A 115,343-nucleotide genomic window follows, 5' to 3' on the forward strand; every position below is an offset into this window, starting at 1 on the left:
TTCTCCCCGAAGACCTGGGAGGGCGTCACCAGCAGCCCCGCCTTGGCCGCGCGGGCGGCGAGGCGCACCGCGAAGATCGAGTCGCCGCCCAGCTCGAAGAAGCCGTCGTCGACACCGGCTCGTGCCACGCCGAGCACCTCGGCGAACAGACCGCACAGGACGCGCTCCGCGTCGGTGGCGGGTTCGCGGTCCTCGGCGTCCGCGACGAAGCCGGGCACGGGCAGCGCGGCCCGGTCCACCTTGCCGTTGCCGGTCAGCGGCAGCGCGGCCACCGCGAGCACGACCGCCGGGACCAGGTACTCCGGCAGCACCGCAGCGAGGCGCTCCCGGAGCCGGTCGGGTTCCGCGTCGGTCACCACGTAGGCGACCAGGCGCCCGTCGACCGCCAGCACCACGGCCTCGTGGACGTCCGGCTGGGTGGTCAGCGCGGCCTCGACCTCGCCGGGCTCGATCCGGAACCCGCGGATCTTCACCTGGTCGTCGGCACGGCCGGCGAACAGCAGCTCGCCGCCCGAGGTCCACCGGGCGAGGTCCCCGGTCCGGTACATCCTCCGGCCGGGCGCGAACGGGTCCGCCACGAACCGCTCCGCGGTCGGCCACGCCCGGTCCAGGTAGCCGTCCGCCAGGCCTGCGCCGGAGAGGTAGAGGTCACCGACGACACCGGGCGCCACCGGCCGCAGCGCCGCGTCGAGCACGTGGGCCCGGCGGCCCGCGAGCGGGCGGCCGATCGGCAGCACCGGGCCCGGCGCGTCACCGGGTTCGAGCAGGTGCCAGGTCGCGCACAGCGTCGTCTCCGTCGGGCCGTACAGGTGCCGGATCCGCACACGGGGGCAGGCTTCGCGCACCCGCGCGACCGCGTGCACGGGCACCAGGTCCCCACCGGTCAGCACCTCGTGCAGCCCGGCGAACGACTCCGGCGACTCCTCCGCCACCGCGCGGAAGTTCCCGGCGGTCAGGTGCGCCCGCGTCACCCCCGCCGCGACCGCTTCCCGCAGGCGCCGGGCGTCCACCGGACCCGGCTCGGCGATCACCACGCGGGCGCCCGACACCAGCGGCACCCAGATCTCGAACAGGGACGCGTCGAAGGCGTACGGCGCGTGCATGAGGACCGCGTCACCGGGTTCGACCGCCCAGCCCGGATCACCCACGAGTTCCGCGACGCTGCGATGCGGGACCGCCACGCCCTTCGGGGTGCCCGTCGAACCGGACGTGTACATCACGTACGCCAGGTCCCCCGGCCGTGCCGTGACCGCCGAAGCCGCGCGCTCACCGTCGTCCGTGACGACGATCGCCTCGACCCCCTCCGGTACCCGGTCGCGCGTCGCGACCGAGCACACCATCCGGGACGCCCCCGAGTCCTCCGCCATGAACGCCACCCGCCGCGCCGGGTAGGCCGCGTCCACCGGCACGTACGCCGCACCGGCCCGCCACACGGCGAGCAGCGCCACCAGCAGGTCCGCCGAGCGGTCCAGCACGACCGCGACGCGGTCCCCTCGACCGACGCCCCCGCTGGTCAGCCGCTCGGCCAAGCGGCGGGCGAGCTCGTCGAGCTCCCGGTACGTCAGGACCCGGTCCCCGTCGACCACGGCCACCGCGCCGGGGGTCAGGTCCACCCGCCTGGCGAACAGGTCGGGCACCGTCGGCGTGGTCTGCGCTGCGGAATTCATCGTCACCCTCCACGAATCACGTAGTCCACCGGCTCGGGCTCGTCGAACTCGACCTCGATCTCCGGCTTGGCCGCGTTGCTCGCCGGGTCGGAGAACTGCGTGTGGTACAGCTCCGCGTAGAGACCGCCCTTGGCCAGCAGCTCGTCGTGCGTCCCGCGTTCCCGGACGCCGCCGCCGTCGATGACGAGGATCTGGTCGGCCTCGCGGATCGTGGACAGCCGGTGGGCGATCACCAGCGAGGTGCGGCTGCGCAGGGCGGTCTTGAGCGCCCGCTGGACGGCGGCCTCCGACTCGGAGTCCAGGTGGGCGGTGGCCTCGTCGAGCACGACGACCGTCGGCTCCTTCAGCAGCAACCGGGCGATGGCCAGCCGCTGCTTCTCCCCTCCCGACATCCGGTAGCCCCGGTCGCCGGTGACGGTGTCCAACCCGCGCGGGAGTGAGTCGATCAGGTCCCAGATCTGGGCGCCCCTGCACGCCTCGACCAGCTCCTCCTCCGTGGCGGTGGGGCGGGCGTAGAGGAGGTTCTCCCGGATCGTGTCGTGGAAGAGGTAGGCGTCCTGGCTGACCACCCCCACCGCCTCGCGCAGCGAGTCGAAGGTGAGGTCCCGCAGGTCGTGCCCGCCGACGCGCACGCTCCCGGAGTTCGGGTCGTACAGCCGCGAGACCAGGTGGGTGATGGTGCTCTTCCCCGCGCCGGACGGGCCGACGAGGGCGGTGAGGGTGCCCGCCCGCACGTGGAAGCTGGTGCCGCGCAGGACGTCCGCCGTCACCTCACCGCTCTCCCGCTTGGACCGCAGGTGCTCCAGCGACGCCAGCGAGACCTCGTCGGCGGTGGGGTAGCGGAACGACACGTCGTCGAACTCGATGTCCGGCGCCACGTTCTTCGCGAGCCCGACGGCGTCAGGGCTCTCCCGGATCAGCGGCTTCAGGTCGAGCAGCTCGAAGATCCGGGAGAAGCTCACCACGACGGTCTGCGCGGTCTCCTGCAACCCGGAGAGCTGGGTGATCGGCCCGAACAGCCGCTGGAGCAGGGTGGCGATGGCGACGAGCGTCCCGAGCTGGAACGCGCCCTGGATCACCAGCCCGCCGCCGATCCCGTAGACGAGCGCCGTGGCGAGCGAGGCCATCAGCGCCATCATGGCGAAGCCGAGCCGGGCCCAGATGGAGATGCTCACGCCGATCCTGCGGATCAGCCCGGCGCGGTCCCGGTAGTCGGCCATCTCCTCGTTCGGGCGGCCGAAGATCTTGGAGAGCATCGCCCCCTGCACGTTGAACCGCTCCTGGAGGAGGCCGCCGAGTCCGGCGTTCGCCTCCATCAGCCCGCCGGTGCGCCGCTGGATCAGCCGCCCCACGTAGACCCAGGGCCCGATGAACAGCGGGATCAGGATCACGGTGACGATGGCGACGAGCCACGACAGGTAGATCAGCTCGGCCAGCACCAGCAGGACCGTGACCGCGCTGGTGGCCGCCATCAGCAGGTGCCCGAAGCTCTGCTGCGCCATGATCAGTTCCGTGTGCACCCGGCCGACCAGCACCCCGGTCTGGGTCCGGGTGAAGAAGGCGATCGGGAGCTGCCGGACGTGGTCGATCGCCTGGAGCCGGAGGTCGTAGGTGACCCCCTCCCCGATCTTCGCGGAGATGTAGGCCGAGACCATCGACAGCAGCGCGGCCAGCACGGCGAGCCCGGCGGTGAAGCCCGCCATCAGGACGACGAAACCGAGGTCGTTCTTGAGGATGCCGTCGTCGATGAGTTCCTTCATCAGCAACGGGGTCGCGATGACGACGGCCGCTTCGAGCGCGGCGATGAGGACGAACAGGGCCACCTTGCCGATGTGCGGGCGGAAGTAGGCGAGCACTCTGCGCGTCGTCCCGGGGCGGACCTTGGTCGACCAGGGGTCGGGGTCGTCATCGCTCTTGGGCGGCGCCCCGAAGCGCAACACTACGTCCATGCGGGCATCCCTCTCACACGCGAAGTCGGCGATCTCAATCGTGCTGAACGGAGTCGATGTCCACGAGTGGGTCCAGGCGAACATCCCGGCCCGCGACGCACAGGGCGGGCTCAGGTGGTGCGGCGTCCTCGTCGAGGAGTTCGGTGAACACCTCACCGCTGCCACGAATCTTCCGAGGCAGGTCGGATAGTGGGTGATCTCGACGGCCTCAGGCAAGTGTCGACCGCTTTGTCGGCGGCGGAAGGCGATCGGGAAACCGCGGCCAAGGGGACATGGTCGCGCAAAGCGGTCATTTTCCTTGTACCGCAACGATTCCGCCGAACCGCGGGAATTCCCCTCCTGGTCGGTCGACGGCGAAACCCCCGCACGGCGGGAAATCCGCCCCGGTCGCCCCACGACCGCGGGTGGCGCGTCCGCCGCTCGACGGGGTGGACGGCACCAGCCGGTCCCGCGCGGACGCGTTCTCCCGTCCGCGCGGAACGATCCGGGCACACGGCCCTTTCGTGCCGCCGCCAGTCACCGCACCTCCGCCCTGGCGGTTCCCCTGGCGCGGCCACGTGCCGCGTGCCCGGATCGTCTCCTTCTTCGCCTCAGCCCTTCAGGCGATCATCCCGCTGCCAGGTCGGTCGCCCGGTTCTCCAGGTGATCGGCGAACGTCCCCCAGACCCGCACGTGGTCCCGCGCGAATCCGGCGACCACGCCGCACAGGTGCGGCGGGACGCCGTGCAGGATGCGGCCCCACTCCTGCCCGTCCAGGGAGTGCATGGCGAGCATCCGCAGCAGGATGCGGCCCGCTTCGGTCAGGCGCAGCGCGGGATCGGCTTTGAGGCGCTCCAGCACGGCGAGGCGATCCCGATCCGCGGCACGGCCGAAGTCGGGTTCCGCCCACCTCAGCGGCTGCGGTTCAGCTCTTAATCGCCTGCTCCCGTCCGGAGTCGGGCTCTCACCCCGCTCGAGCCTGCCCCGCACGTCCCTGACCGTTTCCGGGGAGATGCCGACCTGCTTGGCGACCTTCCTGAGCGAAAGGCCAGGATCGCTGCGGATGAGTTCGGCGGCGAGCTTCCTCCCCTCCGAACCATCGACCGGACGGATGCGCCCGTCCCGCCCGATCCTGGCTTCGTTTCCATTCTCTCCTCCATGTCTGCGCAGGTCGGCCACCGTGCCGGCGGAAATACCGGTCGCCGAGGCCACCCGCCGGTCGGACCACTGCGGATGCGTTCCGATGATCTGGACCGCCGCACGCTTGCGATCGGCGAGCGAAAGCGGCAGACCATGCCGTACATTCGCTTCGACGGCCAGGACGAAAGCATCCGATTCGGTGCCGTCAACGAGCCTCGCGGTGATCTTCTCATCACCTCTGACCCGCGCCGCCCTCAACCGGTGCAGGCCGTCGAGCACCTGCATCGTCGGACGGTGGACGAGAATCGGTGGAAGTTCTCCCTCTGCCGACAACAACGTCTCGACGTGCTCCGGATCCTCACCCGAGGTTCGGGGCGAGAATACGGAAGACAGCCGAGACAACTCGATCTCGACAATAGGAAGAGTGACGATGTCAACTCTTGTCGGATCCATCTAGCCCCCATTGGATCTCTACGCTCTACCTTGCTGCGCGGCACGCGACCCGGCGTCGCCGCCGCCTGCTCGACCTGCTCCGATGATGCAGTAGTCGGGCATTTTTCCTCTCGGTGAAGCGAACTGCGTACACCTGTGCGGCAGCTATCCACTGAAAACACCGGAAAATAGGCCCGAACCCCAGTTTTCCCGCTGATCACCGGCGCGACCGAGATCACGCCTCGCTTGCTCCCATCGGGTGTGATGAATCCACAGCCGTGTACGTCGTCGTCACGCTGCGGAGCGCTTGCCGCCAGCATTTCACCACCCCCCGGTTGCGGACATTTCATCAACTTACTAAGGAGGGGATTGCACCTTTTCCACCCCCATTCCGGACATCCCCCCAATCCTCCGACCGCCACAGGCCACCGCGGATCTCGCGAGCCGTGTCCCCCGAGGCGCACCCGACCAGGTCCGCACCGTCCCGGAGGTCACCGGCAAACGCTTTCCCGCCACCGCGCCGTCCAACTGCCCCTACTCGGCGGTTGGACGCCGCGATCCCGTCCGCGCGCGCCTCGGCGGCGCCGCGAACGGCCTGGACGTCGAAGATCTCCTTGCGCACCACCGGCAGCACGTGCGCGCCGACCGCCACGACGGTCGTCCCGGTGACACGGCCGCGGGACGTGCTCGACCTCGTGCCGCCCGCGCGTGCCGAGGTCGATCCGGTCGACTCGCCTGGTGAAATCCTGATCACCTCGTCGTCGCGAGTCACCGTCATCCCCTCAGCCCCCAGTGAGTGCATGCCATGCCAGCATGGCATGACCAATCGCAGTCGACAATTAACGGACAGTGGCGAAGCCGAAGCAAGAGTTGTCGATCAAGCTCGGCGAACGGGTGTCCGGCAGGTACGGCGCGTGCCCAACGGACCACAACCGGTCACGAAGACGGCGATTTCGGGTGACCCCGTGGGCGATCACGGTGACCGGCGGCGAAGATCCCATGACCGGCTGTCCGACGTGCTACCGCCCACCGCTGTCGTGGCCGCAGAACCGTTGCCCGCACACCGGTTCCGGCGGGACTGTCGCGGCCCGCCGTGCTGCCGGTACCTTCACGGCGAGCGGTCCGCGCACCGACGTCCCCCGGTTCGGCGACGATCCGGGGCCGTGGGCGTGACGGCGGGCACGGTCGTCCGCCCTCGCTCGCGGCCCTCCCGGCGCACACCGGGTTGGACGCCGGTCCGACCGCCACTTCCTCGACACCCGCTTCCCGCGGCAAGCCCGCGGGCACGACCGCGACCCGACCTCCTGGACAACGGATGACGGGCCCGTCCACCGCGACGGGCACCTGCCGGTGCTCCTCCCGGACTCCCCCAGTCCGAAGTGGACACCGGCGCCGGGGGTGGGGCGCACCCCAACCGCCCGAACGGTGGGTGCGCCCCACCTCCGGCCTTGTCCCGCAGCGCGAAACCCCGACCGTCTGCCTCGTCGCACGGCGCGGAACCCCTACCGTCCACCTTGTCACGCGCCGCGGAACCCGTCCGTCTACAGCGGAACCGCCGTCGGCATCGTCGCGGCACCGACCAGGCGGGCGATGAGCTTCTCGTACGACACCCCCGCGACCGCGAACATCCTCGGCACCCGCGACTCGGCCGTCATGCCGGGCATCGTGTTGACCTCGTTCAGGACCGGGCCGTCCTCGGTGAGGAAGAAGTCGACGCTCGCGACCCCGGCGCAGCCGAGCGCGTCGAACAGCGCCAGCGCGGCCTCCGTGACCATGTCGCGGTCCGCGCTGCCGAGGGAGGCGGGCACCGTGCACCGGATCGATCCCCGGTGCTTCTTGGCCGTGTCGACCAGTCCGGTGGCGTGCATCTCCAACGGCGGTGCCGCCCAGCGGCTGCCGTCGGCCTCGCGCAGGACGCCCACGGCGATCTCCCGGCCGTGGACGACGTGCTCGACGAGGATCTGCTCGTCGTAGCGGGAGGCGATGATCAGCGCCTCGTCGAGCTGCACGGCGTCGCGGGCCAGGGTGACCCCGTAGCTGGAACCGGCGGAGACCGGTTTGACGACGACGTCGGTCTCGAAGTCGATCTCCCCCACGTCGGCCGCGTGCACCAGTCGGCCGGGGGCGGTGCGGATCCCGACGGCCTTGGCGACGAGCTTGGTCGCCCACTTGTCCACGCCGATCGCCCCGGCCCGCAGCCCGGAGCCCGCGACGGGTTTCTGGGCGAGGGCGCACAGCGCCGCGAGCGTCCCGTCCTCCCCGCACGGACCGTGCACCGCCGGGAAGACCACGTCCGCCCGTTCGACCAAGGGCAGCGCCGCGGCCAACGAGGCGGCGGCGCTCCTGCCCAGCGGTCGCCGACCGTCCGCCCAGATCCCGTCGCGGCCGATGGTGAGCGCGCTGACCTCGAACCCCTCGGACCGCAGCGCGTCGCCGATGGCCGCGGCACTCCTCAGTGAGACTGCGTGTTCGGCGTTCTGGCCGCCGCCGATGACCAAGACGTGTCGCGTCATGCGTTCGTTCTCTTCACTCGTGGTCCGATGCCTGTGACGACGGTGTCGGGAGTGGACCCGGTCCGAGCACACCGGTCACTGTCGCATCCTCGGGTCCTGGCTGGGGTCCGGGTACATGGGCGGGCAGCCGTTGACGACGGCGTCGGGGCGCAGTTCGTAGTGCCAGGGCTCGTTCTCGTAGATCTGGCACAGCCCGTAGCCCGCGCCGTGCACGGACAGCCACGCCCTGGCGGCGGGGGGTCCGATGTCGACGGCGCCTCCCGCCACGTGGGCGGACGTCTCCGCGGTGGCCACCCACCGGGCGGCCTCCTCTTCGGACCCGTGCTTCACGACCGCCTCGCGCAGGAGCTGGTCCTGGTAGGCCGGGGAGCGCCAGCCGCTGTTGACGACGAAATCGATCCCGTCACCCGCGGCGTCCTCGGCGGCCCGGCGGAGCGCGCCGAGGAAGGCGGGGTCGAGGTTGGCCACGGCCGGGACCCCGTCGTCGAAGACCGTCGTGCCGACGAAGACGGCGCCGTGTGCCTCGCCGAGCGCGCCGGGGTGCGGGACGCGGAGCAACCGGTAGCCGAGGGCTTTGGCGATGGCCACGAAGACGGCTCGCAGGGCACCGACGAGGACCCCGCGAACCCGTCGGGCCGCTGGTGCGAGGAGCCCCGGAATCCGACGGGTCGGTGGTCGTGCCGAGTCGCGGTAAGCCATGGCTACAGTCAAATGACCCCGGTGTTGCCAGCGGGTATGTGGTTTTCGATACGCCGACGATATGTCGGGCGCGGTCGGCCAACCGGGCGGTCTGAGCACTTGGACACCCGGAAATGCCGCATAGGCGCCCATAACGCCGCCCAGGGCCGCCGGTGGCTCCTGTCCAACCCCGCGAGCCGCCCGAACCGGGCTGAACGGGGCTATGTTGGAAAGTTCCACCCAGTCCCGGTTTTCCGGGTGGAACACCCGAACGGCGAAACCGGCGCGCCCGCGGCGGGAGACCGCGAGCACGCCGGTTCGTCGAGTGGTCGGGTGTTCCGGCCCGGCCGCGGGTCCTCCGTCAGCCCTGCGGGCCGCTCAGCGCCGCATCCTGGGGTCCTGGGTGGGGTCGGAGTACATGGGCGGGCAGCCGTCGGGGCGCAGTTCGTAGTGCCAGGGCTCGTTCTGGTAGATCTGGCACAACCCGTACCGCTCGCCGTTCTTGGCCAGCCACGGCAGGGAGTCGGTGGGCCCGAGGTCGATCGCCATCCCCTTCACGTGGGGTGACGTCTCGGGGGTGGCCACCCACCGGGAGGCCTCCTTCTCCGACCCGTACTCGGCGACGGCGTCGCGGAGGAGCTGGGTCTGGTACGACTCGGAACGCCAGCCGCTGTTGACGACGAACTGGACGCCGTCGTCCTCCGCGGCCTTCGCGGCCTTGCGCAGCGCAGCGAGGAGATCGGCGTCGAGGTTGGTCACGGCCGCGAACTCGTCGCCGAAGACCGTCACGCCCGCGGGGACCGCGCCGTCCGCCTCGCCCGCCTGCGCCGACGGGTCCCGCCGCTCACCGCGGTCGGGCTGGCCGGGCGGACCCATGTCCGCGGTGGGCGGCGCGTCGGGAACACCGGTGGACGACTGGTCGGGGTTCGCGCCGATGGCGTCGGACCGGGGGTCCCGCAGGAAGAAGACGACCGACAAGACGACGGCGAGCGCCACGCCGATGACGACAACGGCGGCGATGGTCTTCGATCGCGTACGGCGAGCCGCCGTTCGTGATGGTCCGCTGTAGGTCATGCGACCAGTCAAGGCAACGCGGTGTTGCCGTCGCGTATGCGGATTTCGATATGCCGGCGATACGCCCGGCTCGTAGCATCGGAGCATGCGTGTGTTGATCGTCGAGGACGAACCATACCTGGCGGAAGCCATCCGAGATGGCCTCCGTCTGCAAGCGATAGCGGCGGACACCGCGGGCGACGGCGACACCGCACTGGAACTGCTGAGCATCAACACCTACGACATCGCCGTCCTCGACCGCGACGTCCCAGGCGTCTCCGGCGACGAGATCGCCAAGCTCATCGTCGCCTCCGGCAGCGGTATGCCGATCCTCATGCTCACCGCCGCGGACCGGTTGGAGGACAAGGCTTCCGGGTTCGAACTCGGCGCCGACGACTACCTCACGAAGCCGTTCGCGCTCCGCGAGCTGGTGCTCCGGCTCAGGGCGCTGGACCGCAGGCGCGCGCACAGCAGGCCACCCGTGCGGGAGATCGCGGGTCTGCGGCTGGACCCGTTCCGCCGCGAGGTCTTCCGCGACGGCCGCTACGTCGCGCTGACCCGCAAGCAGTTCGCCGTGCTGGAGGTCCTCGTCGCCGCCGAAGGCGGTGTCGTCAGCGCGGAGGAACTGCTGGAGCGGGCGTGGGACGCGAACGCGGACCCGTTCACCAACGCCGTGCGCATCACGGTCTCGGCCCTGCGCAAGCGGCTCGGCGAACCCTGGATCATCGCGACCGTGCCCGGTGCCGGGTACCGCATCGACGCCCAACCGGACACCGGCCCCGAGGGGGCGGACGGTGGCTAGGGCTCCGGGCTTGAGCGTCCGCTTCAAGCTCACCCTCAGCTACGCCGGTTTCCTCATGCTCGCGGGCCTCCTGCTGCTCGCGAACATGTGGATGTACCTGAGCAGCCTGCCCGACGTCACCACCGCTCCCGGCGCGCTGCCGGGCCGTTCGGTCATCCTGCGCACCTTCGCGCCGGACGCGGGCGCCGTGCTGGTCTTCCTGCTGGTGTTCGGGCTCGTGGGCGGGTGGATACTGGCGGGCCGCGTGCTCGCCCCGCTGACCCGCATCACGGCCGCCACCCGCATGGCCGCCAACGGGTCGCTGTCCCACCGGATCCGGTTGGAGGGCAGCCAGGACGAGTTCCGCGAACTCGCCGACACCTTCGACAACATGCTCGCCCGGCTCGAAGCGCACGTCGCCGAGCAGCGCAGGTTCGCGGCCAACGCCTCGCACGAGCTGCGCACCCCGCTCGCGATCTCGCAGGCGCTCCTCGAGGTGGCCCGCAACGATCCCGAGCAGGACCACGGTGAACTCGTCGACCGGCTGCACGCCGTCAACGCGCGGGCGATCGACCTCACCGAGGCGCTGCTCCTGCTCAGCCGCGCCGACCAGAGGTCGTTCACCCGAGAACCCGTCGACCTGTCCCTGCTGGTGGAGGAGGCCACCGAGACCCTGCTCCCGCTGGCCGAGAAGCGCGGCACCACCATCGAGACGACCGGTGACATCACCACGGCCTTCGGGTCGCAGGCGCTCCTGCTCCAGATCACGATGAACCTCGTGCACAACGCCATCGTGCACAACCTGCCCGAGCAGGGCACCGTGTGGGTCAGGACCAGCCTCCGCTCCAGGACCGCCGTGCTCGCCGTCGAGAACACCGGCGAGAAGCTCTCCCCGCAACTGGTCTCCACGCTGACCGAACCGTTCCAGCGCGGCACCGAGCGGATCCGCGGCGACCACTCGGGGGTCGGCCTCGGCCTGGCGATCGTCAAGAGCATCACCCAGGTGCACGACGGCACCCTCACCATCCTCGCGCGCCCGGCGGGCGGACTGCGCATCACCGTCCAACTGCCCTCCGCACCGCGACCTTCCACCTGACCGGCGGGTGGCCCGCCGGTCAGGTGGAGGGGTCACAGGATCGTGCAGGAGGCGACCGCGCTCTGGTACAGGTCCATGATGGCGGCCGGGACGCCCAGTGAGAACGACCAGGGGCTGCCGCCGCGTTCCTGCCTGGCGAGTTCCTCGGCCACCTCGGTGTCGAACCGGTCGAACCCGTCCTTGAGGGCGGACACGATCTCGTCGACCGTGAACGACCCGCTGAACAGGTCGTCCATGTCGGACAGGATCGCGGGCTTGAACCCGCTGTCCAGCAGGAGCTTCGTCAGCAGCAGGGTGATGTTCGTCCGGCCGTTCGCGTCCTCGAACGGGTGCAGGACGTGCAGGGCGCGGATCAGCTTCCCGATCGCGGCCAGCTTCTTGTCACCGTCGTCGCCCGCGTCCGCAAGTTCCTGACCGAACCGGGCACCGACGGCGTCGACCAGCTTCGGGGCGTCATCCTTGCGGTAGTTCACGTTGATCATGCCGGGGTCGCCCTCGACCCCGGTCAGGCAGGCGTACCTGTACGCCTCCGACGCCCCTTCCCCCTTGGCGGGCACGTAGTCGGCGGGCTGGTTCGGTTTCCTCGCCAACTGCGCGACGAGCTTCAGCTCGGCCACGTCCGCGGGCGCCGGTGCCAGGATGTGGACCGGTTCGTCCACGCCGTCGACGTCGATCGTCTCGGTGAGCAGGTCCGCGGCGATGGTCGTCCGGTTCTCGTCGTGGGACAGCGGGAAGCGCACGTACAGACCCTCGCCGCGGTCGCCGGTGGACCACCTGTGCATCGAATCCTTGATCCTCGTCATGTCGAGGCCCGCGATGGCCAGACCGTGCAGCGTGGCGTAGAACTCGGAGTTGAGCGTCTTGAGCTTCCCGGTGTCCTCGAACACCATCCGGAACACCTTCTCCATGCTCTGCTGGTACCCCGGCGACTGCTCGGTGTCGTAGACGAGCCCAGGGTTCTTGCTGTTCGCCTTCGTCGCGCGGGCGTGGTCCTTCGGGTTGATGTAGACCAGCCACCAGGCTTTCCTGGGCACGTGCCCGCTCAACGACGGTGCCGGGTCCGCGTCCGCGGTCTCCACGACCTCCTGGTCGACGGCCGTCGCGGTGAGCAGGCGGTCCTCCTGCTTGGACTTGGTGACGAGTTTCGGCACGTAGGTCCGCAGGGCCGTCTTCAGCCCGCCCTTCTCGCCCACCTCCGTCTTCCCGTCGCCCGAGCTGTTCTCGACCACCTCGGCCTTGCTGTCGGTCTCGTCCTTCACCTTTGTGGACCGCGTTTTCCGTGGCATGCCAAGCCCTTTCTTCAGCGCACTGCGGCGCGGTAGGTGAGGATCAGGGTGAGGGCGTCGAGCTTCCGCTTGTCGCCCGTGAAGACCAGTCGCCACTGGCCGGTGGCGAGGCCGGGGGTGCCCAGCAGCTTGCCGTCGTCGAGGGCGAGGCGGGGCTCCCCGTTGAGGGCGAAGCCCGCCTCTCCCCCGTCCGCCACGGCGTAGCGGGCGTAGACACCGGTGATCCGGCGGCCCACGATGCCGGGAAGCCGGTCGGGGGTGATGGGCAGCAGCAGTTCGGTGGTGTCGCCCTCGACGAACTCGGCCCACTCGGTCGGGAACGCGGTGGCGACGTCGAAGTGGCGTGCGGTGGGGTACGGCCGGAGCATCCCCTTGACCGCCGTGGCGAAGGACTCCCCGCCCGGCTCCGCCGTGTACTTCACGGTGACCGTGACGTCCAGGACGTCCAGCCCTCCGCGAGCTTCCAGGCGCCACCGGGACACCGCGCCGGAGCCCTCGAACGGCAGGTACCGGTCGTCGTCGAAGCGCAGGTCGAACAGGCCGTTGTTGTCCCGACCGGACTCGACGTCGGACAACGCGACCTGCCCGCTGGAGCGCCAGTCACCGCGCACCGACTCCGGTTGGGCGCCCTTGGGGTCGAGCAGGTACTTGACCGCCTTGGCGTCCGCCGACAGCACGATCCTGCTGTCGAGCTGGGTCAGCGTCGCGTTGACGCCGACCGGCCCGTCCGCCGTGTCGAACGAGACGCTGACCGTGCGGATCTGGCGGCGGTAGTGGCCGGGGAAGTCGCGGTCGAACAGCTCCTCCGTCAGCGCGAACTCGCACGTGCCGTCGTTCTTCAGCGCCAGCAGGGCCATCGGGTCGAGTTGGAGCAGCGAGACCCGCTTGGTGATCTCGAAGCTCCTGGTGTCCCCGGTGACGTGCGCCTGCCCGAGCCGGTCGAGGTCGAGGGTCAGGCCCTCGGCCGCCAGCAGCCCGTTGTGCTTGCTGTCCCAGTAGGACGGTTGGATGAACGCGTCGTCGCCGCCGCGTTCGAACCGGTACGCCCGCTCCGCCGAGCGGGCCAGCTCGTAGGCGGTGTGGTAGGTCTGGAAGTACAGCCCCGACAGCCTGCCCGCCATCCAGTGGTAGAGCTGGGCGCCCGCGAACTTGCCGGTGAGGAAGGTCCCGACCTCGTCGAGGTGGGCCGCCTGCCGGTCGAGGACCTCCAGTTCCCGCTGGGCGACGGCCACCTGGAGCTGCGCTCCGGCGATCTGCTGGCCGATCTGCGCCACGTCGGCGCGCGACGTCGCCAGTTGGAGCCGCCAGTCCTGCGCCTGCCGCTCCTGGTCGGCGCGCACGCCGAGCAGCTCGCCCAGCACGCTGAACCCCTCGCCGAGGGACTCGGATATCTCCGAGCCGAGGCTCAGGGCGTCGCCGACCTGCTCGCCGCCGTACGAGCTGCCGAGGATGAACGGCCCGAGGTAGACCTGCGGGGCGCTGGACGCGATGGCGGCCCCGATCTTCAGCCCGCTCGCGACGAAGTGCGCCGCCGATCCCAGCGACATCATCGCGATCTGGGCCTCCTGCAACGGGGTGAGCCCTTCGTCGATCAGTTTCTCGTAGTACCCGACGCGGGTGTCGGCACCGGTCAGCGCCGCCTGGAGTTCCCGCAGGTTCGCCTGGGCGATCTCGACCTGGTCCAGCCTGATCCGCCGGGTCAGCTCCAGCACGGCGGACTCCTGCCTGTTCTGGAGCAGGGCCAGTTCCTCGCTGTCGCGGCGGTCGAACGCGGCGAGCAGGTCGGCTCCGAGTTGCTTGCAGCGGTCGGCCAGTTCCTGCGCCTTGCGGTGCAGGAACGCGAACCGGTACGCCGGGACGGGCACGGCGAGCGCGGCGGCGACCTGGTCGGCGGACGCGCCGGAAGCGGCGCCGCGGACCAGTGCCCGCACGTCCACGGGCGGCTCGAACAGCGGCAGCGGCCTGCTGACGCCGAGGATGTCCAGCGACGCGCGGATCTTGCGCAGCCGGTCCTCCACCCGGTCCCAGTACTCCAGGAACGCGCTGTTCTCCGGCACGTAGAAGTAGGGGTTGGCGACACCGGCGTGGACCGCTCCGGTGTTCTGGAGGAGGGCTCCGTTGAGCGTCAGGTGCCTCACCGCCGACTCGCCGTCCCCGTCGGGTTCGTCGCCGTCGAGGCCGTCGTAGTCCTTCACGGGCGGCAACACCCGCGGGCCCGTGTCGTACGGCCGGTCGCCCAGCAGGTCGTAGGCGAAGGTGTAGAGCATCCTGGCCTCGTCGACGCTCTCCGCGGTGTGCTGGCGGAACAGCAGGTCGCCCCAGTCGAGCAGGTTGTCGATGTAGGCCATCACCGCGGTCCTGCGGTACGCGATCGGACGCAGCCGCGCGATCCGGTGCGGGTCGAACGGGTCGTCGTAGTACGCGGCCACCAGGCTCGCGCGGTTGCCCGTCATGGCCTTGTACTGGCGTTCGAGCAGCCCGAGCATCGCCACCCGGTCCAGCAGGCGGGCGGCGGCCGTGGACTTCAGCTTGCCGAGCTGCTCGGTCACCGAGGCGATGCCCGTCGCGGCGGCCCCGGCCAGGTACCGCGTCTCGGACGTCGTGAGGGGGCGGTGCCCCAGGAACGCGGGTGCCATCGTGTCGATGACGTCGAGGACCGGGCCGAGCACCGACGTGACGTCCGCCGACCCCAGCGCGTCCAGGTCGGCCCGGCACCCGGCGACGAGGGCGTGCGCGTCCACGGCGAGGAACGGCAGGAAGCGCCAGTAGCGCGCCCGCTGGGTGGGGTCGAAGACGTACTCGTACCAGCGCCGCGCGTCGTCGAACCGCTGCGCGTCGTTGAGCGCCTGGGCGATCAGCATCGGCGCGTGGAAGAAGATCTCCCAGTAGTAGCCGCCGTTGGCGCTGTCGAAGTCCAGGTGCGAGCCGACGGGCACACCCGCCGCGGCGGTCGTCGCCGTCACCTTGATGGTGGTGGCGTCGGACTTCGCCGCGCTGAACCCCGGCAGTTCGTCCAGCTCCTGGGTGTCCGGGGCCAGCAGCGCGTCGACCCCGCCGACGAGCAGCCGCCGGTTGAGCTCGTACGCGGTGCTGGACGTCAGCCGGATGATCTCGACCGGCAACTGCGACAGCTCGCACGGCATCTCGACCTCGGCGCCCGTCGGGTAGGCCGCGTAGTCCTTGCCCAGCAGCAGGAACAGCTTGCCGGATACGGTGAGCGCGCCCGTGAGGTTCTTCGGGAACCCGGACGGCAGGCAGTTCCAGTTGCCCGCGTAGGGGCGCAGTTCCACGGCGCCGGAGGGTTCGCCGTTCGTGCCGAGCGCGCCGTACTGGGTGGCGGTGAGCACGTAGTGCTTGTCACCGCGCCTGATCACGCCGCGCACGCCCGCGACGGGGGTCTTCGGGTAGTTCTCGTCGGCGTGCTCGGGGATGGAGCCGTCCGCGTTGAGCGTGTAGCGGAAGTGCTCGGTGTCGGTGACGAGGTGCAGCTTGCCGTCCGAGACGTACGCCGCGTTGACCTTGCCGTCCGCCTCCAGCCTGGTGGCCTTCTTGCCGAGCTGCTTGGTCTGCACCACGACGGACGCGGTGTGGACCTTGATCGTGCACGTCGAGGCGGTGTTGTCGAACTGGAAGGTGGTGGAGCCGACCGCGATGGTCGGCCCGGCGGTGGTCTCCGGGACGCCGTCGTTGTTGTTGGCCAGTGCCCGCGGGTAGCCGTTGTCCACCGCGTTGACGTCCGCGGTGCTGATCCGGACGTACTGGTCGCCGAAGACGGCGTAGACGCGGCCGTCGCGGTGCACCACGGCGTCCAGCTTCTTCCCCGCGGGTGCCTTCCACTTCTCCCGGAAGCTCCGGACGGTGGTCAGGTCGCCGGAGACCACGTAGCCCTCCAGCTCCCGCGAGCAGAAGACCAGCTTGTCGTGGGAACCCGCGAACACCCCGTCGACCTTCGACCAGGCCGGGAACCCCCGCTCGTTGCCCGCGAGCTTGCGGTGCTCGGCCAGGTCGCCCTGCCTGAGGTCCAGGTTGCCGAAGCGGTAGTACTCGTCACCGGAGAACAGGTACAGGCTCTCGTCGCGGATCACGGCGGCGTCGACCCGGCCGGTGCGGCGCAGGTTCGTGCCGACGATCCCGAACTTCTCGTTCACGTACTTGCGCTTCTGGTGCGACGTCTGCTTGTCCGGCTGGACCACGATGTACTGCCCGGCGGGGCCGTCGAAGTAGTAGCGGGTGCCGTCGGCCAGCTCGAACCCCGCGGTGACGTCCCACGTGGTGGGCAGGTTGTCGGTGTTGTTCGCCAGCGACTCGACCCGCGCCGCCTCACCGGAGAAGACCGGGCGGCACAGGAAGCTGCCGCCCTTGTGGTCCACGCTGACCCAGGTGCCGTCCGTGGTGTCGGCGGGGGCGTTGAAGCGCACGATCGACGCCGGGTCGACCGGCTCGGCGAAGATCCACTTCAGGTCCGCGGGCTCGGCGGGGGCGGTGGTCTTCGTGGTGCGGATCCCGTACAGCTCGGGGGTGAGCGTGAACGCGGACGTGACGCGCTTGCCCGCGGCCAGGTACGAGCACTGCACGACGATCGAGTCGTGCCGGTCGCCGCCGGGGACGGTCCGCGACGCCTGGACGTACAGGCGCACGTCGGCGACAGGTCCGTCCTGCTCGGCGTCGAACGCGAGGACCTGCGCCGCCACCCACTCGCCGTTGAGGTTGCGGAACGAGTAGGAGATCTTCACCTGGTACTTCGGCGGCGGTGACGACACCGCCTGGCCGCCGTCGACCTGCTTGGTCGTGACGGTCGTGCTCGCCGCGCTCTTCGGGGCCACGACCTCGACCGTCGGCCAGAACACGAACACCCGGCCGAACGCGTGCACCGGGCTGACCTGCTCGGCCTCGATGGCGACGTCGACGCGCTGCCACGGCTCCCAGGTCGTGGAGAGCCCACCGGCGTCGCGGAATTCCGCGCTCCGGTAGTAGTAGCGGCGCGGCTCGGTCCTGGTCCGGCCGAACAGCACCAGTTCGCGGGTGTCCTCGTCCGCGCCGTCCTCGGTGTAGACGTAACCGCCCGCGATCGTCAGCCGGGACACCTCGGTGTACTCGTCGAGGTAGCGCTTGTAGGCGGCGAGCACGGACTCCGCCGTGATCTCCTTCTGGAGCAGGTCCTCCTCCAGCGCGGCGAACGCGGGGGTCTTGTGCGCGCGCAGCTCAGGGCGCAGGTAGTTCTCCGGGTAGACGAAGACCTTCCGGTTGGCCTCCCAGAGCCGGTAGTTCTTCATCCACGCCCACCACGTCCTGATCCGGGCGCGGACCTCGTCGGCGTCCACCCGCGCGGGCAGCGCCACCTCTTCGAGGTCGAGCAGGTAGCGGTGCAGGTAGAGCTGCGTGGCCGCGATGGCCTCGCGGACCCGCGACGTGGTGCCCTGCGGTCCCATGGCGACGTCGATGTAGTGGCGGCGGAACAGGTCCCGCGAGCCGCCGTCGCCCGGTGCCACCGCGGCGACGAGCGCGTCCCGCTTGAGGACGTTGACCTCGTCGTGCAGGAGGCCTTCCAGCTTCGCCCACTCCTGGGCGCCCGCCTTGCGTTCGAGGAGCCCGCGCAGGGCCGACGCGGCGGCGGCCGGGTCGTGGGCGCGGTGCAGCTTCGACCAGACCTCGGCGTGGATCGTCGACGGCCCGGCGCCCAGCCGCCGCGCGGTCGCGAAGACGTCGACCAGCTTGAGCAGGAACTCGATCTCGCAGAGCCGTTCCTCGGGGGTGTGCGGCACCAGCAGGGCGCGGTTGCGCCGGGCCCAGCGCACCTCCTCGACGTCCCACCCGAACGCGTCGGCCAGGTACTGGTACGGGTCGTCGGCGCCGTCGACGAAGAACGCCGCCAGGCCGTCGGGGCCGGACCGCAGCAGCTCGGTGAAGCGCGCGGTGGTGTGCACGTCGGTCAGCCGGTAGTCCGACGTCCCGGACCAGCGGTGCCGGAACTCCTGCGGGAACGTGCGGTCGACCCGGTCGAGGTCGCCGGAGTAGCGGACGTACCGGCGCCCGCTGGTCAGGTAGGCGCGGCCCTCGAAGCCGAACGCACCGTCCACACCGGACTCGAAGTCGTCAGGCAGGTCGCCCCAGTCGTCCTCGATCGTGCGGGGGAAGCCGGGGGCGACCACCTCCGGCGGCGACCCGGCGGCGTAGCGGACGAACTGGTCCCCCGCGAACGCGTACAGCTCGCCGGTGGGACCGACGAGGGCGGCGTCGAGCCGACCGGAGTCGAACTCGTTGCGCACCCTGCCCCACTTGGCCTTGACGTCGAGCGGCCCGTCCGGGCCGGTGAACCGCTTGCCCCGGAACAGGTACGTGGCGCCGTCGGGGCCGCGGAACGCCGCGTCGACCCCGTCCTGGAACTCGACGGGCAGGGCCGGGACGTCCAGCTCCGCCGTGATCTCGGTGAGGCCCTTGGGGTAGCCGTCGTCCACCTGGGAGTAGTCGGCCGACGAGTACCGGACGTACTGGTCGCCGGAGAGCAGGTAGACCCGCCGGTCGGCGACGAGTGCCGCGTCGACCCGGCCCGTCTCGGCGATCGTGTTGCGCGGCGCGCCGAGCCGGGTGATCGGGTAGGTGGCCGTCGCCGACGGCGACACCGTGTGGCAGACCCCGCCGACGAGCAGGTGGATGCTGCGGTCGTTGCCGAACACGGCGTCGACCTGCCGGTCCAGCGCGTCGTCGAAGGCCTCCGGCAGGTTCGCGAACGGCTCCTCCAGCCGCAGGTTGCCCGCGGTCCTCTTCGGGTAGCCCGCGTCGACGGCCCGGTAGTCGCCGCCGGTGTACCGCACGTAGCGGTCGCCGGAGAACAGGTAGGTGACCTCACCGCGGTAGACGAACGCGGCGTCGACGCGTCCGCCGTCCGTGGTGAACGGGTTGCGCGACAGGCCCCACCGGTCCCGCGTCGGGGCGAGCGGCCCGAACGCGCCGTCGGCGAACCGCGCGTGCGTCCGGTCGAAGAAGAAGTGGGTCACCCCGTCGGACGCCGTGAAGGCGGTGCGCAGGCCGTCGGGGGCGTCGAGCCCCCGGCCGAATCCGGGGAACAGGCGGGTGATCGGGCGCACGCGCGACCAGCGTTCGGCCGCGGGGTCGTAGGAGACGCAGTTCTCGCCGCCGAGCAGGATCATCGTGTCCTGTTCGAACAGCACGGCGTCGGGGAAGGGGAACCCGTCCGGGACCGGCAGGGCGCTGTCGTCGGCGATCGTCGGGTAGCCCTCGTCCGGCGAGCCGTGGTCGGTGCCCGAGTAGACGACGTGGCGCCTGCGCCCGGTCTCGTCGGGGTGCTCGAACAGGAAGGTCTTCCCGTCCCTGACGAACGCGAGCGCCACGCTGGTGAGCCCGCCCCAGTGCTCGGCGATGGGGAGCGGGTCGCCGTCGATGACCGATCCCGCGCCGGTGTGGACGAAGAACTGGTCGCCGCTGAACAGGTACGTCCTGCCGTCGCGGCCGACGAACGCGGCGTCGACCCGGCTGTCCTGGTGGATCGTGTTGCGCGGGCGGCCCCACTCCTCGGCGAGCGGGTAGGCGCGGTTGAGCCGCGTGTCGAAGCAGGACTGGCCCTTGAACAGGTAGGTGTTCCCGTCGGCGCCGGTCAGCACGGAGTCCAGGCCGGTCCGGAACTCCGGCGGGACGGTGCGCAGGGTGCGCGGCCGGAACTCGCCGGCGCTGGTCTCGTGCCCCTCGATCGCGGACCGCTTGACCCAGCCGTCCCCGGTGCCGACGACGACGCTGCCGTTCTCGACGAAGACGCAGGCGCCCTCGCCGATGCCCGTGGAGTCGTAGCTCCGGTACACCTCGGCCGAGACGGCGTGGAAGTGGTCGCCGCTGAACAGGTACGTGGTGCGGCGGTCGGCGAACGCGGCGTCGACGCCCTCCAGGACGACGTCCAGGGCACCGAGCCCCGGTTCGGAGGACAGGTCCTCGATCAGCCGCGGGTACCCGTGCTGGACGCGCTCGTAGTCGGTGCCGACGTAGCGGAAGTACTGGTCGCCGGAGAACAGGTAGGTGTAGGTGCGCAGCACGTCGGCGCCCTCGGCCTGTTCCCTGGAACGGGTGACCAGGGTGGCGTCGACCCGGCCGGTGCGCCGGACGTTGTTGCGGACGTTGTCCCAGTGCCCCGCGATCAGGGCCGGGTACCGGTCGTCCACCCTGGTGTAGTCGTCCGTCGAGTAGCGCGCGTACCGGCTGCCGGAGAACAGGTAGGTCCTGCCGTCGTGGCCGACGAACGCGGCGTCGACCTTGTCGAACGGCACGCTGTCCCAGTGCTCGCGCAGCGACATCGGCTCGGACCACCAGCGGTGCCGCGCGTCGAAGCGGATGAAGCTGTTGCCGGAGAACAGGTACGTGTCGTTGTCCCGGCCGGTGAACACGGCGTCGACCGGCTGGGCGGCGAAGCCCTCCGGCACGTTCCACCAGTTGTCGGACAGCGGCTTCGGGAACCCGGCGTCCGGCGTGCGGTAGTCGGCGGTGCTGTAGCGGACGGAGTACCGGCTCCCGTCGCCGTGCACGGTCATCCGGCCCGCCCGGCGCCTGATCTGGCAGTTCAGCCCCTGGCCGGTCTGCACCGACCAGTACGCGCCACCGTGGCCGGTGATCCTGGTCGGGGTCAGGCCGTGCTCGGCGAACCGGCTGAGCAGCGCCGGGCTCAGCCTGCGCGCGGCGACGTCCTCGTACAGGTCGGCGGCCAGCTCGAACAGCAGTCCGCCCACGCCGAAGAGGTACGTGCTGCCGTCCAGGACGAAGGCGGCGTCCACCGCGTCCAGCCCGCCCCAGTCGGTGTTGATCTTTCGCGGGTACCCGCTGTCGACCACGGTGTAGTCACCGGCCGAGTAGCGCAGGTACGTGCTGCCGCTGAACAGGTAGGTGCGGCCGTCCAGCCCGGCGAGCGCGGCGTCCACCGTGCCGCTGGGCAGGGCGGGCGGGAGCACGCCCCAGCGCTGCTGCGTCTGCACCACGGAGACGTCGTCGCCGTTGACCGCGGCGGTCGTGCCGTCCTTGAACAGGTGCAGGACGCCGTTCTGGTCGGTGAAGGCGGCGTCGACACCGCTCTGTAACCAGCCGGGAACGCCCGAGATCCGCCGCGGGTGCCCCTCGTCGGCCCGGACACCGGGGTTCTCGACGCTGTCGGAGTAGCGGACGACCTGGTCACCCGCGTACAGCTCGACCGCCGATCCGGTGGTGTGCGCGGCGTCCAGGCGCGCGAGCCCCTCGAACGCGTTGCGCACGCGGCCCCAGCCCGTCGCGCCCGTGAGCACGTGGATCTTCCCGTCCGGGGCCTGGAACGCGTCGAGCGGGCCCGCGGGCAGGTCGCCCAGCCCCTCGCGCTCCCGCCACTCGGCGACCGGCCTCGGATAGCCCTCGTCGACGTGGGTGTAGTCCGCGGACGAGTAGCGGATGTACTGCTCGCCGCTGAACAGGTAGGTGCGGCCGTCCGAGTCGGCGAACGCGCCGTCGATCCGGTCCGGGTCGGCGAAGGTGTTGTCCACCTTGCCCCAGGTCTGCTCCCGCGGCGCCCAGCGGGTGCCACCGGGCTGCCGGGTGAAGGTCCTGGACCCGCCCGCCGCGGTGTGGCCGACGATCCACGAGACGCCGGACGGCAGCGTGAACGCGGCGTCGACGGCCACCAGTCCCTCGAAGCGCGGCGACAGCTCCACCAACGGCGTCGGGGTCGCGCTCTTGAGCGCGTAGGTGCCCGCCGCGTAGGTCCAGTACGCCGGTCCGGCGAACACCAGGACGGTGCCGTCGGAGGACTCCAGCAGGGCGTCGAACGACTGGACGCCCGGCGGGAGCGCGAGGTTCTCCGGGAACTTGCCCGCCAGGTCCTGATCGGTGAACACCGCGGTCACCTCGGCCGCGTCGAGGCCGAGCTTCGCGGCCAGCAGGGCGAACCGCCGGATCCGGCGGTGGGCGAGCCGGAAGTGCGGGCCCACCGGCACGTCCCGTGCGGTGAGCGCGGGCGCGACGAGCGTGTCGAAGGCCTGTTGCACCCCGCCGGTCACGCCTCGGCAGATCGCCGCGGCGGTCTCCTGCGGCACCCCGAACACGTCGGCCAGCACGTCGCGCAACGCCTGTTCCTGCCGGTTCGCCAGCTCGTCGAGCCGGTCCAGCACCTCCGAGACGGCCTGCGCCACGGCGTCGGCCGCCGCGTGCAGCAGGAAGAACACGTCCTTGGCGTAGTCCTCCAGTCCGGGCAGTGCGAAGTCGTGGGCGTTGGTGACGTTGCGGAAGTACGGCAGCCGCCGCTCGGTGACCGCGAGGCCCTCGGTCAGGTGACCGGACTCGACCAGGTGCGCCAGCAGCCCGTCGCGCTCCTCGGCGGTGAAACCGAGGGCGGACAGCGCCGCCGGGTCGAGCCGGTACGGCCGCTCGTCGGCCAGCGCGACCCGGATCTGCCGGACGACCGTGTCCCGCTCGGCGGCCGGGAACTCCCCGCCGAGATCCGGCGTCCCCTCCGGTCCGGTGAACAGCTCCTCGTCCACCACCCGGCCCTCCGCGAGGTGGCGGCCTTCGAGTGCCGTGAGCACGCGCCCGGTCGCGGCCACGTCGGCGATCCCGGCGAACTGCTCGGCGGTGAAGGTGTGCAGTTCGGCGCGCAGCGCCAGCACCTGCCGCTGAACGGCGTCCAGTACCTCCCGGCGGCGCGGGTAGAACTCGATGGCGAGGCCGAACTCGGCCAGTGGCAGCGCGGCCAGCGCCGCCTTGTCCCGGTAGTTCCCGTCCTCGTCGAGGTGGCCGTTGAACACCAGGCTCGCCAGCAGGGCGGTCACCTGCGCGTCGGTCAGCCGCAGCTCGGCGAAGACCTCGGGGGTCGGCCGCAGCGGCTGTTCGGCGAACCGGGTGATCCGCTCGTCCAGCAGGGCGAGGACGGGGCCGGTCACGTCCGCCAGGTCCGCGTTGACCCGGAAGTGCTCGGAGTTGGTCGGCTCCAGGAAGAAGGCCGGGTCGGTGAGGTCGCCGCCGTCCTCCAGGTACCCGTTGTGCACCAGGTTGTCGTACAGCTCCGCGTGGCCGCTCGGGTCGAGGTCGGGCAGCGCGCCCAGGTCGGCGGGGAAGAACGCGGCGGTCTCGTGGGCCACCGCCCCGATCGCCTTGAACAGCTCGTCGCGGTGCGCGCCGAAGTCGCTCGCCAGCCGCAGGCCCTCGGTGGTCCCGACGGCGAGCGTGCCGTCGGGGCGCAGGTGGCCGAGCAGGACGAGGTTGCCGAAGACCTTGGCCTGGAGGCGTTCGCCGAGGCCGAGTCCCTGGAAGTCCTCGGCGACGACCACGCCGAAGTCGGTGACGGCGTCGTAGGCGGCGGTCGCGGTCACGGCGGGGTCCAGGCGCAGCAGACGACTGTCCGAAGTGGACACGATGCCCCGGTCGTACGCGACCAGCACGTCGTGCAGCACCTTGCTCGCGCGTTCGCCGAAGCGACCGCCCGCGAACAGCTCCGGGGTGAAGGCGGCCTGCTCGAACGCCTGGACGAGACCGTCCACCAGCGTCCGCACCCCGCCGTCGTCGGTCTCCCGGCCGCCGCCGACCACCTCGGTCAGCTCCCGGCCGGAGAAGCCCGCGGCCTGCGCCCAGGTGACCACGGCGAACAGGACCTGGGCCAGCCACAGGCTTTCGGCGGGGTCCCCGCCCGCCAGCACCGTGAAGACGTCGCGCTGCGGGGCGACGTCGCCGATCACCGGGAACGTGGTGTACCGGCGCAGCGACGGGTCGCGGTGCAGGGCGTCGAGCACGTCGAACAGCTCGTCCGCCGAGACGCCGAGGGTCGAGGCGAGGTGACCGGCCCGGTGCAGCAGGCCGATCTCCGCCAGTCCCACCGCACCGCGGTCGAACGGGCCGGGCTCGTGCCCGGTGTGGTGCTCGCGGTACCGCCGGACGATCGTGGCGATCTCGCTCTCGGCGACGTCGATCCAGGTCACCAGCCGGAGCCGGTAGTCCTTGTTGTGCGCGGAGAGGAGGTCGCCCGAGCAGCCGCGCACCTCGTCCGGTTCCACCGGGACGGCCAGGCGGCAGACGTCGGTGACGGTGAGGTCGTGGGCGTCGCGCAGCCGCAGGACGGCGGCCAGCGCCCGCAGCGCGGGTGGGTCGACGCGGCCGGCGCAGAACGTGGTGACCGCCAGTCCGAGGTCGGCAGGACTGAGGCCGGTGGCGCGGGCCAGGCGCCCGAACCGGTGCGCCCAGCCGAGCCAGGCGAGCGGCGGCGACTCGCCCCACTCCAGCAGCGTGCCGTCCGCGTTCAGCCCGACCGCGTCGTCGATCGCCACCAGCTCGCGCAGCTCGTCCCCGGACAGGCCGGTGGCCTCGGCGAACCGGGCCGCGTCGCGGAGCACGCCGAGCGACTCGCCCTCCGCGAGCCCGTAGGACACCGCGAGGTCGGCCTCCCCCTCGTCCGACCTCGTCACGACCGCGACGTCCTCCGGTGACATCGCCAGGAGTTCACGGGCGGAGGTGTCGTGGTCGGGCGGCGCGGCGAACAGCCAGTACAGCTCCAGCGGCGTGACCTGGAGGTGCCGCAGGTGGACCCGCAGCGTTTCCGCGTCGAGCGCGAACGGCAGCGCGAACGGGTGCCTCCGTTGGCGCAGGGTGTCGTACGGCGCCGGTCCCAGCTCCCGCTCCAGCACCTCGTTGACCACGTCGAGGTAGGGCGTCTCGGCGAACGTGCCCTCCGCGTCCAACCTCACGCGGCCCAGGTCGGTCCGGCGCTCCAGCAGCGCGTTCCCGCCGAGGTTGGCCTCCATCAGCGCGAGCAGGTCCACGAGGTAGGCGGCGGGCGAGTACACCGATCTCGCGTCCTCGTCCCGCCTGAAGTCGAGTTCGCCGAACAGTCGGGCATAACCCGGAGACGCCTCGTCGCGCAGCACTGGTCCTCCATGGAATCCAGGGTTCGACTCCCGGAGCACGGCGTACCGCGGTGCCCGAGTGGGGTGGAGTCGAGGGAATGCCAGGGAGATTAGGACCGGCGTGCCGCCACCGTCGTCAGGGGAAACCCCGACGGACCCCCTGACGTTCGCGGGCGGCGGCCATCCGGACCGCGAGCTGGGTCCGGGACGTGACGCCCACCTTGCGGTACGCGCGGCTCAGGTGCGTCTCCACGGTCTTCTCGCTGACGAACAGCTTTTCCGCGATCTGCCGATTCGTCAACGCGTCGGCCGCGAGGTCGGCGACCTGCCGTTCCGCCGGGGTCAGCGACGGGACGCCGGAGACCTGGACGCGCGGCGACCGGCCGCCGTTGGCCGTGAGCGAGGCGCGCAGGCGTTCGGCGAGTCCCGTGGCCCGGCACTCGACCGCGAGTTCCGCTGCCTGCCTGAGGTTCTGCCGCCCCGGCCCGCCGGAGCCGATCCGCACCTGGTGAGCGCCGAGGTCGGCCAGGGCGCGGGCGAGTTCCAGCCGGGCCGGGCCGTCCCTCAGCAGGTCCACCGCCTCGGACAGCGCCGCGGACGTGTCGCCCAGGCGCGCGGCGTGGCGCAGCGCGACGGCGATGTGCCTGGGCACACCGAGGGATCGTGCCGCCCGCAGCTCTTCGGCGATCAGCTCGGCGGCTTGGTCACGGCGTTCCAGCCGCAGGCACGCCCCGGCCGCGTGGAGCCGCCACGGCACCTCCCAGACGCCCGGCGCGCCCCACTGCTCGTACGCCGCCCCGCAGGCGAGGGCGTCCGCCAGCGCCGCGGCGTCGTCGCCCTGCTCGGCGCGCAGCCGCGCGCGGGCTTCCAGCAACCACACCTCCAACGTGCTCCGCGCGTCCTGGCCCTCACCCAGGACGCTTCGGCGCAGCACGTCGGCCGCTCCGGTCAGGTCGCCCTGTTCGACGAGCAGGTGGATCCTGGTCGAGTCCAGCGCGGGCAGGCCCACGTTCGGCTCCGGCACGGCCCGCGTCCCGATCTCCACGTGCTCGGCCGCCTGCGCCAGGTCCCCGCGCAGCAGGGAGATCCTGGCCAGGTACCCGCGGACGACCCCCATGGGGAGCAGCAGCCCCCGGTCGACCGCGAACGCCAACGCCCGCTGCACCCGGTGCTCGGCCTCACCGAGCCGGTCGGCGACCACCAGCGTCGTCACCGCCGCCCAGATCGCGGAGCGCTCGGGCGTCAAGCTGTTGCCCACCAGTGCTTTGCGCGCCAGCACCAGCGTCTCGTCCACGGGGGCGCCCGCGATGGCCGACTCCACGGCGCGCTGGGCCGTCAGCACGGGGCTCGACCGGCCGAGCCGGTCGCCGAGCCGGGCGAGCAGGTCCACCTGGAGCGGGCGGGCCGACAACCACGCCCTGGCGAACCCCATGAGCTCCTCGGCCATCTGCCCGGCCAGCACCGGGTCCGCGCCCTCCGGGAGTTCGTCGACCGCTCGCGACAGCAGTTCCAGCGCCGGACCGGTGTCGCCGCAGGCGTTGCGGAACCGGGCGAGGCTGTACGCGCAGCGGGCGCGCTGTTCCGGGTCGTCCGCCAGCGCCAGCGCCTCCTCCAGGTGCGCCGCCGCGTCCTCGACGGCGAGGTGGTGCGCCTCGCAGTTGCCCAGCCGACGGCTGACCTCCGAGCGGTGCTGCGCCGCGGGCGGTTCGGCGCGGGCTCGGGCGAGGTAGACCGAGGCGCCCTGCGGCGAACCCCGCAGCCAGGCCTCCTCCGCCGCCGCCAGCAGCACGGGGATCCGGTCCGGGTTCGCCGCCGGGATCGTGCGCAGCAGGTGCGACGCCACCCGCGCCACCGGCTCCCCCGCCCGCCGGAGCACCGACGCGGCCCGGTCGTGCTCGGCACCGCGATCCACCAGCGGTACCAGGGAGAGCGCGACGTCGCGGACCACCGCGTGCACGAAGGCCGGTGGGTCCGCCCGCTCGAAGATGCCGTGCCTGGTGAGCCGTTCCGCCGACATCACCACGACCTCCGGTGTCACGCCGGACTGCTCGGCCACCACCACGAGCGCCGTGTCGTCGCCCAGGACCGCGACGGCCCGCGCCACCCGCTGCACCTCGCCCGGCTGGCGGCGGAGCCGCGCGGCGACGTGGCGGCGGATCGCGTCGGGGCCCGCCGCCTCCACCGACCCCGCCCCGGCCGCGTCCGGCGACACCTCGTTGGCGACCAGGACCCGGAGCAGTTCCCGGACGAACAGCGGGTTCCCCGCCGTCGTCGCGTGGCAGGCCGCGCAGAACGCGTCGCTCGCCGCCTCGCCGAGTTCCCGCCGGACCAGGTCGGTCACCGCCGCGGCGCTCAGGTTCCTCAACGGCAACAGCAGGCACACGTCGGTGGTCAGGACGTCGTCGAGCAGCCCGCCGTCCTCGTGCTCGGCCGCGCGGGTCGCGACGACCACCAGGACGGGCAGCGATTCGAGCCTGCGCGCGAGGAACCCGATGAACCGCATCGACGGGAGGTCCGCCCACTGCGCGTCGTCGACCACGACCACGAGCGCGCCGCGCTCGGACATCGTGACCAGCAGCCAGTACAGCCCGTTGAGCAAGGCGTACGACGCCCCCGCGACCTCGTCGCCGGGTTCGTCGTGGCCGAAGAGCCTGATCGTGGCGCGGGCGGCGCCGGTGAACAGCTCGGCCCGCTCGTCGCGGTCCCTCGGCAGCGCGGGTTCCAGCAGTTGGCGCACCACACCGAAGGTGAAGTCCCGTTCCAGCTCCGCTCCCCGCGCGTGCAACACGGTCACCCCAGCGGCACCGGCCAGTTCCCGCGCGTGCCGCAGCAACGCCGTCTTGCCCAGACCCGCGGCCCCGTCGAGGACCACCACACCACCGCCACCGCCCGCCAGGTCGGCGAACGCCCGGCGCAACGCCTCCAGCTCCGCGTCCCGCTCGACCAGACTCCCCCAGGGCCCGTTCCACCGCATGGCCAAGTTCTAGTGCACGCGCCGAACCGCCCGACAACGGCACACGACCTCGCGACGGACCGGGCGATCTTCGTCCAACCGGACCGGGTCCCGGCGGAAGTCGTTGACCTGCACCATCTTCGGAGGACGCGTCAGCGGACCACCTCGACGTCGCGCCCCGCCGCCAGCTCGGCGTTGATCCGGTCCAGCTCGGGGAAACCGGTGTCGCCCGGTGTGACCGGCTGGTACGGCAGGGTGGTCGCGAGGTACTCGCGCCACGGCGCGGGCACCTCGACCGGTTTGGTGACACCGGTGAGCAGGAGGGTCTGGACGATCTCCGGGCCGTGCGTGCGCAGTGACCCGCGGAGCAGGCCGCGCAGGCCGCGCGGACGCGTCACCTGGGTGCGCAGCAGGCGTTCGCCCACCGTCGTGCCGGACGTGGCGAGGTCACCGCCGGTCAGCTCGCGCAGCCTGGCGCGGATCGGCGGGAACGCGTCCTTGGGCAGGCCGCTGGAGTGCAGCACCACGACCGGGTCCGCCCCGTCCTCCAGCGCGCAGGTGACGTCGAACTCGACGCGGCGGCGCCACACGCCGAACGTGTTCTCCCCCACGACTTCCAGCCGCGCGGACGGCACGGGCGTCCCGGTCACCTCGGGCACCCGCAGGCGGCTGTCGCCCAGCAGATCGGCCACCGAGGTCGCCCCGGTGAATAGCCTGCTGAGGCCTCCCGCGACCTCGCCCCGCTCGTACAGCTCCAGCCAGCCGGGCAGCAGGGCCACGCTGGAGAGGTCCGGCGCGGAGCGGGCGGCCTCCTCGGCGCGGGTCGAGGCCTCGTCGCGCAGCGCCTCGGTGAGCAGGCCGATCCGGCGGCGCAATTCCACCACCGCCAGCGCGTCGAACCTGGGCGCCGGGGCGAAGTCGGCGCGGCGGCCGGTGCCGTCGAGGACACCCGCGAGGACGCGCACGGGGGTCGCGTCGCGCGGCCAGTCGTGGCGTTCGGCGTGCTCGACCAGCCGCCGCGTCGCGTACGGCGTGAGCCAGTGCCCGCGTTCCACGAACGTCCCCCAGTCGCGGTCGTCGAGCCCGTACCGGGCGGCCAGGCGGGGTAGTCGGGTCAACAGCCGCAGGAGCAGCAGTTCCGGGTCCAGCACCCCCGGTTCGGCCTCGCCGGAGTCCCGCAGCGCCGCCGCGAGCCCGCCGGGGTCCAGCAGGGTCGTCAGCGCCTGCGACGGCGCGCAGTCGAGCACCACCGCGAGCGGGCCCGCGACCCTGGCATCCACAATGGACCGGAGGTGCCGTTCGGTGAACGCGCTCGGCAGCACGGTCGGGGTGAACTCCGCGCGGATGTGCGCGGCCAGTTCCGCCAGCCGGTTCTCCTCGCTCGCCGCCCTGCCGATCAGCTCCAGGAGGTCCCGTTCGGCGAAGTCGCCGAGCGACTGGCCGACGGCGGCGCGCGCCCGCTCCGAGGTCTTCACCAGCCACACCACGAACAGTTCGTTCTCCACGGCTCAGCGCCCTTCGGTCTGGCCGTACCGGGGTGGCCGGTGGCCGGTCAACAGCTCGAACAGGGCCTGCGCCTGACCGCGCGGGCCGCCGACGTACGGCCCGAGCAGGATCTCCTCCAGCACGCCGCCGAGCGCCACCAGCGCGGAGTCGACCGCCTGGGAGTCCTCCCCCAGCTCGCCCGCCGCCTCGGTCAGGCGCGTGGCCATCCCCGCGGTCTCGATCGCGCCGCGGAACAGCCACGCCCCGTACTCCCGCCGCGAGTTCCGGGTGGTCGCCCGCGGCAGACCGCGGAAAAGCAGGCGGATCGCCCTGTCCAGGTCGATCGCGGGCAGCAGCGACTGCCACTTCGTGGTGAACGCCCGGTCCCGCGACACCGCCTCGTCCATCGCCCGCTCCGCCGCCGGGGGCAGCCCCGGCGGCAGCGTGCCCAGCAGTTCCGGGATGTCCTGGTCCGGCAGCCCGGCGGCGACGCACTCGACGATCGCGCGCAGCAGGCAGGCTCGCGCCTGGCCGTCGGGTTCGGCGACGACCCGGTCCAGGCACTCGCGCGCGGTGATGAACGCGGACAGCCTCATGGCCATGATCGCGCGTTCCATGCCCTCGCCCAGCGAGTGCTCCCGTTGCGCGGCGGCGAGTTCGTCCTCGATCTCCGCGGCCTCGACGGAGGGCGGCGAGGGCGGCTCGAGCTCAGCCACGAGCCGTTCGACGGTGTACCGCGGGTGTGCGCGCAACGCCGTGACGAACGCCGCGTCGAACTCGGCGGCGTCCCCGCGCTCCGCAAGCCCGGCCAGCGCGGTCCACGCCGCCTCGGCCTCCGCGCGGTCCTCCGGGCGCGGCCGGTCGTCGACCGCGTGGTCGGCGGCGTCGCGGATCACCAGCACCCGGCGGGCCGAGTCGGCGAGCAGCGCCGACAGGTCCTCGTCCACCACGGAACACGCCCGCACCGACAACGCCGCCGGGTCGTCGCCGACGGGCGGCAGGTAGCCGGTGCGGAACAGCGTGTGCGGGGTGAACACGTCCGCCGGATCGATGCCCTGGCGGCGCACGGCCTCCCGCCACTCGTACCGCAGCATCGGCGCCACTTCGTCCTGCCAGCGCAGGAAGGCCTCGCGCGTCGCGGCGCTCTCGTCCGGGACGACACCGCGCAGCGCCGCGTCCAGGAACCGCCCGGCCGCCAGTTGGCGCGCGGGCGCCTGCGGCCGGTTGATCGCGGCGTCGAGATCGGCGATGAGGTCGGACATCCGGAGCGCCCACGCCTCCTGGAGCCTGATGAGGTTCGGGACGTTCGTCGCGTAGTACTCGACGGCGTCGATCTCCTCGGGCGTGGACAGCTTGATGTGGATGCCGCTGTGGTTGTCGAAGAACGTCTCGAGGGTCACGGTGCTCTCCCACATCAGGCGCCGTTCGTCCGCTGAGGCGCGGGTGAACGCCTCCAGCTCGCCGCGGATGCGCGCGAGGTCGGCTTCGAGCTGGTCGCGGCGCAGTCGCGCGTCGACCGACACCCGGCGGGCCAGCGCCCGGTGGTGCGTCCGGTCGAGCAGCCGGTAGGACGCGGTGGTGAGCAGATCGGGATCGAGTTCCAGGCCGACCCCGGCGCCGAAGCGGGCCTCGTCCGCGGCGTCGGTGCGCAGGTACGGAAGCAGGGCCACCAGGCCCCTCGACCCCGCCGGGACCGCCGGGCGCAGGAACGCCCCGCGCGGCCGGGCGACGGCCCGGCCCGCGAGGTCGCGGACCGCGCGGTCGAACGCGACGACGTCGACCTGGTCGACCTCGGTGACCCTCACGAGATTCGTGTCGCGCTCCAGCCCGCGCAGGAACCCGACCAGGTCGCGCAGCACCACGCGGGCGGACGTGCCCGTGCCGAGCGGAGCGCGCCTGCCATGCGACGACGCCAGGTCGGGCGCCGATCCGGTGGTGGCCGAGTCGATGCCGACGCGCAGCACGCCGACACCGACGAGGTCGCTCACGACGTCCGCGCCCGGACCGTTGATCCGCAGCGAGGCCGTCAGCACAGCGGGTACGACCTGCTCGCGGATCTCGGGCAGGCCCGTGCCGACGACGAGCACCTCGACCGGACCTCGGCCGTCGGTCACCACCTGGACGTGGTGCAGCGTGGACGAGAGCGCCGCGCGCACCACCGGCGACAGGGCGGCGCGCGGTCCCCACGGAGGAGTTCGCGGGGTCAGCGGGGCGCACACGTCGTCGGACCCGATCCGGTCGACCAACGCCGCCAGCGGATCCCGGTCGCCGGTCGGCACGGCCCGGATGCCCAGCGCGGTGGCGTGCAGGACGAGCGCCAAGTTCTGCTCGTCGTCCTCGAACGGCGGCCGGTCCGGCGCGTGGTTCCGCCAGTATGACCACAACCGCGTGACCAGCCGCGCGGGCACCGCGGGCCGCCGGTCGGAGAACACGCGCAGCGCGAGGGCGACATCGGCGTCGTCCCACGCGTGCGGCGGCTTCTCCCCCACGTCGTCCTGGCCGTCCATCCCCGCTCCCCTCGTCCGGCGGAATCACCACTCGGCGGGCACGTCGGGCACGGCGTCCGCCGGAATACCCGAGTCCCGCAGGGTGCGCGCGGCGTCGGCGGCACGGCCCGCAGCCGTGAGCGCGCGGGCCAGCGTGATCACCGCCGAGCGCCGCTCGCGCGCCGGTGCGTGCGCGCACCGGTCGTACAGGCCGATCGCTTCGACCGCCGCGTCGACCGCCGCCGGGATCTCCACCCCCGCCGCGACCCGCAGGTGCGCGTGCTGCCACAGCGATCGGGCCAGCAGCAGCCGGGTCGCGTCGCACTCGGCCCCGGCGACCAGCCCGCGTCGCGACGCCACCGCCTCGGTGCCGGCGTCGCACGCCCGCGTCCACCACCCGCGCTCGGCGTACCGCTGGGCGAGCGTCGTCAACCGGGCCGCGAGCGCCCCGCGGTGGTCGGTGCCGTCCGCGGCCAGGTCGCGCAGGACGTCCACGGCCTCCTCCGCGGCGGCGACCGCCTCGGCGGAGCGGCCGATCCCGGCGAGCGCGGTCGACCGCGCGTCCAGCGTCCTGGCCAGCGTGAGGAGGCCGTCGACGAGGAACCGCCGCCGCACCACCGCGACCTGGCCGACCGCGCGCTCGGCCAGGTCGTTCGCCTCGACGAACCGCCCGAGACCGACCAGCGCGGTGACCTCCACCTGCCGGACCCACAGCAGGGTGACCGCTCGGTTCAACCGGTGCACGCCGTCCCGGCGTTCGACGAGGTCGGTCGCTTCCCGGACGGCGGCCAGCGCCTCGTCGAACCTCCCGGCGGCGAGGAGGTGTTCGGCGAGGTCTCCGAGGCTGGTTCCCACGCCCACCGGGTCGTCCGCCGCGTACCGGCGGTCGAGCGCGACCGCCTTGACGGCGGCGGCGACCGCGGCCTCCTGGTCACCGAGGGTCGCGTGCGCCGAGGCGAGGCCGAGGTACGTCCAGCCGAGCAAGGCGCCGTGCCGCACCGGGTCGTCGGCGACCAACCCCTCCGCGAGGTGGGTCGCCTGCGAGGCCGAACGCAGGGCCGAGCGCGGGTGGTACAGCTCCGCCTCCCGGAAGGCGAGGATGACGAGCGACTCCGCCAGCTCGGACCGGTCCCCATCCTCACGCCTGACCTCGACCACCTGATCGGCCGTCGCGCGAGCGGCGGGCCAGTCGCCGGTCGTCCTGCGCAGCCCGGCCAGGTGGTCGAGGACCGCGGCGAACGGGGCCAGGTACACCTTCGGGTTCTTGTCGGCCGCGTGCCGCAGCAGCTCGACCGACTCGGTCGCGGCGTCCACCGCCTCGTCCCACCGCTCGGCGTCGGCGAGGTGCTTCGCGTGGTTGTGCAGGGCCAGCGCCAGGTCCGGGCGGCGGTCGTTGCCGTCGCCCGGATCGGGTTCGTCCAGGACGAGCCGCCACAGCAGGACGCCCTGGGCCGACGCGCCTGCCGCCCGCTCCCACCGGCCCAGCGCCCACAACACCCGGCCCTGCTGCACCAGCGCGCGGGCGAGGTCGGGCCGGAACAGACCGGGGTCGACGGTGGCGCCCCGGCGCAACAGCCTGATCGCGTCGTCGACGACCGGGAGCGCGGCGGCCGGTCGGCCCACGTCGGTCAGCAGGGCCGACAGGGTCCCGCGGGTGGCGGCGACGTCGGCCGCCGTCTCCTCGCCCGGTTCCCCACCGTCGCCGGAAGCGTTGAGCCGCAGCCAGTGCGCGTCCTCGCCGACGGCGATGGCCTCCTCGAAGCGGCCGAGGTCGGCCAGGTGGGCCGCGTAGTCGGTCAGCGTGCGGGCGAGTTCCGGGAGGTAGCGCCGCGGGTCCTCCCAGACGACCTCGCGCAGCGTCACCTCCGCCCGCTGGAGGGCGGCGAACCCGTCGTCGGCGCGGCCCACCTCCAGCAGGCGCCTGCTGAGCCTGCGCAGGAGCGCCGCCACCTCCACCGGGTCCGAGTCGGGGCCAACGGTTTCGCGCACGAGCCGTTCGGTCAGGGCCACCAGGCCCGCGCTCAGGTCGAGGTGGACCTCGGGCAGCGTCCTCTCGATCGCGGTCAGCAGGTCGACGCCGAGCGCGGGCAACTCGGCCAGCCTGGTCAGCGCGGCGCCGCCTGCGTGCAACACGAGCGCGGGCCGCCCGCGCAGGACCGGGAACAGGTGCTCCCGCGCGAGGTGCGGCCACCGGTCGGCCGCCTCGATCAGGTGGATCAGGGCGTGGCGCAGGTGCCGTGGTCCCGAATCCTCGTCGAGGACCCGGCGCAGGACCGTCCCCGCCCACGTCTCGGCGGGGAAGCCGATGTCGCCACCGGGGGTGTACAGGCCGACCAGGTCCTCGGCGAGGCGATCCGGGTAGATCGGCTCCAGGACGAAGTCGGCGCGGGGGTCCGACGGCGGGTAGCACAGGGCGTGGTCGCCCAGCACCACCGTCGCGTCCTTGGCGTCCTTGGCGAACGCGGTCCGCACCACCAGTTCCGCCGCGTGCTCGCTGGGCTGCGCGCCGGTGAGCGCGGCGACGAACACGACACCCGCCATCACCGACTCCGGCGTCGTGAACCGCCGCCCGCTGCCGTGCATCTTCTGCCAGTGCGTGCGTTCCCGCGTGATCAGGTAGCCGGACAGGGACGCGAGGTCACCCGGCGCGTCCGCACCGCTCACGTGGGCGTCCACCGCCGCCCACGCCGCCATGTGGATGGTGAGCACGTGGTCGCGCGAGTCGCGGTCCAGCCACTCGGGCATCCCGATGCCGTCCACCCGACCGACGCCGAGTTCCTCGGCGAACCTGTCCCTCGCCGTCTCGAACAGGGCACGGCGCTGGTCTGGGCCGGTGCCCAGCGGTGGCACCGGGACGGCCCGGCCCGCGTCGAGCCCGGTCTCCGCCAACTGCTGCGCCAGCGTCCACCACCAGTGCCCCGCGGGGCGCGCCACGAACAGGAAGCGGGTGCGCGGCCGGGACGCCACCACCGGGTCCGTCGCGAGGCGGAGCAGGTCGGTCGTCGGCCAGCGTTCCGCGTAGTCGACGACGACCAGCGTGCCCACCTCGTCCGCCTTCGGCTCGTCGGCCGCGGCGACGCGCTTGCCCACGCCGTGCCGGGCGGCCACGACCTCCCAGCCGAGCCGCGCGCTGCGCTGCGCGAACTCGGCGGCGAGCCGGGTCTTGCCCTGCCCACCAGGACCGTGCAGGAGCAGGCCCTGCGCTCCGGGATCGGCGTCCCGCCACCGGGCGAGGTCGTCGAGTTCCCGTTCCCGGCCGGTGAACGTGACGACCTGGTTCTCCGCGACGAGCATCCGGCTCGGCCCACCCCCGCCGGGTGACCTGATCCACGGCCGCCACCGCTCCACCGCGTAGGCGGCTGGTGTGCCGCCGATAGTGACGTCGCCGTGCACCTCGCCGAACTGGCCCACGAACCCGGAAGGGCCGCTGTTCACGTTGGCGATGTGACTCGGCCCCGGCGCTCGACCGGCGCCGTCCCCCGTGCGGGCGCGGTCGTCCCTCCGCCCTCCTCGGTCGCCGATCGGAGACATACCAGGTCATCCGGCCGGGCACCGCGACCGTTAGCCGGGGCACCGCCTGATCACTCGACCAGAGCAGCGCCGTCAGGACCCGAGCAGTTCGGCGGCGAAGACGTCCTCGCAGCGCAGCAGGCGGTTCGAGAGGCCCTGCTCGTGGTGGTAGCGCAGGAAGGCGTCGACGGCCGCGCGGTTGGCGGCGATCCCGTGATCGTTGCGGCCGTCCTCGGCGAGCCCGCCGTCGCGGTCGAGGAGCTGGGTGAACCACGGGGTCGGGGGCTCGGGGGTCCGGTCGGAGCGGTAGGCCTGCTCGGCGAGGGCCTTGGACGCGGTGAAAGCGCGGTACACGGCCGTGGCCAGGCCGGGGTTGGCGTCGACGAGTTCTCGGCGGACCACCAGGAGGTGCATGATCGGGAAGATCCCCGTGCGCCGGTGGTAGTCGGCTTCCCGGTCGTCGGCGTCGGGGAACAGCCGCCGCACCCCCGGATCCCCCCGCAGCACCGCGGCGGGCGGGACCGCCGAGATCAGCGCGTCGATCTCGCCGGTCTCCAGCATCGAGCCGAGCGCGTCGGCGCCGCCGATGTGGCGCACGTCGACGCCGTCGGGGTGGCGCTGGGGGACGAAGTCCATGGGCGCCATGGGTTCGTTCGTCCCGCCGATCAGCCAGCGGCTGTGCTCCGGCGCGAACCCGTGCTCGTCGGCCAGGATGCCCTTCGGCCAGATCCCCATGTCGTGGCCGTACACGGCGAACTCGCCGATGGTCGCGCCCGCGAGGTCGGAGGGCCCGGTGATGCCGCTGGCCTCGTTGACGTAGACCACCGAGTGCTGGAACTTCCGCATCAGGAACACCGGGATCCCCACGTACGGCGGGTCTTCCAGGTCCAGGCTCCGCAGCAGGAAGGTGAACCCCAGTTCGGCGACGTCGAGTTCGCGGCGCTCGACCACCCGCCGGAACAGGTCCGCGACGTCGTGGCTGGTCTCGGTGCGGAACTCGACGCCTTCGACGTCCACCCGGCCCTCCAGCAGCGCCGCGGTGTGGTCGTAGAGCTGGCAGCTCAGCGAAAGCGTGATCGGGTCGGACATGTTCCACGACTCCAGGTGACGGGTTCAGATCGGTTTGGTGAACGTGCGGCGGTACTGGGTGGGCGAGACGTCGAGGTCGCGCAGGAACGCGCGGCGCATCGCCTCCGGCGTCCCGTACCCGCAGCGGTGCGCGATGCCGATCACCCCGTCGCGGGTGTCGGTCAACGCGCGCTGCGCGGCTTCCAGGCGCGCCAGGTCCACGTAGCGGCCGGGGGTCACCCCGACCTGCTCGGTGAACGCGCGGGAGAAGTGCCGGGTGGACAGGCCCGCGCGCCGGGCCAGCGCGGGAACCGACAGGTCGGCCGTCAGGTTGGCGACGACCCAGTACTGGACGTCCCGCAGCGGGTCCGACCGGGCGACCTGCGCCGAGAGCTGCACGCTGAACTGGGCCTGGTTGCCCGGCCGCCGGAGGTAGACCACCAGCAGTCGGGCGACCTCGTGCGCCACCGCGCGGCCGAAGTCCTCCTCGACCAGCGCGATGGCGAGGTCCACCCCGGCCGTCACCCCGGCCGACGTGGAGATCGGGCCGTCCCGCACGAAGATCGGGGTCGGGTCGACCACCACCTCGGGGTACCTGCTCGCGAGGACGTCGCAGGAGCCCCAGTGGGTCGTCGCCCGGCGGCCGTCCAGCAGCCCGGCCTCGGCCAGGAGGAACGCCCCGGTGCACACCGACACCACGCGGCCCACGCGCGGCGCCCGCTCGCGCAGCCACGTCACGAGCCGTCGGTCGGCGTCCGGCACACCCGGCCCACCCGGCACGAGCAGGACGTCGGGAGCCTCCGCGTCGGCCAGGTCCAGGTCGGGCACCACGCGCAGACCACCGGCGCACCGCACGGTCCCGCCTCCGAGCGAGGCCGTGCGGACGACGTACGGGGGCGGGCCCTCGCTGCCGGTGAAGTACCGCGCGGTCGAGAACACGTCGAGCGGTCCCGCCACGTCGAGGGGCTGCGCCCCGTCGAACAGGACGACGAGGACCGATCGGGTCGTCACCTCGGCGGTGGTCGCACCGCGGGAGCGGGTCATCGGGCTACGCCGGGCCCGTCGTCAGGCCGATGAGGTCGTTGACGGCGTCGGTGAGGCGGCTGAAGGCGCGGTCGGCCGACGGCACGCGCGGCGCGAACTCGATCCACCCGTGCACCAGCTCGGGGTCGAACTGGACCGTCACGGGCACCCCGGCGTCCCGCAGCCGCCTGGCGAAGGCTTCCTCCGACGACCGCAGCATGTCGTGCCCGGCGATGGCGATGACGGCGGGCGGCAGGCCCGCCAGCGACGCCGCCCGGCCCGGCAGGGCGTACGGCGAGGCGAGCGCCGCCTCGGTCCAGGCGTACTGGCGGAAGAAGAACTCCAGGTCCGCCAAGGGCATGCGCGGACCGCCGCCGAAGGCGAGCATGCTCGGGGACCCGAAGTCGTCGTCGACGCCGGGGTACACCAGCACCTGTGCGTCGACGCGCGGGCCGTCCTCGTCGCGCGCCCGCAGGGCGACGCAGGCCGCGAGGGTGCCGCCCGCGCTGTCACCGGCGACGAGCAGCGGCAGGTCGGGTCGCAGGGAACCGGCCCAGGCGGTCGCGTCGTAGGCGTCGTCGAACGGCGCCGGGAACGGGTGCTCCGGCAGCATCCGGTAGTCGACCGAGACCACGACGGACCGGGTGTCGCGGCTGAACCGCCGCGTGGCGACGTCGTGGGTGTCGATGCCACCCGCCCGCCAGGCGCCGCCGTGCAGGTACACGATGACCGAGGTGGGGGTCTCGGGGCGGTAGACCCGCACGGGGATCTTCCCGCCGCCACCCCGCACGAACTCGTCGGTGACGCGGTGCACCGCGACGGGGTCGGCGCCGCGCCGGTAGACCGCGCTCGCCCTGCGCATCCCCTCGCGGAGCTGGTCGGCCGTCACGTCCGCGGCCGGGATGGACGCGGGTGGCCCCAACTCCGCCTGCAAGGCGATGACGTCGGGGTCGATGGGCGTTTCGTTCACGTCGGTTCTCCGAGTCGGGTTCGTCGTGCGGGTCCGCGTCGTCGCGGACGGATCGGGCCTGCCACGCCGTGGCCCCTACCGCTTCCGGTAGATCCGGGCCCGGCGGAGGTGGTCCACCGCGACCGCGCAGACCAGGATCGCGCCGATCACGATGCTGTTGTACTGGGGCGGGATGTTCGTGAGCACCAGCGCGTTGTCGATGAGCGACAGCAGGACGGCGCCCACCGCGACGCCCTGGACGCCGCCCATCCCGCCCATCAGGCTGACGCCGCCGATGAGCACCGCCGTGATCGCGTTGAGGGTGGTCGACGTCCCGCCCGCGGTGACCTGCCCGGCGCCGACCTGGGCCGAGTAGACGATGCCCGCGAGACCGGCCGTCGCGGCGGCGATCACGTACAGCGCCAGGTCGAGCCGGAACACCCGCAGCCCGTTCGCGACCGCGGCCTGCCGGTTGCCGCCGAGCGCGCGGACGTTGACCCCGAACCGGGTGCGCTCCAGCAGGAACCAGAACAGGACGCCGACGGCGACGGCGATCAGCACGTCGTTCGGCACGCCCAGGACGCTGCCCTGGGCGATCCGCTGGAAGCCCGCCGGGAGCGGGAGGACGTCGGAGCCGCCGGTCACCAGGTTGTCGACGCCGGTGAGCACGTAGAACGTCCCGAGGGTCGCGATGATCGGCGGCACGTGCAAGGAGGTGACCACCACGAAGTTCACCGCCCCCACCGCGCAGCAGGCCGCCATCCCGGCGAGCACCGCCAGTGGCCAGGGGACGCCCTCGACGAGCAGCGCGCAGGTCGACAGCGCCCCGAGGGTGAAGACCGCGCCCGCCGAGAAGTCCAGCCCACCGCCGATGACGAGCAGCGCGGCACCGCAGGCCATCACGAAGTAGATGACGCTGTTGCGGAGGATCGCGGTCAGGTTGTCCGGGGACAGGAACAGGCTGGAGCGGGACCAGGCGAAGAGCCCGACCGCCAGCACCACCAGGACGAGCGTGGTCTCCTGCCGCACCAACACCTTCGCCACCACGCCGGTCCGCTCGCCCCCGTGCTCCGCGAGCGGGTCACGGGGTTTCGCGGTCACGGTCATCACGCCACCTCGCCGTCGTGGACCTGGTCCGGGGCGATGGCGCCGGTGATCAAACCGACGACCTCCTCGCGGCCGACGTCGGCGACCAGCCGGGTGCCGACGGTCCGGCCGAGCCGCAGGACCGTCACGCGGTCGGCGTGGGAGAAGACGAAGTCCAGGTCGTGGCTGACGAGGACGACCGCCTTCCCGGACGCCCGGAGTTCGTCGATGATCTCGCCGACCTGCGCGGTCTCCTGCACGCCCAGCGCCGCCGTGGGCTCGTCCAGGAGCATGATCGGCTTGTCCATCCGGACGGCGCGGGCGACCGCGACGACCTGCCGCTGGCCGCCGGACAGCAGCCCGACCGGTGTGCGCACGTCGCCCACCCGCACCTTGAGGTCCCGGAGGACCTTCGCCGCTTCCCGTTCCATGCGGCGGCGGTCGAGCACGAAGCCGAACTTGCGCGGCAGGGTGCCGAGCGCCATGTTGTGCGCGATGTCGAGGCACTCGACGAGCGCGAGGTCCTGGTGCACCACGGCGATGCCGTGCTCCTGCGCGTCGGCCGCCGACCGGACGTGGCGCGGTTCCCCGCCGTTGACGAGCACCTCGCCCTCGTCGGCCCGGTGCACGCCCGCGACGATCTTGATGGTGGTCGACTTGCCCGCGCCGTTGTCCCCGACGATCGCGTGCACCTCGCCCGCGTGGGCGTCGAAGTGGACGTCCTCCAGCGCGGACACGGAGCCGAACCACTTGCGGACGCCGCGCAGCCGCAGGGCCGGGGCGCCCATCACACCCACCCCTCGTCGAGGAGTCCGCGCACCTGGTCCTTGCCGACGACGCGGATCTTGACGGGGACCTCGGGCGCCTGCTTGCCGTTGTGGACGTCGACGACACCGTCGACGAGCTGCTTCCCGAGCGAGCAGACGTCCTGCATCAGCATCAGGTTCGCCGTGCCCTCCTCGATGGCCTCGGACCCGCCGTTGTCGTGACCGCCCGCGAGCAGGAAGGTCCTGCCCACGAGCCCGCGGGACTTGATCGCGGCGACCGCGCCCGGCGTGGTGGTGCCCATGTGGGTGACGATCGTGGTGACGTCGGGGTGCGCGGTGAGGAGCGCGTTGACCTGCGGGAGCGCTTTCGCCGCGTCGTCGCCGGTGTACACCTCGCCCGCGATGGTGACGTTGTCGGTCTTCGCGACCGCGGTCTTGACCCCGTCCAGCCAGGACTTGCCCAGTCCGGTGTCGGCCGCCGCGACGAGCCCGAGGACGTGCTCGCCGGGCAGCGCCGCGACCGCCTCCACCAGTGTCGTGCCGATGTCCGTCCAATCAGGACCGATGTTGAAGTCGGACCCGCTGTCCTCGCCGCCGGGGCCGTAGACGGTCCCCGTCACGACGCCCGCGGCCTGTGCCTGCTTGAGGACCTGGGCGAAGCCCTCGCCCGCCGGGAAGGTGATGACCGCGTCCTTCTTGGTGGCCGTGGCCTGGCGCACCTGCTGGATCATCGCGGTCGCGTCCAGCGCCTGACCGGTCGGGCCGCTCTGGGTGAGCGCGACGCCGAGCCTGTCCGCCTCCTCCCCCATGCAGTCCCCGATCCGCCGCCAGGTCGGGTAGCTGGGCAGCGGGTTGACGAACTGGATCGTCATGGCGGACCCGCCTCCCGCGCCGCCGCCGTCCCGGCCCGCGCACCCCGCCAGGGCGGCGAGGACGAACACCGGAGTCGTGAGCGCCGCGGCGACGCGGGTGGCCGTCTTGGTGGTCATCGGAATACCTCCTGGAGGGTGTCCGCGGCACGAGCCGGTGGTTCGGCGGACGATCACCGATCGGAATGGCTCTCGTCCGGAAATCCCTTCCGCCGCCAGTCGTGCGGGAGCCCGTCGGACATCCGCTCCGCCTGGCCCGGACCTCCATCGATGAGCACCACACGACCTGCGTGGAGAATTCTTTCGGCTGGTGCGGATCGAGTGGCGGAAATCCACGGGGACCGTTCGACCGACCGGTGCGTAATGTGATCGGAATTCCCGAGCGGTTCCGGATTCCGTCATTCGATGATCGCACTCGGCCACCGGCGCGACAACGACGCGCACCCCACCAAATCGGCCATGGCCGCCGGGGTGCGCTCGGCTCACAGCCAGACCGTGGCCAGCCACGCGGTCACGGCCGCGACGACCACGAGCGCGACGTTGAGCGCGACGCGGCGGTCCCCGCCGGTGAGGTGGACCGGGATCGCGCCGAACTGGAGCACGACGAACCCGACGGCCGCGGCGAGTGCGAGCCAGGGCGCGACGCCGGTCAGCGGCGGCAGGACGAGCCCGAGCGCGCCGAGCACCTCCAGCACCCCGATGGCCCGGACGGCGGGCAGCGGGACGCGGTCCACCCAGGCCATCATCGGCCGGAGCCGGTCGCGGCTCCGCACGACCTTCACCCCGCCCCCGTAGAGGTAGAAGAGGGCGAGCAGGCTCGCGGCGATCCAGTAGGCGACGGTCATGATCTTCCATCCGGGGAGGGCGAGCGCGGGACCTGGTGGCGAACGGCTAGGCGAAGTCGGTGGCGGGCTCGGTGGCGTAGCCGCTCATCACCCGGATGTTCGCCTGCGGGGTCAGGGCCTGGCCACTGGCGATCATGTCCTGGAGGTCGCGGAAGTACTGCACGTACAGGTCGGGCGTGAACGTGCTGAGCATGACGGCGGGCTCGTCGGTCACGTTGGCGAAGGTGTGCGGGGCGCCGGGCGGGACCATGACGAGCGTGCCCGCAGTCGCGTCGTAGTCCTGGTCCCCAACCGTGAACCGCACCGCGCCGGAGATCACGTAGAAGCCCTCGTCGTGCTGGGCGTGGCGGTGCTGCGGCGGTCCGGGGGTGTGCGGGGCGAGCACGGACTCGGCGATCCCGAGCCGGTGCCCGGTGTTGCTGCCGTCCTCCAGCACCCGCAGTCGCGTGGTGCCCAGGACGATCGTCTCGCCGTCGCCCGGCCCGACCACCGACACGGCGGGGTCCGGGGTCTTCAATTCGTCAGCCATGCCCCGATCTCACCGCCGGGGCCCGGCACCTGTCCAAGACCTGTTCCGCGCTGCCGATACCCCGTGGGTATCCTCCCAGTTCGACGGATCCGCGCGCCGCGGTATCAGGTGATCGCCCCGTGCGGCAGGACGGCGTGGACGCCCCACGTCTCGTTCACGACCTGCGTGACGCGCAGGTCCACCACCGAACTGGCCAGCGCGACGGCCGTGCCCCGGTCGAGGTCGTGAAGGACCTGGATCCAGCCGACCATCGCGACGAGCGCCTCCGTCATCGCCGCGGTGAGGTCGGCGTCGAACCCGAACGTGACCCGGCCACCGGGGGTCACCGCGTGGACGCCGGGAACCGGGGTCTCGGCGACGACGTCGAGGACCACCTCCGTCGTCATCGGACACTCGATCGCGGTGCCCGACACCTCACCGCCGCCCTGCGCCGCGTGGCCGTCACCGAGGTGCAGCAGCGCGCCAGGCACAGTGACCGGCAGGTACAGCGTGGACCCCGCGGTCAGCTCGCGGCAGTCGATGTTGCCGCCCCCGAAGGCCCGCGGGGGGATGGTCGAGTGCTTGCCGGGCTCGGCGGGCGGCATCCCGATCACCCCGAGGAACGGCGAGGTCGGCACGGTGTGGCCGCGGTCGTTGGTGGCGGTCCCGGCGGCGTCGATCTCCCACAGCAGCCAGGAGGGTTCCCCGGTGAGGCCGAGCGCGCGGTTCAGCGCGTTGTCCTTGCCGCCTGCGACCGTCCAGCCCCAGTCACCGGGGACGGCCGAGACGACGTGGACCGCGAGCACGGTCCCCGGTTCGGCGCCGCGCACCTCGACGGGACCGGTGAGGCAGTGGCCCCTCCTGCCCTCGAACATGGTCGGCCGCCGCTCCCCCGGCGTCCGCTGCCGTTCGAGGAACCCGGACGCGTCGAGCGACCGCGCGACGACCGTGTCACCGGGGTCTACGGTGAGCGCGGGCCGCGCGTCGGGGTCGAACACGTCCGTCGTGGTCCCCGGTTCCGGGTGCAGGTCGTGAACGGTCACACCGATCCCTCGCTCTCGTTGGGGCCGACCACGATCTCCGGCGACCTGGCCCGCGACACGCAGGCCGCCAGGCTCCCGAGCCGGTCCGCTCCCGTCAACGCCGAGTCCCGGTGCTCGACCTCGCCGCCCAGGAGCGCGAGGCGGCAGGTGCCGCAGGTGCCGGACTCGCAGGACGACTCGACGGGGATGCCGTCGCGCCGCAGGGCGGCGAGCAGCGAGAGGTGCGCGGGAACGGCCACCCGCCGCCCGTCGGGGGCCCAGACGGCGGTGAACGGCGCGGACGGCCCGGCGCGACCGGCGGTGAACTCCTCCAGGTGGACCCGGCTCGCGCGCCAGTGCGCCGTCAGCGCCCGCACGGCGCGCAGGAGCGGAGCGGGCCCGCAGCAGTAGACGCGCGCGTCGTCGTCCGGGACGGCGAGGTGCGGCCACAGGTCCAGCCTGCCCCGGTCGGCGCTGTGGTGCACGGTGTCCTCCGGACCGTCGAACTCCCGCAGGAACGGGGTGTCCTCGGCGGACCGCGTCAGGTATAGCAGCCGGGCGCCACCCCGGCCGTCGGCCCGCACCCGGCGCACCATCGCGCGGATCGGGGTGATGCCGATCCCCCCGGCGATGAACAGGTACCGGGCCGCGGGTTCGAGGGGGAACCTGTTGTCCGGCGGGGAAACGACCAGTTCGGTGCCCATCGCCACGTCGTCGTGCATGCTCACCGAACCACCCCGCCCGCCGTCGTCCCGGCGCACGCACACGACGTACTCCGACGGCCGGGCACCGCCGGGGTCGACGAGGCTGTAGCTGCGCCGGTGCCCGGCCGGGGTGGTCACCACGACGTGCGCTCCCGGCTCGTACGCGGGCAGCGCGGAGCCGCGGGGGTCGCGGAGCGCGAACCGGCGGACCGTCGGCGCGAGATCAGTCAACTCGGCGACTCGCAGCCGCAACGACCTCATCCCCCTTCTCCACGACCCCGGCGGTGAGGACCTCCAGGTGCGTCCCCATGAACCGGTGCCCGTACGCCCCGTCGATCATGGCCACGACCGGGAGGTCGCGGTGGCCGGTCGCGGGGTCGACCTCGGTGGCGGCGCAGCGCTTGGTCCGGTGCGCGCACCGGACGCGCACGCCGCCCAGGTCGAACTCCCGGCCGACGGCGTCCAGTTCGGACCACGCGGGCAGGCCGTCCACGAAGACGTTGGCCCGGAACCGCAGGCGGTCCACGACGGTGCCGGTCCGCGACTCCAGGTCGCGGACCGAGGCCAGGTTGACCATCGAGATCCAGTCCATCGGCCCGTCCCCGGCCACCGCCGCGTCGGTGAACCGCCTGCCGGGTTCGCGGGCGAGCACCGGTGTGGCGCCGGGTGGCAGGTCGAGGACCCCGGTGAAGAACCGCACGGCGTCTTCACGGCCTTCCTCGGTGCGGAGGTCCGCGTGAAGGACCTCGTGCCCCACGACCCGGACGGTCAGCACGTCGGTGTCCGTGTCCAGGTGGGTGTCGAGCCCGGCGAGGCGGTGGTCCGAGACCAGGGCGAAGAACTCCTGCTTCGACAGCCCTTCCCGCGTGCCCGGCCGGTACGCGCCGCCCGGTCGGGCGAGGGCGAACACCCGGTCGTGCGGGATCCCCTCGCCCGGCCGGAGCGCGACGCGCTCCAGGGGCTGGGCGCTGAGCCCCTTCACCGGGTAGACGAACAGCTCCTCCACCCAGCCGCCGGACCTCACGGCACCTCCCCCACTGCCTTGTCACGGCGGTGGAGGTGCCGCGCGGCCTCGATGACCCCGGTGACGACGAGCGCGAGCCCGACGCCGACGCCGATCGCGAGCAGCGTGTTCTCCTGGAACACCACACCGCCGAGGTACCCGGTGAGCGCGGTGTAGGCGCTCCACGTGCTGGTCGCGAACAGGACGAACAGCACGTACTTGGCCAGCGGGTAACCGACGATCCCGGTGGACAGCGTGGCCAGGTAGCGCCCGACCGGGATGAACCGCGTGGTCACCAGGATGAAGCCGCCGCGGGCGTCGAGTTCGCGGACGAACCAGTCGTGCGCCGTCCGGCGTTTGCTGCCCGGTGGCAGCCGCTTGAGCAGCCGGACGCACAGCAACCGCCCGACGGTGTACGGCACCAGGTCGCCGAGGAAGGCGCCGAGCGTCGTGGCCGCGACGACGAGCACGATGTTCGTCTGCCCGGTGGCGGCGTAGACCCCCGCGACGATCACGACGGGTTCGCTCGGGATCAGCGGGAGGAACGAGTCCAGGAAGGACACCGCGATGAGCACCGCGTACAGCCACGGGGAGGTGATGAGCGATTCGGCGAGTTCCAGCCAGTCGATCACGGGGCGCCGCCCGTCGTCGCGGGGTGCGGGCGGGTCGTCACGGGGAGTCCCCCTCGGTAGGTCGGTCCCGCTTCATCGCAGGCCGGAACGGTCGGTGGGCCGGAGGGTCGTCGTGGTGGAGCCGCCGTCCAGGAGCAGTGCCCGGATCGCGGGTCCGACCTCGCGCGTCCAGCGCGGGTCGCGGTGCACGGCGTCGACGACCGCTTCCCGCTCCGCGTCGTCCGCGAACCGGCGCAGCCACACGAATCCGCCGTCGGCGTCCACGAACGTGCCCACGACGGTCATGCCCTTCTCCTGGTGCAGCGGGATCACCAGGTCGTCCATGCACGCGGCCAGGTCGTCGGAACACCCCGGCCGCGCTTGCTCTCGTCTGATCTCGTAGTGCATCGCGGGCTCCTCACGTGGTCCTGCGGTCGGCGGCGATCCGGTACACGTCGGGCGAGCCCTCCCAGGGGGCCGTGCGCACGACGGCCCACCGGTGCACGAGCCAGCGGCCGGAGCCGCGGGTGAGCCCGAGTTCCCAACGACCGCGCATGGTGCAGAAGTCGACGCCGTCGGTGGGGACGTGGTGGTAGGCGACGACGTGCACCCGGCAGGTGGCCCGGTCCCCGTCGACCTCGACGAGCGGGAGGGAGGCCGCGTGGTGCAGGGCGTCGAACCCCTCCAGCACCGAACGCGCCTTGTCCACCAGCCCGTCGGCGGTGAGGTCGACCGGCGCGGCGCCGGACTGCCCGGACAGGTCCAGGCGCACCTCGTCGGCGAACAGCTCCCGCAGCGCGTCCCAGTCCCGGTCGTCCTGCGCGTGGGCGAGGCGCGCGACGACGTCCATCACGGCCAGCCGGTCCTCGACCGCGCTCACCGGTCCACCACCGGGAGCACGAGGCGGCTCGGCCTCGACGGTCCGTGGTGGACGGTGTTCAGCGCCACCACCGCGTCGGCCCCGCCGTCGAGGGCGACGGCGCGGCCGGTGCCGGTGTTGCGGTCGTAGCGGGGGAAGTTGCTGCTCGCCACCTCCAGCCCGATCCGGTGGCCGGGCAGGAAGACGTTCGACGTGGCGCACAGGTCGACGACGACCTCGACCGGCTCACCCGGCCGCAGCGGGCCGCTCTGGTACCGGACCCGCTGGATCCCCTCGCACAGCAGGATCACCCGCCCGTCGGGGTGCACGTCGACCAGCTTGCCGGTGAAGTCGGTGTCCACCGCGGACGAGGACGCGTGCAGCACGAGCCGGACGTGCCCGGTGACCTCCAGCGGCGCGTCTAGCACCGGCGAGGTGAAGCACAGCACGTCGTGCCGGTCGCGCACCGGGCGCTGGTCGGCCGGGCCCGCCCACGCGCCGGGGCCCGCGATCACCGGGCCGCCGAGGGTGGGCACCGGGTCGAGCGGGTCGTGCCGGAACGCGTCGCGCCCGTCGGCGTCCGGCGTGGTGGTGAGCAGCGAGCCGTCCGTGCCGCTCGTCCCCGCTTTCCCCGTGCTGGACAGGAAGTGGTCGACGTAGCGCGTGTCCGGCAGCGGCCAGTCGGCCTCGTCCCGCCAGCGGTCGATCCCCATGACGAAGATCCGCACGGGCGCGGTTCCCTCCAGCGCGTCCTCCCGGCCGCGCACCCAGCGGTCGAAGAACCGCAGGTGCGCCTCCGTCAGGTCCGCGGCCCCCACGGCGCCCGCCGGGCCGAACGAGCGGTCCGGGAACTCGCCGAGGTCCGCGCCGTCGGCGTGCCCCCACGGGCCGATGAGCAGCCGCTGGCCGTCACGGGCCTCGGCGCTGCCGCCGTGCCGCCGCATCCCGACGTAGGAGTCGATCGTCCCCATCAGGAACGGGTCGTACCAGCCGCCGACGGCGAGCGCGGGCACCGTGATGGCGCCGTAGCGCTCGGCGGGGCTCAGGCCCTGCCACCACTCGTCGCGGGACGGGTGGTCGAGTACATCGGCCGCCCACGGCAGCAGGTCGCGCAGGAGGGGGTGGTCGCCGACGGGCAGCCGGTCGAGCAGCGCGGACCGGTCGAGCAGCGCGTTCGTCAACCGTTCCGCCCGCTCGCCGTCGGAGGGTGCGGCGCGGCGCACCGCGCCGAGGGCCGCCCGGTGGGCCCAGGTGAGGAACGTGTCCAGGGACAGGGCTCCGCCGGGCGAGTACCACGGCGCCCGGTACGGGTCGGCCGACGCCATCAGCGGGACCATCGCCCGCAGCGCCGGGGGTGCCGCCGCGGCGGTGTGCCACTGGGCCATGCCCTGGTAGGAGCCGCCCCAGGTGCCGATCCTGCCGTCGCACCACGGTTGCGCCGCGAGCCAGGCGATCGTGTCGACACCGTCGTCGGCTTCCGCGGCGTGCGGGACGAGCACGCCCGGCGAGCCCGCCGTGCCGCGCACGTCCTGGGCCACCACCGCGTACCCGGCCCGGAGCAGCGCCAGGACGTCAGGCGCCTTGGTGTTCCCGTACAGGCCGATGTCGTCCTTGCCGTAGGGCGTCCGCACCAGGAGCGCCGGGAAGGTCCCGGTGCTCGCGGGCCGCCAGACGGTCGTGGCCAGCAGGACGCCGTCCCGCATCGGCACAGCGACGGCGTCGTCCATCGTCGCGATCACCGCGGCACGTCCACAGTGGACTCCCGCGTCATCATCCAGTTGCTGAACGAGGCGTAGGCCGCGGCGAACTCGTCCGGTGTCGTGGAGTGCTCGACGGCGGCGGACCGACGCGCGACCTCCTCGTAGTGCGGGATCCGGTCGGCCTCGTAGTCGACGAGCGCGGCGGGCACGTCCCCGTGCAGGGTCAGGCGATCGACCAGCAGCGCCGCGTCCTCGACGCCGAGCGTCGCGCCCGCGGTGATGTGCGGCGACATGGCGTGCGCGGCGTCCCCGGCCAGGGCGACCCGCGCCGAGACCCAGTGGGACAGCGGCGGGACCACCATGATCTGGTTGTGCAGGATCTTGTCGTCCGGAGTGGACTCGATCAGCCGGGACAGCGTGGAGTTCCACCCGTCGACGTCGAGGTCCCGTGCGCGTTCGAGGCACTGCTGCTTCACGGTTCCGGTCAGCTCGGGCGCGTTGAACTGCGACAGCAGCCAGAACGCGCCCCCGTCGTAGGTCCGCGCGTAGCCGCCGCGGAAACCGCGGTCGCCCACGACCAGCACGTCCGAAGTGACCGAATCCCCGACGTCCGGGAGCACCGCGCGCCACGCGTGGTGGCCGACGTGCTCGCGGGCCTCGCTGTCGGGGACGAGCTGGGCCCGCACCACCGAGTACGCGCCGTCCGCGCCGACGAGGAGGTCGCACTCCTCGCTGCTGCCGTCGGCGAAGTGCGCCACGACGCGGTCGGGCGACTCCTCGTAGCGCACGAAGCGCGCGTCCAGCCGGATGTTGTCGTGGCCGAGCGCGTCGGCCAGCCGGTCGTTCAGCTTCGCCCGGTGCACCAGGAGGTAGTGGTGGTCGGCCGGGGAGTAGCCGGCCGGTTCCATCAGCCGCCCGGTCGGGTCGTGGAACCACATCCCGCTCGGCTTGCCGATGGCGGCGACCTGATCACCGACCCCGAGGCGGTCGTAGACCGCGAGGGCGTTGCGCCACAACCCGAGCGACGCCCCGGCGGCCCGGATCTCGGGCGCCTGCTCGCAGACCAGGACGTCGAACCCCGCGTCGCGCAGTGCCAGCCCGGTGGTCAGGCCGATGATCCCGGCGCCGATCACGACCACCCGCATCAGAGGGCACCCGCTTCGCGGAAGTCGTTGCTGGAGAAGGGAAAGCGGATGTGCACGGGGATTTCCTCCTGGTGTGTCGGGGTGTGTCCCCGACGGTAGGAGGAAAACGGATTGCCCGCCAGCACAACGTTGGCATGGTGTCATTTCACCGGTGATAATCGGGGCGTGGAATCCCTGGACATGAACCTGCTCGTGGCGCTCGACGCGCTGCTGACCGAGAACAGCGTCACCGCCGCCGCTGAACGCCTGCACACCTCGGCCCCGACGATGAGCCGGACGCTGGCCAGGCTCCGCCGGATCCTCGACGACCCGCTGCTCGTCCGGGCGGGCCGCGACCTCGTGCCGACGCCGCGCGCGCTGGAGCTGCGCGGCGAGGTGCGCGCCGTCACCGAGCGGGCCAGGGCGCTGTTCGCACCGGCGCCCGCCGCCGACCCCGCCTCCATCGTGCGGACGTTCGACCTCCAGATCAGCGACCTGTTCGCCACCACGGTGATGGCGCAGCTCATCACCGACGTCCGCACCCAGGCCCCCGGCATCACCCTGCGGTTCCGGCCGGACACCCTGGAGGACACACCCGCGCTGCGCGAGGGCCTGGTGGACCTGGAGGTCGGCGTCCTGGGCCGCGCCGACCCCGAGATCCGCGACGAGGCACTGGTCACCGAATCGCTCGTCGGCGTGGTCCGCGCGACGCACCCCCTCGTGTCCGGCCGCGCCGTGACCGCGCGCCGGTTCGCCGCGGCCGACCACGTCGCGGTGTCGCGCCGCGGGCGCCCGCGCGGCCCGATCGACGAGGTGCTCGCCGACCTCGGCCTGCACCGGCGCGTCACCGCCGTCGTCCCGACCTACGCCGCCTCGCTGTTCCTCGCGCGGGAAACCGACGTCGTGTGCGTCGCCCCGGCCACGACGGGGCGCGAAACGCTGGACGTGCTCGGCCTGCGGACGTTCGCACTGCCGTTCGAACTCCCGCCGCTGGTGCTCGGCATGGCGTGGCACCCGCGCAACGACCGCGACCGCACCCACGGCTGGCTGCGCGAACGGGTCCGCCACGTGTTCACCGAGCGGGCCTGACGCCGCGCCCGCCGGTGCCGGACGGCGGCGACCGCGTGTACCGGACCGCTCCGACGGGTAACCCCCGAGCCAACGGAGCTCACGGGAACGCGGAGGCTGACGTGGACACAACGGGAACGCCGTCTAGGCCTGCTCTCAGCGTCGACCTGCGGGAATGGACGAAGGCACCCCTGCACGAGCTGCGGCGACTCGTCCGGGCCGCTCTGCACCGGGAAGACCCCGACTGCGTCACCGACGCGGAACTCGTCGTGACCGAGTTGGTCAGCAACGCCTACGACCACGGCAGGAGACCGGGACACCTGCACCTGTGGCTGCTGGGCGACCCGGCGACGGTCCGGATCGAGGTCGACGACGCGAGCCGCGACAACCTGCCCGTGCTCGGGAGGTCGCGGTTGAACGCCATGCGGGGGCGCGGGCTGGTCATGGTCGACCGCCTGTCCCGCAAGTGGGGGGTCACGCTCGGCCGGGTCGGCAAGACCGTGTGGGCCGAGCTGTCCTGTTCCCTGGCGCTCGCCACCTGACCGACCGGATTACTCCGAACGAGTGAATGAGCGCCATCTCGTCGTGCAGGGGTCGAACGGCCGGTGGTACGACGGTCTCAGAGCGCGGTTGAGCAAACAGCCGTTGTCCGATCGGTAGTGGCGCAGGCCACGGTTCGAAGCAACGGGGACACGTCCATGCAACTGCTCGACGTCGATGTGTCGGTGAGCCGGAGCGCTGTCGTGGTCACCGTGGCGGGCGAGGTCGACATGACCACGGCGGCCCACCTCGCCGAACGGCTTGGCCACGCCCGCACGCTGGTGCGCGACCCCTGCGACCTGGTCGTCGACCTGGGCGGGGTGCGCTTCCTGGCCGCCGCGGGCGTGGCGGCGCTGCTCACCGCCCACCTGGAGTGCGCCGTGCGAGGCGCGACGATGTGGGTGGTGGCGCCGCACCGGGCGGCCAGGCGTCCACTGGTCATCGGCGACGAGGGCTCCGTGCTGCGCGTGTTGGCGGAAGCCCCCGAGATCACGGCGGTGAAGCTGGCGGACGAATTGGCGGGCCGCACCGCGAAGGCGGAGGCGGCCGGGGTGCGGATGGCCGGGGCACCCGTGAACGGGCGGGTGCGCCCACCTCTCGCGGTCGTGTCGCGGATCGCCGACCGGAAGGCCGTCACGCCGCCCGTGCGGAGGTCGTCCCTGGCGGTCGACCTGGTCGCGGCGGCGTGGGAGACCGAGTCCGCCGAGTACCGGGCGCACATCGCCGACCTCGCGGGTGCGCTGCACCGCCAGGGCCACCGGGTCGCGCTCCACATCCGTCGGACGTCCGCGGACTCCGCGCGGTCCTCTTCGACCTTCGAGGTCGTCCGGGTGGCCGCCGGGCCGCCGACCGCGCTGTCCAAGGCCCAACTCCTGCCCCACCTCGACGAGTTCGCGGCCGCCCTCGACCAGCGGTGGGGCGAGCACACCCCCGACGTCGTGCACCTGCACTCCTGGCAGTCCGGGCTCGCCGTGCGCGAGTCCGCCGCCCCGCTCGCGCAGTCGTTCCACGGCCTCGAACCCGGTGGCGGGCCGGGCACGTCCAACCTGGCGGAACTGGAGCGCACGATCGTGCTCGCCGCGGACCACCTGATCGCGGCGAGCGGCGGTGAGGCGACCGCGTTGTCCCGGATCGGCGTGCCCAAGGCGAGGATGTCGCTGGTGCCGTGGGGCGTGGACACCGGGGTGTTCAGCCCCGAAGGGCCCGTCGCGCCCCGTGGCGTCGCGCCCCGCGTGCTCGCGCTGGGAGCGGTGGCGCCGCACAGCGGGTTCGACACCGTGATCGAGGCGATCTCCACCGTCCCCGACGCCGAACTGCTCGTCGTGGGCCCCATCCGGTCCGCGGTCCCGCGCGAGGACACCGAGATGAGCAGGCTCGTCCGACTCGCCCGCGAGCACGGGGTCGAGCAGCGGGTGAAGTTCACCGGCGAGGTGCGGCGCGCGAGCCTGCCGTCGCTGCTGCGCTCCGCCGACGTGGCCGTCTGCGTGCCCTCGCGCGAACCGTCCGGCATCGGCGCGCTCCAGGCGATGGCGTGCGGCGTCCCGGTGATCGCCACCGCGGCGGGAGCGCTGGCCGACATCGTCCTCGACGACCTCACCGGCGTGCTCGTCCCCCCGCGCGACCCCGCGACACTCGGCCAAGCGCTGCGCGACCTCATCGGTGACCCCGTGCGGCGCGACATCTGCGCGATCACGAGCGTGGACCGCGCCCGCGCCCGCTACTCCTGGGACCGCGTCGTGACGGAGGTCGTGGACGCCTACCGAAAGGCCTCCGGCACCCCGCGCGACACCCCGGTAGCCAAGCTGTCCTGACCTGTCGCGCGCCGCTGGATGCCCGACGTCCTGCCTCTGCCGTCGGGAATCGGATCTCAATCAACACCGACGAGGCTGGACGATTGGACAGGCAACCCGGCTTCCCACCCATGGATCCGTCCGACTCGACCCGGTTGGATCGGAGCCATGACCACTGACACCACCCTCGTCCTCGGCGCCACCGGCAAGACCGGCCGACGGGTCACCGCCCGGTTGCGGCTGCGCGGCACGACCGTGCGGGCCGCGTCCCGGTCCGGCCGGACCCGCTTCGACTGGACCGACCCCGGTAGCTGGGACCCGGCACTGCGCGGCGCGGACTCCGTCTATGTGGTGCCCCCGAGCGTGCCAGGTCCGGTGCACGAGTTCGTGGCCAGGGCCGAGGCCCTCGGGGTGCGGCACCTGGTCCTGCTCTCCGGGCGGGGCGCCGATCACTGGGGCGACTCCACCTTCGGGCTGGACATGCGGTCGGCCGAGGAGGCCGTGCGCGGCTCGAAGCTGGAGTGGACCGTGGTGCGGGCCAACAACTTCCAGCAGAACTTCGACGAGGAGGCGTGGCACGCCCCGCTCGTCGCGGGCGAACTGGCGCTGCCCGCCGACGCGGTCCCCGAGCCGTTCGTCGACCTGGAGGACCTCGCCGACGCCGTGGTCGGGGTGCTGGCCGAGCCCGGTCGGCACGCGGGCCGCACCTACGAGCTGACCGGGCCGCGCGCGCTCACCTTCACCGAGGCCGTCGGGCTGATCTCGCTGGCGTCGGGGCGGCCCATGACCTTCCGGACGATCTCCCCCGCCGACTACGCGGCGGCGCTGGTCCGGGAGGGCCTGGCCGAGGAGGACGCCCACCACCTCGCCGAGATGTTCGTGCTGATGGAGCGGAAGTTGTTCGCCACCACCACGGAGGACCTGGAAACCCTGCTGGGACGGGCGTCCAGGCCCTTCGAGGACTACGTCGTCCGGGCCGCGGCGGCGGGTGCCTGGGAGCGGTGACCCCGGCTACGCGGGGGGCGTGGGAGCGCCGGGGCAGGAGTCGTTCGAGACCTTGCCGGTGTCGAAGAACTCCACGGCCTTCGCCGCGCACGGGAGGGTGTCCAGCGAACCGTGGGTGTCGTCCTCGACGGTCAGCAGCGCGCCGCCGATCCGCTGCCGCGTCTCCCGCGCCCAGCCGATCGGCGTCACCTGCTCGTAGAGGTGCCCGACCAGTTGCAGTGGGCTGGAGCCGCCGGTGAACCGCCACGGCTGGGCGGGGATCGGCCAGCCGACGCAGCGGACCGCCTCGGAGCCGTACCGGCCGGAGAGGGGCAGCAACTCGATCAGCCGGAGCCGGGCGGTCCAGACCTCGTCGAAGTCACGCGTGCCAGCGGAGTCGTTGCACAGCACAGAGGTCTGCTGGAACGGGCTGAAGCCGGTCTGGTCGGCGTCCCAGCCGAACCCGCGCTTCTCCTGGTGGGGCAAGGCTTCCAGTGTGGAGGCGCCGTCGCGGAGCGCGACGAGTCGCCGGGCCGAGGAAGCCCAGTCCCGCCGCGTCTCGGTGAGCAGGCCGTCGAACGCGTCGAGCCTGCTCGTCTGCCGTGCGCGCAGGTCGAGCAGCGCCTTGGTCACGACGGCCTGGGTCGTCCCGAAGCGGTACACGTCGTCGTGACGCGCGATCCAGGCGGCGAACTCGGCGAACGTGTTCTCCCGCGCCGTGAGTTGGGCGCGGTCCATCTCGACCAGGTCCAGGTCCGGCGGCATCACCGAGTCGAGCAGCATCTTGTCGACGTGGGCGTCGAACAGGGTGCGGTACTGCGCGCCGAGCGCGGTGCCCCAGGAGATGCCGTAGTAGCCGATCTTCTCCTCACCGAGGGCGATCCGGATGCGGTCCATGTCACGGGCGATGGTCGCCGTGGTGAGGTTCCGGACGAACTCCGGGTCCTCGGCCACGCAGCGCTGGTGGTTGCGGCCGTCGCGATCGGCCTCGAAGCGGGCCTTCTCCTTCTCCGACAGGGAGGGGTCCGGCTGCGTCCAGTCGTCCTCGCACGCCACGGCCGCGCTGTAGCCGACACCGCGCGGCGCGAACCCGATGAGGTCGTGGTGCACCCCGATTCCGGCCGCCTCCGACCGCAGGAGGCTGTTGGGCAGTTCCATCCCGGAGCCGCCGGGACCACCGGGGTTGACCAGGATGACGCCTTCGCGGCTGCCGGACGCCTTCACCCGGCTGATCGCGATGTCGACGGTCCGCCCGTCCGGCTTCGCGTAGTCGACGGGCACGGTCACCACCGCGCACTCGGTGCGCTCGTCGGTGGAGGGCCAGCGGTTCGCGATGTCCCGGCAGAGCTGCCACCGCGGGGTCTCGGCGACCGCGATCCCCGGCACGAGGGGAACCAGCACCAGCCCGGCGAGCACCGCGCCGAGGAGTCTCGTGATCTTCATGCGAAAACCCTGGCACCCCCGGCCCCACCGGCGACTCGGTCAGCAGGCCGACCTTCCCGACGATCAACCGAGTCCCTTGGTCCTGACGCACCAGTCCTCCCGACCGATGCCCGCCGCGGAGAGGTCGTCCTGCTCGTCGGCACGCTGGTCGTCGTCGACGCCAACACCTCCGGGGCCGAGGCGATAGCGCCGGGAACGACGATCGAGGTCGGCGAGGGGGTCACCTACGTGCCCGCCGACGGGTGGTCGTTGATCCGCGAGGGCACCACTCCGGGCAGCAAGTCCCAGGTGGCGGGCCGGGGAGGCTCGTTCTCCGTGACCGTGCGCGAGTGGGACGGCACGGTGGCCGGGGAGGTCGAGCGGACCCGGCGCGGCATCACCGCCGACGGCTCGATCCGGCTGACCGGGGACGGGACGTCCTTCCACACCAACGGCGGCCTGACGGGGGTCGAGTTGGCCTACGTCGGCTCGCACGTCCAGGGCCGGGCGTGGGTGGTGGTGGACGAGCGGACCGACGTGTCCGTGGTCGCCGTCGGCCCCAGCGCTCAGGAGACCTACCAGCAGTCGGCGGGCCAGATCGACGAGATGGTCGACAGCATCCGGATGACGGGAGCGCGCCCGTGACGCAGCTCGGGACCACCCCCGGTCCGCTCGCCCCCGTCGGTGTCGACAGCTTCTTCCAGCCCCGGCGCGCGGCGTTCTGGGTGGTGCTGTTCTTCCTCGCCAACGGCCTGTTCTTCGAGGCCACCCAGTTGCTTACCGCCTACCGCGTCGTGCCCGCGGCGGTGCTGTTCGGCGTCGTGGTGTGGACGCTCTACACCATTCCCGTGCTGCTGTTCCTCCGGTCGCTGGACCTGTTCGAGTTACACCCGCCGCTCGGCTTCGCGCTGGCGTTCGCGTGGGGCGGCTTCGCCGCGACCTACCTGGCCATCTCCGCCAACGGCGCGATCTTCTCGCTCGCGGCCAAGCTGGGCGGTCCGCGGTACGCGGCCGAGTGGGGTCCCGCGCTGGCCGGTCCCACCGTCGAGGAGACCCTTAAGGTCCTGGGCGTCGTCCTGCTGGTCCTGGTCGCGCGCAACCAGTTCCCCACGCTGCTGTCGGTGGTGGCCACCGGTGCCGTGGTCGGCCTCGGCTTCCAGGTCCTCGAAGACCTGTCGTACTCCATCAACACCGCCATCGCGTTCCCGACCGACAACGCGGTGCTGCCCGTCGCCCTGATGCTGGGCGTCCGCGGTGTCGTCAGCGGTCTCTGGAGCCACGCCATGTACACCTCCGTCGCCGCGTTCGGCGTCGGGTACTTCCTGACCCGTCGGCACAAGCCGTTCGCCCAGCGCCTCGGTGTGGCCGCGGCGGCGTTCGCGGCGGCGTGGTCGCTGCACTTCTTCTGGAACTCGCCGTTCTTCACCGACCTCGGGTTCGTCCCCTCGACCGTGGTCAAAGCCGTTCCGGTGGCCGTGGTCGGCTTCCTGATCTGGCGGCTCGCGGGCCGGGACGAGGGCTCCTACCTGACGGTCCTCGCCGACCACTTCGTCTCGAACGACCTGATCACGCCCGAGGAGCGCAAGGGCCTGCGGTCGCTGAGGTACCGCCGCCACGCCCGCGGGGAGGTGAAGAAGGCCAAGGGGCGCAAGGCTTCCAAGGCGCTGCGTGACCTCCAGCGCGAACAGGTGCGCCTGGTCATGTACCACGGCCGCAACGGCGCGGGCCCCGAACGCGCCGACCACGAGTACGCCGTGCGCCGCGCCCGTGCCCGCCTCGAGGCGCTGGCGTAGTTCCCCCGCCGGTCAGCGAGCCCAGTCGGCCAGCACGCCGATGGTGCGGGCCTGTTCCTCGGCGGTTCCGCAGGGCGCGGCCAGGAATTCGGTGGCGCCCGCGTCGCGGAGTCGGGCGAGTGCCTGTGCCACCTCGGTTTCCGTGCCGACGATCGCGACGTCCTGCGGCCCGGCCGCGCCTTCTCGGTCCAGGGTCGCGCGGTACTCGGGCACCTGGGCGGCGAGCGCGAACCGCTCGGCGATCCGGGCGCGAACGTCGTCGGCCTCGTCGGTGACGCAGACGGGCAGGCCCGCGACGACTCGAGGGGCCGGTCTCCCGGCATCGGCCGCGGCACGGGTGATCGCCGGGACGACGTGCTCGCCCAGCGCTCTCGGTCCCGTCATCCAGGTCGCGGTCCCGTCGGCGAGTTCTCCCGCCAGGCGCACCATGCGCGGCCCCATCGCCGCGACGAGCACCGACGGGGCGGGCACGTCGCCGTCGACCGACACCGCGCCCACGGCGGTGAACGCCTCCCCGCGGTGGTCGACCGCTTCGCCGCGCAGCAGCGGGCCGAGCACCTCCAGGTACTCCCGCATCCGCCGCACGGGCCGGTCGGTGGGCAGCCCGAACATCCCCGACACCATCGCGCCGATCCCCACGCCCACGCCCAGCGTCAGACGTCCGGCCACCGCGGCCTGCACCGTCAGCGCCTGCCCGGCCAGCACCAGCGGGTGCCGCTGGGGAACGGGGACCACCGCCGTCCCCACGGCGATCTCGGGGACGGCGGTCCCGACCACCCCGACGAGGGTCAGGGCGTCCCAGCCGAGCGCCTGGCTCGCCCAGGCCGTGGCGAACCCGGCGTCCGCCGCCACCCGCGCCTGGTCGACGACCTCCTCCACGCTCGCGGGACCGCGCACGTCACCAATAGCCAACCCGATTCGCACTGTTCGTCTCCCGGCAGTAAGTGGAGGGGGAACCCCGGTTTCAGCTTGCTACGATACGGAGAACCCACCCCACTTATCAAGGAGGTGTCGGACGGATGGGAGAACACCCCAGGAGACGGGCCGACGCGCAGCGCAACCGCGACCGGCTGGTGGCCGCCGCGAGCGCCGTGATCGCCGAGGCCGGACCCGAGGCGTCCCTGGAGGAGGTCGCCCGCCGCGCCGGGGTCGGGTCGGCCACCCTCCACCGGCACTTCTCCAGCCGCGCGGAACTGCTGGAGGCCGTGCTCCACGACCGCGTGCGGACGCTGTGCGCCCTGGCGGACGAGCTGCTGACCGCGCCGGGGGCCGGGACGGCCCTGGTGACGTGGCTGCGTGCCGTGGTGGCCCACGCGGCCACCACGCGAGGACTCGGCCCCGCCCTCACGGGGTACGCGTCCGACCCGCGCTTCTCCCCCCACACCATGATCCGGGAAGCCGCTCGACAGCTCCTCGCCCGCGCCCACCGCGAGGGCTCGGTCGCCCCGAACGCCACGGTCGACGACGTCCTGCGCCTCGCCAACGGCATCTCCCTCGCCGTCGACTCCCTCGCCGACGCGACGGAGTGCGCCGACGCGTTGATCACCCTCGTGACCGACGGACTCCTGCGCCGCCCCGCGAACGGGTAGCGGCGCGCGTCCTCACCGCTCGGCGGTCCGGAACCGGCGGCAGCGCACGAGGTGCGCGTCCAGCGGCAGCGGGTGGGTCTCGACCACCTCGAAGCCCGCGCCGGCGAGCAGGTCCCGGTAGTGTGCGCCGGTGCGCTCCCGGCCGCCGGTGTTGCACAGCATGTGGATGTCCCACGGGATGGCCAGCGAGTCGACGTCCCCCGATTCCGGCAGCAGGCGTTCGACCACCAGGAGTTCGGCGTGCTCGGGCATGGTCCGCGCGCACGCGGCCAGAATGGTGCGGCACCGCTCGTCGTCCCAGTCGTGCAGCACGCGCGACAGCAGGTAGACGTCACCGCCGCCGGGCACGGACTCGGTGAAGTCACCGGGCACCAGCGTGACGCGGTCGGCGACGTCGGCCAGCCGGGTCCGCGCCGCGGTCAGCGCGTGCGGGCGCTCCATCAGCACGCCGCGCAGCGCCGGGTTGGCGTGCAGGACGCGGGACAGCAGTTCGCCGTTGCCACCCGCCACGTCGACGACCGTGCGCGCGGCGGAGAAGTCGAAGACACCGGGGACGCCCGCGAACACGGCGTTGCCCGCGGCCATCGACCGGTGGAACAGCTCGGCCAGCTCGGGGTCGGCGGCCATGTGCTCGAAGTGGTGGCTGCCGAACACCTTCGCGTAGGACTCCCCTCCACTGCGGACGGCCTCGGTGAACGCGGCGAACGACCGGTAGAACGGGCCGCCGTACATCAGCGCGAGCGGACGCATCGAGCCCGCCGCCTCGGAGCGCAGCAGCGCGCCGAGTTCCGTTACGCCGTAACGGGTTCCCGCCGCGTGCACGACGCCGAGCGCCGCCAGGTAGCGCAGCAACCGGGCCAGGCTGTGCTGGTCGGTCCCGGTGGCGGCGGCGAGGTCCGGCAGGTCCGGGGTCGTCTCGACGTGGTCGAGCAGCCGCAGTTCGGCGGCGGTCGCGATGGCCTGCGTCGCCCAGGCGCCGGTCAGCAGGCGCAGCAGTTCGGTGCCCGCGCACGACTCGCGCTGGTGGGTGGCGAGCAGCCGCGTGAGCCTGCCGGTGCAGAACAGTTCGAGCCGCCGGAACGCCGGGTCGGCGCCGTGCGCGTCGCGGAAGTAGAGGACGGTGCGGTCCTCGGCACCGTTGTAGCCGCCACCGTCCGGGCGCATGGCGGCGGCGATGGTCGCGCGGAGTCCGCGCAGCAGGACGGCATCGGCCCGCCGGACGGCCAGCGCGAAGTGGGCCTCCCTGCTGTGCCGCCGTTCGTCCTCGGCGATGTGCGCCCACCGCGGCGGTGTCACCACCGCGAAGATCTCCAGCTCGCACGGTCGGCCCACGCGGTCGGTGACCGTGGAGCGCAGGATGCCGACCTCGAGCTCGTGCGGCGGCACGTCGTACCGGACGCTCAGCCGGTCGCGGACGACGACGCTCGGCGTCATCCCGCCCACCCGGATCCCTTGTGCGGCCAGTTCCTCGACGAGACCGTCGAGGGTCTCCGGGAAGATCAGCAGTGCCACGTGGTCGATCGTGACGTGCCCCGCCAGTGCGGTGCGGTGCTCCTCGTCCAGCGATGGCAGGGCGGTGGCGAGCACCGACGCGGTGTCGTTGGCACCGAGCAGGTCGATCGCCGCCACGACGCGGACGAGGTCGGCTGTGGCGAGCAGCGGCGGTGTTGTCGTGATCATGGTGTGTCCCCGTTGGTCAGATGCCGACGTAGTGCTCGGCGAAGGAGGTCTGGTGGGCGTGGGAGTCGCGCAGGCCGTCGAGGCGGGCGTGGCGCAGTGCCCGCTGGAAGCCCGCGTCGGCGGTGGCGGCCGACGGGCCGTGCAGGAGTTCGACCATCCAGCGGGAGAACTCCTGCGCCCGCCAGATGCGCGGCAGGCAGGTCCGCGAGTAGGCGGCGAGAGCGTCGTGGTCGTCGCGGGCCAGCGCGTCGACGAGCGCGCGGGCCAGCACCTCGGCCTCCATGATCGCCAGGTTGGCGCCCTTGGCCGCCGCCGGGCTGATCAGGCTGGCCGCGTCGCCGACGAGGAACATCCGCTCGTGCTGGATGGGGTCGACGACCTCGGAGCGCAGGTGCACGACGCGGCGCTCGGTGATCCCGCCCCGGCGCAGCGGGCCGAACTCGGCGGTCCGCATGCGGGTGTCCAGCGCGGCCCAGACCCGGTCGTCCGTCCAGGTTTCCGGGTCGTCGTCCGGTGCCACCTGGAGGTAGTAGCGCGTCACGTCGGGGCTGCGCGCCATGTGGCCCGCGAACCCGTCGTCGTGGATGGCGTAGGTGACCGCGGCCATGCTCTGCGGGGCCTCGACGAGCACCGCCAGCCAGGCGACCCCGTGGTCCTGGCGGAGCCGGGTCGCCGATGCGGGCATGGCCCGCCGGGTCACGCCGTTTCCCCCGTCGCACCCGGCGAGGAACCGGCCCGTCGCCCGGCCCGTGCCGTTCGCGTCCCGGTAGCCGATCGTGGCCGTCCGCGCGTCGACGTCGGTGACGGTGACGCCGAACCGCAGGTCGCCGCCCCGGTCGAGGTACTCCGCGATCAGGTCGGTGACCAGGTCCTGCTGCGGGTACACCGTGTGCGCCCCGCCCCGGCCGAGGCGGCCGTAGTCCAGCTCGAACTCGCCGCTCCCACCGCGGAACGCGCACACGCCGTGCGACAGTCCTTTGTGGAGCATCCGCGCGCCGAGCCCGTGCTCGACCAGCACCCTGGCGCTGTGCGGACCGAGGAACCCCGCCCTGGCCCTGGCCTCCACCTTCTCCCGCTCGGCCCGCTCCACGATGAGCGTCTCGATCCCCTGTGCCCGCAACAGGTTGCCCAGCACCAGCCCCGCGGGCCCAGCGCCCACGATGAGCACGGCTGTGTGGTCGACCACGCCTTCCGATCCCTTCGCCGCCGTAGAACTGTGCGGCAGCACTGGACATCACCGGTCAGCGCGGGCGCGGGCGGCACGCCGACGCGGAGAAGATGATCACTCCATCGTGTCGGCGGGGGTACGGGGTTGCACCTTCCGTAACGGCATGTGGTCCAGTGGACCCACGTCCCGACCACCTGAGGAGAGGTCCCCGCTCGTGCCTCCGTCTTTCATGCCACCCCGCCAGGTCAAGATCGGTGACGCGGCGGCCTTCGCGGGCAGCACACCACGGGCGATCCGCCACTACCACGAGATCGGCCTGCTCCCCGAGCCCGAGCGGGGCGGTGACGGCCGCCGCCGCTACGGGTACGAGGACATGATCCGTCTGCTGTGGATCCGCAAGATGGCCGACGCCGGCATCGCACTGGACGACATCCGGGACGCCTTCACCACCGGCACGGCCGCCGCGGGCGCGGACGGCGAGGACGGGATCGCGGGCATCCTGGAGCGGCTGGAGGACACCCTCGCCCAGCAGGAGGCGGAGGTGCGACGGCAACGGGCCGCCGTGCGGCGGATGCGCACCGAGGGCAGCCGGATGGGCCTGCTCTCCGACCTCGTCACCGAACGCCTCAAGGGCCTGCCCGAAGGCTCCCTGCGCCAGGCGGACCTGGACACCCTGCTGGTCACCGAGCGGATCTTCAGCCCGCTCGGCGCGGCCGTCCAGGCCACCCGCTTCGTCGCCCTGGCCACGAATCCCGCGCTGCGGGAGGCTTCCGACCGCGTCGACGACGCCGAGGAGGCACTCGACGACAGCGTCGCCGTCGACGATCCGCGGGTGGCCCAGGTGGCCGCCGAGCGGCACGCCTTCGAGAACGCCTTGGAGGCCTTCATCGAGGAGTCCGGTCTGGCCGCGGGCGACGACGCCTTCTTCGACGCCTGGGACGCCGCGCACCCCGCTACCGCCGAGGACGACCTCGCCTGTAGCAGGCGGGAGCCCGGCTCCCTGAGCGTGTTCGAAGCCGTCGGCAAGATGCCCTACGACTTCTCCCCTGCCCGCCTGCGCTGCCTGGAACTGACCGCGGAGCTGACCGCCCAGGCCGTCCGGAGCACGGCCTAAGGGACCGGCGCGCCCGCGCAGGTGCCGGTGTCGGTCCTGCCGGTGTCGAAGAAGGTGACGGCCGAGTCGGCGCACGGCAGGTGGTACAGCGATCCGTGGACGTCGTCCTCGACGGTCAGCACGTCGCCGCCGACGAGCGTCCGCATGTCGTTCGTCCACGGGTACGGCGTCACCGGCTCGTACCGGTGCCCGACGAGTTGCAGCGGACTCGCGCCGCGGCCGAACCGCACCGCCTCGGCGTCCCGCGGCCAGCCGACGCAGCGGCTCTCGTAGATCCCGAACCCACCGGCCACGGGGTAGCGCGCCATGCGCTCAGTCCGGTGCCGGGCCACGGTGGCGAAGTCGCGCGGGCTGTCGGAGGTGTTGCACAGCAACGCCGTCTGCGCGAACACCCACGACCGGTACGGGTCCACGTCCCACCCGAGCCCGCCGTTCGCGCGGGCCGCCCGAGCGGTCGTCCCGCCTTCGGCGAGCACCTTGAGCCGTGCCGCCAGGTCGGCCCACTCCTTGCGCGGGTTGGCCAGCATCATGGTCACCGCCGTCCCGTCGACGACGGTGCCGTCGGGAGCGGTCCGCGGGTGTTCGGTGAGTTCCGCCCGCAGGTCCAGCAGCCGCCGTGCCACCGCGTCGGTCGACTCGCCGAGCCCGTACCGCTCGTGGCGACCCGCGATCCACTCGGAGAACAGCCGGAACGTCGCCTCCCCCGCCGCCGCCTGCCCGTCGTCCATCGTGGTCATGTCCATCTCCGGCGTCAGCACGGAGTCGAGCAGCATCCGGTCGACGTGGCGGTCGAACAGCGTCCGGTACGCGGCCCCCAACGCCGTCCCCCACGACACCCCGTAGAACCCGATCTTCCGCACGCCCAGCGCCTGCCGCACGCGGTCCAGGTCGCGGGCGACGTTCGTGGTCGTGAGCGAGGCGGCGAGGGCGGGGTCGCGGTCAAAGCACGCGCGGTTGTGCTCGGCGGTGCGGCGAGCACGTTCCTCGTCGGACAGGCCGGGTTCGACGTCCTCGTCCGGGCAGTCGACGCCGTCGCTGTACCCGACTCCGCGCGGGTCGAAGCCGACCAGGTCGTGCCGCGCCCCGATCCCACCCGCCCGGCTCGCGGCGATGTCCGCGGGCATCGTGGTCCCCGGATGGCCCGGCCCTCCTGGGTTGAACACCACGACGCCCTCGCTCCGGCCGGTGGCCGGGATACGGCTGACCGCGATGTCGATCGTGCGTCCTCCGGGCCTCGCGTAGTCCACGGGGACCGCCACCGTCGTGCACTCGGAGCGCTGGTCCTCCTGGTCCCAGTCCTTCGCCACGGCGGCGCACGGCCTCCAGGTGAGGCCGTGCCCCAGCGCCGGGACCGCCATGAGCGGCACCGCGACCACCACCACGACGGAGACCAGCATCGACCTCGTAAGCATTCGACGGCTCATGTCCCGATGATCGTGAGCGGACCGGTCCGCGTGCGTCCTCCTGAGGTCGCGACCCACGTGCGACCCCAGGAGGACGAGCCCGTCACCGGGTGTTCCGCGCGGGCGCGACGGCGTGTGGCACAAATTCGTCACGAACGTGTTCGTGGTACCTTCGGCGGGTGATCCCCGATGGCCGTGCCCGGACGCCTGTCAGCAGGCGGGACCGTCCGGCGAAACCCGCTTTGAGCAGGCAGGGGATCGTCGACGCCGCCCTGGTGATCATGCGGGAGGAAGGCCTCGGCAAGGTGACGATGCGGCGCATCGCCACCGCGTTGGACACCGGGCCGGGGTCGCTGTACGTCTACGTCCGCGACACCGAGGACCTCCACGCGCAGATCCTCGACACGCTGCTCGCGCCGGTCCCCGCGGCCGTGCCCGCGACGGGCCCGTGGCGCGACCGGCTGAAGGCCCTGCTGGCCGACTACGGCCGCGTCCTGCAAACCCATCCGACCATCGCCAGGATGGCCCTGTCCACGCAGCCCAGCGGCCCGAACTCCCTGGCCGTGGCGGACACGATCCTGGGCCTGCTCGCCGAGGGCGGCGTGTCCGACCAGGTCGCCGCGTGGGGCCTGGACCTGCTCCTGCTGTACCCCACGGCCATCGCCGTGGAACACGGCGGCTCACCACCGCAGAAGGCCGAGGGCATGGCCCAACTGGCCACCCAGATCGCCACCGCCGACCCAGCCCAGTACCCCAACGTCGCCCGCGCGGGCACAGCCCTCCTGTCCGGCAACGGCTCGTCCCGCTCGACGTGGGCACTGGACGTCCTCCTCGACGGCATCCTCGCCGCCCAGTCACCACCGGTTTAGGTCGACAAGCCAGCCGCCCCGGCTCAGCGGCTCACCGCCGCCACGGGACACGGCGGCTCGTAGTCACCACCCCGGCGCAGCGGTCCGTAGCCATCCCGGCCCAGCGGCTCACCTGCCATCCCCGGCGCGACCTCCGCTCGTGCTTGTTGATCATGCGCTGACCTGAAATCACCTTCTCCCAGGCCACCCCCGCTTCCCGCATCCCTCCGCCGAACATGTTCGCCACAAACTTGTTTCCAACGAACACGTTCGCTAACCTGGCGCCACAACCGAGTCGTCGATGTCCACGCTCGCGATCTCGGGCTCCGCCCACCGTCCGGAATCGGGGAAGTCGATGAGGGGAATCCCCCTGCGGGGCACAGCGGTGCTGCTGCTGGTCACCGCGTTCCTGTCCACACCCGCCGCCCTGGCGGACGGCCCGGCCGCGGGCGCTGATCTGCACGTCGCGCAGAGCCTCGGCGCGCGGGAGTTGACGGTCGTGTTGCGTCGCGTCGACGGTGTGCCGGGCCCGCTGCGGGTCGACGTGGTGACGCACGCGGGAACCGTGCCGGGCTCGCTGCGGTTGCGGCTGGCGTCCGCCGGAGTGAGCGAGACGACGGTGGCGCTCGGCGCGACGCCGGGTGTGCACGGGGGCACGGTGGAGGTGGGGCGGCCGGGGCCGCACGAGCTGGTCCTCGACGACGGGACGGCCACCGCGTCGATCCCCTTCGTCGTGCCGGTCAGCGTGCTGTCCCCGGCGGAACGCGCCACGTACGCCGGGTTCGCCGCCGCCGGTCTGCTGCTGGCCCTCGCGCTGGTCGCGGCGCTCCGAGCCCGGCGGGGGTGGGTGGTCGTCGTGCCCACCGCCGGGTTCGGCGCGGTGCTGGCCGTCGCGGTCACCGCGGCCGTGCTGTCGGCGTCCACCCCCGCGCCACCGGTGCCGGGCGAGTACGTCGACGCGACGGTCGACGCGGTCCTCGACCCCTACTCCCTCGCCCACCCGGCACTCGGGCAGGCCACGCGCCCTCCCGCGACCATGCTGGTGCGTCCGACCAAGGCCGGTGACGGCGTGGACCTGGTCCTGTCGTTCACGGACAGCGCCAGCGGACGGCCGGTCGACGACCTCCTCGTGCACGACAGCGCGTTCGTGCACCTGCTCGTCGTCACGCCGTCCCTGGGGTTGCGGCACCTCCACCCGGTCCGCGTCGGGCCGGGCGAGTACCGGGTGCACGTGGCGGACACCGAACCGGGGCACTACGCGCTGGCCGCCGAGGTGTCCCGGCGCGGCGGTGGCGTGCAACTCCTGCGCTCACCGACCGGCTTCGACGTCGACGGCCAAGCCCCACCTGTTCAGGACGCCGCGGCCACCCAGGTCGACGTGTCGAACGCGCGGTCCGGCGAGCCGACCACGATCGTCGCGCGGTTCGGCGATCGAGCGGACCTCCAGCCCTGGCTGGGCATGGTCGGGCACCTGATCGCCGTCGGTCCCCTGCCGGACGACGCGTCCACCGCTGCGGTGGAACGGGCCCCGCTGTGGGCGCACGTGCACGCGATGGCGCCGGCCAGGCGCTCCGCGGACCGGGAAGCGCCTGACGAGACGGTGGCGGCGTACGGACCGGAGGCGTCGTTCACGCACACGTTCCCGCTGCCCGGCCGCTACCGGGTGTGGGTGCAGGCGCAGCGCGACTACGAACTGCTGACCGTGCCGGTGTGGGTGGACGTCGCCGCCGGAACCACCGCGAGCGGGCGATGACGAAGCGGGGACGGGTCGTGCTCGCGACCGCGGTCGTCGTCGCGGTCATCGGCGGCGCGCTGGCGATGACGTGGGCCGGAACGACCAAAGGCCAAGCGGTGCTGGAGGGCGGCACCTCGCGGCACACCGTTCGCGTGGTGGTGGAGCCGGCCGCGGTCGGGACCACCGTCGTGCGGATCGAGGTGGGCGCGGCGAGCGGGGTGGTCGGGGTCCGTCTCGAACCGGCGATGGCGCACATGGGCCACGCGCTCGCGCCCCTCGCCGCCGCGCTCGAAGGCCCCGGCCGCTACCGCGTCGACACGACCTTCGACATGCCGGGCCCGTGGGAGTTGACCGTCGCCGTCGAGGACGGGCTCGGGACCCAGCGGGTCGCGCTCCCGCTCGTCATCACCGGATGAGGGAAGGGAACTGATGAGCACCAACGATTCCGAAGAGGACCGGACGGCACGCCCGCCCGCGCGGCTGCTGCCCGCGGTCGCCGTGTTCGCGGGAACGCTGCTGTCGCTGGTCGGCTGGAGCTGGGACATCCAGTGGCACACCGACGTCGGCCCCGACACGTTCTTCACGATGCCGCACCTGTTCCTGTACGCGGGGAGCGCGCTGTGCGGGATCACCGCGCTCGTCGTCGTGCTGCGCACCACCTCGGCGCAGCGCGCGGGCCGGCACGTGGACCCCACCGTCGGCGGCCGGTCCGTCCGGGTGTTCGGCGGCCGGTTCACCGCGCCCGTCGCCTACCTGGTGACCGGGACGGCCGCGGCGGCGTTCCTGTTCTACGGGCTGTGGGACCAGTGGTGGCACGGCCTCTACGGCTTCGACGCCACGCTCAACTCCCCGCCGCACGTCGGTCTGCTGCTCGGCAACGTCGCCACCATCATCGGGGCGGCGATGGCGTTCACCGCGCTGCGCGCCGAGCGGTGGGGCCGGATCGGCGTGTTCGCCTCCTTCGGCGTGCTGGTGGCGTTCCTCCCCATCCCGGCGGACGTGTTCCAGCAGGTCGAAGGTCCGGTCGACTGGGGAGCGGTGTGCCTGGCGTGCCTGACGGCGCTGCTGCTACTCCTGGCGACGGCGTTCTTCCGACGGCCGGGTTCCGCGCTGCTGGTCGCGGTGTCGGTGGCCGTCGTGCAGGGCGTGCTGTGGCTGTTCACGCCGTGGGCGACCGTGCTGTACGCGGACGCGGTCGGGCTGCCGATGCGCGAGGTCGTGTCCCCCGCGCCGATCATGCCCACCTGGATCCCGATGAGCGTGGTCGCCGCGGCGCTGGTCGTCGAGGCCGTGCTGGCACTGGCCCGCGCCCGGCACTGGTCGTCCCGCGTCGTCGCGGTGCTCGGCGGCGCGTTCGCCGCCGCCGTCCTCGCCGCTCTCGTTCCCCTGCAACGGGCCCTGCTCTTCGACGTTCCCCTGCCCCCGTTCACGGAGGTCTTGCTGTACCTCGCGCCCGGCTGCGTGGCGGCGCTCGCGTTCGGCGCGCTCGCCGGTGTCGTGGCGTGGCGCTTCGGACTGGTGCTGCGCCTGCTCGACCAGCCGTCGGCGGCCGCCCACGGCTCCCGGACCACCACGTCGGGAGCCACCGCGTGAAGCGCGCCCTGACCACCGTCCTGTCCGTCGCCGCCCTGCTCCTGCTGAGCGCGTCCCCGTCGTGGGCCTACGAACCCGTCACGATCGTGCACACCGAACGAGTCGAGGCCGGTCCCTACGGCATCACGGTCGGCTTCGGCCGGTGGCCGATCCGCGCCATGCAGTCGCTCGACTTCACCTTCACGCCCGACGGCGGGCGCGAGGGCAAGTCCGGCGTGGTCGAGGCGTCGCTGCCCGACGGGGTGGCGGGCGAGCAGTGGCCGCTGGCCCGTCACCCCCGCAAGCCCGAGGTCTGGGGCCTCGACATCCAGGCACTCGGCGGCGATGGACAGTGGACGTTCCGCTTCACCGTCGACGGCCCGGACGGGCGGGGTGTCGGCGAGTTGGCGGGTGTCACCGTCCTCGCCCAACCCGGCCCACCGCTCGCGCTGAGCTGGTCCGTCGCCGGGATCCCGCTGCTCGCGCTGTTCGGCTTCCTCGTCGTCGCGTGGCGCCGGGTCCGCGTGCCCCGCGAACAGCTCACCGCGGTATGAGCCGGTCCGGCCGGTGGTCGACCCGACCACCGGCCGGACACCGGTCACCCGCCGCCGGACTCCTAACGCGTCAACAGGTTCCGGTGATCCGGTAGGCGTGGACGACCGTCACCTCGCCGGTGTTGCCCGCCGCGTCGACCGTCCTGGCGCGCAGCGACGCGAACGCCGCGCCCTCCGGGTGCCGGACGAGCGCCGCGCCGTCGACGATCGGCGCGTCGCGCCACGTCGTGCCGTCGTCGAACGACACCTCGACCTCCGTGCTGGTCACCGACGGTGTGCCGGGCCGCTGGTCGACCCGCACCGGCACCGACCGCTCCCCACCGCAGGAGGCGTTGTCCCCGTTGAGCTTCGGCAGGAACCGGACGACGGACATCGGCAACGGCCGGTCGACGGCGCGGGCCGAGCGGAACGTCCACACCCCGCTGGTCCTGGTGGACAGGTCCGACTCGGCGTGGGTCGACTCGACCTCGACCCGGTAGCCCGCCTCGGACTCCGGCACCCGGAAGTCGGCGGCGAGCTTGGTCTCCTCGCCGATCTTCACGCCGTCCCGGAAGAGCGCGATCCGGCTCGACGCGAACGGGCGGGAGCCTTCGCCGCCATTGGCGTCGGCGTGCGTCGGGACCCGCACGCCGATGTCGTCACCGCGCCGGACGAGAGCCCGGTCCGATGTGGACGGACCGAACACCGCGGCGTTGAGCGTCTGGTCGTAGGCGTGACCGGGCTCGACCTCGCGGGCGGGCGGGACCAGCACGACCTCCGTCCGCTGGTCCGCCGACCACTGCTCGAACGCCCACCGCCACCCGACGCCGTCGCCCGCGGTGACCAGGTCCACCGACGGGCCCGCGGGCGTCGGGGACGACAGCCCGCCCTGCATCCCCGACGGGGTCACGGTGAGCCGGTACTGCTTGTCCGCCCCGCCGGACCGGACGACGGTGGTCATCTCGGCCAGTTCGGACGGGGTCGCGGTGCGCTCGTAGCCGACCGGTACCCGGCCGGGCTCGGACCAGTGCAGCCGGTAGGTCACCGGCGTCGTCCCCCTCGGCGCGCCGGTGAACTGGGCGCCGAACGACGTGGTGAGGTCGGGCGCGTCCGGCCCGACCCGCCCGGTGAACAGGGTGCCCGAGGAGAACCAGGTCGTGAACGCCACGGGCTTGCCGCCGTCGATCCCGGTGAACGCCGCGTACCCCGCGTGCTGCCGCGCCGCCGGGTCCGGGGTGACCAGTGTGACCGGCTTGGCCTCGCGCATGTCGAACACCGCCCGCGTGTCCTGGGTCAGCGAGAGCTTCGGCTGCGCGATCAGCACGCGCTCGCGGTTCGGACCGGTCAGGCTCGCGTACACCCGGTACTCGCCTCGGGGCAGGCGCACCGTGGTCGACCCCGTGCCGCCGTTCACCAGCCGCGTCCGCCCGGTGGCCACGTCGACCAGCGTGGTCCGGACGTAGGGCACCGGGTTCCCGGCGAAGTCCAGGTTGGTGATCGTGTAGTCGTGGTGCTCGGCCTCGCGGGTGACGGTGACCAGCGTGCGCAGGTCCGCGCCGCCCGACGCGACCAGCGCGCCCGCGTACCGCCCGTCCGCCGCGGGCACGGTCGTGTCCGCGACGACCGTCGCCCCGGCCTCACCACCCGCGGGCACCGTCAGCCTCGACGGCGACACGGTGATCAGGTCCGCGGGGGCTTCGCCCGCCGGGCCGGTGACGGCGAGCGCGAGGTCCAGCACCACGGGCTCGGTGCCCGAGTTGCGGTAGACCACGTCCCGGACGATCTTCTCGTCGTCCTCGTGCGGCCACCGCTGGAGACCGAGGTCGAGGTTCGCCGGTTCGGCGACCACCCGCTGGGCCAGCGCCCGCGGCACGTCGACCCGGCCGAAGCCCTGGTCGGTCACCGGCACCGCCGGGGTGGCCACGGCCGACGCGGTGATCGTCGCCTTGATCCGCTCACCCGACCAGTCCGGGTGCTGCTGCTTGAGCAGCGCGGCGACGCCCACCACGTGCGGGGTCGCCATCGACGTGCCGGTCATGGCGCGGTGGCCGGTGGTACCGGCCTTGGCGGCCATGATGTCCACGCCCGGCGCGGTCACGTCCGGCTTCACGCCGCCCGTGGCCGTCGGGCCGCGTCCGGAGAACGGGGCGACGACGTCGGAGCGGTCCACCGCGCCGACGGACAACGCCCGTTGCGCGCTTCCCGGCGAGGAGATCGACCCTTCGGCGGGCCCGTCGTTCCCGGCGGCGGCCACGAACAACATGCCCTTCTCCCGGGAAAGCCGGTCGACCGCCTCCTCCAGCGGATCGGTCTCCGGCGTGTCGGTGTCGCCCAGGCTCAGGTTGACCACCTGCGCGCCCTCGTCGGCCGCCCACTGCATCCCGGCGAGGATCGCCGAGTCGGAGCAGCCGCCGAACGCGCCGACGCAGACCTTGCCGTCGAGCAGCCGGGCGTCCGGCGCGACACCGCGGTACCGCTCGCCCCGCCCGGCGATGATGGACGCGACGTGCGTGCCGTGCCCGGCCGTGTCGGTGGGGTCCGGGTCGTCGGTGAAGTTCCGCTCCGCGATCTGGCTGCCCGCCAGGTCGGGGTGTTTCTCGTCGATCCCGGTGTCGAGCACCGCGACCGTCACGCCCCTGCCCGTCAGCCCCGCCTGCCAGGCCACCGGCGCGCCGATCTGCCGGGTGCTGCGGTCCAGCGAGAGTTCACGCTTCCCGTCCAGCCACACCTTCTCCACCGCGCCGCCGCGCAGCGACTCCCACGCGCCACCGGTCTTGTCCACGGCTCCCGCGACCGCGCCCACCGCGTCCAGCCGCGCTCCGACGGCAAGCGCGCCGACCTCCGCCCGCGCGCCCGCCGCCGGTCGCACGATCACGGGCACCGTCGAGCGCCGCGCGTCGTCGTAACCGAACTCCACCAACGAGGTCACGTCGAACAGCCGGTGGTCCACCTTGCCCTGGGCGACCAGCGCCGCGGCGTCCTGGGGAACGACGTGCAGGTGCCCGCCGTCCTGGTAGGAGTCGACGGAAACCCCCTCGCGGCCCGGTCCCGGCTCGTAGGACACGACCCGGTCCCCCGCCACCACCACCCGGTCACCGGTGATCAACGTGACGCCGGTGTGCGGCACACCCTGTCCCGACACCTCCGCGCCCGCCGTCCGCGCGGGCGCGGCGCCCACGACCACCAGACCGGCCGACACGACGAGCGCGATGATCCCCCCGAGCCTCGGAATCCTTTGCCTCACCCAAGTACCTCCCTGTCCTCGTGATGACGGGAGCGACCGTAGTGGCGGTCGGAGGTGGCGCTCTTCGGTCAACAGGCCGGAAGATCCCCGCCGCGGATCGTCCGGAGGTGCGAGGGCGGCCGACTGGTCGACCGAGGCCGAGCGGCCCACCAGCCGACGCGCGCCTCCGCCGCGTCAGGGATTCGTTCGGGGCGAGCGGTACTCGGGGTCGTCCGCCGGGTCGAGCACGCAGGACGGCGCGGGATTCCTCACCGGCGCGGTGTAGCCCAGCCCCGTGCCCCGGTTCGGGTACTTCGACACGGACACCAGAACGCTGTGGCCTTCGGGGATCCTGCGGCTGAACGTGACCGAGTCCCCGGATGCCCGCGGGTAGCCCTTCGTCGTGTAGTCCGTGCCCCGGTAGACCCTGTCCTCCCACTTCTCGGTGCAGTCCGACGTCATGGGAACGGCCGTGATCCGCACACCGAGCTCGCGGAGCTGCTCGTTCGCCGGGTCGATCGCCGCGATGTCCTTGATGGACACCGTGACGGTGCCGTCGGGGTTCTCCGTCACCGCGTACGCGGCCGAGCCGCCGCCCAGCAGCGTGAGCCCGGCGACGAAGGCGCCCGTCACGGTGAGGACTCCCGCCGCCACCCAGCCCGTCCTGGCACGACGGCCACTCGCGGGCGTGGCGCTCCGCAGTGCTGCCAGCACCTCCTGCTCCCCCACCCTGCGGTCGGAGTACTCGACGAGTGCGTCCCTCAACACGTTCTGATCGGTCATGTCAGTTCTGCTCCTTCACCAGTGAAAGCGGGCTTTCCTCGACCGGGCGGTGTGATCGGATCCGCAGCGCGGCCAGTCCCCGTGAGATGAGGCTGCGCACCGTGCCCTGACGGCAGTCGAGCACCAGCGCGATCTCGGCGTCGTCACAGCCCTCGTAGAAGCGCAGCACTATCGCGGCGCGTTGACGGCGCGGCAGGGTCGCGAGGCGGGCCATCATGTCCTCGCGTTCGGCGTAGCCGGACGTCTGATCGGGCGTAGGCGGCCCGAGCTCGTCCAGCGCGCACAGCGAGGCGCTCACCTCGTGGTTGACCAACCGGCGGCGCCAGGACAGGAACTCGTTGGTGACCATGCGCTTCACGTACGACGCGGGGGAACCTGCCTGCTCGATCCGCGGCCACTGCTGCTGCGCCCTCAACAGCACTTCCTGCACGACGTCCTTGGCCAGGTGAGGATCGCAGCAGAGCACCGTGGCGTACCGGAGCAACGGATCGAGCCGCTCCTCCACGAAGTCATCGAAGGTCATGCGCACCTCGGATCGGTCGTCTCGTCTCTGATGGGGTCATGCCCCTAGGACGCCTGGAGGTGGAGATCTGTTGCAGTCGTCGCCGAGGCGCCTGGGACGACAGGCACGTCACTGCGCGCGTGGTGCTCGCCCCCGGAAGTGGACTCACCGTCCACATCGGACAAGACGACGGGTCGGCCGGTCGGCGCACGAGTCGCCGGACCGTGAGCACGGCGGGGCGACGCCTGCCTGCACGGCGATCAGGATCTCCGACAGCGGCGAGGTGCTGGTCGACACCAAGTCGTCCGGCTGACCGCGAACCCGCCCCCCGGAGATGCGGGTGCCGATGATCACCTGCACTATCGGGGTATGCGCAGCTCACTGTTCAACCACGCCGAACGGGCCGTCGAGCCCGGCAGTTTCCAGCTCCAGAACGACCGCATGCTCAAGGTGGACCTCACCGGCAGCGGCGGGTTCTTCTTCGCCAAGCAGGGGTCCATGGTCGCCTACCAGGGTGATGTCGACTTCGCCTACGAGGGCAGCGGCGGACTCGGCAAGCTGTTCAAGAAGGCCTTCACCGGTGAGGGCATGTCGCTGATGAAGGTGTCCGGCAGCGGTGACGTGTTCCTCGCCCAGGACGCCGACGAGGTGTTCGTGCTCTACCTGGAGAACGAGGGCGTCACGGTCAACGGCAAGAACGTCCTCGCGTTCGACAGCACCCTCACGTGGGACATCAACCGCACCGAGGGCGCGTCGATGCTCAGCGGCGGACTGTTCAACACCACGTTCAAGGGCACCGGCGCGCTCGCCGTCACCGCCTACGGCACGCCGGTCGTGCTGAACGTGGACACGCCGACGTTCGTCGACATGCAGTCCGCCGTCCTGTGGTCCACCTCGCTCCAGTCCTCGATCCGCAAGACCGCGAAGCTCGGCGCCGTCATCGGCCGCGGCTCGGGCGAGGCCTACCAGCTCGCGCTGACGGGCCAGGGCATCGTCGTCGTGCAGGCCTCCGAGGGCCACCCCGTGCCGACCGCGCAGTAGCGGCCTCCGCCGTCACGGTCGAGGCACGGCACAGCCGTGCCTCGACCGTGACGGCGTCGGCTACCAGGGCAGCTCCCCCGTCTCGTCCTGGAGGGTCCCCGTCGGGCCGTCCGCGTCGAGCGTCGCCAGCCGCACGACGACCGCGGCGCTCTCCGCGGGCGACCTGCCGATCCCGAACGCCGCGGTCATGTCGGTGGCGGTGGTGCCCGGCTCGACCGCGTTGAACCTGATGCCCGGCTGGGACTTGGCGTACTGGACGGTCAGCATCGTGGCGGCCGACTTGGACGCGGAGTACAGCGCCAGCGGCAGCCCGAACTCCGGCCGGTCGGGGTTGGTCACCGCCCAGAACGACCCGGCGCTGCTCGACACGGTCACCACCGTCGGGTTGGCGGACCGGCGCAGCAGCGGGAGCGCCGCCTCCGTGACGCGCACGATCCCCACGACGTTGGTGTCGAACACGCGCAGCGCCGTGGGACCGTCGAGGTCCCCGTCCCCGAGCACGCCCGCGTTGTGCACCAGCACGTCCAGCACGCCCTCGGCCGCGCCGATCGTCGCCAGCGCGTCGGCCACCGACTCGTCGTCGGTCACGTCGAGCCGCACGAACCGCGCGCCCAGGTCCGCCGCGGCCTTCTCCCCCCGTTCGACGTCCCGCGCCCCGACGTAGACGACGTGCCCCAGCGCCAGTAGCTGCCTGGCGGTCTCGAAACCGATGCCCTTGTTGGCCCCGGTGATCAGTGCGACGGTCATGCTCTTCCTCTCGGATCAGGTGGTCGCGGAGGTCAACTGCCGGAGCAGTTCCCCCGCGTCGTGCAACGCCGTCATGTGCACGAACCGCCCGTCACGCACCTGGTAGACGGCGAACTCGACGATCTCGAACGAGGCGCCGGTGGGAGCCACACCGAGCCACTCCCGCACCGGTGTGCCGGTGTTGACCAGGCGCGCGGCGAGGCGGTCGCCGTCGAAGAGCAGCTCCTTGAGTTCCCAGTGCAGGTCCGGGACCGCGTCCACGTCGGCCCGCTGGACCGCGAGGAGGTCGTCGCGGGTGGCGGGCTCGCCGTTCAACGTGGTCCGGTCGTCGATGAACTCGTCCATCCGGTCGAACCGGTGGGCGTTGAGCTCCGCGAGGTAGCGCAGGTAGAACTCGCGCAGGTCGTGGTCAGGCATCGGACGCCCCTTCCGTCGAGTTCCGCAGCAATCGATGCACAACTCGACGGTAGCACGTTCCGCATCGATCACTACAGAAGTCGGCGTCAGGCCTTGGCGCGCGTCACGACGTCGCGGACGACGGCGAGGGTCTCGTCGGGGTGGTCGAGGTGCACGCTGTGGGTCGCGCCCGGCCAGCACACGACGGACCCGCCGAACGCGGCGGCCAGGCGCGTGTGGGAGCGCCGGACGACGGAGTCCTGCGCGCGGTCGGCGGTGACCACCACGGCCGGGACCTGCGGCAGCGCGTCCTCCCGGAGCCCTTGGGACAGCGCGGTGATGCCGCGGACCGCCCTGGCCAGCCGCGGGAGGTCGGCGCCGCCGGTCCTGATCATCGCGGCCTCGCAGTCCGCTCGGAGCCGCGCCCGCAGCGCGGCCCGCCGGGTGGCGGCCCGCATGGCGGCCGACAGCAGCCCACCAGGCCCCGGAACCGCCGCGAGCGCCCCGAGCACGCGCATCGCCCGTTCCAGCCGGGCGCAGACGCGCGCGTCGTTGATCGGCGTCGGGTCGAGCAGGACCACGCCCGCCACCTTCTCGGGGTGCGCGGCGGCGAAGAGGACGGCCACCGCGCCGCCGAGGCTCTGCCCGGCCAGCACCACGGGACCCGCGCCGATCTCGTCGACCAGCGAGTTCAGGTGGGACGCGGCTCCGGCCAGGGACCCGTCCGCGGTGGAGATGCCGGTGCCGGGACGGTCGTGCAGGACCACCTGGCAGCCGGGGTCGGCGACGAGGCCTTCCGGCAGGCCGGGGAAGAAGCCCTCGCAGGACTCGGCACCGCCGGGCAGCAGGAGTACGGGAAGTCCGGTGCCCTGCGTCCGGACGTCGTCGATCGGCATCGTCGCTCCTCGGTGCCTGGCCGAGCCGAGCCCGGCCACCATGGTCGGCTGAACTTGTCCAACAATACTGTCGATTTTGTAGCACAATCCTGGCGTGTATCGTCATCACGGGTGGAGGCACGCGTGGGGATGAGGGAGGCCGTGGCCCGGTCGGCCGTGGTTTCGAGCGGTGCGCGCACCGCTCCGGAACGAGTGGCGGAGGCGCTGCGGGACGAGCTGCTCGACGGCGCGCACCCGGTCGGCACCCGCTTCCGCGAGGAGGAGCTGGCCGAGCGCTTCGACGTCGGCAGGCACACGATCCGCGCGGGGCTGCGCCTGCTCGTCGACCGCGGGCTGGTCGTCCACGAGCGCCACCGCGGTGCCGTCGTCGCCCCCTTGAGCAAGCAGCGCATCGACGAGGTGTTCGATTACCGCAAGCTGCTGGAACTCGGCGCGCTGCGGATGGCGCTGGCCGCGGGCGCGGACCTCCGCCCGGTGCTGGCCGAGGTGGAACGGCTGGAAGCGCTGGCGGACCGGTCGCCGAGCCCGTCCTGGCGGGAGCTGACGCGGGCGCACAGCGCCATCCACCGCGCGATCGTCGCCGCGGCGGGCAACGCCCACGTGCTGGAGAGCTACCAGCGCTGCGAGGACGAGATCCGCCTGCTGCTCACCTTCGTCCGACCGGACTTCGACGCCCGGCACTTCGCCGTGGTGCACCGCGAACTGGTCGAGAAGCTGGAGGTGGGCGGCGAGGTCGCGGCGGAAGCCCTCACCGAGGACATCGACCAGTCAGGCCGGGCCGCGCTGTTGGCCGCGCTGCGGCGGGCCGAGGAGAGCGCGCGCTTGCTCGGTCACTGACCGACCGGCCCCAGCAGGTGGTCGAGGCAGAGGCTCAGCACGGCTTCCAGGTGGTCGACGGAGCCGGTGGAGAGCAGGACGCTGACCCCGCCCTGGATGGCGGTGATCACGGCCGCGGCCGTGCGGTCGGCGTCCAGCGCCGGGTCGGCCTCGCCCGCCGCCTGCGTGGCCTCGATGCCGGTCCGGACGGCGTCCTGCCACCGCCGGATCAACTGGGTCGTGACGGCCTGGGCCGCCGGGCTGTAGCGGCCCACGTCGGCGATCAGCACCCCGAGCGGGCAGTGCGGCCCCTGCCTGCGGCAGGTGTCGACGATGACGTCCCGCCACTGCTCCCACGCCGCGCGCGACACGAGGTCGTCCAGGTACGGCTGCTGGTCGTCGAACACGTGCCGGGCTTCGAACTCGGTGACCGCGAGCAGCAGTTGCTCCCGGCCTTCGGGGAAGTAGTGGAACATCTGGCTCTTGCCCGTACCGCTGCGGCGGCACACGTCGTCGAGCGTGGTGGCGAGCGTGCCGCGTTCCCGGATCTCGGCCGCGGCGGCTTCGACGATGCGCTGACGGGTGGCGATGCCCTTCGCGGTGGTCACCACCGGATTGTACTTGCGGGTACATTTTGCCGAAAATACCTTGGCCGCATGAGAGCGATCGTGATCGACGGAGCAGGCGGACCGGACGTGCTGGAGCTGCGCGAGCGGCCCACACCCGTTGCCGGACCGGGAGAAGTCCTCGTGGACGTCCGCGCGGCGGGGGTGAACTTCTTCGACACCGCCATCCGCACCTCGGCCTCGGCCGAGGTGCCGGGCTTGGAAGGCGCGGGCGTGGTCGCGGAGGTGGGCGACGGCGTGCGCGGGGTCACGCCGGGTGACCGCGTCGCGTGGATGACCATGAACCACGGCAGTTACGCCGAACAGGTCGTGGTCCCGGAGAACTGGGTGGTCGCGGTGCCCGACGCCGTCGACGACGAGACGGCCGCGGCCCTGGTCGTCCAAGGGCTGTCGGCGCACCACTTCACCACCGTCTCCCACCAGGTGCGGTCCGGGGAGGTCGTGCTCGTGCACGCCGCCGCGGGCGGGGTCGGGCTGCTCATCACCCAGCTCGCCAAGGCGCAGGGCGCCACCGTGATCGGGCTGGTGTCGCGGCCGGAGAAGGTCGGGATCGCCGCCACCGCGGGCGCCGACCACGTCCTGGTCTCCACCGGCGGCGCGTTCGCCGACCCGGTGCTGGAGCTGACCGGCGGCGAGGGCGTGCACGCGGTATTCGACGGCGCGGGCGCGACCACGTTCGACGCCTCGCTCCAGGTGCTGCGCACGCACGGCACGCTGGTGTTCTACGGGCCGCTGATCGGCGACGTACCGACCATTCGGATGAACCGGCTGCCCCGCAGCGTCCGGGTCACCTACCCCACGACCGAGGACCACGTCCGCGCCCCTGGGGACTTCGCGGCCCGCACCACCGAACTGTTCGCGCTCGTCGAGAAGGGTGACCTGGCCGTCCGGATCGGTGCCCGCTACCCGCTGGCCGAGGCGGCACGTGCCCACACCGACATCGAATCGCGCGCCACCACGGGAAAGCTGCTGCTGATCCCGTGACCGTCGTGGACGGCGTGCCCCTCGTCGGTGTGGGCACGCCGTCCGCGGGTGGGGGATGATCACGCGCATGACGGCGTCACGGCTCCTGGTGCGGCGGACCGAGCAGTGGTTCGTCCGGCAGGGCGCGCCGACGATGATCGAGGGCTACGGGTTCCTCTCGCACGTGCTGCTCCGGATGCTGCCGACGCTCGCGTTCGTCGCGATCTCCAGCCTGGTCTGGCTGGTGCCGCTGGGCGCCGCGGGCTACGGGCGGTGGGTGCTGCTCGCCGTGGTCCTGACGAGCACGGTGGTCGTGTCGACGCTGCTGTCGCTGTTCGTGCGGCGGATGCCCGTGTTCACCCGCAACCGCACGATCGCGGTCCTCGTCGGCTACGCGCTGGTGCCGGTCGTGGTGCCGGTGCTGCAAGAGGCCGTCGAGGACACCCCGGACAGCGATCCCGTGCAGTTGGCCCTCTTCTTCGCCGGGATCTTCGCCGCGACGTGGCTCGCCGTCACCTACGGGCTGCCGTCGCTGCTGAAGGCCGCCATCCGGCACACGCTGGAGGACCTGCGGCACAGCGTGACCCTGTTGGGCCGGGCGTTGCCGCCGCTGCTGTTCGTGACGCTCTTCCTGTTCTTCACCGGCGAGCTGTGGCAGGCGATGAACCGGCTCGGCTGGTCCCGGCTCGGTCTGATCGTCGCGCTGTTCGTGGCGATCACGGTGCTCGCCGCGGCCGCCCGCCTGCGCGAGGAGATCGGCAGGGTGGAGCACGACCTGAGCCCGTCGGTGCTGTCCGCAGCGTGCCGGGGCACCCCGCTGGCCGAGGTGTCGTTGGACGAGCCGGTGGAAGCGCGCAAGCTCACCGGCGCCCAGTTGCGCAACCTGCTGCTGATGCTCGCGATGCGCCAGCTCGTGCAGGCGGCGGTGGTCGGTCTCGCGCTGTTCGGCTTCTTCGTGGTGCTCGGCCTGATCGTGGTGCTGCCGGAGACCGCGGAGCAGTGGATCGGCGGGCCGGTGGCGTACGCGAGGTGGCTGCCGGACGTGCCGGTGGCGCTGCTGCGCAACGCGACCCTGTTCGCGGCGTTCGGCAGCATGTACTTCGCGGTGATCTCGATGAGCGACGCCGAGCACCGTCAGCAGTTCTTCGCGCCCGTGGTCGAGCAGGTGGAGCGCACGCTCGCCGTTCGGGCCGTGTACCTCGCCGTGCGGTCACGCCCGTAGCGCCACTAGGCGAGCGGGGTCTCCGGGATGATGCCCGTGCCGAGCGCCAGCGGCCCGTCGGCGGACTCCAGCACGCCGTCCGACCAGGCGGCGCGCAACGCCTCCGGCCCGGCCGCCGTGACGCGGACGCCGAACGGGGCCACCTCGGTCGCCAGGGACAGCATGATGCCCACCAGCGCGAACTTGCTGCCGTGGTAGGACGACGTCGCTTCGGGGGTCACGACGACGACGGTCCCGGCGCGCCGCAGCCGCATACCGGGCAGGACGGCCTTCACGACCGCGACCGTCCCGAACACGTCGATGTCGCGCTGCCTGCGGAGGTCGTCCACCGTGGCCTGCCCGTGGTCCGTGCCCGCGACCAGGACGTCGATCGGCGCGATGTCCTCCTCGACGGACCTGATCGCGGGTTCGATCCCGGTCGCCGACCCGATGTCCAGCACGCGCGCGAACGCCAGACCGGGACCCAGCGCCTCGAACTCCGCGACCTGCTCGGGCCTGCGGACGACGCCCACGACGCGGTGGCCGACGCTCAGGGCCCGCTCGGCGAACGCCAGTCCGAGACCACCACCCACCCCGGCGATCAGGAAGGTCTTCCTCCCCGTCACGGCCCCACCTCCGAACCCTCGGCGACGACGCCCTGAACCCTAGACACCACCGGGGGCAGGCGCGTCGCGGAGGTGGCGGGCGAACGCTTGACCGTTCGGCCCGGTACCGGATGATGGTCGCCGACGACCGGGCCCCCCGCGACCGGTGCGCGAGGCTGTGAGGAGAACCGGTGAGCGACGTGCGGAGGCCCGCCTGGGCACCCGAGAGCATCGACCCCACCCGGCCGAGCGTGGCGCGGGTGTACGACTACTGGCTCGGTGGCGCCCACAACTTCGAGGCCGACCGGGTGGCGGCCGACGCGGCGCTGGCGGTGATGCCGATGCTGCGGCAGGTGAGCGCGGCCAACCGCGGCTTCCTCCGCAAGGCGGTGCGCTACCTGCTCGGCGTCGGCGTGCGGCAGTTCCTCGACCTGGGTTCGGGCATCCCCACGGTGGGCAACGTGCACGAGATCGTCCGGCAGGTCGACCCGACCGCGCGGGTGGTCTACGTCGACATCGACCCGGTCGCCGTCGCGCACAGCCGCGCCATCCTCGACGGCGACCAGCGGGTGCGGGTGCTGCTGGCCGACGTGCGCGAGCCCGCGGAGGTGCTGGCCGCGCCGGAGGTGCGCGACCACCTGGACTTCACCGAGCCGATCGGCCTGCTCTCGGTGGCGCTGCTGCACTTCGTCGCGGACTCCGACCAGCCAGGCGCGATCCTGGCCCACTACCGCGACCACCTCCCCTCCGGCAGCTACCTCGCGGTGTCGCACGCCGGGTTCGACCCGGAGGACCGGCCCGGCTTCGACTGGTCGCGCACCAACTACGACAGCAACGTCACGCCGATGAACTTCCGCAGCCGGGCGGAGGTCACCGCGCTGTTCGACGGTTTCGACCTGGTCGAGCCGGGCGTGCAGCGCCTGCCGCTGTGGCGGCCGGACTCGGTGGACGACCTGGAGGACGACGCCGACCGGTTCCCCGGTTTCGGTGCCGTGGGGCGCAAACCCTGACCCTGCCGGGGGATCACGGTTGGACGACCGTCAACTCCACCCCGAGGAGGTCGGCGACGGCGGTCAGGTCCGCCACCCGGTGCCCGGTGCCCAGCGCCCAGTGGTGGGAGGCGCCGGAGGCGGACCACTCGTCGACCCAGTCGGCGGGGTCGCAGCCGAAGTCCACCCTGGAGGTGGTGTTGCCGATCCGCAGCAGCGGACCGGGGACGACGGTGCCCTCCGACGCGATCATGGTGAACGTGCCGTCCCGGTCCTGGCCGAGCCCGAACGTGGTGACCGGGCCGTGCGTGACGTCGAACTCGACCGACACGCCCCAGCCCCGCTTGCCGTGCAGGACGTCCAGCCCGCGCAGCAGCGGTCTGCCCTCGCTGATGGCCAGGTGCGCCGGTCCGTCGTGCCCCATCTCCACGACGCCGTCCCGGAAGTTCAGCGCCTGGAGTTCCGTGAACGAGCCGCCGACCCCGAGCCGGTCCATGACCAGCATGGCCAGCGACGTGCGCAGCTCGTACTCGCCGCAGGCAGGAACACCGCGGGCGGTCAGCAGGGACGATCCCAGGATCAGGCCCGCGCCGACGCGTTCGTGCGTCTCCCCGTCGAGGCCGCGGTGGTAGTAGGCCAGCGAGTCCAGCGAGAAGTCGGCGACCAGCCGGTCGAGCGCGACCGACACCCTGGCCGCCCAGTCGAGGTCCTCCGCCACGACCGAGGAGTCCACGGTGAACACCTCGCGGGCGAGCGCGGCACGGGCCTCGGTCTCGGCGTCGGTGACCTGCTCGACCCTGACCCGCACGTCGTCGATCTCCAGCACCTCCACGTGCCCGCCGAACTGGGCGCTCACCAGGGTCGGGTCGGTGGCGACGTCCATCATGCCGGGGTAGAGGTGGCCGAGCAGGCCGTGCCTGCCGTGCCGCAACGCCGCTCGCACGCCCGCGGCCCTGATCCACCGCCCGATCTTCGTCCAGGCCCGCTCGTCGGCCAGGTGTCCCGACACCGAGCGGAACTCCACGCCGCAGCGCCGGAACGCGTTGGCCATCTCGGGCAGCGGGCACGCCCCGCAGTAGGCCAGCCACGCCCCGGTGTCGAAGGTCGCGTGGTCCATCACCTCGGTGGGCTGGAGGTTGATCAGCAGCACCGGGGAACCGGACCGCTGGGCGACCGGCACCAGCATCGACGCGGTCATGTACGTGGTGAGGAAGCCGATGATCAGGTCGCAGTCGGCCACCCGCAGCCGGTCGGCCGCCGCGGCGCCGTCCCGTTCGTCGGAGATGAAGCCGACGTCGACGACCTCGCAGTCCATCCCGCCGAGCCGCGCGGACACCTCGGCCGCGGACCGCCGCAGCCCCGGCAGCAGGTCGGGGAACTGCGGCCAGTACGCGCCGAGCCCACCGGAGACCAGCCCGACCCTGGTCCGGCGCGTGGTGATCCGGTCGAGCCCGGCGGGCACCTCGAGCGCTTCGGTCACGACAAGTCCTTTCACCGCAGGGAATCCACCGTGCACACCGCCGAGCGACCGGTCAGAAGTCGAACTTGTCGATGTTCGCGCTGTCGAACACGGTCGGCGGGCCGAGGACGATCTCACCGCTCTCGCCGATGGTGTACTCGCCGAGCTTGCCCGCGGTGAACTTCTCCCCCTGGGCACCGGTGATCCGCCCCGACTTGAGCGCGACGCCCGCCTGCGCGGCGAGGTAGCCGATGTCCGCCGGGTTCCACAACGCGAACTGCGTCACCGTGCCGTCCTTGACGTACTCGCGCATCTGGTTCGGCGTGCCGAGACCGGTCAGCGCGACCTTGCCCTTGGAGCCCGAGGAGCTGATGTAGCGCGCCGCGGCCGAGATGCCGACGGTGGTCGGCGACACGATCACCTTCAGGTTCGGGTACGACAGCAGCAGGCCCTGGGTCTCCTGGAACGACTTCAGGTCGTCGTCGTTGCCGTAGGCGATCTTCACCAGCTTCAGCCCGGCGTTCTCCGGCTTGGCGAGACCCGCCTTCACCACCTCGATCCACGCGTTCTGGTTGGTGGCGTTCGGTGTCGCCGACAGGATCGCGATCTCACCGGACCCACCGGCGAGCTTCGAGACCATCTCCACCAGCTTGTCACCGATGCCCTGGGTGGTGGCCTGGTTGATGAACACGTCGCGGCAGTCCTTCGCCGCGTCGGAGTCGAACGCGACGACCTTGACGCCCGAGGAGCGCGCCCGCTTGAGCGACGGGCACACCGCGTTCGGGTCGTTCGCGGCGATGCCGATGACGTCCTGCTGCTGCTGGACGAGCGTGTTGATGTAGCTGACCTGTGACGAGGCGCTGGCGTCGTTGGGGCCGACGAGCTTGTACTCGCCCTTGAGCTCCTGGAGCGCCGCCTCCCCTCCGCCGACCTCGATGTCGGAGTACGGGTTGTTCAACTGCTTCGGCAGGAAGGCCATCTTCACGCCCTCCCGCAGCGGCGCGCCGGGGTCGGCTCCCGCGGTGCCCGACGCGGCACCCGGCGCGGCGTCGCCCGCGTTGTTCTTCGTCGTGCCGCCGCACGCGGTCAGCCCGACCGCGAGGAGGGCGGTGACGGCTGCGGTGAGGATTCGGGACATCGTTGTCGCCTCTTTCGGTTCTCGGTGTTCCGCGCTGACGCCTTCCGGATGTCCTGCCCTCAGCCCTCGGGGGCCAGCGCGATGTCGACGAGCCGTTCCGGGCGCAGGAGCACCGGGCCGACCAGTCCGGACGGGAGCACCTGGCCACGGGTGTTGGCCCCGGTGTTGGTGACCCGGACGCGCACGAGGTTGGGGCCGGGCCGCAGCAGCGCCGTGACGTCGACCCGGTACGGCGCCCAGAGCCTCGACCCGACCGCGGAGCCGTTGACCTCGACCTGGGCCACGTCGTGCACCACACCGAGGTCCAGCGCCCAGCGGCGCCTGGCGAACACCGCGGCGTCGAGCGTGAACTCCCTGTCGTACCAGGCGGAGCCCGAGTGGGCACTGTCCACATCGGTCCAGGAACCCAGTGGTCGGCGGGTGGTGCCCGCGCCCTCCCGGTCGAAGCGGAACCCCCAGTCACCGTCGAGCGGAACGGGGGTGAGCGGGTCCGTCACGGTCACCGTGCCCCGGTGCCGACGACGGCCCGCGGTCGCGACGACCGTGACAGGGCCGGGCGCGGTCACCCGCACCGTGGCGCGGACCTTCCCGCCGTCGACGCGCACCCGTTCCACCGGTGCCGTCGCGGACACGGCGTGCGCCGGTTCCCGCCCCACGCGGAACACCACCAGCAGAGTCGCCTTCGGTTCCAGCCGCAGCACTACCGCGGTGCCGCCGTCGGGCTCGCCGGTGAACGGAGCCGACCGCCACACGCCCGCCGTCGTCGCGGTGCCGCTGTCCGGGTCCCAGACCTCCGGAACCCCGGTCGCGGGGAACGTGGCGGTGACGTCGACGGCCGCGTCGCGCTCGTTCATGAGCACGAAGGCGCGCTCGCGGCCACGTTCCAGCCGGAGCACCCGGACGTCCGCCATCGGCGGGCTCAACGAGACCGCGGCGGCGCCCGCCGCGACCACCGCAGCGGCGGCAGCCATCGGATCGGCCGCGCGGATCGCTTTGCGCGGACCGGTGAACAGCGCGTCCAGCGCGCGGCGCAGGTCGGCGTGCCGTCCCCCGGCCTCACGGGTGGGCAACTCACCGATGACGACGAGGGTCCCGCCGCCGCGGACGAACCGGGTCAACACCGACACCGCGCCCAGGGCCAGCACCGGCGTCCACGGCAGCACGACGACCCGGTAGCGCTGCTTGCCCAGCGCGAGCGCGGACCCGCTCGGCCGGGCGTGCGCGACGAGCGCGGGGTCCGCGTCCAGCGCGCCCTCGTCGACGAAGTCGAAATCGACCTGGACGTCCTCCAACGCGTGTGCGGCGCCCGTGAACGCCTCGTCGATCGGCGCGAGCGTCGCGGTGTCCTGGAAGGTCTCGACCGCCCGTTGCGGCTGCACCAGGGCGGTGCGCGCCATCGCGGGCGTGCGGCACGCCTCCATCAGGCGGCCGATCCAGTCGTTCAGCGGCGCGGAGACGTCCCACCACGGGTTGACCGGCTGGAACGGCGGCGGGTAGACGATCTGGTCCGAGTCGGTGAACCTGGCGTGCAGCAGCGTGTGGTTCACCCCGCGCACGGCGAACGCCCCGACCACCTCCCGCGTGAACGCCGGGGTGACCTGCCAGCCCGCCCCGCCCATCGCCTCCAGGTACACCCGTTCCAGGCCGAGCTGGTGCGCGGTGCTCGCGGGCCACCTGGACAGCGTGCGGTGGTGACCGCGCTGGAAGTGGTCGAAGATCAGATCGGTGCCGGGGACCTGCGCCCACTGGTTGGTGGTGTTCAGGTTGCCCGAACTCCTGACCTGCTCCCCCGGCCCGTACTCGTCCCACAGCGGGTTGGAGATGAACCGCAGCCCGTGACCGGCCATCCACTCGCCCTGGCGGCGGTGGTAGGCCGAGGCGAAGCGGTCGGACACGGCACGCCAGAACACCCCGCGCAGCCGCAGGCCGTCCGGTCCCAGCTCGTCGTGCACGGCGGCCAGCGCGATCCCCGGCGTCACACCCGACCGGGACAGCTCGGCGTCCAGCGACCGGGACCACGGCACGGCGGCGAAGTGCGCGTCGGCCGAGGCGAGGAACGGTTCGTCGTCGGCGAACCCGCGCAGCACCCCGCCCACGGCCCAGGGGAACCTGCGCAGGTACTCGCCGGGCACCACGTCGAGGAACAGGTCCACGGCCTCGTCGTCGAGCAGGTCGAGGTAGGTGTGGCCCGCGTCGCCGCCCAGCGGCCGGAGGGTGAACAGGTCCACCCGCCACCGGCCCGCCGGGGCGTTCCACACCCCGGCGCCGCGGGCCAGGTCCGTCAGGTCGATGACCGAGGCGACGTCCGCCGCCCCCTCCGGCCTGGCCGTCGCGGCGACCGGCGGAACGGCGGCGGGCAGGGCGAAGGCGTCCAGGGCGGCAGGCGAGTCGAACCCGTCGGCGAACAGCGTGCGACCGGCCGCGTCGACGACGGTCAGTCCGTCCCACGACGACCGCTGGTCGGCGACCGCCCGCACGCCGACCCGTCCGGTCGCGTACGTGCCGTCGACGACCGCGGGCTGCGCCACGCCGTCCACCGACGGGACGATCCGGTCCCCTCGGACCTCGACCTCCAGCACGTGGTCGACGGCGGGGTCGAACCCCTCGACCGGCACGCCCCCGCGCACGAGGGTGAACGCGCCGTCGACCTGCCGCCAGACGTCCACCGCGCCGTCGCGGCGCAGGTCCGCGAGGATCCCGTTCGCCTCGTCGCGAGCGCGCACCACCAGACCGGCGGTGCCGCGGTCCACCCGGACCTCGGCCACCACGGCGTAGTCCTGCCAGTCCGCGCCCGCGCGGAGCAGCGTGATCCCGTTGCGAGCACTCGCGTCCACCAGCAGCCGTCCGTCCGAAACGGACAGTCCTCGGCTGACCAGCGGCACCGGCCCCGCACCCGTCACGACCACGGTCTCCCGGCCGACGCCCTTGACGCCAAGGTCCGGCCGCGGCGGGTAGACCCGGTCGCCGACCTTCCCACCGTTGACCACGAACCCGCCGCCACGGCCGCTGGGGAAGAAGTCGTCGTTGAACAGCCACAGGTGCGTGCCGTGCCGCTGCGCCTCGCGGAGCGTGAACTCGATGAGGGTGAACCAGTCCTCGGTGAAGAACCGCGGTCGGAGTGCCGAGGTGTCGAAGGGGAACACCAGCACCTCGAACACGCCCTGCGCGCGCAGGTCGGCGAGTTGGGCGGCCACGAGGTCGGTGGTGACGGTGCCGTTCCAGAACCAGAGGACCGTCGGTCGGCTGTCCGGACGCGGATCGGTGAACCGAGCGGCCGGGAACCCTTCCCCCGCCTCGGGAGCGGCGCTCGCGGTCGACCGCCCACCCGCCGCCGACACCCCGGCGACCAGCGCCGCCGCGGCGGTGAGCGCGAGCACGCGACGCCGTGGAAGCCGTAGCTCACCGGCGGTCGTCACGACGCGGACCTGATGTGGATCCTGCATGGTTCCTCGACTCCCGCGTGGACAGTTCTGGAATCAGGGGGAACGGACACCTACGGTCGCCAAGATCGATTGAAACGATTCATTCGCTGACCCGGCCACGGTATATGACCTGCGTCACTCGGGTCAAGATTGTTGACCGAAACCTGCGGACACACCACGTATCAGCCGAGGTGGCAGCACCCCCACCTTGTCGCGACTGCCGCCAAGAGTCCTGAAACGTTTCAGCGCATGACGAACCCGCCAGCGCGCGGAGCTGATCAACCGGCGCCGCAGCGCTCGACCCAACGACTCGTGCCGCCACGCAGGCCGCCGCCACCCGAGCAACGGGTTGACACACCATGACACATCGCCGCATAGTTACGACCATTAACAGAGCGACGCACCGTCGCCCACTGCCCGAGGAGCCGACCATGCCCGACACCACCACCATCACCACGACCGAGATCGTGCTGCCCGGCAAGGTCGCCCCCAGCGGACTGCGCCCCACCCAACGCCCCCTGCCCCCGCCCGGCATCGGCCAGGCCCTGGTCCGCGTCGAAGCGACCGCGGTCTCGTTCGCCGAGAGCGCCATGCGCCGTGGCCGCTACTTCGGCCAACCCGCGTTCCCGTTCGTCCCCGGCTACGACCTCGTCGGCACCGTCCAGGCCGTCGGCCCCGGTGGGGACACCACGCTGATCGGCAGGCGCGTCGCCGCGCTGACCAAGACCGGTGCCTGGGCCACCGCCGTCCTGCTCCCCGCCGCCGACCTGGTCCCCGTGCCCGACGGGGTCAGCGCCGAGGACGCCGAGACGGTCACCGTCAACGGGCTCACCGCCTACCAGATGCTCCACCACGTGGCCAAGGTCCAGGCCGGGCAGACCGTGCTCGTCACCGGCGTCAGCGGCGGCGTCGGCACCCTGCTCGCCCAACTCGCCCGCCACGTGGGCGCCCGCGTCATCGGCACGGCGAGCCCACGCCACCACGAAGCACTGCGCGCACTGGGCGTCGACCCCGTCGACTACCACGACCCCGACCTGTCCGCCCGCGTCCGCGAACTCGCCCCCGACGGTGTCGACGCCGTCTTCGACCACCTCGGCGGCGCCAACACCGCCCCCTCCTACCGACTGCTCAACAGCACCGGAACCCTGATCTGCTACAGCATCGCCAGCAAGCTCGACGACACCACCCCCGTGGTCCTCAGCTTCCTCAACGTGCTGACCAAGCTCGCGTTCTGGAACTACCTCCCCACCAAGAAGCACGCGAGCTTCTACGACGTCTGGTCGGGCTCCGGCAAGCCCGACTCCCCCAAGCGCGACGCGTTCCGCGCACGGGTCCACACCGACCTCACCCACGTCTTCACCCTGCTGCGCGACGGCGTCCTCACCGCGAAGATCGCCGCCCGCTACCCCCTCACTGACACGGCGGCCGCCATGGCACTCTCCGAGTCCTCCACCCGAACCACCCTCGGCAAGATCATCCTCGTGCCCTGAGGACGCCCCGGCCTAGCGGATCTCGGCCTCCAGGTGCAGCGTTCGGCCGGGTTCGGTCTGCCAGCTCGCGCCCGAGTCCCGGCTGATCAGCGCCTTACCACCGGCGTACGGCTCGGTGTCGGTGTAAGCGAGGCCGTACGAGCCCTTCGTGGCCGTGGTCCGGACCACCAGGGCGAACTGCTCACCGGGCCGCACCGCGAGCGGGGTGAGGAGGCGCAGTGGTACCCAGCGCGCCGCCCAGGACACCTGGTCGCGAGGGACCTGCGTCGACGCCACCGTCTCGGCGGGCGAACCGTCGCGCACCCGTTTCAGCTCCAGCACCAGACCGGCGTCCGGGTAGTCGGTCTGGAAGCTGGTGAACCGGACCTCGGTCAGCCGTCCGGCCTTCGGCACCGTGAAGGTCTGCGCCCTGGCCAGCCCGCCGCTGACGTCCCAGTGCGTGCGGTACCCGTTGTGCCCGGTGGACACGGCGGGCGTGCGCGGGGGCGTCGACCGTCCTACCGGGACGGTGACGTTGTAGGAGGCGCCGCACTCGATCGGCCGGATCGCTCCAGCCTCGTCGAACGACAGCGGCTGCCAGTAGTGCTTGGCGAGCGACTCGTTCGCCTTGCCGTCCATCCACACGTCCGACTGGTACAGGAACACCGGGCCGGACCGGGTGGCGATCCGCAGCACGTCGGTCGGCTGCCCGCCGCACGACGTGGTCGTGATGTTGGTGCCGGTGATCAGCGCGCCGGGGGTGTCCCACCGGGCGAGGTCGCCGGAGAAGTCGTCGCTCAGCAGCACCTGCCCGTCCGGGGCGACCACCGAGATGGCGTCCACGCTCGCGCGTTCGCCGTCGTACTGGCGGAAGCCGACGCGTCCGGTGGCGCTCGTCGAGTCCGTGGTGGTGTCGACCAGCCGTCCGTCGATCCACGTCCTGATCGTGGGGCCTTCGACCTCGATCCTGACCTCGTACCGCTGACCGGTGGTGATCGCCATCGGGAGCGGCACCGTCACGGCGGGCTTGCCCGGCACGAGCTTGGTCAGGTTGCCGCCGGTCGCGCCCGCGTGCGGGTAGTTGCCGATCAGCCACCGGTAGTCGCCCGCGGTCGACGAGCGCACGACGAGGCCCACCTGCCCGTAGTTCCCACCGCGGGCCGGTTCGGGCGTGACCGTCGCGGTGACCGCGTAGTCCCGCCACGACTCGCCGTCCCGGCTCAGCCCCACGTCACCGCCGTCGATCCGCAGCGCGCCGCCGGAGGCGGACCAAGCGTCCGGCACGACGCCCTTGCCGGTCCACGGCCCGAGCGGGTTCGCCGCGGTGACGAACCCCGTGCCGGTGGTCCGGTAGCCCCGGTTCGGATCGGAGTAGGTGAGGTAGTAGCGGCCGTCCCGCTTGAAGATCGTCGGCGCCTCGGTGCCGCGGATGCCCACGCGGCTCCACCGCCCGGTGCCCGTGGTGTAGGTGGGGTCCAGTTCCTCGACGACCAGGTCGCCACCGCGCCGCCAGTCCGTGAACGCCAGGTACGCCGAACCGTCGTCGTCCACGAAGACCTGGTGGTCGCCGTAGTTCACGCCGCCCGCGGGCCCTTCCGCCGGGCCGAGGTCCGGCACGGCGACCTCGGTGAACCCCGACGTCGGGCTGGTCGAGGTGAAGACCCGGTAGCCGACGCCGTTGTCGTAGGTGTTGATCCACAGCACGTACCGGCCGGTCGCGCTGTTGCGCACGACGTGCGGGCGGAAGCAGCCGTAGGTCCCGCCGTCGCACCGGGTCTGCCAGACCTCGCCCCGCGCGTCGAACAGCGGGCCGCGCGGGGTCCACGTCACCAGGTCCGGGGAGGAGTACGACACGAACCCGCAGAACGGCGCGCTCGGGGTGTTCCACTCGAAACCGCAGCCGTAGGACGTGCCGTAGAGGTAGTAGGTGTCGCCGAACCGCTGGACCTGACCGTCGTGGGCGTCGATCGCGTCGCCGTTCACGTCGAACCGGATCGCCGCGTTCCCGGCCCGGTCCTGGTTGACCAGGGTCACCGCCCGCTCCCCCGCCGGTCCCGCGTGCGCGGGAGCGAGGCCCGCCAGCAGGGCTCCGACCAACGCCAACGCGCCGAGGGCTTTCATCGTCCACTCAGGACGGGACGAGGGCGGGAAGTGGTCGTTTCGCTTCTCACGGCACTCCCTTGTGCGCAGGCGGAAATAAAACGTTCCAACTCAGCGTCAACCACCACTCGACCGCCGTCAAGGATTACTCTCCGCACACCATCCAGCAAAGCGCGAAGAAGACAAAATTCGCTAAACATCAACATTCACACCAAGAGGACAGAACCGGACAGCCGCGTGACGTGGGACGTCAATCGACCATCACCGATACGCAGTGTCACTTATTCGCCACTATTTCCTCGGCGCCGGTTGTGGCTTGACGCTCCACACCCCTATCCATAGGCTCCGAATTTGAATCGTTTTACCCCCCACAGCCGATCGGCTGACGCGGATCCGCGTGCCCGCTGCCGATCGACAAGAGGACACCGATGTCGAGCACCGAGATCCCCCGCGCCCCAGGGGCCGTCCCCCTGCTGGGGCACAGCGGCGCGCTGCTCCGCGACCCGCTGCTGTTCCTGAGGTCGACGGCGAACGCGGGCGATCTGCTGAGGGTGGACCTCGGACCGTTCAAGACCATCGCCGTCTGCGACCCGGAACTCGCCAGGCACGTGTTCCGCCACGATCGCGTCTTCGACAAGGGCGGCCCGATGTTCGACCTCATCAAGGAGGTCACCGGGCACCGGTCGATGGTCGTCATGGACCGGGACAGCCACCGCACGCGTCGGCGGATGGTCCAGCCCGCGTTCCACTCCGCCCGCTTCCCGGAGTACACCAGGGTGATCCTGGACCAGGTCGACACCGTGATGGACTCCTGGCACGACGGCGACCGGATCGACCTCTACGAGCAGATGAAGCTGGTCACGGCCCGCGTCGGCCTGCTGACGATGTTCTCCCACATGCAGCCCGAGTGGATCATCAGCCGCACCCTGCGCGACTCGATAACGATCATGAACGGGGTGTTCCGGCGCATCGTCACCCCGTCCGCCCTGAACAGGCTGCCCACCGCCGGGAACCTCCGCTACCAGCGGGCGAACGCCCGGCTGCGGGTGGTCGTCGACCGGATCGTCGACGAGTACCGGCGGCACGGCGTGAACCGCGGCGACCTGCTCTCGGTGCTGCTCAACGCGGAGTCCGACGGGACGCCGGACGGGACGTCCCCGCCGATCACCAACACCGACGTGCACGACGAGGTCACCGTCTTCTTCCTGGCGGCCATGGACACCACCGCGGCCTCGCTGGCCTGGACCATGACGGAGCTGATGCGCCGCCCCGAGGTCTACCGCCGGGTGCGGGAGGAGATGGACGTCGTGCTCGCAGGCAGGCGGGCGAGCGCCGACGACCTGCCGCGCCTGCGGTACACCGGCCAGGTCATCGCCGAGAGCCTGCGGCTGCACCCTCCCGTGTGGCTGCTGACCAGGAACGCCACCGTGGACACCGAACTCGCGGGCCACCCGGTCGAGGCGGGTTCCGCGATCCTGCTCAGCCCCTACCTCCTGCACCAGCGGGAGGACGCGTTCCCGGAGGCGGGGTCGTTCGACCCGGACCGCTGGGCGGAGCAGGCCAAACAGGACCGGGACTCGTTGCTGGCGTTCGGTTTCGGGCCGCGCAAGTGCATCGGCGACGTGTTCGCGGTGACCGAGATGACCCTCGCACTGGCCCGGATCATCCCGACCTGGGACCTGGAACCCGACCACTGCGTGGAGGTCCGGTCGTCGGCCTCCTTCGTCCTGAGCCCGCGGAGGTCGACGGCCACCCTGAAGCGGATCGGGTGACCCACCTCAGTGGAACTGTCGACGTCAGCCCCTGCTTCCCTGTCCCTGAAACGAGCGCGCGCCTACCTGGAGGAGGTGGCGGACAGCCCGGCCGACCACCTCTCGGTGCTGGCGTCGCCGGACGCCGGGTTCCGCCACGTCGTCCCCCGGTCGGCGGTGCGGGCGCACCTCCGGCGGACCGTCGGCGTCGACCCCGGTTTCGACCTCGGGGCCGACGCGTTCGCCGCCATGATCGGCCTGGCGCTGGCCGACCGGCGGGACCCGGTGGTGCCCGCCGAACTCCTCGACCTGTTCGCGGAGAGGATCGCGCTGTGCCGTCGGCGGAACAGGTACGGCTACTTCGTGGACGTCCCGGAGTTCGCCGCCGACACCGACTGCACCGCGCTGTCGGCCGCGGGCCTGTACGAGCACGGCAGGCAGTCCAGGGCGGACCTGGCCGAGGCCGCGAGGGAACTCGTGCGGGCCGCGGCCCCGCCGTCGGCCGCTCGGGAGGGGCTCCGGCCGAACGTCGTCCTGGTGTACTGGGACGACGCCGTGGAACCCTCGGCGCCGCGGCGCGGCCTCAAGCACGACGCCGTGGTGTGCGCCAACGCCCTGTACACCCTTTCCCTGGCACGGGAATCCGGCGCCTGGGACGAGGGCGCCGACGTCCTGGAGGCCACCGCGCGCCACGTCGGCGCGCACCTCGGCTCGTCCGAGCCCCTGGGCGGAACGCGCTACTACCCCGACCCCACCGCGTTCCTCTTCGCCGTCTCCCGGCTCTGCGACGGGTTCGAGCCCCACGCCCGGTCGTTCCGCGGTGCTCTCGCCCGCCGGATCGCGACAGCGCGGACACCCGACAACCCGCTGTCCCTGGCGCTGGCGCTGATCGCCGGGCGGGCCGCGGGAGCCCCTGCCGACCAACTCGACGAGTGGGGGCGGGCGCTCGTGCGCGGTCAACGGGACGACGGCTCCTGGCCCGCCGCCCCGTACTACCGGATGGGCAGGTTCGACCTCTGCTTCGGCTCGCCGCTGATCACCACTTTGTTCGCCGTCCGGGCCCTGCTGGGGGCTCCGGTTCGAGGCACCGCGCTCGGAGGAACCGCTTGAGACCCGTCGAATCCCGCTTCGCCGACAACGCCCACAGCGTCCTGTTCGACCACCTGGTCCGGTGGTCGACCGCCCACTGCACCTGTCCGACAGGGCCGGGCGAGCACATCGGCCAGAGCTTCGCCGCGGCCACCTTCAGCGCGTTCTGCGCACCGCCCCACGCGTCGGACGAGCAGGCGCTCGTGGCGGCCAAGTGCTGCCTGCTGTTCTTCCTCGTCGACGACGGCCCGGCCGAGCGGCTCGACGACCTCGTCCGCTTCCTCGACACGGGCGAGGGGGCCGTCGGCAACGAGGCGGCCGCCTGCTGGACGTCCCTGCTCGCGGACCTCGACAAACTCGGCTGCGACGTCGACGACCTCGTCCCGGCGCTCCGCGCGTGGGCGGACAGCACGCGCCGGGAGCAGGACGTCGACGTACGGACGCTCACCCCGGAGGGCTACCACGCGCTCCGCAAGGACACGATCTTCGTCTCGTGCCTGGTGTTCTGCTGGCTGTCGCTGCTGGGCGCCCGCGTCCCTGAGACCGCGAGCGAGGACCTGCTGGACCTCGCGATCCGCGTCGTCGTCCTCGCCAACGACCTGGGCTCGCTGCGTGCAGACGGCACACCTCCCGACTCCCCCGACGCCCTGGTCGACATCAACACCGTCGTGCTCGCGCACGACGGCACGGGCTCGGTGGAGGAGGCCGTCCACCAGGCCGTCCTCGACCACAACGCGCTCGTGCTGAGGTTCCGCGCCGCCGAACGCGACCTGGTCGAGCACGCGGGTCCCGACGACGAGCGGACGTCCGCGTTCCTCTCGGTGGTGCGCCACGTCGTCAACGGCAACCTGCGCGGCACCCGCTACCTGACCGCGGAGCGCTACCCCGGTTCGGCGGAAACGCTGGGGCGCCTCGACCTCGTGTAGCCGCGGCGGGCGACGGGGTATGCACCCATCCGGGTGGAGCGCGTTGACCTGCATGAAGAGGATCACCGGCGGTGATATGACTGGTGTCCGGTGCGATTGAGCAGCCAACCGTGGCCGACCGGTCGTCTCAGCCGACGTCATCAGGAGCGACGGGGGGCCGCCGTGCTGCACGTGGACCTGTCGGTGAGTCCCGGCGCCGAAGTCGTGGTGGCGGTGGCGGGTGAGGTGGGTCCGGCCGCGGTCCGCCTCCTCACCGAGAGCCTGCGCCGCGCTCACCGGCTGGTGGCGGAGCCGAGCGCCATCGTGGTGGACCTGACCGGTGCACGGCTGCTGACCGCCGCGGGCGTCACGGCGCTGCTGGCGTTCGGCCAGGAGTGCCGACGGCGCGGCGTCCCGCTGCGGCTGGTCACCTCCTCCGTGGGGCGCCACGACGCCGGGACGGCCCCGGAGGGCGGCCTGGCGGGTGGAGTCGTGGGTCAGGCCCTGGCGGTGCTCATGACGGACCTGGGGCTCGACCAGGAGCGGGCGCGGACGCGGCTGGCCGACCTGGCCCGGCGCTCCGGCCTCGACGTGGTCGACGTGTCCGCCGAGATCGTCTCCCGGCTGCCCGCCCGGCCGACCACCGCGAACCCGCGCGCCGGGCCGTCCGGGGCGCGCGCGGAGCCGCGGGCGCTGGAGATCGACTTCGTCGCCGCGTCGTGGGAGGTGGAGTCGGCGGAGTACCGGACCCACATCGCCGATCTCGCGGCCGCGTTGAGCCGCTCGGGTCACGCGGTCACGCTCCACGTCCGCCGCGACTCCCCCGACCTGCCCGTGGTGGCGCGCACCCGGCGCGGGTACCGGCTCTCGCGCGTGCCCGCCGGGCCACCCGTCCCGCTGGCGCGGGAGGCGCTGCCGTCCTGCCTGGACGAGTTCGCGTCCTACCTCGACCGCCAGTGGGACGACCACGCCCCCGACGTCGTCCACCTCCACTCGTGGCTGTCGGGCTTGGCGGTCCACGAGTGCCGCGCGCCGCTCGTGCAGTCCTTCCACGGGCTCAAGGTCGTCGAGCGGCACGGCCTCCACGCCGTCGAGCGCGAGAGCGGCCAGGGCGGCGGGCGGGCGAACCTGGAGCTGCTGATGGCTCTCGCCGCCGACCACGTCATCGCGGCCAGCGGCGACGAGAGGAGGGGGCTCGTGCGCAACCGGGTGCCCGCGACGAAGGTGTCGCTGGTGCCCTGGGGCGTCGACACCGACAGGTTCGGCCCCGACGGTCCCGTGGCGCGCCGCGGCACCCTGCGCCGGGCCATCGCGCTGGGCGATCTGCTGCCTCACAACGGTTTCCACACCGTCGTCGAGGCCGTGGCCGGTGTCCCCGACGTCGAACTGCTGTTCGTCGGCCCCTTCCGCTCACCGACCCCGCACGGCGTCCCCGAGTTGCGGCGGCTCGTCCGCCACGCGCGCCGCCACCGCGTGGCGGACCGGACCCGGTTCCTCGGCCGGGTCGAGCGGGACGACCTGCCCGCGCTGCTGCGCTCCTGCGACGTCGCCGTGCACGTGCCGCGGCACGAACCGTCGGGCGTCGCCGCCCTGCGGGCCATGGCGTGCGGCGTCCCGGTGATCGCGTCCGCGGTGGACGCGCTGGCCGACATCGTCGTGGACGGGCTCACCGGCAGCCTCGTCCCGCCCGGCGCGCCGGTCACGCTCGGCCGCGCGCTGCGGCACCTGCTCGACGACCCGACGCGGCGGGAGTTCTACTCGGCGACGGGCGTCGACCGCGTGCGGGACCGCTACTCCTGGGACCGGGTCACCGCGGCGGTGGTCGACACCTACCGGCTGGCCGTCGGCACGACCGGCAGGCAGGACCGCCGCGGGCGTGAGCGGAGGTGACCTCGACACCGGTGCGCCCGTTCTCGTGCCACGACGGGAGAAGCGCGTCGACCTGGCGGGCGGGCCGTGGCACCCTGGAACGATGGTGGACCACGATCGCGTCCGCAACACCGTCGGGGGGCGGGTCGAGAACTCCGTCATCGTGCAGGCCGGGCGGATCGAGGGCGGGTTGCACCTGCACCTGCCGCCGGGGCCGCCCGCGGTCGTGACGCCTCTCGCGGGGCTGGGCGAGGCGGCGCCGGAGCTGTTCGTCGGCCGCGTCGACGAACAGGCCAGGCTGCTGCGCGAACTGGAGGCGGAGCGGTCCGGCGAGGTGGTCGTGGTGTCGGCCGTGGCGGGCATGGGCGGTGTCGGCAAGACCGCGCTGGGCAAGCGGGTCGGCGCCGTCGCGGTGGACCGGGGCTGGTTCACCGGCGGCGCGTTCCTGGTCGACCTGCGCGGTTACGACCCCGACGGCCACCGGGTCGCCGCGCACACCCTGTTCGGGCCGCTCCTGCGGGCGTTGGGCGTGCGCGACGACACCGTGCCCGCCACCGAGCCCGAGCAGGCCGCCGCCTACCACCGGGTGCTCGACGGGCTCGCCCACCAGGGCAGGCGCGTGCTCCTGGTGCTGGACAACGCTTCCAGCGGCGACCAGGTCCGCGACCTGCTGCCCCGCCACCGCGCGCACCGGGCCGTCGTCACCACGCGCGAGACGTTCGCGCTGCCGGGTGCGCGCACGCTCGAACTGGACCTGTTCACCGACGCCGACGCGCTCGCGCTGCTGGAGCGGTCGATCGCCGCGCGCTGCCCCGGCGACACCCGCGTCACCGCCGAGCCAGAGCGGGCGGCCAGGCTGGTGGCGCTGTGCGGGCGGCTGCCGCTCGCCGTGGAGATCACCGCCGCGCTGCTGGCCGACGACCCCGACCAGCCGCTCGCCGAACTGGCCGACGAGCTGGAGCGGGCCGCGTCGACCGTGACCGTGCTGCGCCGCGGTGAACAGGCGGTCGCGGCCACGTTCGACCTGTCCTGGGGGCGTCTCCTCAACCGCGACCCCCTCGCGGCGCGGCTGCTGGGCCTGCTGACCCTCAACCCCGGCCCCGACCTGAGCACGGAGGCGGCCGTCGCGCTCGCCGAGGACGAGGCGGTTCGCCCGCGGCTGCGCACGCTGCGCCACACGCACCTGCTCCAGCGGGTGAACGGGCGCTGGGTGCTGCACGACCTGATCCGCGACTACGTGCGCCACCGCGTTCCCGACGACGACGCGGCGCGCACGCGGTTGCTGGAGCACTACGCCCGAGCCGCCACCGACGCCGACCACCACTGGCTCGACGCCGAGCGCGCGAACCTGCTGACGGCCGTCCCGCTCGCCGCTGGCGCGGGCCGCCACCCCGTGGTGCTGGCGCTGGCGACGGCGCTCGACCCATTCCTCTCGGCCCGCCACCACACCACCGAGCGGGTGGCCGTCGCCGAGCATGGACTCACGGCGGCCCGCGGGCTCGGCGACGCCGCGGCCGAGGTGGCGGCGCTGACCCGCGTCGGCCACGCGCTGTGCTCCACGGGCCGGACCGACGCGGGAATCGTGGCGCTGCAACGGGTGGTGGAGCTGCGCCCGGACGTCGACGGCCTGATCACGCTGGGCATCGCGTTGCGGAGCGCGAAGCGCTGGGACGAGGCGTTCGCGACGTTCGACGAAGCACAGCGGGCCTGCCACGACGACCGCGGTGTCGCACAGGTGCGGATGAGCCGCGCCATCGCGTTGCTGGGTGCCGCGCGGACCGCCGAGGCGGTCGTCGAGACGCGTGCCGCGGTGGAGCTGTGGCGCGGGCTCGACGAGGCCGAGCTGTGCGTGGCCCTGTCGACCCTCGGCTACGTCCTGTTGGCCGCGAACCACCTGCTCGACGCGACGGAGGCCCTGCGGGAGGCCGTCGAACGGGCCCACGGGCTCGGGCTGGCGGACGTGGAAGCCGGTGCGCTGGTCAACGTCGCCGTGGCGACGGCGATGCTGGGTCGTCCGCGCGCGGCGGCCGCGGCGTACGGGGCGGCGATCTCGGTCTACCGCTCCCACGGTCACGAGGACGACGCCGCCAGGACCGAGGTCGGGTACGCGTACTTCCTGGCGTGGCGCGGGCGGCTCGACGCCGCGATCACCCTGCTCGGCCGCACGATCGACGATTTCGCCGCACGGGGCGACCGGCAGGGCGAGGGTGACGCCAGGATGGTGCGCAACCGCGTCCACGTCTGGGCCCGACGCCACGCCGAGGCCGCGCTCGACCGGGAACGCGCGCTCGACCTGTTCCGCGCGGCGGGCGACCCGCACCGGGAACGGCTGGCCTCCGGGGAGTCCGGGAGGTCGGTCTACGAGGCGGACCTCCCGCCCCGGTACACGTCGAACACCCCGCGCGAACCGGAGCGCGTGTCGTGGCGCGGCGGCGTGTGGGCGACCGGTCTGCTGGTGGTGCTGGGCGTGATCGCGTACTCGGTCGGGCCGTGGTGGGCGTTGGCCGTCGCGTGCGCCTTCGGTGTCGTGGTCCTGGTCGTGGTCGCGAAGGGGCTGCGCGAGGCGATGCCCGCGATCGTCGACCAGGTCGCCCAGCGCGAACGCGAGGTGGTCGCCCACCGGATCGGGGCGCTCGGCCCGGAGGTGCCGTGAACGAGGACGAGATGCGGGAGGAGGCGTTGCGGGGGCTGGAGGACGGCCCTCCCCGCGTGCGGACGGAGATGGGCGCCAACGTCGGCTGCGTCCAGGTGCCGTGGCTCACCGTGGGCTGCTCGTCGGTGCTCGCGGTCCTGGGTGCCGCCGCCACCCTGCTCGCGCACGGCCCGTGGTGGCTGCTGGCCGCGTTCGCCCTGCTGTTCGCCTTCGGGTTCGGCGGGCTGCCGCGCTTCCTGGTCTACGCGGCGGCCACGGCGTGGATCGGGTACCGCACCTGGGGTTCCTGGTGGTTCGCGATCCCCGTGGCGCTCGTCCTGGTCGCCCTCCTCACCGGGAACCGGTTGTTCAGGCCGCGCCTCCGCGTCGTCGGCTAGTCGGACGCGCCCATCACCAGGCCCTCGATGGTGTGCTTCTGGGTGATGGGCCGGAGGGTGTCCACGATCGGGCAGTCGAGGTGGGCGCGCACCGCTTCCGGTAGTGCCGCCCAGAACTCGCGGGTCACGGCGGTGTCGTGGCGGGCGCCGTTGTCCGCGCCCGGCCCGTCGAGGCCCAGTACGAGGACGGGGCGGCTCTTCGCGGAGTGGTTCGCGGTGCCGCGGTGGACGGTCAGCGCCGAGCGGATCGAGATGTCGCCCATCCGCGGGAACTTGCGCACGGCGAGGTCGTGGTAGCGCCGGTAGGCCTCGCGGGGCGGGAACATGCCGTGCTCGAACCCGGCGCCGTCGTCCCAGTGCGTGCCGGGCGCGATCTCGAACGGCCCCATGTCCGGTTCGGTGTCGACGGCGGTCACGTTGACCGCGAGCGAGTTCAGCCTCCGGTGGCGGGAGGTCTCCTCGGGCATCGGGAAGTCGCGGTGCCACGGCTGGTCGACCGCGCCCGCGAGCGGGACGTCGAAACCGACCTCGACGATCCGGTACTCCGCGCCCAGCACGGCCTCGGCGACGGCGGTGATCCACGGGTGGGACACCAGGTCGACGAACCCCCTCACCTGCTCGGGGTGGATCTCGACGTAGTAGCGGTTCGGCCCGCGGCCCACCGCGCCGCCCTCGCGCCCCCGCGCGTCGGCGAACGCCGTGGCGATGTCCTCGTCCAACCGCCGGACCCACTCGCGGGTGAACGCCTGGGGCAGCCCGATGACGCCGTCCTGGTGGAGGCGGCCGGTCAGCGCCGCGAGTTCCTCGGCGGGTAGCGGGGCGGGAGCGGTTCGGTGCGCGGTCATCTCAGCCTCCGTACGGCGATTTGCAACGTGGCAAACCCAGTGTGCAACGTGGCATGCCACGTTGCAAGGGTTATGCTCCAACGGACCGGGAGGAGCGGGATGAACCCGAAGCTGCGGGACGTGGCCGAGCACGCCGGGGTGTCGGTGCGCACCGTCTCGAACGTGGTCAACGAGTTCCGCTACGTCGCGCCCGCGACCCGCGAACGGGTGCGGGCGAGCATCGAGGCCCTCGGCTACCGGCCGAACATGGCCGCCCGGACGCTGCGGCGCGGCCGGACCGGGCTGGTGGCGCTGGTGATCCCGGAGATCGACTCGCCGTACTACGCCGAACTCGCCGCGCGGACGGTGCGCGTCGCCGGGGCGCGGGGGCTGACGGTGCTCATCGACCAGACCGACGGCGACGCCGAGCGCGAGACCCACCTGCTGCACGGCAGGCGCAGCCAGTTGGTCGACGGCGTCCTGTTCAGCCCGTGGGCGGTGGCCCCGGCGGAACTGGCCGCCCGCACCGACACCGTCCCGCTGGTGCTGCTCGGGGAGCACGACGGCACCGCGGGCGTCGACCACGTCGCGATCGACAACGTCACGGCCGCCCGTGAGGCCACCGAACACCTGCTGGCGCGCGGCAGGAGGCGGATCGCCGCGATGGGCATCCAGCCGCAGTCGCGGTACGCGACCACCCGCCAACGGCTCACCGGGTACCGGGCGGCGCTGGCCGGAGCGGGACTGCCCGCCGACCCGGACCTCGAGGTGGCGGTGCGGAGCCTGCACCGCGCCGACGGCCACGAGGCGATGCTGCGGCTGCTGGACTCGCCCCGGCCGCCGGACGCGGTGTTCTGCTTCACCGACGAGCTGGCGCTCGGTGCGCTGCGGGCGGCGGCCGATCGCGGCGTCGCGGTGCCGGAATCGCTGGCGCTGGTGGGCTTCGACGACGTCGAGGACGGCCGGTTCAGCGTTCCGTCGCTCACGACGGTCGCCCCGGACAAGGACCGCATCGCCGAACTGGCCCTGGACCTCCTGGCCGACCAGTCGGCGGCCCCGCGCTCCATCACCGCCCCCCACCGGCTGGTGGTGCGCGAGACGAGTTGACCCGGTGACGCCCGCGGCGGTCCGGCGACCGACCGCAAACGCGTCCCACCCGCGCACCAGGTTCGTCACGCGGCCGAGCTACCGGACCCGATCCGCGCCAGGCCGTCGAGCACGACGCCCGCAGCGGTCCGTCTCGCGGCAACCGACCGGAAACGCGTCCCACCCGCGCGCACCAGGCCCGTCACGCGGCCGAACTACCGGAACTCGGCCAGGCCGTCGAGCGCCGCGTCCGCGTCGGTCGGCAAGCGCTCGCGGGGACCCGGTGGTCCGGTCAGTCGGTCGGGATCGGCGTGCTGGTGAGCAGGTCGAAGACGAGACCGCTCGACCCCTCCCCCCGGCCTTCGCCCCGGTGGGCGGTCAACCAGACCACGGCCCGGCCGTCGCGCCAGCGGGTGCGGTTGTACGCGACGGACAGCCGGGTGCCCGCCTGCGGCACCTCCTCCTCGTTGACGAAGTACTGCTGCCCCCGGTCGAAACCCTCGCGCAGCAACGTGGTCCTCGGGCGGACGGGTTCGCCGTCGACCGCGCCGGGCATCGCCGCGCGCTGGAGCTGCACCTCGCGGTTGTCGCCGGGGACGCGCACGGGGATGAACGGGATCCAGTGCTCCGGGATGGTGTTCATCGCGGCGTAGGAGAGTGCGGCGCGCGGTGGGTCAGGGACGGGCGGCGTGGTCGTCCGGCGGCGGTAGGCCAGGACTTCCGCCGCCGCTTCGGCGCCCCGGTGCGGTTCGCCGGTGGGCAGGCGGACGGTCTGCTCGATGCCCCACACCAGGTTCGCGTTCTCGTCGCGGATCAGCAGGACCTCCTCCAGCGGCGGGCCGACGGCCACCTTCGGCACGCTCGGCGGGAGGAGCAGGTCGGTGTCCGCGGGCACGTCGTCGCTGCCGATGGTGTCGAGGGTGAACATCGACCAGCGCTGCCAGTCCTCGTCGGACCCGGCGCCCGCCGGGGTGATCCACTGCCGGTGGCCGAACACGTCGGTCACGACCAGGCCGCGGATCCTCGCGACGGTGCCCACCGGGAGGTCGCACGGCAACTGGTACCAGTCGTTGCTGAACACCAGCGCGAACTCCAGGAACACCAGCCGCGCCAGGTCGGTGCTGTCCGGGCGGACGGCGGCGAAGTTGGTCTTCCCGTCCTCCAGCGCCCACCAGCGCGGCAGCGGCATCCCCGAGTAGCGGACCGGCGCCGGGAACACCGTGCGCGCCAGCGCGGGCTCCGGCGGTTTCGCGCCGCCGAGCGGCGGGCCGGGGTCCACGGAGAACGCGTGCCAGTCCAGCTCGCCGCCGGGGTACTCCCGCGCGGTCAGGGTCTTCTCCGCGCCGCCCGGCATCGACGCGGCCACCGAGAACCGGTGCTCCAGCCTGCGCGGGTCCCAGGTGGCGTCGCCGTCCGGGTCCGCCTGCGTGACACCGGTCGGCTGGTCGATCAGCCCGTCGAACCAGGCGACGAGCCGCTTGCCCGCGTTGACCAGCGGGGTGTGGTGCAGCAGCCGGATGGTGTCGATGCCGTCGTCGGCCTCACCGCCGCCCTTCACGTGCAGGTACAGCTCGTAGCCGTCCATGCGGCGGCCCGCGACCGCCTGCATCGTGGCCCACACCGCCGGGTTGGCGCGCTGCGTGACATCAGCCGCCGTGGGCAGCTTGATCGGGTACTTCTTCGCGTACTGCTCCTCGTACTTGCGCACGTGGCCGAGCAGCCCCACCTGGTCCAGCAGCTTGAACCACCGGTGGCCGATCGCCAGCCGCAGGTCGAAGCCGATCTTCTCGGCGCCGTAGGCGAACGTGAGCCGCCGCCGTTCCGCGACCGTCTCCAGTGGACGGTTGGTCGGCAGGTCCTCCGGCGGGCCGCCGAACGGCCGGAACCGGGTGGGCCGCGACCGCGCGACCGAGTACGTGGCGGTCACCGGCGAACCGCCGTCGGTGCCGTGGAACTCGCCGAGCTGCCACTGCCGGGTGAGCAGCCACAGCGGGTCCCGGACCTCCGCGCGCAGGGCGCGGTCGAACTCGGTGGTCCGCGGACGGCCCGCGAGCTGGTTCAGCGCCTGGGCACCGGGATCGGTCATCGGTCGTCCTCCCAGTACGCCGCGGGCAGCAGGTGCGCGAGCGCCGTCGCGGCGAGGTGCGCCGGTTCGACCGCGCGGGTCTTCGCCATCTCGAACGTCTCCGTGATCGCGTCGAGCAGGTCGGTCGTCGCCCACGCCCCGCCCGCCACCCGGACCGGCGGCACGACCAGGAGCATCGCCTGCGGCGGTTCGGAGTCCGGTCCGTTGTGGTGCACGGCGATCCCGGTGGTCTCGCGCTCGGCGGGGATCACCTCGGTCCACTCGTCCAGCAGGAGCCCGCACTGCCGGTCGTCGTCCAGGTTCGACGCGTAGTGCGCGGTGAACAGCAGCCGGTCCTCACCGAGCTGGTCGGGCAGGCCGGGGTCGTTCGCGAACTCCAGCCCGAGCCAGTGGTCGTGCTGCACGAAGGGAAACTGGACCGGCGACAGCTCGGGTTGGTCCCGGTCGAACCCGCCGGTGCCGAGCAGCCCGTCCGGCCCGAGCAGCGCGTCGGAGAGCACCACCACCCGCTCCCACAGCCCCGGCACCTCCCGCACCCGCGCCATCCCGTGCAGCCAGTCGTCGATCGGGAAGTCCCGCGCGGGCTTGAGGTGCTTGACGAGGTCACCGCTGTCGGCCCGACCCTTGCGCCACTGCTGCATGACCGGTCCGGGCGGAGTGAACTCGGGCACCACCAGGACGTCCTCGCCGAGCAGCGCCTTGAGCGCGTCGGTACCCGCGCGGACCCTGTCCGGTCCGGGAGGCGCCTGGTCGTACGACTGGAGCGCGGTGTTCGCCGCGGCGCGCCGCGAGGTCAGCTCGTCCGCGAGCTTTCCCGCGCGGGTCAGCAGTTCCGCGCCGAACGCCACGGCGCGGTCCTGGAACGGGGTCAGGTCGAGGCCCTGCGGGTCGAGGTCGGCGGCAGGCAGCTTCGCGGCGACGTCCTTGAGCAGGTCGCTCAGGGTCTTCCGGTTCGTCCCCGCGAGCTGCTTGAGCCCGTCGACGTTGTTGGCGACCGAGTTCCGCAGCGAACGGACCCGCGTGCGCATCTTCGACGGGGTGTCGTCCCGCGGCTTCGGCCTGGTTGTGAGCAGCCGCTCGGCCTTCTCCAGCAACTGGAACCGCTGCGCGTTCGGCGTCGAGTTCGGCAGGTTCTCGTACTGGTCGAGCAGCGCGTTCGCCGCGGCGAGGGCCACCGCCATCCGGGCCGCCAGCACCGCCACCGCCGCCAGCAGGTCGGCGAACACCCCGCGCCGCCACTGCGCCAGCTCACCCCAGCCACTGCGGACCAGGCCGAACCCGCTCGCGGCCACCGCGAGCTTCGCGTACCGGGTCAGGAACGCGTCGATCCCGTTGAGGACGGCGGTCCGCTTCGGCGGCGCGCCGTCGGGGTAGAGCGGCCGGAGGTCGTCCAGGTAGTCGTCCACGTCGTCGGCCAGGTCGGTCATCGACCCCAGCACGGCGAGCGGTCGGTTCTTCGGCAGCGACACGGCGTCGTCGGCGGCGCGGTTGACGGCGGCGGAACCCGCGGCGGGCACGAGGTCGCTCTGGCGCAGCGGCCGGGAGGTGGTCAGGAGCGTGCGCACGGCCGCGACCAGTGGGGACACCTCGAAGAACGTGACCTTCTTGGCGACGCGGGTGGTGTACTCGATGTGCAGCTCGAAGTCCGGCCTGGGCTTCTCGTCGTCGATGACGACGCCGAGGATCCGGTCGTCCAGGTCGGTCATCGCGGCCTGGTCCGCCGGGCGCAGCGCCCACAGCAGGTCGATCGGCGCGAGACCGGTCTCCGCCTGGGTGACCACGCGGCTGTGCGGGTCGCCGTCCTCGTCGTGCCAGGTGACCAGCGCGGCCACGTTCGACGGCTTCGGCAGCACCGACGGCAGCCAGTGGTGGACGGCGGGCTCGGCCTGCGCCCGCGGCGCGTCGTCGTCATCGGGGTCGAGGTCGGGGGTGAGCTTCAGCGCCAGCCGGTGCGTGAGGGTGGTCCCGCTGCGCGGGGTCTCCACCACCGACGGCGCGGGCGGGAGCCCTTCCTTGGCGTAGGCGTCGAGCGCCGCCGACGCGCGCTCGGTGTTGCCCTGCAACGCCTGGTGGGCTCCCTCGGCCACCGAGACGTCCGCGACCGCGTCCACGGCGTTGCGCAGCGCGTCGACCTCCGCCCGGAGGTGCGCGACCTGGGCAGCGCTCGCCGGTGGCAGGTCGGTGAACCCGAACGGGTAGTCGTCCGGGTGGCCGGTGCCCGGCGGCGCACCGTCCCGCAGCGCGTTGGCGTGCCGGAGCAGCGCCAGCCCGTCGACCACGTTTCGGGCCTCGACCTGCTCGATGCTCGTCGGCGCCGCCGGGTCGTCCGGCGCGAGCGCGGTGTCGTCGATCTTGTTGGCGCGCAACGGGAACTTCAGCCGCAGCCCGGCGATGAACCGGTCCAGCCCGGCGTCGCGGTCGTGCAGCCCGCGCTCGAAGCGGTAGCCGAGCAGCGCCCCGAGCGACTGGCCCTGGCGCATCCCGTCCGCGATGGTCAGCGCGAGCCGGACGCGCTCCGAGCTGAGGTTCACCGCGAACGCGGTGGCCTTCACCGGATCGGCGTTCGCCAGGTAGCCCGCCCGCAGCACGGCGGCGGTGCGCGCGTGGGCGGGTGACGGGGTGTGGACGTACCCGGCGTTGCCCCGGTCGTGCGGGATCGGGGCGGTGCCGAACACCGGTGTGAGGTCGGCGGGCACGGTGACCAGGTCGACCGGGTCGGTGTTCCTGGTGACGTGCTCCAGCCATCCGTAGGCGCCGAGGTGCAGGCCCCGCACCGGTTGCCCGGTGCCGTCGGGGCCGTACCGCATCTCGGCCAGCCGCTCGGTGACCAGCCCGAGCCGCCACGCGTCCAACCGGTACGACACGCAGTCGAGGTGCTCGGCGAACACCCGCTCCAGCTTCGCGGTGGGCAGTCCGGCCAGGATGGTCAGCGCCTGGTCCAGTTCCGGCGACGGCGCCAGCAGGACCGCCTGCCGCGCGAGCAGGTACAGCAGCGCGGAAGGCGGCACGTCGTCGGCGAAGCCGTGCTCGCCGCTGACCGTGGCCGGGTCGCTCTCGGCGAGCCAGGTCAGGTAGTCGCGGCCGTCGGTCGTGTACGGCCGGATCAGCCGCTCCTCGGACAGCGGCCGGTCGTCGACCACGGGCGTGGCCAGCGGGTGCGCCGGGTCGCCAAGCAGGTGGTGCTCGACCGAGGTCGGGTGCAGCGCCAGGATGTCGAGCAGGGTCTGGTGCGGGTCGGGGCCCGGCTCGTCGAGGTCGGCGACGTGCGCGAGCGCGGCGCGCCACTGCTGCGCCGCCGTGCGCAGCGCCGCGTCGAGCGCGGCCCGGTGCGTCGCGGCGGCCGGGAAGGCGAGCCGGGAGAACACGGTCGTCGGCAGGATCCCGTAGGGCTGGCGGCCGAACTTCACCGCGGGCAGCGGACCCCGGCCGGACGCGTTGGCGAGGAAGAACGACCGGGTCTGCTCGGCCTGGCCGACGGTCAGCAGCGACGGCAGGAAGTAGCCCGTCGTGGCGGGCCACAGGGCGGTGTGCGCGGCCCGCGCGTCCCGTCGGTCGGTGCCCTCCGCGTTCGGCACGCCCGCCAGCACGGCCGGGTCGAGCCCGAGCAGTTCGGCGAACCACTGGCCGTCGGTCTTGGTGGTCCAGTCGGTCGCCGCGGCGGCGAAACCGGCGGCCGTGGACAGCGCCGCGTCCGCCTCGGCCGTCGGGTCCTGGCCCGCGGACCGCTCCTCGGAGTTGTTGGTGGGCGTGCCCTGCGGCAGCAGGCTGAACCCGGCCGGGCTGCGCGACTGGTCGGTGAGCAGGGCGCCGAACGCGGTCGCGGCCTGCGCCGGCGTCGCCTGTTCGCGCAGGCCGAGCACGACGAGCCGGTCGACGCCGTGGCGGAAGGAGTCCTGCAACGGGATCCGCAGGCCCACGCCCGCCGTGACGGCCTCGTCGAAGCTGGTCAGCCAGCGCAGCGCGGGCGGCACGACCAGCGCGCCGGTGGTCTCGTCGATCCTGAGCTGGGTCGCGGACGGCTCGTTCGGGTCGGGGCTCACCGCCAGCCCCTGGCGCACGGGCTGACCCGTCTTCGAGAACACGACGGCGCCGCCGACGTACCCGGTCGCGGTGAACCGGTCGGGCAGCAGCGCGGCGGTGGCGGCCACGGTCCAGGACTGCGGCGCGACCTGCTCCGCGGCCAGGGTCGGCAGCACGAGGAACGCCACCACGACGGCGTCACCGGGAGCGCTCGGCGCACCGTCCACACCGGACGGACGCCGGGCCTTGACCGCGGCGGCCCTGGTCTGGTTCTGGCCGACCGCGGCGAGCAGCGCGACCTCGGCGTTCCGCAGCTTCGCGCGATCACCGTGCGCGCGCCACACGGCCGTCCAGTACTCGACCGTCGGCTGCCGGTCGTTGGCGGCGACCGGCTGCGGGCTCACGACCACGAGCACGGCGGTGCCCGCGGGCACGCCGAGCGGGCGGTCGGCCGGGTTCGCGGGCCGGCGGCTTTGCAGCAACCACCCGGCACGCCCGGCCGGGATCCGGGCGATCAGCTCGTGCCAGGCGGCCCGCTCCCCCACCGGCGAGCCGCCGGAGGCCCACAGCGCGGCCCAGTACGCGTCCAGCGCGGCGAGTTCGGCACGGGTCGGGCGCGGCTCCAGCTTGGTCACCGACCACTCGTCGGGGAACACGCGGACCAGCAGCTCGGTCTGGGTGAAGCGGGTCTCGACCCGCACCGGGCCCAGCAGCACCGGGAAGTCAAGGCTGAGCGGGGGCATCCGGCACCATCTCCTGTGCGTGGACGGCGACCAGTACCGGGGCCTGGAAGAGGATGTAGGCGGCGTCCGCGGCGCTGACGTCCGGCGCCCACGCCGTGACCTGCACGTCGTCGGCGCGCTGCTCGTCCTTCTCCTGGTCGTCCTCGTCGTGGTTGAACGGGTCGAGCGAGACGGTGACACCGCCGTCGAAGCGGATGAAGCCGTGCCCGGCCGGGTCGACCCGGCCCCAGGACAGGTCGTTCCACACCTCGACCGGCGTCGGCCCGCCCGGCTGGTCCTCGTCGAGCCCGAACCTCGGGTCGCCGGGGCGTTCCTTCAGCACGAAGAACCAGCCGAGGTCGCCGCCCGTGCCGCGGGCGGTGTCGGCGTCCAGGTCGAAGCCGAGCAGGTAGATGTCCGGATCGGCCTTGGCCTCGTAGATGGGCAGCCGGACGAGCCTCCTCGGCGGGTCCTCGCCCGGTGGCAGCGCGGCGAGCGTCCGCTCACCGCTCTTGTCCGGCACGCCGGGCTGCCCCTTCTTGTCGGGCCACTCGGCCTTGTGCGCGTACACCGCCGCGGTCGGGTACTTGCGCAGCAGCTCGCCCCGGATCACCAGCACGAGCGTGACGGCGGGCGGCGGATCACCGGGTTTCGGCCTGGGGTTGGGGTTCTCGCCGAGCCGGGCGGCGGTGCCCCACTCGTGCAGCGGCGGGATGTCGTAGAGGCGTTCACGCCGCTGGTCCGCCGTCTCGTCCGGCCGGGCCGGTGCCGTGCGCGGGTCCCAGAACTGGCGGAACGGCGTGCCGCGCTGGTCGGTCGGGTAGTCCCGCCAGAGCAGCTCGCGGGCCATCTCGTGGTTGAGGCCGACCAGGTAGGACTCGATGAACCTGGCGTTGGGCTCCAGCAGGGTGATCGAGTTCGGCGGGAGCAGCCCGAGGTTGGGCACGAAGGTGTCCGTCGACATCTTCAGCAGCTCGGTGTACATCGGCACGTCGAACCTCGGGTAGGCCATCACCTCGGTCAGCTCGCCGCCCTTGGGCGCCAGCCGCGCGGGCAGGTCGACCGCCGCGACGATGTCGTCGAAGACCGTCGTGTTCGCGTCGAGACCGGTGACGACGACGGCGGTGGTGCTCGCGACGTCGAGCCGCGGCCGGTCGTCGGCGACGGCCGTGGTGCGCGGCGCCATCCTGCCGGGCACGACGAGTCCCGGCGGTGGCTCCAGTGGTGGGGCGGCGGCGACCTGCCGTTCGTCGATGCGGGCGACGAGCGTGTCCAGCGAGGTGCCCAGCGTCCTCATCAGCCTGCTGCCCGGCCGGGTGAGGCGGCGCATCGTGGGTGACACCGGGGCCGTCGCGACCCGGCTCCGCGACACCTTGAAGCCGACGGCGAACACCTCGCCGGACGCCGCCGAGGCCGTGGCGGCGGGACGGTCGAGCACCTTGGGGTGGGCGGGCGCGGTGATCGTCAGCGCCCGGCCGGACGGCAGCGGCTCCGCGTCGGCGACCTGCGCGGGACCGGTCCGGGGCTCGATGTGCTTGCCGTGCAGGACGTCGCCGACCTCCCTGGCGAGCTGGGCGGTCCTGATCCACGCGTTCGCCCGCCGCGTCTCGCCGAGCTGCTCCCAAGCGGCGGCCATCAGCTCCTCCTGCCGCGCCTGGACCACCTTGGTGCCGAAGTGCGCGGCGATCCGGAAGCGCGGGTCGAGGTTGAGCCGGTGCACCCAGTTCCGGACCTCGGCGTCGGGCAGCGGCGTGCCCTCCGGTGTGCTCAGCAGCTTCGGCGTGAGCGCGTGCCACCGCCCGTACAGCGGCGGGGTGATCACCGGGTCGACCTCGCCCGCGAGGTCGGGTATCTGGGGCACCAGCGCGGTGTTGGCGGAGGCGGCCGTCTGGTGCTGGTAGGCCTCGGCGAGGTTGATCAGCCCGGCCAGCGCGCGCTGCCACTGGTTGGGGTACGGCGGGGCGGGCGGGTTCTGCGTCCCGTAGTAGTTGTCCCAGTCCTCGAACTGATCGATGACCTTGTCGGAGTCGGGGAGCTGGAGCGCTCCGCCGAGCCGCAGGACACCGTTCGGCTGCGTGGGTGTGGTGAGGCCGGGGAGGCCGAAACCGGGTGAGCGGTGCGCGTCCACGTCGCGTCGGCCCACCGGCTCCTTCGCCTCGACGGGCTTCAACAGCCGCACCAGGAACTCGAAGTCGCCCGCCGGGCTCGTGGTGAACTGCCAGCGGTGGTAGACCGGCAGCCTGCCGGGCGCGGGCACGCCCGAGACGCCCCAGCTCGGGGTGGTCGCCGCGATCTGCCCCGGCTCGATGCCGAGCCCGGCCCGCCTGCCGGTCTCGAACGCGGGCACCACGAACGCGTGGTAGGTGGTGGTGGGCTTGAGGTGCCGGGGGCACAGCAGCCGCGAGCAGGCGCTGTCCGGCGCGTCCCGCAGCACGGTGGCGAGGGTCGACAGCACTCCCCCCATGCCGCCGGGGGTCGCGTCGTCCACGTCGAGCCTGCCCGCCAGCGAACCGTTGACGTGGACGTGCGCGAACGCGCCCAGCTCCCCCGCGGGCGGCAACGCGTTCGGGGCCGTGACGGTGATGAACGGCAGCGGCCCGCCGCCCACCTCGCCCTCCTCGAACTCCGCGGGCCCCGCCCCGTCACCTGCGGCGAGCACGATCAGCGCGAGCCACGGGGCGAGCCGCCGGGTGGCGGCGTTCGGCGCGGCCGGGCTGTAGCGCCAGGCGAAGTCCTCCTCGTAGAACTCGACGTGCGCCAGGTAGTTCGGCTCGAAGTTGGTGGTGAACGGCGGCGGCTCCATCCGCGAGACGACCCTGGGGTCGATCCCGACGACGTCGCCGGGGCCGTAGAGCTGCACCGGCTGTTCGACCAGCTTGTGCGGCGCCGGGCCCGTGCCCAGCGCGTCCCCGTTCAGCTCCAGCCGGACCTGGACGGTCGCGCGCCCGTTCCCCGGTTCGCCGCCGATCCTGGTGGTGAGCCCGGTCCGCAGCCAGGGCAGGAAGGAGTAGGCGCCGTCGGTCACGTGCCGCTCCGTTCGGCGGACGCGGTGAGTTCGACGGGCGTGGCGGCGGCCGCGAGCCCGGTCCTGGTCACGCCGCCCACGACGAGCACCTTCGTGCCCGACGACGCCGCCGCGAACGCCCACCGGCCCTCGTCCAGGCCTGCGAACGGTGTCCACGCGCCCGCCGAGAAGTGGAGCGCGCCCCGGTAGCCGGTCTCGTTGTCGACGTGGTCGGCACCGCCGATCACCAGCACCTTGCCCGACCCCAGCGGGACCGCGCGGTGGAACGCCCGTCCGGCGGGCATCGGGGCCACGTCCTGCCACGTGCCCGCGGCGAGGTCGTACAGCTCGGCCGTGGCGCGGGCGAAGGGGTCGAACCCGTCACCGGACGCCCCCGGCGCGCGGCCTCCGGCGACCAGGACCGTGGTGGCCGACAGGGCGGTCGCGGAGTGCGCGCGGCGCGGGTGGCGCATGCTCCCGGTCGGCGTCCAGGTCCCGGTGGCCGTGTCGTACAGCTCGCAGAACGCCAGGTCCGCGTCCTCCCCCGCGCCGACGGGCACGCTGCCGCCGCAGACCAGCACCTTCTGCCCGTTCTGGAGCGGGATCGCGGTGTGGCCGGTGCGGGCGTCGGTCATGTCGTGCCCGACCGCCTCCCAGGTGCCGTCGGCGGGGTTGAACAGCTCCGCCGAGCGCAGCGCCACCAGCCCGCCGCCCGCTCGCTGCCCGCTGCCGCCCGCGACGAGGACGAGCCCGTTCGCCAGCGTGGTCGCGCTGTGCCCGACACGGCCGACCACCAGGTCGTGCGGGGTCGCCTGCCAGGTGTTCGCGGCGGGGTCGAAGACCTCGGCCGTGCGCAGCGGCGTGCCCGCCGCGCCGCTGGTGCCGCCGGTGGCCAGCACCTTCCCGTTGGGCAGGAGTGCCAGCGCGTGCGCCTGCCGGGCGGTGCCGAGCAGGGCGGTCGGCGACCACTCGTCCTGGGCGAAGTCGTACACCGCGCTCTGCCGCAGTCCCGCGCCCGCGGCGTCCGCGCCGCCCGCGATCAGGACCTTCGCGCCCGCCGCGAGCACGACGGCGTTGTCGTGCTGTCCGCGCCAGCACGCGGCGACGGCGTGGTCGGGTGCGGCCGACCACGCGTCGGTCGCGAGGATGCCGGTGGTCATCGTCTGGTTCCTCCGACTCTGGTCATGGCAGGTACGTCTCCGCTGTCGGCGCGAGCAGTCCGGAGCCCGGTGCGGCGGGCCCGGTCAACGCCCGGCCGCCCACGACGAGCACGCGGCCGTCCGCGAGGTCCACCGCGGGGAAGTCCCACCGGCCGGTGGTCAGCGCGCCGGTCGCCGTCCAGGAGCCGGTGGCCGGGTCGAAGGCCACGACGTCCCGGAACCCGGCCGTCGCGCGCGGCCTGCCGACCCCACCGATCACGAGGGCGCCACGGGCCGTGCGGACGCACCGGTGCCCGCTGCGACCTCCGCCCGGCAGGTCGTCGACCCGCGTCCAAGCGCCGGTCGTCGGGTCGTACACCTCGACCGCGGCGAGGCTGTCGACGCGGTACGGGATGGCGGGCACGGCGTCGCCGCCCGTGACCAGCACCCGGCCGTCGGGCAGCAGCGTCGCCTGGTGGCCCTTGCGCGGCACGGTGAGGCCGCCGGTCGGGGTCCACGTGCCCGTCGCGGGGTCGTACAGCTCGCAGGACGCGAGCGCGCGCTCCCCCTCGCCGGTCTGCACGGCGCCCCCGACGACCAGGACCTTCCCGGTGCCGAGCACGACGGCCGCGGGCCCGGTCCGCGCCTCGACCATCGGTCCGACGGCGGTCCAGGCCAGGGTGGCCGGGTCGAGCAGTTCGGCGGACGCGAGCGCGGCGCCCCGCGCGCTCGTACCACCCGCCACCAGCAGCTTCCGGTCCACGACCACGGCCGAGTGCCCGGAACGGGCGGTAGCGAGCCCGGCGGTCGGCGCGGACCAGGTCCCTGCCGCCGGGGCGAACACCTCGACACCCGCCAGCGCTCCGCCCGCGCCGTCGAGGCCGCCCGCGACGACGACCCGCCCGTCGCCGAGCCTCGTCGTGGTGTGCCGCCGCCGGGCCGTCGCGAGCGCGGCGGTCGCGGTCGCCCAGGTGCGGGCGATCGGGTCGAACACCGCCGCGACGGCCACCGGCGCCCCGGTGGCGTCCACGCCACCCGCGACGAGCACCTGGCCGGTGGTCAGCCGCACCGCGTCGGCCTCCGCGACGGCGGCGGGCGGCGACCCCGCCGCCGACCAGACGCCCGGTTCGGCGAGCACACCGCCGAGCACCTCGGACTGGCGCAGGACGTGCACCTGCCCCGCCAGGGACGGATCCGCGCGGATCCAGTCGGCCATGGCGTCCTCGGCCGTCGCCGCGCTGCGGAAGCTCGACGTCGTGGCGCTCGCGGTGGCGGGCGGGAACGCCTGGTGGTTGTTGCGCAGGTAGGCCACGACGTACCGGCCGCCGGTGACCCGCACGGTCTCGTTCGCGGGGAACGGCTGCCGCTGCCGGGCGTCCTGCCGCGACAGCGGTGACCGCGCCGTGCTGCTGCCCGTCAGGAGCTGCCCGAACACCGCGCGCGGCGGGGTGTAGAGGCGCGAGGCGCTCCGCACGGCCGTCACGCGCACGGCGGCGGGCTCCGACGGGGCCTCGCTGTCGATGACGTGCAGCTCGTAGCGGGCGCTGCGGCGCACCACGCGGGGCGAGGCGATGGCGCCGCCGGCGGCGACCAGCTCCAGTCCGGCGTCCTGGGTCTCGTAGGCCGGGCGGGACAGCTTGGCCGCGTCGTCCATGTCCTGGAACTGGGCCATGGCGAACTTGTCGCCGGTGACGGACCGCGCGACCAGCCCGCTGTCCTGCGCGGGCGCGATGGTGAACCGCTTGCCATCGCTGGGGCGCTGCGCGCCGACCCGGTCGATCCGGACGTCGAGCGGGATGGCCCGCTGCTGGACGACCAGCGTGCCGAGCGGGTGCAGCACCAGGTCGTCGCCGGGCGGCAACCGGCGGAGGGTGACCATCGGGTTGAACCCGCCTGCGGGCAGCCGGGTCTGCCAGCCCTCGACCTTGCGGACCTCCGCCTCCAGCAGGGCGAGCACCGCGACCGGCGGCAGCGTGGTGGTGCGCTCCTCGCCCCAGGTGATGTCGAAGTCGGCGGAGATCTCGAAGAACAGCAGGGAGATGGACCCGCGTCCGTGCGCCCGCCATGGCGCGGGCCCCTCCAGGGTGAAGTCCAGGTCGATGCCGAACAGCCCGACGCCGAACGCCTTGAGCGAGACCCCGGCGGAGACGTGGACGACGAACGAGAACGGCGAGAACCGGAACAGCGCGTCGAAGCCGAGGTGGCC

At 72.8% G+C, this 115,343-nt stretch carries 80 protein-coding genes and 1 pseudogene (2 of these 81 only partly in view); 29 read left to right on the top strand and 52 right to left on the bottom strand.

What is annotated here, in order from left to right; genetic code table 11:
- Both NZH93_RS51415 and NZH93_RS13470 read right to left on the bottom strand, forming a co-directional pair.
- Window positions 1–1,673 (bottom strand): annotated as a pseudogene (locus tag NZH93_RS51415) (amino acid adenylation domain-containing protein); its annotated part reaches 7,734 nt to the left of the window's first position; the annotation flags it as partial.
- Entirely contained in the window at window positions 1,670–3,616 is a 1,947-nt protein-coding gene (locus NZH93_RS13470) for an ABC transporter ATP-binding protein (protein WP_259623374.1), read from the bottom strand. The gene NZH93_RS13470 and the pseudogene NZH93_RS51415, both read right to left, overlap by 4 nt.
- On the opposite strand from NZH93_RS13470, the gene NZH93_RS13475 reads away from it, so the two are divergent.
- A complete protein-coding gene (locus NZH93_RS13475) occupies window positions 3,615–3,806 on the top strand; it encodes a hypothetical protein (protein WP_259623375.1) in 192 nt (63 codons plus the stop codon). The genes NZH93_RS13470 and NZH93_RS13475 overlap by 2 nt on opposite strands.
- 416 nt (window positions 3,807–4,222) lie before the next feature.
- On the opposite strand, the gene NZH93_RS13480 is transcribed toward NZH93_RS13475, so the two are convergent.
- The 4 genes from NZH93_RS13480 to NZH93_RS13495 form a co-directional block, all read right to left on the bottom strand.
- A complete protein-coding gene (locus NZH93_RS13480; RefSeq protein ID WP_259623376.1) occupies window positions 4,223–5,188 on the bottom strand; it encodes a ParB/RepB/Spo0J family partition protein in 966 nt (321 codons plus the stop codon).
- 1,520 nt (window positions 5,189–6,708) lie between these two features.
- Window positions 6,709–7,680: a D-alanine--D-alanine ligase family protein gene (locus NZH93_RS13485; protein WP_259623377.1), complete on the bottom strand. Its 972-nt coding sequence runs from the start codon at window positions 7,678–7,680 to the stop codon at window positions 6,709–6,711.
- Between the two features lie 75 nt (window positions 7,681–7,755).
- A complete protein-coding gene (locus tag NZH93_RS13490) occupies window positions 7,756–8,238 on the bottom strand; it encodes a M15 family metallopeptidase (RefSeq protein ID WP_276023387.1) in 483 nt (160 codons plus the stop codon).
- Between the two features lie 498 nt (window positions 8,239–8,736).
- Entirely contained in the window at window positions 8,737–9,432 is a 696-nt protein-coding gene (locus NZH93_RS13495) for a M15 family metallopeptidase (RefSeq protein WP_259623379.1), read from the bottom strand.
- Between the two features lie 85 nt (window positions 9,433–9,517).
- Here NZH93_RS13495 and NZH93_RS13500 point away from each other — a divergent pair, with 85 nt between their 5' ends.
- Window positions 9,518–10,213, top strand: coding sequence for a response regulator transcription factor (locus tag NZH93_RS13500; protein WP_259623380.1), 696 nt, complete (start codon window positions 9,518–9,520; stop codon window positions 10,211–10,213).
- On the top strand, window positions 10,206–11,288 hold the full coding sequence (locus tag NZH93_RS13505) for a sensor histidine kinase (RefSeq protein WP_259623381.1): 1,083 nt from the start codon (window positions 10,206–10,208) through the stop codon (window positions 11,286–11,288). The genes NZH93_RS13500 and NZH93_RS13505 overlap by 8 nt, the downstream gene beginning before the upstream one ends.
- A 32-nt stretch (window positions 11,289–11,320) precedes the next feature.
- Here NZH93_RS13505 and NZH93_RS13510 read toward each other — a convergent pair whose 3' ends face one another.
- The 22 genes from NZH93_RS13510 to NZH93_RS13620 all read right to left on the bottom strand — a co-directional run bounded on the left by NZH93_RS13510 (window position 11,321) and on the right by NZH93_RS13620 (window position 50,018).
- On the bottom strand, window positions 11,321–12,547 hold the full coding sequence (locus NZH93_RS13510; RefSeq protein WP_259623382.1) for a hypothetical protein: 1,227 nt from the start codon (window positions 12,545–12,547) through the stop codon (window positions 11,321–11,323).
- Window positions 12,548–12,588: 41 nt separating this feature from the next.
- Window positions 12,589–25,446, bottom strand: a complete 12,858-nt coding sequence (locus NZH93_RS13515) for a Tc toxin subunit A-related protein (protein WP_259623383.1) — start codon at window positions 25,444–25,446, stop codon at window positions 12,589–12,591.
- A 115-nt stretch (window positions 25,447–25,561) separates the two neighbouring features.
- Entirely contained in the window at window positions 25,562–28,399 is a 2,838-nt protein-coding gene (locus tag NZH93_RS49785; protein ID WP_276023328.1) for a helix-turn-helix transcriptional regulator, read from the bottom strand.
- 131 nt (window positions 28,400–28,530) lie between these two features.
- Window positions 28,531–29,883, bottom strand: coding sequence for a hypothetical protein (locus tag NZH93_RS13530; protein WP_259623384.1), 1,353 nt, complete (start codon window positions 29,881–29,883; stop codon window positions 28,531–28,533).
- 3 nt (window positions 29,884–29,886) lie between these two features.
- Window positions 29,887–32,370 (bottom strand): hypothetical protein, encoded by a 2,484-nt coding sequence (locus tag NZH93_RS13535; RefSeq protein ID WP_259623385.1) that lies wholly within the window; start codon window positions 32,368–32,370, stop codon window positions 29,887–29,889.
- A 24-nt stretch (window positions 32,371–32,394) separates the two neighbouring features.
- Complete coding sequence (locus tag NZH93_RS13540) at window positions 32,395–35,784, bottom strand: tetratricopeptide repeat protein (RefSeq protein WP_259623386.1); 3,390 nt, start codon at window positions 35,782–35,784, stop codon at window positions 32,395–32,397.
- Window positions 35,785–35,952: 168 nt separating this feature from the next.
- Window positions 35,953–36,948 carry a substrate-binding domain-containing protein gene (locus NZH93_RS13545; protein WP_259623387.1) on the bottom strand — a complete coding sequence of 332 codons (996 nt, stop codon included), beginning with the start codon at window positions 36,946–36,948 and terminating at the stop codon, window positions 35,953–35,955.
- 24 nt (window positions 36,949–36,972) lie between these two features.
- On the bottom strand, window positions 36,973–37,971 hold the full coding sequence (locus NZH93_RS13550) for a GlxA family transcriptional regulator (protein ID WP_259623388.1): 999 nt from the start codon (window positions 37,969–37,971) through the stop codon (window positions 36,973–36,975).
- 4 nt (window positions 37,972–37,975) lie between these two features.
- Complete coding sequence (locus NZH93_RS13555) at window positions 37,976–38,920, bottom strand: alpha/beta hydrolase (RefSeq protein WP_259623389.1); 945 nt, start codon at window positions 38,918–38,920, stop codon at window positions 37,976–37,978.
- A 75-nt stretch (window positions 38,921–38,995) separates the two neighbouring features.
- Window positions 38,996–40,006: an ABC transporter permease gene (locus NZH93_RS13560; protein ID WP_259623390.1), complete on the bottom strand. Its 1,011-nt coding sequence runs from the start codon at window positions 40,004–40,006 to the stop codon at window positions 38,996–38,998.
- Complete coding sequence (locus tag NZH93_RS13565; protein WP_259623391.1) at window positions 40,006–40,773, bottom strand: ATP-binding cassette domain-containing protein; 768 nt, start codon at window positions 40,771–40,773, stop codon at window positions 40,006–40,008. Before NZH93_RS13565 ends, NZH93_RS13560 begins: the two co-directional genes overlap by 1 nt.
- A complete protein-coding gene (locus NZH93_RS13570) occupies window positions 40,773–41,741 on the bottom strand; it encodes a sugar ABC transporter substrate-binding protein (protein ID WP_259623392.1) in 969 nt (322 codons plus the stop codon). Before NZH93_RS13570 ends, NZH93_RS13565 begins: the two co-directional genes overlap by 1 nt.
- 362 nt (window positions 41,742–42,103) lie before the next feature.
- Window positions 42,104–42,466, bottom strand: coding sequence for a DoxX family protein (locus NZH93_RS13575; protein WP_259623393.1), 363 nt, complete (start codon window positions 42,464–42,466; stop codon window positions 42,104–42,106).
- A gap of 46 nt (window positions 42,467–42,512) precedes the next feature.
- Window positions 42,513–42,995: a cupin domain-containing protein gene (locus NZH93_RS13580; protein WP_259623394.1), complete on the bottom strand. Its 483-nt coding sequence runs from the start codon at window positions 42,993–42,995 to the stop codon at window positions 42,513–42,515.
- 104 nt (window positions 42,996–43,099) lie between these two features.
- On the bottom strand, window positions 43,100–44,017 hold the full coding sequence (locus NZH93_RS13585) for an acetamidase/formamidase family protein (protein ID WP_259623395.1): 918 nt from the start codon (window positions 44,015–44,017) through the stop codon (window positions 43,100–43,102).
- On the bottom strand, window positions 44,014–44,961 hold the full coding sequence (locus NZH93_RS13590; RefSeq protein ID WP_259623396.1) for a PDR/VanB family oxidoreductase: 948 nt from the start codon (window positions 44,959–44,961) through the stop codon (window positions 44,014–44,016). The genes NZH93_RS13585 and NZH93_RS13590 overlap by 4 nt, the downstream gene beginning before the upstream one ends.
- Window positions 44,924–45,724, bottom strand: coding sequence for an MOSC domain-containing protein (locus NZH93_RS13595; RefSeq protein ID WP_259623397.1), 801 nt, complete (start codon window positions 45,722–45,724; stop codon window positions 44,924–44,926). The genes NZH93_RS13590 and NZH93_RS13595 overlap by 38 nt, the downstream gene beginning before the upstream one ends.
- Entirely contained in the window at window positions 45,721–46,335 is a 615-nt protein-coding gene (locus tag NZH93_RS13600; protein WP_259623398.1) for a DedA family protein, read from the bottom strand. Before NZH93_RS13600 ends, NZH93_RS13595 begins: the two co-directional genes overlap by 4 nt.
- 72 nt (window positions 46,336–46,407) lie before the next feature.
- Window positions 46,408–46,722, bottom strand: a complete 315-nt coding sequence (locus NZH93_RS13605) for an NIPSNAP family protein (protein WP_259623399.1) — start codon at window positions 46,720–46,722, stop codon at window positions 46,408–46,410.
- Between the two features lie 10 nt (window positions 46,723–46,732).
- Complete coding sequence (locus tag NZH93_RS13610; RefSeq protein WP_259623400.1) at window positions 46,733–47,194, bottom strand: nuclear transport factor 2 family protein; 462 nt, start codon at window positions 47,192–47,194, stop codon at window positions 46,733–46,735.
- Window positions 47,191–48,912, bottom strand: coding sequence for a CocE/NonD family hydrolase (locus NZH93_RS13615; protein ID WP_259623401.1), 1,722 nt, complete (start codon window positions 48,910–48,912; stop codon window positions 47,191–47,193). Before NZH93_RS13615 ends, NZH93_RS13610 begins: the two co-directional genes overlap by 4 nt.
- The gene (locus NZH93_RS13620) at window positions 48,909–50,018 is read right to left on the bottom strand and encodes an FAD-dependent oxidoreductase (protein ID WP_259623402.1); all 1,110 of its coding nucleotides are present in this window, start codon (window positions 50,016–50,018) and stop codon (window positions 48,909–48,911) included. Before NZH93_RS13620 ends, NZH93_RS13615 begins: the two co-directional genes overlap by 4 nt.
- 165 nt (window positions 50,019–50,183) lie before the next feature.
- On the opposite strand from NZH93_RS13620, the gene NZH93_RS13625 reads away from it, so the two are divergent.
- The 4 genes from NZH93_RS13625 (at window position 50,184) to NZH93_RS13640 (ending at window position 54,400) form a co-directional block, all read left to right on the top strand.
- A complete protein-coding gene (locus NZH93_RS13625; protein ID WP_308214195.1) occupies window positions 50,184–51,086 on the top strand; it encodes a LysR family transcriptional regulator in 903 nt (300 codons plus the stop codon).
- A gap of 101 nt (window positions 51,087–51,187) precedes the next feature.
- Window positions 51,188–51,607: an ATP-binding protein gene (locus tag NZH93_RS13630; protein WP_259623403.1), complete on the top strand. Its 420-nt coding sequence runs from the start codon at window positions 51,188–51,190 to the stop codon at window positions 51,605–51,607.
- A 156-nt stretch (window positions 51,608–51,763) separates the two neighbouring features.
- The gene (locus tag NZH93_RS13635; RefSeq protein ID WP_259623404.1) at window positions 51,764–53,416 is read left to right on the top strand and encodes a glycosyltransferase; all 1,653 of its coding nucleotides are present in this window, start codon (window positions 51,764–51,766) and stop codon (window positions 53,414–53,416) included.
- A gap of 147 nt (window positions 53,417–53,563) precedes the next feature.
- Complete coding sequence (locus NZH93_RS13640) at window positions 53,564–54,400, top strand: NAD(P)H-binding protein (protein WP_259623405.1); 837 nt, start codon at window positions 53,564–53,566, stop codon at window positions 54,398–54,400.
- A 6-nt stretch (window positions 54,401–54,406) separates the two neighbouring features.
- Here the strand turns inward: NZH93_RS13640 and NZH93_RS13645 are convergent, their stop codons facing one another.
- Window positions 54,407–55,822 carry an alpha/beta fold hydrolase gene (locus NZH93_RS13645; protein ID WP_259623406.1) on the bottom strand — a complete coding sequence of 472 codons (1,416 nt, stop codon included), beginning with the start codon at window positions 55,820–55,822 and terminating at the stop codon, window positions 54,407–54,409.
- Between the two features lie 228 nt (window positions 55,823–56,050).
- Between NZH93_RS13645 and NZH93_RS13650 the strand changes: the two genes are divergently transcribed.
- Both NZH93_RS13650 and NZH93_RS13655 read left to right on the top strand, forming a co-directional pair.
- Window positions 56,051–56,446 carry a hypothetical protein gene (locus tag NZH93_RS13650; protein WP_259623407.1) on the top strand — a complete coding sequence of 132 codons (396 nt, stop codon included), beginning with the start codon at window positions 56,051–56,053 and terminating at the stop codon, window positions 56,444–56,446.
- Window positions 56,443–57,594, top strand: coding sequence for a PrsW family glutamic-type intramembrane protease (locus tag NZH93_RS13655; protein WP_259623408.1), 1,152 nt, complete (start codon window positions 56,443–56,445; stop codon window positions 57,592–57,594). Before NZH93_RS13650 ends, NZH93_RS13655 begins: the two co-directional genes overlap by 4 nt.
- 12 nt (window positions 57,595–57,606) lie before the next feature.
- On the opposite strand, the gene NZH93_RS13660 is transcribed toward NZH93_RS13655, so the two are convergent.
- Entirely contained in the window at window positions 57,607–58,518 is a 912-nt protein-coding gene (locus NZH93_RS13660) for a TIGR03564 family F420-dependent LLM class oxidoreductase (protein WP_259623409.1), read from the bottom strand.
- Window positions 58,519–58,613: 95 nt separating this feature from the next.
- On the opposite strand from NZH93_RS13660, the gene NZH93_RS13665 reads away from it, so the two are divergent.
- Entirely contained in the window at window positions 58,614–59,183 is a 570-nt protein-coding gene (locus tag NZH93_RS13665; protein ID WP_259623410.1) for a TetR/AcrR family transcriptional regulator, read from the top strand.
- Between the two features lie 12 nt (window positions 59,184–59,195).
- Here NZH93_RS13665 and NZH93_RS13670 read toward each other — a convergent pair whose 3' ends face one another.
- Window positions 59,196–60,863 (bottom strand): methyltransferase, encoded by a 1,668-nt coding sequence (locus tag NZH93_RS13670; RefSeq protein WP_259623411.1) that lies wholly within the window; start codon window positions 60,861–60,863, stop codon window positions 59,196–59,198.
- Between the two features lie 16 nt (window positions 60,864–60,879).
- Window positions 60,880–62,049 (bottom strand): 4-hydroxybenzoate 3-monooxygenase, encoded by a 1,170-nt coding sequence (locus NZH93_RS13675; protein ID WP_259623412.1) that lies wholly within the window; start codon window positions 62,047–62,049, stop codon window positions 60,880–60,882.
- Window positions 62,050–62,245: 196 nt separating this feature from the next.
- Between NZH93_RS13675 and NZH93_RS13680 the strand changes: the two genes are divergently transcribed.
- Window positions 62,246–63,145: a MerR family transcriptional regulator gene (locus NZH93_RS13680; protein WP_259623413.1), complete on the top strand. Its 900-nt coding sequence runs from the start codon at window positions 62,246–62,248 to the stop codon at window positions 63,143–63,145.
- On the opposite strand, the gene NZH93_RS13685 is transcribed toward NZH93_RS13680, so the two are convergent.
- Window positions 63,142–64,569, bottom strand: coding sequence for an alpha/beta fold hydrolase (locus NZH93_RS13685; protein ID WP_259623414.1), 1,428 nt, complete (start codon window positions 64,567–64,569; stop codon window positions 63,142–63,144). The genes NZH93_RS13680 and NZH93_RS13685 overlap by 4 nt on opposite strands.
- 158 nt (window positions 64,570–64,727) lie before the next feature.
- Here NZH93_RS13685 and NZH93_RS13690 point away from each other — a divergent pair, with 158 nt between their 5' ends.
- The 5 genes from NZH93_RS13690 (at window position 64,728) to NZH93_RS13710 (ending at window position 69,257) form a co-directional block, all read left to right on the top strand.
- A complete protein-coding gene (locus NZH93_RS13690) occupies window positions 64,728–65,417 on the top strand; it encodes a TetR/AcrR family transcriptional regulator (RefSeq protein ID WP_259623415.1) in 690 nt (229 codons plus the stop codon).
- A gap of 334 nt (window positions 65,418–65,751) precedes the next feature.
- Entirely contained in the window at window positions 65,752–67,149 is a 1,398-nt protein-coding gene (locus NZH93_RS13695; RefSeq protein WP_259623416.1) for a DUF8832 domain-containing protein, read from the top strand.
- Entirely contained in the window at window positions 67,146–67,547 is a 402-nt protein-coding gene (locus NZH93_RS13700; protein ID WP_259623417.1) for a FixH family protein, read from the top strand. Before NZH93_RS13695 ends, NZH93_RS13700 begins: the two co-directional genes overlap by 4 nt.
- 13 nt (window positions 67,548–67,560) lie before the next feature.
- Window positions 67,561–68,724 carry a hypothetical protein gene (locus tag NZH93_RS13705; RefSeq protein ID WP_259623418.1) on the top strand — a complete coding sequence of 388 codons (1,164 nt, stop codon included), beginning with the start codon at window positions 67,561–67,563 and terminating at the stop codon, window positions 68,722–68,724.
- Window positions 68,721–69,257, top strand: a complete 537-nt coding sequence (locus NZH93_RS13710) for a hypothetical protein (protein WP_259623419.1) — start codon at window positions 68,721–68,723, stop codon at window positions 69,255–69,257. The genes NZH93_RS13705 and NZH93_RS13710 overlap by 4 nt, the downstream gene beginning before the upstream one ends.
- 70 nt (window positions 69,258–69,327) lie before the next feature.
- Here NZH93_RS13710 and NZH93_RS13715 read toward each other — a convergent pair whose 3' ends face one another.
- The 4 genes from NZH93_RS13715 to NZH93_RS13730 form a co-directional block, all read right to left on the bottom strand.
- Complete coding sequence (locus NZH93_RS13715; protein ID WP_259623420.1) at window positions 69,328–72,480, bottom strand: S8 family peptidase; 3,153 nt, start codon at window positions 72,478–72,480, stop codon at window positions 69,328–69,330.
- A gap of 174 nt (window positions 72,481–72,654) precedes the next feature.
- A complete protein-coding gene (locus NZH93_RS13720; protein WP_259623421.1) occupies window positions 72,655–73,242 on the bottom strand; it encodes a hypothetical protein in 588 nt (195 codons plus the stop codon).
- A gap of 1 nt (window position 73,243) precedes the next feature.
- Window positions 73,244–73,765, bottom strand: a complete 522-nt coding sequence (locus NZH93_RS13725; RefSeq protein WP_259623422.1) for a SigE family RNA polymerase sigma factor — start codon at window positions 73,763–73,765, stop codon at window positions 73,244–73,246.
- Window positions 73,766–73,909: 144 nt separating this feature from the next.
- A complete protein-coding gene (locus NZH93_RS13730) occupies window positions 73,910–74,098 on the bottom strand; it encodes a hypothetical protein (RefSeq protein WP_259623423.1) in 189 nt (62 codons plus the stop codon).
- 15 nt (window positions 74,099–74,113) lie between these two features.
- Here NZH93_RS13730 and NZH93_RS13735 point away from each other — a divergent pair, with 15 nt between their 5' ends.
- A complete protein-coding gene (locus NZH93_RS13735) occupies window positions 74,114–74,785 on the top strand; it encodes an AIM24 family protein (protein ID WP_259623424.1) in 672 nt (223 codons plus the stop codon).
- Window positions 74,786–74,845: 60 nt separating this feature from the next.
- On the opposite strand, the gene NZH93_RS13740 is transcribed toward NZH93_RS13735, so the two are convergent.
- The 3 genes from NZH93_RS13740 to NZH93_RS13750 all read right to left on the bottom strand — a co-directional run bounded on the left by NZH93_RS13740 (window position 74,846) and on the right by NZH93_RS13750 (window position 76,824).
- Window positions 74,846–75,532 carry an SDR family NAD(P)-dependent oxidoreductase gene (locus NZH93_RS13740; protein ID WP_259623425.1) on the bottom strand — a complete coding sequence of 229 codons (687 nt, stop codon included), beginning with the start codon at window positions 75,530–75,532 and terminating at the stop codon, window positions 74,846–74,848.
- Window positions 75,533–75,547: 15 nt separating this feature from the next.
- Window positions 75,548–75,949 (bottom strand): ester cyclase, encoded by a 402-nt coding sequence (locus tag NZH93_RS13745; protein ID WP_259623426.1) that lies wholly within the window; start codon window positions 75,947–75,949, stop codon window positions 75,548–75,550.
- A gap of 86 nt (window positions 75,950–76,035) precedes the next feature.
- Window positions 76,036–76,824 (bottom strand): alpha/beta fold hydrolase, encoded by a 789-nt coding sequence (locus NZH93_RS13750; protein ID WP_259623427.1) that lies wholly within the window; start codon window positions 76,822–76,824, stop codon window positions 76,036–76,038.
- Between the two features lie 111 nt (window positions 76,825–76,935).
- Here NZH93_RS13750 and NZH93_RS13755 point away from each other — a divergent pair, with 111 nt between their 5' ends.
- Window positions 76,936–77,661, top strand: a complete 726-nt coding sequence (locus tag NZH93_RS13755) for a GntR family transcriptional regulator (protein WP_259623428.1) — start codon at window positions 76,936–76,938, stop codon at window positions 77,659–77,661.
- On the opposite strand, the gene NZH93_RS13760 is transcribed toward NZH93_RS13755, so the two are convergent.
- Window positions 77,655–78,248 (bottom strand): TetR/AcrR family transcriptional regulator, encoded by a 594-nt coding sequence (locus NZH93_RS13760; protein ID WP_259623429.1) that lies wholly within the window; start codon window positions 78,246–78,248, stop codon window positions 77,655–77,657. The genes NZH93_RS13755 and NZH93_RS13760 overlap by 7 nt on opposite strands.
- 48 nt (window positions 78,249–78,296) lie before the next feature.
- On the opposite strand from NZH93_RS13760, the gene NZH93_RS13765 reads away from it, so the two are divergent.
- Both NZH93_RS13765 and NZH93_RS13770 read left to right on the top strand, forming a co-directional pair.
- Complete coding sequence (locus tag NZH93_RS13765) at window positions 78,297–79,250, top strand: quinone oxidoreductase family protein (protein ID WP_259623430.1); 954 nt, start codon at window positions 78,297–78,299, stop codon at window positions 79,248–79,250.
- 67 nt (window positions 79,251–79,317) lie between these two features.
- On the top strand, window positions 79,318–80,451 hold the full coding sequence (locus tag NZH93_RS13770) for a hypothetical protein (protein WP_259623431.1): 1,134 nt from the start codon (window positions 79,318–79,320) through the stop codon (window positions 80,449–80,451).
- 5 nt (window positions 80,452–80,456) lie between these two features.
- On the opposite strand, the gene NZH93_RS13775 is transcribed toward NZH93_RS13770, so the two are convergent.
- A complete protein-coding gene (locus tag NZH93_RS13775) occupies window positions 80,457–81,056 on the bottom strand; it encodes an SDR family NAD(P)-dependent oxidoreductase (RefSeq protein WP_259623432.1) in 600 nt (199 codons plus the stop codon).
- A 170-nt stretch (window positions 81,057–81,226) separates the two neighbouring features.
- Between NZH93_RS13775 and NZH93_RS13780 the strand changes: the two genes are divergently transcribed.
- On the top strand, window positions 81,227–82,045 hold the full coding sequence (locus tag NZH93_RS13780) for an SAM-dependent methyltransferase (RefSeq protein WP_259623433.1): 819 nt from the start codon (window positions 81,227–81,229) through the stop codon (window positions 82,043–82,045).
- A gap of 13 nt (window positions 82,046–82,058) precedes the next feature.
- Here NZH93_RS13780 and NZH93_RS13785 read toward each other — a convergent pair whose 3' ends face one another.
- Genes NZH93_RS13785 through NZH93_RS13795 form a run of 3 tightly spaced genes read right to left on the bottom strand, consistent with a single transcriptional unit; the run spans window position 82,059 to window position 88,064 of the window.
- Window positions 82,059–83,504, bottom strand: a complete 1,446-nt coding sequence (locus NZH93_RS13785; RefSeq protein ID WP_259623434.1) for an L-fucose/L-arabinose isomerase family protein — start codon at window positions 83,502–83,504, stop codon at window positions 82,059–82,061.
- Window positions 83,505–83,556: 52 nt separating this feature from the next.
- A complete protein-coding gene (gene rhaS / locus NZH93_RS13790) occupies window positions 83,557–84,621 on the bottom strand; it encodes a rhamnose ABC transporter substrate-binding protein (RefSeq protein ID WP_259623435.1) in 1,065 nt (354 codons plus the stop codon).
- Between the two features lie 59 nt (window positions 84,622–84,680).
- Window positions 84,681–88,064: a glycosylhydrolase-like jelly roll fold domain-containing protein gene (locus tag NZH93_RS13795; protein ID WP_259623436.1), complete on the bottom strand. Its 3,384-nt coding sequence runs from the start codon at window positions 88,062–88,064 to the stop codon at window positions 84,681–84,683.
- Between the two features lie 410 nt (window positions 88,065–88,474).
- On the opposite strand from NZH93_RS13795, the gene NZH93_RS13800 reads away from it, so the two are divergent.
- Window positions 88,475–89,533 carry a medium chain dehydrogenase/reductase family protein gene (locus NZH93_RS13800; RefSeq protein ID WP_259623437.1) on the top strand — a complete coding sequence of 353 codons (1,059 nt, stop codon included), beginning with the start codon at window positions 88,475–88,477 and terminating at the stop codon, window positions 89,531–89,533.
- Window positions 89,534–89,545: 12 nt separating this feature from the next.
- On the opposite strand, the gene NZH93_RS13805 is transcribed toward NZH93_RS13800, so the two are convergent.
- Window positions 89,546–91,633 (bottom strand): family 43 glycosylhydrolase, encoded by a 2,088-nt coding sequence (locus NZH93_RS13805; RefSeq protein WP_259623438.1) that lies wholly within the window; start codon window positions 91,631–91,633, stop codon window positions 89,546–89,548.
- A 407-nt stretch (window positions 91,634–92,040) separates the two neighbouring features.
- Between NZH93_RS13805 and NZH93_RS13810 the strand changes: the two genes are divergently transcribed.
- The 6 genes from NZH93_RS13810 (at window position 92,041) to NZH93_RS13835 (ending at window position 100,256) form a co-directional block, all read left to right on the top strand.
- Window positions 92,041–93,384 carry a cytochrome P450 gene (locus NZH93_RS13810; RefSeq protein ID WP_259623439.1) on the top strand — a complete coding sequence of 448 codons (1,344 nt, stop codon included), beginning with the start codon at window positions 92,041–92,043 and terminating at the stop codon, window positions 93,382–93,384.
- Between the two features lie 9 nt (window positions 93,385–93,393).
- Entirely contained in the window at window positions 93,394–94,473 is a 1,080-nt protein-coding gene (locus NZH93_RS13815; RefSeq protein ID WP_259623440.1) for a hypothetical protein, read from the top strand.
- Entirely contained in the window at window positions 94,470–95,378 is a 909-nt protein-coding gene (locus tag NZH93_RS13820) for an isoprenoid biosynthesis enzyme family protein (protein WP_259623441.1), read from the top strand. The genes NZH93_RS13815 and NZH93_RS13820 overlap by 4 nt, the downstream gene beginning before the upstream one ends.
- Before the next feature lie 162 nt (window positions 95,379–95,540).
- Window positions 95,541–97,247 carry a glycosyltransferase gene (locus NZH93_RS13825; RefSeq protein ID WP_259623442.1) on the top strand — a complete coding sequence of 569 codons (1,707 nt, stop codon included), beginning with the start codon at window positions 95,541–95,543 and terminating at the stop codon, window positions 97,245–97,247.
- Window positions 97,248–97,329: 82 nt separating this feature from the next.
- Entirely contained in the window at window positions 97,330–99,879 is a 2,550-nt protein-coding gene (locus NZH93_RS13830) for an ATP-binding protein (protein WP_259623443.1), read from the top strand.
- Complete coding sequence (locus tag NZH93_RS13835; protein WP_259623444.1) at window positions 99,876–100,256, top strand: hypothetical protein; 381 nt, start codon at window positions 99,876–99,878, stop codon at window positions 100,254–100,256. Before NZH93_RS13830 ends, NZH93_RS13835 begins: the two co-directional genes overlap by 4 nt.
- Here NZH93_RS13835 and NZH93_RS13840 read toward each other — a convergent pair.
- Complete coding sequence (locus NZH93_RS13840; protein ID WP_259623445.1) at window positions 100,253–101,101, bottom strand: phytanoyl-CoA dioxygenase family protein; 849 nt, start codon at window positions 101,099–101,101, stop codon at window positions 100,253–100,255. The genes NZH93_RS13835 and NZH93_RS13840 overlap by 4 nt on opposite strands.
- A 99-nt stretch (window positions 101,102–101,200) precedes the next feature.
- Here NZH93_RS13840 and NZH93_RS13845 point away from each other — a divergent pair, with 99 nt between their 5' ends.
- Window positions 101,201–102,187: a LacI family DNA-binding transcriptional regulator gene (locus NZH93_RS13845; RefSeq protein ID WP_259623446.1), complete on the top strand. Its 987-nt coding sequence runs from the start codon at window positions 101,201–101,203 to the stop codon at window positions 102,185–102,187.
- 271 nt (window positions 102,188–102,458) lie between these two features.
- On the opposite strand, the gene NZH93_RS13850 is transcribed toward NZH93_RS13845, so the two are convergent.
- The 5 genes in view from NZH93_RS13850 to NZH93_RS13870 are tightly spaced (at most 22 nt apart) and all read right to left on the bottom strand, a layout consistent with a single transcriptional unit that may run on beyond the window.
- Complete coding sequence (locus NZH93_RS13850; protein WP_259623447.1) at window positions 102,459–104,252, bottom strand: hypothetical protein; 1,794 nt, start codon at window positions 104,250–104,252, stop codon at window positions 102,459–102,461.
- Window positions 104,249–109,015, bottom strand: a complete 4,767-nt coding sequence (locus NZH93_RS13855) for a hypothetical protein (protein WP_259623448.1) — start codon at window positions 109,013–109,015, stop codon at window positions 104,249–104,251. The genes NZH93_RS13850 and NZH93_RS13855 overlap by 4 nt, the downstream gene beginning before the upstream one ends.
- Window positions 108,996–112,019 (bottom strand): hypothetical protein, encoded by a 3,024-nt coding sequence (locus NZH93_RS13860; protein ID WP_259623449.1) that lies wholly within the window; start codon window positions 112,017–112,019, stop codon window positions 108,996–108,998. Before NZH93_RS13860 ends, NZH93_RS13855 begins: the two co-directional genes overlap by 20 nt.
- Window positions 112,016–113,158 carry a Kelch repeat-containing protein gene (locus NZH93_RS13865; protein ID WP_259623450.1) on the bottom strand — a complete coding sequence of 381 codons (1,143 nt, stop codon included), beginning with the start codon at window positions 113,156–113,158 and terminating at the stop codon, window positions 112,016–112,018. Before NZH93_RS13865 ends, NZH93_RS13860 begins: the two co-directional genes overlap by 4 nt.
- Before the next feature lie 22 nt (window positions 113,159–113,180).
- On the bottom strand, window positions 113,181–115,343 hold the final stretch of the coding sequence (locus tag NZH93_RS13870; protein ID WP_259623451.1) for a DUF6603 domain-containing protein. It continues 2,415 nt past the right edge of the window; 2,163 of the gene's 4,578 nt are visible here — the last part of the coding sequence; its start codon lies beyond the right edge, outside the window; the stop codon is at window positions 113,181–113,183.

It is taken from the genome of Umezawaea endophytica (assembly GCF_025061645.1).
Taxonomy (GTDB): domain Bacteria; phylum Actinomycetota; class Actinomycetes; order Mycobacteriales; family Pseudonocardiaceae; genus Umezawaea; species Umezawaea endophytica.

Coding starts and splice junctions, on each gene's coding strand:
- NZH93_RS13475 (WP_259623375.1), top strand. CDS start 3,615: ATGCGGGCATCCCTCTCACACGCGAAGTCGGCGATCTCAATCGTGCTG.
- NZH93_RS13470 (WP_259623374.1), bottom strand. CDS start 3,616: ATGGACGTAGTGTTGCGCTTCGGGGCGCCGCCCAAGAGCGATGACGAC.
- NZH93_RS13480 (WP_259623376.1), bottom strand. CDS start 5,188: ATGGATCCGACAAGAGTTGACATCGTCACTCTTCCTATTGTCGAGATC.
- NZH93_RS13485 (WP_259623377.1), bottom strand. CDS start 7,680: ATGACGCGACACGTCTTGGTCATCGGCGGCGGCCAGAACGCCGAACAC.
- NZH93_RS13495 (WP_259623379.1), bottom strand. CDS start 9,432: ATGACCTACAGCGGACCATCACGAACGGCGGCTCGCCGTACGCGATCG.
- NZH93_RS13500 (WP_259623380.1), top strand. CDS start 9,518: ATGCGTGTGTTGATCGTCGAGGACGAACCATACCTGGCGGAAGCCATC.
- NZH93_RS49785 (WP_276023328.1), bottom strand. CDS start 28,399: ATGCGGTGGAACGGGCCCTGGGGGAGTCTGGTCGAGCGGGACGCGGAG.
- NZH93_RS13535 (WP_259623385.1), bottom strand. CDS start 32,370: ATGGACGGCCAGGACGACGTGGGGGAGAAGCCGCCGCACGCGTGGGAC.
- NZH93_RS13545 (WP_259623387.1), bottom strand. CDS start 36,948: ATGTCCGACCCGATCACGCTTTCGCTGAGCTGCCAGCTCTACGACCAC.
- NZH93_RS13550 (WP_259623388.1), bottom strand. CDS start 37,971: ATGACCCGCTCCCGCGGTGCGACCACCGCCGAGGTGACGACCCGATCG.
- NZH93_RS13560 (WP_259623390.1), bottom strand. CDS start 40,006: ATGACCGTGACCGCGAAACCCCGTGACCCGCTCGCGGAGCACGGGGGC.
- NZH93_RS13565 (WP_259623391.1), bottom strand. CDS start 40,773: ATGGGCGCCCCGGCCCTGCGGCTGCGCGGCGTCCGCAAGTGGTTCGGC.
- NZH93_RS13570 (WP_259623392.1), bottom strand. CDS start 41,741: ATGACCACCAAGACGGCCACCCGCGTCGCCGCGGCGCTCACGACTCCG.
- NZH93_RS13575 (WP_259623393.1), bottom strand. CDS start 42,466: ATGACCGTCGCCTACTGGATCGCCGCGAGCCTGCTCGCCCTCTTCTAC.
- NZH93_RS13580 (WP_259623394.1), bottom strand. CDS start 42,995: ATGGCTGACGAATTGAAGACCCCGGACCCCGCCGTGTCGGTGGTCGGG.
- NZH93_RS13590 (WP_259623396.1), bottom strand. CDS start 44,961: ATGAGGTCGTTGCGGCTGCGAGTCGCCGAGTTGACTGATCTCGCGCCG.
- NZH93_RS13605 (WP_259623399.1), bottom strand. CDS start 46,722: ATGCACTACGAGATCAGACGAGAGCAAGCGCGGCCGGGGTGTTCCGAC.
- NZH93_RS13620 (WP_259623402.1), bottom strand. CDS start 50,018: ATGCGGGTGGTCGTGATCGGCGCCGGGATCATCGGCCTGACCACCGGG.
- NZH93_RS13635 (WP_259623404.1), top strand. CDS start 51,764: ATGCAACTGCTCGACGTCGATGTGTCGGTGAGCCGGAGCGCTGTCGTG.
- NZH93_RS13640 (WP_259623405.1), top strand. CDS start 53,564: ATGACCACTGACACCACCCTCGTCCTCGGCGCCACCGGCAAGACCGGC.
- NZH93_RS13645 (WP_259623406.1), bottom strand. CDS start 55,822: ATGAAGATCACGAGACTCCTCGGCGCGGTGCTCGCCGGGCTGGTGCTG.
- NZH93_RS13665 (WP_259623410.1), top strand. CDS start 58,614: ATGGGAGAACACCCCAGGAGACGGGCCGACGCGCAGCGCAACCGCGAC.
- NZH93_RS13670 (WP_259623411.1), bottom strand. CDS start 60,863: ATGATCACGACAACACCGCCGCTGCTCGCCACAGCCGACCTCGTCCGC.
- NZH93_RS13685 (WP_259623414.1), bottom strand. CDS start 64,569: ATGAGCCGTCGAATGCTTACGAGGTCGATGCTGGTCTCCGTCGTGGTG.
- NZH93_RS13695 (WP_259623416.1), top strand. CDS start 65,752: ATGAGGGGAATCCCCCTGCGGGGCACAGCGGTGCTGCTGCTGGTCACC.
- NZH93_RS13700 (WP_259623417.1), top strand. CDS start 67,146: ATGACGAAGCGGGGACGGGTCGTGCTCGCGACCGCGGTCGTCGTCGCG.
- NZH93_RS13705 (WP_259623418.1), top strand. CDS start 67,561: ATGAGCACCAACGATTCCGAAGAGGACCGGACGGCACGCCCGCCCGCG.
- NZH93_RS13720 (WP_259623421.1), bottom strand. CDS start 73,242: ATGACCGATCAGAACGTGTTGAGGGACGCACTCGTCGAGTACTCCGAC.
- NZH93_RS13725 (WP_259623422.1), bottom strand. CDS start 73,765: ATGACCTTCGATGACTTCGTGGAGGAGCGGCTCGATCCGTTGCTCCGG.
- NZH93_RS13735 (WP_259623424.1), top strand. CDS start 74,114: ATGCGCAGCTCACTGTTCAACCACGCCGAACGGGCCGTCGAGCCCGGC.
- NZH93_RS13740 (WP_259623425.1), bottom strand. CDS start 75,532: ATGACCGTCGCACTGATCACCGGGGCCAACAAGGGCATCGGTTTCGAG.
- NZH93_RS13745 (WP_259623426.1), bottom strand. CDS start 75,949: ATGCCTGACCACGACCTGCGCGAGTTCTACCTGCGCTACCTCGCGGAG.
- NZH93_RS13750 (WP_259623427.1), bottom strand. CDS start 76,824: ATGCCGATCGACGACGTCCGGACGCAGGGCACCGGACTTCCCGTACTC.
- NZH93_RS13765 (WP_259623430.1), top strand. CDS start 78,297: ATGAGAGCGATCGTGATCGACGGAGCAGGCGGACCGGACGTGCTGGAG.
- NZH93_RS13770 (WP_259623431.1), top strand. CDS start 79,318: ATGACGGCGTCACGGCTCCTGGTGCGGCGGACCGAGCAGTGGTTCGTC.
- rhaS (WP_259623435.1), bottom strand. CDS start 84,621: ATGTCCCGAATCCTCACCGCAGCCGTCACCGCCCTCCTCGCGGTCGGG.
- NZH93_RS13795 (WP_259623436.1), bottom strand. CDS start 88,064: ATGCAGGATCCACATCAGGTCCGCGTCGTGACGACCGCCGGTGAGCTA.
- NZH93_RS13800 (WP_259623437.1), top strand. CDS start 88,475: ATGCCCGACACCACCACCATCACCACGACCGAGATCGTGCTGCCCGGC.
- NZH93_RS13805 (WP_259623438.1), bottom strand. CDS start 91,633: ATGAAAGCCCTCGGCGCGTTGGCGTTGGTCGGAGCCCTGCTGGCGGGC.
- NZH93_RS13810 (WP_259623439.1), top strand. CDS start 92,041: ATGTCGAGCACCGAGATCCCCCGCGCCCCAGGGGCCGTCCCCCTGCTG.
- NZH93_RS13830 (WP_259623443.1), top strand. CDS start 97,330: ATGGTGGACCACGATCGCGTCCGCAACACCGTCGGGGGGCGGGTCGAG.
- NZH93_RS13840 (WP_259623445.1), bottom strand. CDS start 101,101: ATGACCGCGCACCGAACCGCTCCCGCCCCGCTACCCGCCGAGGAACTC.
- NZH93_RS13845 (WP_259623446.1), top strand. CDS start 101,201: ATGAACCCGAAGCTGCGGGACGTGGCCGAGCACGCCGGGGTGTCGGTG.
- NZH93_RS13850 (WP_259623447.1), bottom strand. CDS start 104,252: ATGACCGATCCCGGTGCCCAGGCGCTGAACCAGCTCGCGGGCCGTCCG.
- NZH93_RS13855 (WP_259623448.1), bottom strand. CDS start 109,015: ATGCCCCCGCTCAGCCTTGACTTCCCGGTGCTGCTGGGCCCGGTGCGG.
- NZH93_RS13865 (WP_259623450.1), bottom strand. CDS start 113,158: ATGACCACCGGCATCCTCGCGACCGACGCGTGGTCGGCCGCACCCGAC.